Source organism: Actinomycetospora termitidis (assembly GCF_030286555.1).
Taxonomy (GTDB): Bacteria; Actinomycetota; Actinomycetes; order Mycobacteriales; family Pseudonocardiaceae; genus Actinomycetospora; species Actinomycetospora termitidis.
In genome coordinates this window covers 113,538-227,258 of sequence record NZ_JASVWF010000004.1, presented here as the reverse complement: position 1 = coordinate 227,258, position 113,721 = coordinate 113,538, and the positions used below count along the sequence as shown (strand labels likewise).

Annotated in this window: 108 protein-coding genes (2 of these 108 running past the window's edge); 41 read left to right on the top strand and 67 right to left on the bottom strand. The window is 74.1% G+C overall.

Going from position 1 to position 113,721, the window contains the following annotated elements:
* On the bottom strand, positions 1-297 hold the 5' portion of the coding sequence (locus QRT03_RS19280) for a hypothetical protein (RefSeq protein WP_286054640.1). Its footprint begins 66 nt before the window's first position; 297 of the gene's 363 nt are visible here — the first part of the coding sequence; the start codon lies at positions 295-297; the stop codon falls past the left edge of the window.
* Complete coding sequence (locus tag QRT03_RS19275; RefSeq protein ID WP_286054639.1) at positions 297-1,538, bottom strand: PTS transporter subunit EIIC; 1,242 nt, start codon at positions 1,536-1,538, stop codon at positions 297-299. The genes QRT03_RS19280 and QRT03_RS19275 overlap by 1 nt, the downstream gene beginning before the upstream one ends.
* Before the next feature lie 32 nt (positions 1,539-1,570).
* Here QRT03_RS19275 and QRT03_RS19270 point away from each other — a divergent pair, with 32 nt between their 5' ends.
* Entirely contained in the window at positions 1,571-1,864 is a 294-nt protein-coding gene (locus QRT03_RS19270) for a PTS sugar transporter subunit IIB (protein ID WP_286054638.1), read from the top strand.
* Between the two features lie 7 nt (positions 1,865-1,871).
* Positions 1,872-2,330 carry a PTS sugar transporter subunit IIA gene (locus QRT03_RS19265; protein ID WP_286054637.1) on the top strand — a complete coding sequence of 153 codons (459 nt, stop codon included), beginning with the start codon at positions 1,872-1,874 and terminating at the stop codon, positions 2,328-2,330.
* Between the two features lie 131 nt (positions 2,331-2,461).
* Here the strand turns inward: QRT03_RS19265 and QRT03_RS19260 are convergent, their stop codons facing one another.
* Both QRT03_RS19260 and QRT03_RS19255 read right to left on the bottom strand, forming a co-directional pair.
* On the bottom strand, positions 2,462-2,692 hold the full coding sequence (locus tag QRT03_RS19260) for a hypothetical protein (RefSeq protein ID WP_286054636.1): 231 nt from the start codon (positions 2,690-2,692) through the stop codon (positions 2,462-2,464).
* 26 nt (positions 2,693-2,718) lie between these two features.
* Complete coding sequence (locus tag QRT03_RS19255; RefSeq protein WP_286054635.1) at positions 2,719-3,117, bottom strand: DUF7715 family protein; 399 nt, start codon at positions 3,115-3,117, stop codon at positions 2,719-2,721.
* 118 nt (positions 3,118-3,235) lie between these two features.
* Here QRT03_RS19255 and ilvA point away from each other — a divergent pair, with 118 nt between their 5' ends.
* From ilvA to QRT03_RS19240, 3 genes are all read left to right on the top strand, one after another.
* Positions 3,236-4,504: a threonine ammonia-lyase IlvA gene (ilvA, locus tag QRT03_RS19250; RefSeq protein WP_286054634.1), complete on the top strand. Its 1,269-nt coding sequence runs from the start codon at positions 3,236-3,238 to the stop codon at positions 4,502-4,504.
* A 5-nt stretch (positions 4,505-4,509) separates the two neighbouring features.
* Positions 4,510-4,965, top strand: a complete 456-nt coding sequence (locus tag QRT03_RS19245; protein ID WP_286054633.1) for a helix-turn-helix transcriptional regulator — start codon at positions 4,510-4,512, stop codon at positions 4,963-4,965.
* Positions 4,966-5,071: 106 nt separating this feature from the next.
* On the top strand, positions 5,072-5,407 hold the full coding sequence (locus QRT03_RS19240) for a VOC family protein (RefSeq protein WP_345783270.1): 336 nt from the start codon (positions 5,072-5,074) through the stop codon (positions 5,405-5,407).
* Here QRT03_RS19240 and QRT03_RS19235 read toward each other — a convergent pair.
* From QRT03_RS19235 to QRT03_RS19225, 3 genes are all read right to left on the bottom strand, one after another.
* The gene (locus QRT03_RS19235) at positions 5,402-6,595 is read right to left on the bottom strand and encodes an MFS transporter (RefSeq protein ID WP_286054631.1); all 1,194 of its coding nucleotides are present in this window, start codon (positions 6,593-6,595) and stop codon (positions 5,402-5,404) included. The genes QRT03_RS19240 and QRT03_RS19235 overlap by 6 nt on opposite strands.
* 138 nt (positions 6,596-6,733) lie before the next feature.
* A complete protein-coding gene (locus tag QRT03_RS19230; protein ID WP_286054630.1) occupies positions 6,734-8,605 on the bottom strand; it encodes a cytochrome c oxidase assembly protein in 1,872 nt (623 codons plus the stop codon).
* Entirely contained in the window at positions 8,602-9,045 is a 444-nt protein-coding gene (locus QRT03_RS19225; protein WP_286054629.1) for a hypothetical protein, read from the bottom strand. Before QRT03_RS19225 ends, QRT03_RS19230 begins: the two co-directional genes overlap by 4 nt.
* Before the next feature lie 59 nt (positions 9,046-9,104).
* On the opposite strand from QRT03_RS19225, the gene QRT03_RS19220 reads away from it, so the two are divergent.
* Together QRT03_RS19220 and QRT03_RS19215 are read left to right on the top strand one after the other, a co-directional pair.
* Entirely contained in the window at positions 9,105-11,315 is a 2,211-nt protein-coding gene (locus QRT03_RS19220) for a heavy metal translocating P-type ATPase (protein ID WP_286054628.1), read from the top strand.
* Between the two features lie 10 nt (positions 11,316-11,325).
* Positions 11,326-11,742, top strand: coding sequence for a DUF1801 domain-containing protein (locus tag QRT03_RS19215; protein ID WP_286054627.1), 417 nt, complete (start codon positions 11,326-11,328; stop codon positions 11,740-11,742).
* On the opposite strand, the gene QRT03_RS19210 is transcribed toward QRT03_RS19215, so the two are convergent.
* Positions 11,739-12,500, bottom strand: a complete 762-nt coding sequence (locus QRT03_RS19210) for an RDD family protein (RefSeq protein WP_286054626.1) — start codon at positions 12,498-12,500, stop codon at positions 11,739-11,741. The two genes, QRT03_RS19215 and QRT03_RS19210, sit on opposite strands and share 4 nt — an antisense overlap.
* 48 nt (positions 12,501-12,548) lie before the next feature.
* On the opposite strand from QRT03_RS19210, the gene QRT03_RS19205 reads away from it, so the two are divergent.
* Entirely contained in the window at positions 12,549-13,514 is a 966-nt protein-coding gene (locus tag QRT03_RS19205; protein ID WP_286054625.1) for a stage II sporulation protein M, read from the top strand.
* Positions 13,515-14,049: 535 nt separating this feature from the next.
* Here the strand turns inward: QRT03_RS19205 and QRT03_RS19200 are convergent.
* Genes QRT03_RS19200 through QRT03_RS19180 form a run of 5 tightly spaced genes read right to left on the bottom strand, consistent with a single transcriptional unit; the run spans position 14,050 to position 19,142 of the window.
* Positions 14,050-15,342 carry a DUF58 domain-containing protein gene (locus QRT03_RS19200; RefSeq protein WP_286054624.1) on the bottom strand — a complete coding sequence of 431 codons (1,293 nt, stop codon included), beginning with the start codon at positions 15,340-15,342 and terminating at the stop codon, positions 14,050-14,052.
* Positions 15,342-16,292, bottom strand: a complete 951-nt coding sequence (locus tag QRT03_RS19195; RefSeq protein WP_286054623.1) for an AAA family ATPase — start codon at positions 16,290-16,292, stop codon at positions 15,342-15,344. The genes QRT03_RS19200 and QRT03_RS19195 overlap by 1 nt, the downstream gene beginning before the upstream one ends.
* Entirely contained in the window at positions 16,289-17,389 is a 1,101-nt protein-coding gene (locus QRT03_RS19190) for a DUF4350 domain-containing protein (protein ID WP_286054622.1), read from the bottom strand. Before QRT03_RS19190 ends, QRT03_RS19195 begins: the two co-directional genes overlap by 4 nt.
* Positions 17,386-18,009, bottom strand: coding sequence for a DUF4129 domain-containing protein (locus tag QRT03_RS19185; protein WP_286054621.1), 624 nt, complete (start codon positions 18,007-18,009; stop codon positions 17,386-17,388). Before QRT03_RS19185 ends, QRT03_RS19190 begins: the two co-directional genes overlap by 4 nt.
* Positions 18,009-19,142: a hypothetical protein gene (locus tag QRT03_RS19180; RefSeq protein WP_286054620.1), complete on the bottom strand. Its 1,134-nt coding sequence runs from the start codon at positions 19,140-19,142 to the stop codon at positions 18,009-18,011. The genes QRT03_RS19185 and QRT03_RS19180 overlap by 1 nt, the downstream gene beginning before the upstream one ends.
* Positions 19,143-19,199: 57 nt before the next feature.
* Here QRT03_RS19180 and QRT03_RS19175 point away from each other — a divergent pair, with 57 nt between their 5' ends.
* Together QRT03_RS19175 and QRT03_RS19170 are read left to right on the top strand one after the other, a co-directional pair.
* A complete protein-coding gene (locus QRT03_RS19175) occupies positions 19,200-19,811 on the top strand; it encodes a putative glycolipid-binding domain-containing protein (protein WP_286054619.1) in 612 nt (203 codons plus the stop codon).
* Between the two features lie 45 nt (positions 19,812-19,856).
* Positions 19,857-20,513 carry a TVP38/TMEM64 family protein gene (locus QRT03_RS19170; protein ID WP_286054617.1) on the top strand — a complete coding sequence of 219 codons (657 nt, stop codon included), beginning with the start codon at positions 19,857-19,859 and terminating at the stop codon, positions 20,511-20,513.
* 73 nt (positions 20,514-20,586) lie between these two features.
* Here QRT03_RS19170 and QRT03_RS19165 read toward each other — a convergent pair whose 3' ends face one another.
* Together QRT03_RS19165 and QRT03_RS19160 are read right to left on the bottom strand one after the other, a co-directional pair.
* Positions 20,587-20,904: a hypothetical protein gene (locus tag QRT03_RS19165; RefSeq protein ID WP_286054615.1), complete on the bottom strand. Its 318-nt coding sequence runs from the start codon at positions 20,902-20,904 to the stop codon at positions 20,587-20,589.
* Between the two features lie 43 nt (positions 20,905-20,947).
* Entirely contained in the window at positions 20,948-22,459 is a 1,512-nt protein-coding gene (locus tag QRT03_RS19160; RefSeq protein WP_286054613.1) for an FAD-dependent oxidoreductase, read from the bottom strand.
* 139 nt (positions 22,460-22,598) lie between these two features.
* On the opposite strand from QRT03_RS19160, the gene QRT03_RS19155 reads away from it, so the two are divergent.
* A complete protein-coding gene (locus tag QRT03_RS19155; protein WP_286054611.1) occupies positions 22,599-24,065 on the top strand; it encodes an NAD-dependent succinate-semialdehyde dehydrogenase in 1,467 nt (488 codons plus the stop codon).
* Positions 24,066-24,083: 18 nt separating this feature from the next.
* Here the strand turns inward: QRT03_RS19155 and QRT03_RS19150 are convergent, their stop codons facing one another.
* Positions 24,084-24,569 (bottom strand): hypothetical protein, encoded by a 486-nt coding sequence (locus QRT03_RS19150; protein WP_286054609.1) that lies wholly within the window; start codon positions 24,567-24,569, stop codon positions 24,084-24,086.
* A 115-nt stretch (positions 24,570-24,684) separates the two neighbouring features.
* Between QRT03_RS19150 and QRT03_RS19145 the strand changes: the two genes are divergently transcribed.
* Positions 24,685-25,413, top strand: coding sequence for a TSUP family transporter (locus QRT03_RS19145; RefSeq protein WP_286054608.1), 729 nt, complete (start codon positions 24,685-24,687; stop codon positions 25,411-25,413).
* Positions 25,414-25,460: 47 nt separating this feature from the next.
* Here the strand turns inward: QRT03_RS19145 and QRT03_RS19140 are convergent, their stop codons facing one another.
* The 11 genes from QRT03_RS19140 to QRT03_RS19090 form a co-directional block, all read right to left on the bottom strand.
* Entirely contained in the window at positions 25,461-26,465 is a 1,005-nt protein-coding gene (locus QRT03_RS19140; RefSeq protein ID WP_286054607.1) for a DUF3616 domain-containing protein, read from the bottom strand.
* Positions 26,462-28,051 (bottom strand): PH domain-containing protein, encoded by a 1,590-nt coding sequence (locus tag QRT03_RS19135; protein WP_286054606.1) that lies wholly within the window; start codon positions 28,049-28,051, stop codon positions 26,462-26,464. The genes QRT03_RS19140 and QRT03_RS19135 overlap by 4 nt, the downstream gene beginning before the upstream one ends.
* The gene (locus QRT03_RS19130) at positions 28,048-28,533 is read right to left on the bottom strand and encodes a PH domain-containing protein (protein ID WP_286054604.1); all 486 of its coding nucleotides are present in this window, start codon (positions 28,531-28,533) and stop codon (positions 28,048-28,050) included. The genes QRT03_RS19135 and QRT03_RS19130 overlap by 4 nt, the downstream gene beginning before the upstream one ends.
* Positions 28,530-30,185: a glutamate--tRNA ligase gene (locus QRT03_RS19125; protein ID WP_286054602.1), complete on the bottom strand. Its 1,656-nt coding sequence runs from the start codon at positions 30,183-30,185 to the stop codon at positions 28,530-28,532. Before QRT03_RS19125 ends, QRT03_RS19130 begins: the two co-directional genes overlap by 4 nt.
* A gap of 21 nt (positions 30,186-30,206) precedes the next feature.
* Complete coding sequence (locus QRT03_RS19120) at positions 30,207-31,682, bottom strand: PQQ-binding-like beta-propeller repeat protein (RefSeq protein ID WP_286054600.1); 1,476 nt, start codon at positions 31,680-31,682, stop codon at positions 30,207-30,209.
* Complete coding sequence (locus tag QRT03_RS19115) at positions 31,679-33,415, bottom strand: PQQ-binding-like beta-propeller repeat protein (protein ID WP_286054598.1); 1,737 nt, start codon at positions 33,413-33,415, stop codon at positions 31,679-31,681. Before QRT03_RS19115 ends, QRT03_RS19120 begins: the two co-directional genes overlap by 4 nt.
* Positions 33,416-34,555: an SPFH domain-containing protein gene (locus QRT03_RS19110; RefSeq protein WP_286054596.1), complete on the bottom strand. Its 1,140-nt coding sequence runs from the start codon at positions 34,553-34,555 to the stop codon at positions 33,416-33,418.
* A 5-nt stretch (positions 34,556-34,560) separates the two neighbouring features.
* Positions 34,561-34,998 (bottom strand): NfeD family protein, encoded by a 438-nt coding sequence (locus QRT03_RS19105; protein ID WP_286054594.1) that lies wholly within the window; start codon positions 34,996-34,998, stop codon positions 34,561-34,563.
* A gap of 25 nt (positions 34,999-35,023) precedes the next feature.
* Complete coding sequence (locus QRT03_RS19100; RefSeq protein ID WP_425604875.1) at positions 35,024-35,875, bottom strand: DUF3097 family protein; 852 nt, start codon at positions 35,873-35,875, stop codon at positions 35,024-35,026.
* A 148-nt stretch (positions 35,876-36,023) separates the two neighbouring features.
* Complete coding sequence (locus tag QRT03_RS19095) at positions 36,024-37,577, bottom strand: serine/threonine-protein kinase (RefSeq protein WP_286054592.1); 1,554 nt, start codon at positions 37,575-37,577, stop codon at positions 36,024-36,026.
* 59 nt (positions 37,578-37,636) lie between these two features.
* Positions 37,637-38,362 (bottom strand): hypothetical protein, encoded by a 726-nt coding sequence (locus tag QRT03_RS19090; RefSeq protein ID WP_286054590.1) that lies wholly within the window; start codon positions 38,360-38,362, stop codon positions 37,637-37,639.
* Between the two features lie 190 nt (positions 38,363-38,552).
* On the opposite strand from QRT03_RS19090, the gene QRT03_RS19085 reads away from it, so the two are divergent.
* The 5 genes from QRT03_RS19085 to QRT03_RS19065 are packed head-to-tail and all read left to right on the top strand — an operon-like array spanning position 38,553 to position 46,053.
* The gene (locus QRT03_RS19085) at positions 38,553-39,461 is read left to right on the top strand and encodes an FHA domain-containing protein (RefSeq protein WP_286054589.1); all 909 of its coding nucleotides are present in this window, start codon (positions 38,553-38,555) and stop codon (positions 39,459-39,461) included.
* A complete protein-coding gene (locus tag QRT03_RS19080) occupies positions 39,458-42,007 on the top strand; it encodes a penicillin-binding transpeptidase domain-containing protein (RefSeq protein WP_286054588.1) in 2,550 nt (849 codons plus the stop codon). Before QRT03_RS19085 ends, QRT03_RS19080 begins: the two co-directional genes overlap by 4 nt.
* A 26-nt stretch (positions 42,008-42,033) precedes the next feature.
* Positions 42,034-43,395, top strand: coding sequence for an ABC transporter substrate-binding protein (locus tag QRT03_RS19075; RefSeq protein WP_286054587.1), 1,362 nt, complete (start codon positions 42,034-42,036; stop codon positions 43,393-43,395).
* Positions 43,395-45,242 carry a vWA domain-containing protein gene (locus QRT03_RS19070; RefSeq protein WP_286054585.1) on the top strand — a complete coding sequence of 616 codons (1,848 nt, stop codon included), beginning with the start codon at positions 43,395-43,397 and terminating at the stop codon, positions 45,240-45,242. The genes QRT03_RS19075 and QRT03_RS19070 overlap by 1 nt, the downstream gene beginning before the upstream one ends.
* A 19-nt stretch (positions 45,243-45,261) precedes the next feature.
* Entirely contained in the window at positions 45,262-46,053 is a 792-nt protein-coding gene (locus tag QRT03_RS19065) for a hypothetical protein (RefSeq protein ID WP_286054583.1), read from the top strand.
* Positions 46,054-46,134: 81 nt separating this feature from the next.
* Here the strand turns inward: QRT03_RS19065 and QRT03_RS19060 are convergent, their stop codons facing one another.
* Complete coding sequence (locus tag QRT03_RS19060) at positions 46,135-47,205, bottom strand: ferrochelatase (protein WP_286054580.1); 1,071 nt, start codon at positions 47,203-47,205, stop codon at positions 46,135-46,137.
* A gap of 140 nt (positions 47,206-47,345) precedes the next feature.
* Between QRT03_RS19060 and QRT03_RS19055 the strand changes: the two genes are divergently transcribed.
* A complete protein-coding gene (locus tag QRT03_RS19055) occupies positions 47,346-48,050 on the top strand; it encodes a M50 family metallopeptidase (RefSeq protein ID WP_286054578.1) in 705 nt (234 codons plus the stop codon).
* 114 nt (positions 48,051-48,164) lie between these two features.
* On the opposite strand, the gene fabI is transcribed toward QRT03_RS19055, so the two are convergent.
* The 6 genes from fabI to QRT03_RS19025 form a co-directional block, all read right to left on the bottom strand.
* Positions 48,165-48,932 (bottom strand): enoyl-ACP reductase FabI, encoded by a 768-nt coding sequence (fabI, locus tag QRT03_RS19050; RefSeq protein WP_286054577.1) that lies wholly within the window; start codon positions 48,930-48,932, stop codon positions 48,165-48,167.
* 35 nt (positions 48,933-48,967) lie between these two features.
* Positions 48,968-49,672 carry a beta-ketoacyl-ACP reductase gene (gene fabG / locus QRT03_RS19045; protein ID WP_286054576.1) on the bottom strand — a complete coding sequence of 235 codons (705 nt, stop codon included), beginning with the start codon at positions 49,670-49,672 and terminating at the stop codon, positions 48,968-48,970.
* Positions 49,673-49,787: 115 nt separating this feature from the next.
* A complete protein-coding gene (locus tag QRT03_RS19040) occupies positions 49,788-50,756 on the bottom strand; it encodes a VWA domain-containing protein (protein WP_286054574.1) in 969 nt (322 codons plus the stop codon).
* Positions 50,756-51,682 (bottom strand): DUF58 domain-containing protein, encoded by a 927-nt coding sequence (locus QRT03_RS19035; RefSeq protein WP_286054924.1) that lies wholly within the window; start codon positions 51,680-51,682, stop codon positions 50,756-50,758. The genes QRT03_RS19040 and QRT03_RS19035 overlap by 1 nt, the downstream gene beginning before the upstream one ends.
* Before the next feature lie 155 nt (positions 51,683-51,837).
* Positions 51,838-52,959: an AAA family ATPase gene (locus QRT03_RS19030; protein ID WP_425604868.1), complete on the bottom strand. Its 1,122-nt coding sequence runs from the start codon at positions 52,957-52,959 to the stop codon at positions 51,838-51,840.
* A gap of 89 nt (positions 52,960-53,048) precedes the next feature.
* On the bottom strand, positions 53,049-54,356 hold the full coding sequence (locus QRT03_RS19025; protein ID WP_286054572.1) for an NlpC/P60 family protein: 1,308 nt from the start codon (positions 54,354-54,356) through the stop codon (positions 53,049-53,051).
* 380 nt (positions 54,357-54,736) lie between these two features.
* Here QRT03_RS19025 and QRT03_RS19020 point away from each other — a divergent pair, with 380 nt between their 5' ends.
* The gene (locus QRT03_RS19020) at positions 54,737-57,559 is read left to right on the top strand and encodes an aconitate hydratase (protein WP_286054571.1); all 2,823 of its coding nucleotides are present in this window, start codon (positions 54,737-54,739) and stop codon (positions 57,557-57,559) included.
* A 68-nt stretch (positions 57,560-57,627) separates the two neighbouring features.
* On the opposite strand, the gene QRT03_RS19015 is transcribed toward QRT03_RS19020, so the two are convergent.
* Positions 57,628-58,344, bottom strand: a complete 717-nt coding sequence (locus QRT03_RS19015) for a hypothetical protein (protein ID WP_286054570.1) — start codon at positions 58,342-58,344, stop codon at positions 57,628-57,630.
* Positions 58,345-58,366: 22 nt separating this feature from the next.
* A complete protein-coding gene (locus QRT03_RS19010) occupies positions 58,367-59,218 on the bottom strand; it encodes a siderophore-interacting protein (protein WP_286054569.1) in 852 nt (283 codons plus the stop codon).
* 45 nt (positions 59,219-59,263) lie between these two features.
* Here QRT03_RS19010 and QRT03_RS19005 point away from each other — a divergent pair, with 45 nt between their 5' ends.
* The 3 genes from QRT03_RS19005 to QRT03_RS18995 all read left to right on the top strand — a co-directional run bounded on the left by QRT03_RS19005 (position 59,264) and on the right by QRT03_RS18995 (position 60,758).
* Positions 59,264-60,055, top strand: coding sequence for a class I SAM-dependent methyltransferase (locus QRT03_RS19005; RefSeq protein WP_286054568.1), 792 nt, complete (start codon positions 59,264-59,266; stop codon positions 60,053-60,055).
* Positions 60,056-60,074: 19 nt separating this feature from the next.
* Positions 60,075-60,488 carry a hypothetical protein gene (locus QRT03_RS19000; RefSeq protein WP_286054567.1) on the top strand — a complete coding sequence of 138 codons (414 nt, stop codon included), beginning with the start codon at positions 60,075-60,077 and terminating at the stop codon, positions 60,486-60,488.
* Between the two features lie 108 nt (positions 60,489-60,596).
* Positions 60,597-60,758 carry a hypothetical protein gene (locus QRT03_RS18995; protein ID WP_286054566.1) on the top strand — a complete coding sequence of 54 codons (162 nt, stop codon included), beginning with the start codon at positions 60,597-60,599 and terminating at the stop codon, positions 60,756-60,758.
* Positions 60,759-61,085: 327 nt separating this feature from the next.
* On the opposite strand, the gene QRT03_RS18990 is transcribed toward QRT03_RS18995, so the two are convergent.
* The 5 genes from QRT03_RS18990 to QRT03_RS18970 all read right to left on the bottom strand — a co-directional run bounded on the left by QRT03_RS18990 (position 61,086) and on the right by QRT03_RS18970 (position 67,794).
* Positions 61,086-62,894, bottom strand: coding sequence for a choline/carnitine O-acyltransferase (locus QRT03_RS18990; protein ID WP_286054565.1), 1,809 nt, complete (start codon positions 62,892-62,894; stop codon positions 61,086-61,088).
* 31 nt (positions 62,895-62,925) lie between these two features.
* Positions 62,926-63,771, bottom strand: a complete 846-nt coding sequence (locus QRT03_RS18985) for a HalD/BesD family halogenase (protein WP_286054563.1) — start codon at positions 63,769-63,771, stop codon at positions 62,926-62,928.
* An 87-nt stretch (positions 63,772-63,858) separates the two neighbouring features.
* Positions 63,859-64,677 carry an AAA family ATPase gene (locus tag QRT03_RS18980; RefSeq protein WP_286054562.1) on the bottom strand — a complete coding sequence of 273 codons (819 nt, stop codon included), beginning with the start codon at positions 64,675-64,677 and terminating at the stop codon, positions 63,859-63,861.
* Between the two features lie 10 nt (positions 64,678-64,687).
* The gene (locus QRT03_RS18975; RefSeq protein WP_286054561.1) at positions 64,688-66,256 is read right to left on the bottom strand and encodes a GMC family oxidoreductase; all 1,569 of its coding nucleotides are present in this window, start codon (positions 66,254-66,256) and stop codon (positions 64,688-64,690) included.
* Between the two features lie 47 nt (positions 66,257-66,303).
* Positions 66,304-67,794, bottom strand: a complete 1,491-nt coding sequence (locus tag QRT03_RS18970; RefSeq protein ID WP_286054560.1) for an aldehyde dehydrogenase family protein — start codon at positions 67,792-67,794, stop codon at positions 66,304-66,306.
* A gap of 88 nt (positions 67,795-67,882) precedes the next feature.
* On the opposite strand from QRT03_RS18970, the gene QRT03_RS18965 reads away from it, so the two are divergent.
* From QRT03_RS18965 to QRT03_RS18955, 3 genes are read left to right on the top strand one after another with little or no spacing between them, the layout of a single operon-like run.
* Positions 67,883-68,455 (top strand): TetR/AcrR family transcriptional regulator, encoded by a 573-nt coding sequence (locus tag QRT03_RS18965; protein WP_286054559.1) that lies wholly within the window; start codon positions 67,883-67,885, stop codon positions 68,453-68,455.
* A complete protein-coding gene (locus tag QRT03_RS18960; RefSeq protein ID WP_286054558.1) occupies positions 68,452-69,576 on the top strand; it encodes an FAD-dependent monooxygenase in 1,125 nt (374 codons plus the stop codon). The genes QRT03_RS18965 and QRT03_RS18960 overlap by 4 nt, the downstream gene beginning before the upstream one ends.
* A gap of 29 nt (positions 69,577-69,605) precedes the next feature.
* Complete coding sequence (locus QRT03_RS18955) at positions 69,606-69,995, top strand: hypothetical protein (protein WP_286054557.1); 390 nt, start codon at positions 69,606-69,608, stop codon at positions 69,993-69,995.
* Here QRT03_RS18955 and QRT03_RS18950 read toward each other — a convergent pair.
* The 9 genes from QRT03_RS18950 to QRT03_RS18910 all read right to left on the bottom strand — a co-directional run bounded on the left by QRT03_RS18950 (position 69,979) and on the right by QRT03_RS18910 (position 80,311).
* The gene (locus QRT03_RS18950) at positions 69,979-70,932 is read right to left on the bottom strand and encodes a DMT family transporter (protein ID WP_286054556.1); all 954 of its coding nucleotides are present in this window, start codon (positions 70,930-70,932) and stop codon (positions 69,979-69,981) included. The two genes, QRT03_RS18955 and QRT03_RS18950, sit on opposite strands and share 17 nt — an antisense overlap.
* Complete coding sequence (locus tag QRT03_RS18945) at positions 70,895-71,410, bottom strand: class I SAM-dependent methyltransferase (protein ID WP_286054554.1); 516 nt, start codon at positions 71,408-71,410, stop codon at positions 70,895-70,897. The genes QRT03_RS18950 and QRT03_RS18945 overlap by 38 nt, the downstream gene beginning before the upstream one ends.
* A 2-nt stretch (positions 71,411-71,412) precedes the next feature.
* Positions 71,413-72,429: an L-histidine N(alpha)-methyltransferase gene (gene egtD / locus QRT03_RS18940; RefSeq protein ID WP_286054553.1), complete on the bottom strand. Its 1,017-nt coding sequence runs from the start codon at positions 72,427-72,429 to the stop codon at positions 71,413-71,415.
* Between the two features lie 85 nt (positions 72,430-72,514).
* Positions 72,515-73,267 carry an ergothioneine biosynthesis protein EgtC gene (gene egtC, locus QRT03_RS18935; RefSeq protein WP_425604867.1) on the bottom strand — a complete coding sequence of 251 codons (753 nt, stop codon included), beginning with the start codon at positions 73,265-73,267 and terminating at the stop codon, positions 72,515-72,517.
* Positions 73,268-73,272: 5 nt separating this feature from the next.
* Positions 73,273-74,613, bottom strand: coding sequence for an ergothioneine biosynthesis protein EgtB (gene egtB / locus QRT03_RS18930; RefSeq protein WP_286054549.1), 1,341 nt, complete (start codon positions 74,611-74,613; stop codon positions 73,273-73,275).
* Complete coding sequence (gene egtA, locus QRT03_RS18925) at positions 74,610-75,998, bottom strand: ergothioneine biosynthesis glutamate--cysteine ligase EgtA (RefSeq protein ID WP_286054547.1); 1,389 nt, start codon at positions 75,996-75,998, stop codon at positions 74,610-74,612. Before egtA ends, egtB begins: the two co-directional genes overlap by 4 nt.
* A 161-nt stretch (positions 75,999-76,159) precedes the next feature.
* Positions 76,160-78,040 carry an ABC transporter ATP-binding protein gene (locus QRT03_RS18920; protein ID WP_286054923.1) on the bottom strand — a complete coding sequence of 627 codons (1,881 nt, stop codon included), beginning with the start codon at positions 78,038-78,040 and terminating at the stop codon, positions 76,160-76,162.
* Positions 78,041-78,293: 253 nt separating this feature from the next.
* Complete coding sequence (locus tag QRT03_RS18915) at positions 78,294-78,506, bottom strand: helix-turn-helix domain-containing protein (protein WP_026204731.1); 213 nt, start codon at positions 78,504-78,506, stop codon at positions 78,294-78,296.
* Positions 78,507-78,688: 182 nt separating this feature from the next.
* On the bottom strand, positions 78,689-80,311 hold the full coding sequence (locus QRT03_RS18910; protein ID WP_286054545.1) for an ABC-F family ATP-binding cassette domain-containing protein: 1,623 nt from the start codon (positions 80,309-80,311) through the stop codon (positions 78,689-78,691).
* 90 nt (positions 80,312-80,401) lie between these two features.
* On the opposite strand from QRT03_RS18910, the gene QRT03_RS18905 reads away from it, so the two are divergent.
* The 4 genes from QRT03_RS18905 (at position 80,402) to QRT03_RS18890 (ending at position 83,540) form a co-directional block, all read left to right on the top strand.
* Positions 80,402-80,800, top strand: coding sequence for a hypothetical protein (locus QRT03_RS18905; RefSeq protein ID WP_286054543.1), 399 nt, complete (start codon positions 80,402-80,404; stop codon positions 80,798-80,800).
* Positions 80,764-82,014, top strand: coding sequence for a lycopene cyclase family protein (locus QRT03_RS18900; RefSeq protein ID WP_345783265.1), 1,251 nt, complete (start codon positions 80,764-80,766; stop codon positions 82,012-82,014). The genes QRT03_RS18905 and QRT03_RS18900 overlap by 37 nt, the downstream gene beginning before the upstream one ends.
* Before the next feature lie 90 nt (positions 82,015-82,104).
* A complete protein-coding gene (locus tag QRT03_RS18895; RefSeq protein WP_286054542.1) occupies positions 82,105-82,551 on the top strand; it encodes a universal stress protein in 447 nt (148 codons plus the stop codon).
* Positions 82,548-83,540 (top strand): adenylate/guanylate cyclase domain-containing protein, encoded by a 993-nt coding sequence (locus QRT03_RS18890; RefSeq protein ID WP_286054541.1) that lies wholly within the window; start codon positions 82,548-82,550, stop codon positions 83,538-83,540. Before QRT03_RS18895 ends, QRT03_RS18890 begins: the two co-directional genes overlap by 4 nt.
* Before the next feature lie 101 nt (positions 83,541-83,641).
* Here QRT03_RS18890 and QRT03_RS18885 read toward each other — a convergent pair whose 3' ends face one another.
* From QRT03_RS18885 to QRT03_RS18855, 7 genes are read right to left on the bottom strand one after another with little or no spacing between them, the layout of a single operon-like run.
* Complete coding sequence (locus QRT03_RS18885; RefSeq protein ID WP_286054540.1) at positions 83,642-84,043, bottom strand: metal-sulfur cluster assembly factor; 402 nt, start codon at positions 84,041-84,043, stop codon at positions 83,642-83,644.
* Complete coding sequence (gene sufU, locus QRT03_RS18880; RefSeq protein ID WP_286054538.1) at positions 84,040-84,513, bottom strand: Fe-S cluster assembly sulfur transfer protein SufU; 474 nt, start codon at positions 84,511-84,513, stop codon at positions 84,040-84,042. Before sufU ends, QRT03_RS18885 begins: the two co-directional genes overlap by 4 nt.
* 12 nt (positions 84,514-84,525) lie before the next feature.
* Complete coding sequence (locus QRT03_RS18875; protein ID WP_286054537.1) at positions 84,526-85,827, bottom strand: cysteine desulfurase; 1,302 nt, start codon at positions 85,825-85,827, stop codon at positions 84,526-84,528.
* The gene (sufC, locus tag QRT03_RS18870) at positions 85,824-86,594 is read right to left on the bottom strand and encodes a Fe-S cluster assembly ATPase SufC (protein ID WP_286054536.1); all 771 of its coding nucleotides are present in this window, start codon (positions 86,592-86,594) and stop codon (positions 85,824-85,826) included. The genes QRT03_RS18875 and sufC overlap by 4 nt, the downstream gene beginning before the upstream one ends.
* A gap of 31 nt (positions 86,595-86,625) precedes the next feature.
* Positions 86,626-87,885: a Fe-S cluster assembly protein SufD gene (gene sufD, locus QRT03_RS18865; protein WP_286054535.1), complete on the bottom strand. Its 1,260-nt coding sequence runs from the start codon at positions 87,883-87,885 to the stop codon at positions 86,626-86,628.
* A complete protein-coding gene (gene sufB, locus QRT03_RS18860) occupies positions 87,882-89,315 on the bottom strand; it encodes a Fe-S cluster assembly protein SufB (RefSeq protein WP_286054533.1) in 1,434 nt (477 codons plus the stop codon). Before sufB ends, sufD begins: the two co-directional genes overlap by 4 nt.
* Positions 89,312-90,085 (bottom strand): helix-turn-helix transcriptional regulator, encoded by a 774-nt coding sequence (locus QRT03_RS18855; RefSeq protein ID WP_286054532.1) that lies wholly within the window; start codon positions 90,083-90,085, stop codon positions 89,312-89,314. The genes sufB and QRT03_RS18855 overlap by 4 nt, the downstream gene beginning before the upstream one ends.
* Positions 90,086-90,282: 197 nt before the next feature.
* Between QRT03_RS18855 and mptB the strand changes: the two genes are divergently transcribed.
* From mptB to QRT03_RS18835, 4 genes are read left to right on the top strand one after another with little or no spacing between them, the layout of a single operon-like run.
* A complete protein-coding gene (gene mptB, locus QRT03_RS18850) occupies positions 90,283-91,887 on the top strand; it encodes a polyprenol phosphomannose-dependent alpha 1,6 mannosyltransferase MptB (RefSeq protein ID WP_286054531.1) in 1,605 nt (534 codons plus the stop codon).
* Between the two features lie 10 nt (positions 91,888-91,897).
* Positions 91,898-92,824 (top strand): ABC transporter ATP-binding protein, encoded by a 927-nt coding sequence (locus QRT03_RS18845; RefSeq protein WP_286054530.1) that lies wholly within the window; start codon positions 91,898-91,900, stop codon positions 92,822-92,824.
* Between the two features lie 59 nt (positions 92,825-92,883).
* Positions 92,884-93,600 (top strand): ABC transporter permease, encoded by a 717-nt coding sequence (locus QRT03_RS18840; RefSeq protein ID WP_425604874.1) that lies wholly within the window; start codon positions 92,884-92,886, stop codon positions 93,598-93,600.
* 46 nt (positions 93,601-93,646) lie between these two features.
* Positions 93,647-94,576 carry a COX15/CtaA family protein gene (locus QRT03_RS18835; protein ID WP_425604873.1) on the top strand — a complete coding sequence of 310 codons (930 nt, stop codon included), beginning with the start codon at positions 93,647-93,649 and terminating at the stop codon, positions 94,574-94,576.
* A 163-nt stretch (positions 94,577-94,739) separates the two neighbouring features.
* On the opposite strand, the gene QRT03_RS18830 is transcribed toward QRT03_RS18835, so the two are convergent.
* Complete coding sequence (locus QRT03_RS18830) at positions 94,740-95,615, bottom strand: hypothetical protein (RefSeq protein ID WP_286054527.1); 876 nt, start codon at positions 95,613-95,615, stop codon at positions 94,740-94,742.
* A 246-nt stretch (positions 95,616-95,861) separates the two neighbouring features.
* Positions 95,862-96,818 carry a heme o synthase gene (locus QRT03_RS18825; RefSeq protein WP_286054526.1) on the bottom strand — a complete coding sequence of 319 codons (957 nt, stop codon included), beginning with the start codon at positions 96,816-96,818 and terminating at the stop codon, positions 95,862-95,864.
* Between the two features lie 500 nt (positions 96,819-97,318).
* On the opposite strand from QRT03_RS18825, the gene tkt reads away from it, so the two are divergent.
* Genes tkt through pgl form a run of 6 tightly spaced genes read left to right on the top strand, consistent with a single transcriptional unit; the run spans position 97,319 to position 105,444 of the window.
* On the top strand, positions 97,319-99,394 hold the full coding sequence (tkt, locus tag QRT03_RS18820) for a transketolase (RefSeq protein WP_286054921.1): 2,076 nt from the start codon (positions 97,319-97,321) through the stop codon (positions 99,392-99,394).
* 30 nt (positions 99,395-99,424) lie between these two features.
* Positions 99,425-100,543: a transaldolase gene (gene tal, locus QRT03_RS18815; protein WP_286054525.1), complete on the top strand. Its 1,119-nt coding sequence runs from the start codon at positions 99,425-99,427 to the stop codon at positions 100,541-100,543.
* Positions 100,540-102,186, top strand: a complete 1,647-nt coding sequence (locus QRT03_RS18810) for a glucose-6-phosphate isomerase (RefSeq protein WP_286054524.1) — start codon at positions 100,540-100,542, stop codon at positions 102,184-102,186. Before tal ends, QRT03_RS18810 begins: the two co-directional genes overlap by 4 nt.
* Entirely contained in the window at positions 102,183-103,718 is a 1,536-nt protein-coding gene (gene zwf / locus QRT03_RS18805; protein WP_286054523.1) for a glucose-6-phosphate dehydrogenase, read from the top strand. The genes QRT03_RS18810 and zwf overlap by 4 nt, the downstream gene beginning before the upstream one ends.
* Positions 103,715-104,668, top strand: coding sequence for a glucose-6-phosphate dehydrogenase assembly protein OpcA (opcA, locus tag QRT03_RS18800; protein WP_286054522.1), 954 nt, complete (start codon positions 103,715-103,717; stop codon positions 104,666-104,668). The genes zwf and opcA overlap by 4 nt, the downstream gene beginning before the upstream one ends.
* On the top strand, positions 104,665-105,444 hold the full coding sequence (gene pgl, locus QRT03_RS18795; protein WP_286054521.1) for a 6-phosphogluconolactonase: 780 nt from the start codon (positions 104,665-104,667) through the stop codon (positions 105,442-105,444). The genes opcA and pgl overlap by 4 nt, the downstream gene beginning before the upstream one ends.
* Positions 105,445-105,518: 74 nt before the next feature.
* Here pgl and QRT03_RS18790 read toward each other — a convergent pair whose 3' ends face one another.
* Positions 105,519-105,791 carry a hypothetical protein gene (locus QRT03_RS18790; RefSeq protein WP_286054520.1) on the bottom strand — a complete coding sequence of 91 codons (273 nt, stop codon included), beginning with the start codon at positions 105,789-105,791 and terminating at the stop codon, positions 105,519-105,521.
* 116 nt (positions 105,792-105,907) lie between these two features.
* Between QRT03_RS18790 and yczR the strand changes: the two genes are divergently transcribed.
* Together yczR and QRT03_RS18780 are read left to right on the top strand one after the other, a co-directional pair.
* Positions 105,908-107,389, top strand: coding sequence for a MocR-like transcription factor YczR (gene yczR, locus QRT03_RS18785; protein WP_286054519.1), 1,482 nt, complete (start codon positions 105,908-105,910; stop codon positions 107,387-107,389).
* A gap of 65 nt (positions 107,390-107,454) precedes the next feature.
* Positions 107,455-107,946, top strand: coding sequence for an Lrp/AsnC family transcriptional regulator (locus QRT03_RS18780; RefSeq protein WP_286054518.1), 492 nt, complete (start codon positions 107,455-107,457; stop codon positions 107,944-107,946).
* A 6-nt stretch (positions 107,947-107,952) separates the two neighbouring features.
* Here the strand turns inward: QRT03_RS18780 and QRT03_RS18775 are convergent, their stop codons facing one another.
* The 7 genes from QRT03_RS18775 to whiA all read right to left on the bottom strand — a co-directional run.
* The gene (locus QRT03_RS18775) at positions 107,953-109,230 is read right to left on the bottom strand and encodes a TrpB-like pyridoxal phosphate-dependent enzyme (protein ID WP_286054517.1); all 1,278 of its coding nucleotides are present in this window, start codon (positions 109,228-109,230) and stop codon (positions 107,953-107,955) included.
* Between the two features lie 15 nt (positions 109,231-109,245).
* Positions 109,246-109,590 carry an RNA polymerase-binding protein RbpA gene (locus tag QRT03_RS18770; protein ID WP_286054516.1) on the bottom strand — a complete coding sequence of 115 codons (345 nt, stop codon included), beginning with the start codon at positions 109,588-109,590 and terminating at the stop codon, positions 109,246-109,248.
* Positions 109,591-109,644: 54 nt separating this feature from the next.
* Positions 109,645-109,881, bottom strand: coding sequence for a preprotein translocase subunit SecG (secG, locus tag QRT03_RS18765; protein WP_018333624.1), 237 nt, complete (start codon positions 109,879-109,881; stop codon positions 109,645-109,647).
* A gap of 202 nt (positions 109,882-110,083) precedes the next feature.
* A complete protein-coding gene (tpiA, locus tag QRT03_RS18760; protein WP_286054515.1) occupies positions 110,084-110,866 on the bottom strand; it encodes a triose-phosphate isomerase in 783 nt (260 codons plus the stop codon).
* Positions 110,867-112,075 carry a phosphoglycerate kinase gene (locus QRT03_RS18755; protein ID WP_286054513.1) on the bottom strand — a complete coding sequence of 403 codons (1,209 nt, stop codon included), beginning with the start codon at positions 112,073-112,075 and terminating at the stop codon, positions 110,867-110,869. It lies immediately after the preceding gene.
* Between the two features lie 37 nt (positions 112,076-112,112).
* The gene (gap, locus tag QRT03_RS18750; protein ID WP_286054512.1) at positions 112,113-113,129 is read right to left on the bottom strand and encodes a type I glyceraldehyde-3-phosphate dehydrogenase; all 1,017 of its coding nucleotides are present in this window, start codon (positions 113,127-113,129) and stop codon (positions 112,113-112,115) included.
* 127 nt (positions 113,130-113,256) lie between these two features.
* On the bottom strand, positions 113,257-113,721 hold the 3' end of the coding sequence (gene whiA / locus QRT03_RS18745; protein WP_286054511.1) for a DNA-binding protein WhiA. The gene runs 552 nt beyond the window's last position; the window shows 465 of its 1,017 coding nt (coding positions 553-1,017); the start codon falls outside the window, past its right edge; it ends in the stop codon at positions 113,257-113,259.

The window sequence follows — 113,721 nt, the reverse complement described above, 5'->3', positions numbered from 1 at the left end:
GGCGGGCCCGGGCCGGAGCACGGACACCGTGGGCCCGCCGTCCCAGGTGACCACGCGCCCGACCACGGACGGGACGAGCGACCCGTCGTCGGGACCGAGCAGGACCACGACCTCGGCGTCGTCGAGGCGTCCGTCGTCCTCGTCGCCCCGGACGTCGACGTTGCGGCTGGTCGCGTACGCGGCGAAGCGCTCGGCGTCCGGGACCAGGAAGGCGATCTCGTCGCCGGTGACCTCGGTGAGCAACGCCTCGACGACCCGCCATGCCAGCGTGTCCGATGCACCCACCACCGCGTACATCAGGTCTCCGGCCCGCGGGTCGGGTCGGCCGACACCGCCGCGCCCTCGCCGTCCTCCTCCCGCCCCGGCGTGCGCAGGTTGAAGCGTCGGATCACCACGCGGAACACGACGTAGTAGACGACGGCGTAGCCCAACCCGATCGGGATCAGCCAGAGCGGACGCGTCGCCTGCCCGAAGTTGATGACGTAGTCGATGGCGCCCGCGGAGAAGGTGAAGCCGTCGTGGATGCCGAGCGCATTGCACAGCGCCAGCGAGGTGCCGGTCAGCACGGCGTGCACCACGTAGAGCGGCCAGGCGACGTAGACGAACGCGTACTCCAACGGCTCGGTGATGCCGGTGAGGAACGAGGTCAGCGCGACCGAGGCCATGATCCCGCCGACGACCTTGCGCTGCTCCGGGCGTGCCTCGTGGACGATCGCGAGAGCGGCGGCGGGGAGCGCGAACATCATGATAGGGAAGAAGCCCGTCATGAACGTCCCGGCCGTCGGGTCGCCGGCGAAGAACCGGGCGATGTCGCCCTGGGCGCCGTTGTAGTCGCCGAGGACGAACCACACCACGGAGTTGAGGATGTGGTGCAGGCCGAGCGGGATGAGCAGCCGGTTGGCCATGCCGAAGATGCCCCCGCCGACCACCGCGTTCGCCGCCACGGCGTTGCCGAGCGCGGTCAGCCCCGCGTTGAACAGCGGGTAGACCAGCGCGAGCACGACGGCGAGCAGCATCGTCGCGAGCGCGGTGACGATCGGGACGAAGCGGCGACCACCGAAGAACGCGAGGTAGGTCGGGAGCTTGATCCGGTGGTAGCGCTGCCAGAGGATCGCGGCGACCAGGCCGACGAGGATGCCGCCCAGCACCCCGTAGTCGATCGTCGCCGGTTCGCCCTTCGAGTCCACCTGCCCCGGCAGCAGGACCGGGCTGAGTGCCTCGAACACCCCGGCGAGTACGAGGTAGCCGACGACCGCGGCCAGGGCCGTCGACCCGTCGGAGCGGCGGGCCCACCCGATCGCGATGCCGACCGCGAAGATCAGCGGCAGGTTGTCGAAGAGGGCGCCGCCGGCACCGGTGAGCACCGTGGCCACGTTCTTCAGGGCGTCGACCCCGCCGAGCAGGTCGTCCTGCCCGAGCCGCTGCAGGAGCCCGGCCGCCGGGAGCGCGGCGATCGGCAGCATGAGGCTGCGGCCGAGCCGCTGGAGCCCGGCGAGGCCCCGTGTGCCCCGGGACGGCGTCTCCGTGCTCGCGGTCATCGGGCCCCACCTCCAGTACCGTGCGGCGGACGTTGCAGGCAGCAACGAGGGGTGTCAAGGGAGGGTGCGGGGCCATGGACGCAGCGGCGATCGTCGCCGGACTCGGCGGCGCGGCGAACATCGACGACCTCGAGGCCTGCATCACGCGCCTGCGCACCGAGGTCCGCGATCCCGCGCTCGTCGACCAGGCCGCCCTCAAGGCCCTGGGCGCCTCGGGCGTCGTCGTGCAGGGCAGCGTCGTCCAGGTGGTGGTCGGTCCGCAGGCGGACGTGATCGCCGACGACGTGCACGACCTGATCGAGGCGAGCGGAGCGACGGGGAGTTGAGGAGCCGGTGATCGTCGCGGCGCCGGTGGCCGGCACCGTGGTCGGGCTCGACGCCGTGCCCGACGAGGTCTTCGCGGCCGGGATGGTCGGCCCGGGTGTGGCCGTGGAGCCGAGTGGCCCGGGCACCGTCGAGGTGGTCGCGCCGGTCGCCGGGACGCTGGTGAAGGTGCACCCGCACGCGTTCGCGATGACGACGGGGGACGCGACCGGGGTCCTCGTGCATCTCGGCATCGACACCGTGCGGCTGCGCGGCGAGGGGTTCGAGGTGGTGCGCACGGAGGGCGAAAGCGTGCAGGTCGGCGACGTGATCGTGCGGTGGTCCCCGGACGACGTCCGCGCCCGCGGGATGTCGGCCGTGTGCCCGGCGGTGGTGCTCGACGTCGACCCGGATCGCGTGTCCGTAGCGGCGACGATCGGGGTCCCGGTGGCGGCCGGGGCTCCGCTGCTGCACGTCCTCCGGGAATGAACCGTCAGAGGTCGAGAGCCACTCGCAGCACGGTGTCCACCCGAGCGAGAGTCAGGGCATCGATGCGGCCTGCCCGCCGTCCGAACCACGCGCGGCACAGACGACCGAGGTCGCCCACGTAGGTGTTCAGCTCACCCCGACGCACGCATCATCGCCTCCGACGCAGCGAGTTCGGCGTCGTCGGCGATCGCGGCAGCCTCGTCCCAGGTGTTCTCGCGCGGTGCCCCCTGACGCACGGCCTCGCTGATGGCGGCCTTCGCGAGCCACGCGGACAGAGGCTTCCCGGCACGGTCGGCGGCGGCCTGGAGGAGTTCCAGGGAGAACTCGTCGATCGAGAAGCTCACCCGCCGCTTGGCCGCCATGGCCCCGACGGTACCTCCGGAACTCCTCACGCCGGGACCTCCTCGGGCGAGACCCGGCGCGCCAGCTCGTCGAGGCGGCGTTCGATCACCGCGCCGACCGGCCACGTCGCGGCGAGCTCGGCGAGGGCGTCGGCCTCGTCGGTGGACCGGCAGGTGCAGGGCTCGTACCCGTCGTGCTCCAGCGACGAGCGCAGCGCCTCCGCGTACTCCTCGCGGGTGAGCGGCACCTCGGCCACCCGCGCCGTCGTGGTCGCCCGTTGCGAGTTCATCCCCGCGAAGCCCCGGCCGCAGCCGCACCGGCCGTCGGGATCGTCGCGGTCCTTCCGGCACGGAGGGTCGATCCGCACCAGCTCCCCCTCGATCGCATGGTGGTAGTCGTTGTCCCGCGCGCCTTGGGTCCGCCCCGTGGCCACCAGCACCTTCATCGGTCCTCCTCGTTCGAACTGATGATCGAGTGATAGCAGGACCCACCGACAACCTCCGGGCCCGGCGCGACCTACGATGAGCCGTTCGGATCAACCACCAGCAGGAAGCAGGACGGCGATGACGGGCGGGACCGCGTTCGAGAAGCAGGTACTCGAGGCCGCGGAGCGTCTCACCGGCATTTCCGAGCGGACCCAGCTGCAGTACAACCCCCGCCTGTCGGCCGACTCCGGCGCCGAGGTCTGGTTCAAGCGCGAGGACCTGCAGGTCGGGCGCTCCTACAAGCTGCGCGGCGCCTACAACCTGATCTCCCAGCTGGACGACGAGGCCCGCGCGGCCGGGGTGGTCTGTGCGTCCGCGGGCAACCACGCCCAGGGCTTCGCCTTCGCCTGCGCCACGCACCGGGTGCGCGGGCGGGTCGTGATCCCGTCCACCACGCCGCGCCAGAAGCGCGAGCGGATCGCCGCGCTGGGCGGGGACATGGTCGAGCTGGTCGTCACCGGCGACACCTACGACGAGGCCTCCGCGGCGGCCACCGCGTACGCCGAGGAGACCGGGGCGACGCTGGTGCCCGCGTTCGACGACTCCCGCACCGTGGCCGGCCAGGCCACGGTGATCGCCGAGGTCGTCGAGCAGCTCGGGCACGCACCCGACGTCGTCGTGGTCCCGGTCGGGGGTGGCGGCCTGCTCGCCGGCACCGCGACCTGGCTGGCCGCGACGCATCCGCGCACGCGCGTGATCGGGGTCGAGCCGGCCGGGGCCCGCAACGTCGCGGCGGCCCTGCACGCGGGCAGCCCCGTGGTGCTCGACGAGGACGGCTTCGACCGCTTCGTCGACGGCGCCGCCGTCCGCAAGGCGGGCGCGGTGACATTCCCGCTGATCCGGCGCTCCGGAGCGCAGGTGCTCGCGGTCGACGAGGGCCTCGTCTGCACCGAGATGCTGGCGCTCTACCAGACCGAGGGCATCATCGCGGAGCCCGCCGGAGCGCTCGCCGGGGCCGCGGTGCGCTCCGACGGCCCGGAGCTCGACCTGGCGCCCGGCGAGACCGTCGTCGTCATCCTCTCCGGCGGCAACAACGACGTGTCGCGCTACGCCGAGGTCATCGAGCGCTCGCTGCGCTTCCAGGGGCTCAAGCACTACTTCCTCGTCGAGTTCCCGCAGGAGCCGGGCGCGCTCCGTCGCTTCCTCGACGAGGTGCTCGGTCCCGACGACGACGTCACGCGCTTCGAGTACGTCAAGCGCGACAACCGGGAGTCCGGCCCGGCGCTCGTCGGCGTCGAGATCGGCCGCCGCGAGGACTACGAGCCGCTCCTGGAGCGCATGGCCCGCTCGCCGCTGCAGATCGAGGCGCTCGAGCCGGGCTCGCCGGCCTTCCGCTTCCTGGTCTGAGCGCCGTGGCCGCGCGGGAGGTGTCCGAGGACCTCCTCGTCGGCCTGCGCCGCGCCCGCGACCGGATCGACCGCGAGTACGCCGAGCCGCTCGACCTCGACGCCCTCGCGGCGACGGCGGGCCTGTCCAAGTACCACTTCCTGCGCTGCTTCTCCCGGACCTACGGCCGCACCCCGGCGGCGTATCTCACCGAGCGGCGGGTGGAGCGCGCGCAGGACCTGCTGCGCGCGACGAACCTGACCGTGACCGAGGTGTGTTGGCTCGTCGGCTACGCCTCGCTCGGGTCGTTCTCGACGAGATTCCGCCGGCTCGTCGGGGTCAGCCCGTCGGAGTACCAGGCCCGCTGGGCCTCCGGTGCGCCGCGCATCCCGGGCTGCTTCGTGCTGATGCACGGGCTGTCCGACCGAGCAATCCGGGAGAAGCCGTCCGGCCCGGGGGCGGCGGCAGGATCGTCGTCGTGATCACCAACATCTCGCTGTTCTCCCTGTACGTCACCGACCAGGACGACGCCAAGAGGTTCTCCTGCGACGAGACGTCCTCGGCTTCGTCGAGGGCACCGACGTGACCATGGGCGGGGGGTTCCGCTGGCTGACGGTGAAGCACCCGTCGCAGCAAGAGCTCGAGGTCACGCTGATGGAGCCGGGTCCGCCGCTGACCGAGGACATGGCCGACGCGGTCCGCCGCTCGCTCGCCGCGGGCAGCATGGGCGGCTTCGGTCTCTCGACCGACGACTGCCAGGCCGAGTACGCGCGCCTCGTCGACCTCGGCGTCGAGTTCGTGCAGCCGCCGTCCGAGCGTCCCTACGGCGTGGAGGCGGTCATGCGCGACAACTCGGGCAACTGGCTCGTCCTGGTCGAGTCGCGCGCGTTCACCCCGGGCGAGTGGGGCCCGGACGCATCATGACCGGCGTTCGGCGCGCACCGGCGTGACGACGAACGCGACCAGCGGCGCCAGGGCGGCCGCGGTGAACCCGACGCCGTAGCTCGTCGCGCCGATGATCGCGCCCAGGACGGGCGGGGCGGCCGAGGCGACGATGTTCTGGGTCGTGTTCTGCACGCCCAGCGCCCGGCCCGACCACGCCTGTCCGGCCATCTCCGCCGTGGACACGAAGGCCAGGCCGTTGTCGGCCACCGTCACGATCGCGCCGACCGCGATTGCCGCGACCGCGATCACCGGCACCCACACCGATCCCGCGGCGAACCCGAGCATCACCAGGGCGGAGCCGACGGCCAGCTGGCGCATGGGGCGCAGCCGGGAGCGGACGCGGTCGGACCACCAGCCGGTCGCGATCCGGCCCGCCGCTCCCGCGATCTGGGACACCGCGACGAAGACGCCGGCGATCCCCGGTGACCACCCCTGCTCGCGGACCAGGTACTCGAGGGCGAACGCGGAGATCGCGAACTGCGGCAGCACGAGCATCGCCGAGGCCGCGTGCAGGCGGTACAGGGTTGGTGTGCGGTACGGGTTGCCGGTCGGCTCGTGCGGCTCCGGGGCCCGCCGGGGTGCGTCCTGGGCCACCACGACGACGAGCACCGCGGCGATCAGGCAGGCCAGGCCCGTCCAGCCCAGGGCGACGAACGGCCCCTGGGTCGTCGCGAGCACCGGCAGCAGCAGGGCCGCGAGCGCCACACCGAGCGGCTGGGCGGTCTGGCGGATGCCCATGGCGACCCCGCGCTCGTCGGCGGAGAACCAGCCCATGATCAGCCGCCCGCTCGCCGCGTTCACCGAGGCCGCGCCGAGCCCGCCCACGGCCAGCAGCAGCACGATCGTGACCAGCGACGACGGGGTCTCGAGCGCCAGCCCGCCGACGACGAGGCCGGCGACGCCCAGCCCGGTCGCCATCGGGACCCGCTCCCCCACCCGGTCGACCACCACGCCCCACGCGACGAGAGCGAGCAGCAGACCCGTCGTCGGGGCCGCGACGACGACCCCCACCTCGGCCAGCGACAGGCCCCGCTCGTCGCGCAGCGTCGGGACCAGGAACGGGATGCCGTAGACGAAGGCCGACGCCGCGGTCTGGGCGAGCACGCCGACCACGAGGATCGCCCAGCGGCGTCGTGGTCGGGCGGGGGCGCTCGTCTCCGTGCTCACGGGTCGTCAGCATGCCTCACGAGTGCTCACGATGCGAGAACTCGTCCCACAAGGTGAGATGCACCTTCCGAGCGAGCGGCACTCTCGCTGCTTCTATGCGCGCGAGAGTGCCGTTCGATCGGGAAGCGGGGCGCGGGATCAGCGCCGGGCGGCGAGCAGGTCCCGGGCGGCCGCGTCCTCGGCGACGCTGGCCCGGTGCCACTGGACCAGCAGGATCACCAGGACGCCCACGAGTGGCAGGTCGCCCATCCCCCACGACAGCAGCGCCGCGACGTGCTGGTCGGCGAGCAGGTCCGGCGCCCAGGGCAGGCGCAGGCGCGAGTAGAAGTCGGTGACGAAGACCTGCCCGCCCCCGCCGTCGGCGGCCAGGGTCGAGGGGGTCTGCGCGACCGGGGTGTCGGCGGCCAGCAGGATCGCGCCGAACAGCGCGTGGAACGGCATCGACGCGATGAGCACGGCGAGCCGGGCGACGTGGGGCAGCTCCCGCCCCGGGACCGGGTCGACCCCGATGATCACCCAGAAGAACAGCACGCCCGCCGTCAGGAACCACAGCGAGATCGCGGGCATGAGCCAGCCCAGCGGCTGGAGCAGGGAGAACAGCGGGGTCAGGTAGAACGCGAACGGCGACCCCACCATGACGACGGCCGCGACGGCCGGGTGGGTCAGCAGGCGCAGCAGCGGGGCGTCGAGGGCGGCCTCGAGCCGGTCGCGGGCGTCTGTGCCGGATGGTCCAGCTCCGCTGCGCTGCGTGTCCCCCTCGTCCGGCAGCGCACGCCGGGCGAGGGTGATCGGCGCCCCGAGCACCAGCAGCACCGGCACGACGATGCTGATCAGCATGTGCTCCGCGACGTGCACGCTGTACAGGGCGTCCGCGTAGCGCCCGATCCCCGAGGACGTGGCCACCACCAGCAGCGCGCAGCCGGCGAACCACGACACCGACCGACCGAGCGGCCATCCCTCGACCCGCCGGAGCCACCGGGCATAGACCACCACGAGCACGACCGCGAGCGCCGCGAACCACACGTCGAGCCGCCACTCCGTGAGGAGCCTCCCGACCGTCGGCGGATCGGGGATGCGGAAGCCGAGCATCGCCTCGGTCGGTGTCGTGTGGAAGGGCGCCTGGACCGGCGGCACCGCGCGGGTCATCGCCACCGACAACGCCGTCACGACGGCGAGCAGCGCCAGCTCCGTGACCACGAGGGCCGTCGACCCCGTGAGGCGCCGCCGGACGAGTACCCCGAGCACCACCACGGTGACGGCGGCCGCGGCCAGCACGAGCACGCCGTAGGCGGTCGCGAGCTCGCCCCACGACGGCACGAGCACCGCCGACGCGAGGACCCCGCTCGCGATCGTCACCACCGCGCACACCGTGGACACCGCACCGCTGCGCGCCGGGGAGACCGGCGCGACCAGCTGGGCCCCGATCGTTCCGAGCCACACCGTCGCCGCGATCACGTGCAGCGCGACCGCCGGCGTCCCGAGGTCCTTCCCGACCCCGTCGATCGCGTGCCCGGTCATCACCGGCCCGAGCAGCGACACGCACGCCAGCACCCCGGCGCCCAGCGACGACGACCAGGTCCGCGCCTCGCGCACCCACACCGCGACGACGGCCGCGCCGACCGCGCACGCCAGCCACCCGACGGGTGCCGCGCGCACCACCATCCCGACGACGAGGTCCGGGCCGGGCGCGACGAAGCCGCCGGAGACGTCCGCGACCGTGAACACCGCGGTCCCGAACGCGAGGACGGCCCACGCCCAGGCGGCACCGGAGGCGACCCCGCGCACCGTCGCGGAGGGCGTGCCGGGGACGACGACCAGCCCGTGCACCAGCGCCCCGAGCACGACGGCGGCCGCACCGGCCGCGAGGGCGCGCAGCAGCGGCACCCCGAGCTGGACGAGCTCGCCGGGATCGGCCAGCCCCAGCACCGGGTAGGCCGAGCGGCCCAGCAGCAGGGCGGCGACGAGCACCGTCACCAGGCCCGCGGCGAGAGCGGGGAGGAGGCGCCTCACGGGTCGAGACGGTCCGGGTAGCGCGCCCGGTACTCGTCGAGGTGCTGGGACTTGCAGACGTGCTGTTCCTTCTCGTTGATCGCCTGGCGCATGCACTCGTCGAGCGTGCGGGCCTGCGAGGCGTGCAGGTACGTCACCGCGGACTCGATGGTCGGCCACTCGATCGCGGTGCCGATCACGACGGCGATGATCGCCACACCGAGCGCGGCCAGGGGCTTACCCCGACCCGACGCCCGCCCGGAGCGCACCCGCATCAGCGCCACGACGGCGGCGACGAGCGCGACCAGCCCGAGGACCATCCCGCCCCAGCCGGTCCAGGCGCTGACGAGTGCCATCCCCGCGACGACCAGCGCGAACGTCGCCGCGCCGGTGGCACCGCGGCCGTCGGGATCGGGGTCGGCCTCCGGCTCCGTCGTCCCGGGCTCGCTGGTGCTGGTCACGGGCCCGATGGTGACACCCCGACGTGGACGCGCCCGCGCCGGGGGCGCACCATCGGAGCATGACCGTCGTCGACGCGCGGGAGGAGAGCGCTCCCCAGGACTTCCTGCTCACGGGGATGACCTGCGCCGCGTGCGCGTCGCGCATCGAGCGCCGGCTGAACAAGGTCGACGGCGTGACGGCCGCGGTCAACTACGCGACCGAGCGCGCCACGGTGACCCTGCGGCCCGACGTCGCGCGCCAGGACGTCGTGGACGTCGTCGCCCGGCTCGGCTACGGGGCGACGCCGCTCTCGGCCGACCCCGACGACGAGCGCGACGAGGTCGCGGCCGTCCGCGACGACCGCGTGGCCGACCTCTGGCGCCGGCTCGTCGTCGCGGCCGTGCTGTTCATCCCGATGGTCGACCTGCCCCTGGTCCTCGCGGTGCTGCCCGAGGCGCGCTTCCCCGGGTGGGAGTGGGTGGTGACGGCGCTGGCGGCGCCCGTCGTCGTGTGGTCCGCGTGGCCGCTGCACCGCGCGGCGTTCGTCAACGCCCGGCACGGGGCGTCGTCGATGGACACGCTGATCTCGCTGGGGATCATCGCGGCGACGGTGTGGTCGTTGGGGTCGATCCTGACGGGGCACCTCCCCGACCCCTCGCAGGGCGCGTTGTCGGTCTTCCTCGACCCGGTCGGCCCGCTCTACCTCGAGGTCGCGGCGGCGGTGACGACGTTCGTGCTCGCCGGGCGCTACGTCGAGGCCCGGGCGAAGCGCTCCGCCGGGGACGCGCTGGCGGCCCTGGCCGCGTTGGCCGCCCGGGACGTCGCGGTGCTGCTGCCCGACGGCACCGAGACCCGCATCCCGGCCTCCGCGCTCGCCGTCGGGACCCGCTTCGTGGTGCGGCCCGGCGAGAAGATCGCGACCGACGGGACCGTCGACATCGGCGCGAGTGCCGTGGACCGGTCGATGCTGACCGGCGAGACCGTGCCCGTCGAGGTCGCCGCCGGCGACGCGGTGACGGGCGGGACGGTCGCGACGTCGGGGCGGCTCGTCGTGACGGCGACGGCGGTCGGCGGGGCGACGCAGCTCGCCGGGATGATCCGGCTGGTCGAGTCCGCGCAGGCGTCGAAGGCGTCGGTGCAGCGGCTCGTCGACCGCATCTCGTCGGTGTTCGTGCCGATCGTCATCGCGCTGTCCGTGCTGACCGCGCTGGGCTGGTGGGCGTTCGGCGGGTCCGCGGGGCAGGTCTTCTCCGCCGCGCTCGCGGTGCTGGTGATCGCGTGCCCGTGCGCGCTGGGCCTGGCCACGCCGACCGCGATGCTCGTCGCCTCCGGGCGCGGCGCCCGCGAGGGCATCTTCCTCAAGAGCCACCAGGCGCTGGAGACGTCGCGCGTCGTCGACACCGTCGTCCTGGACAAGACCGGCACGGTGACGACCGGCGCGATGACGGTCCGGGCCGTGCACCTCCTCCACGACGATTCCCGACGGCGGGTGCTGGCGGCTTCGGGGGCCGTGGAGGACGCGTCGGAGCACGCCGTCGCCCGGGCGGTCGTGGCGTGCGCGCGGGCCGAGGTCCCCGACCTGCCGGCGGTGGAGGGCTTCGAGGCGCTGCCCGGGCTCGGCGCCCGCGGCGTGGTCGACGGGGTTGAGGTGCGGCTCGGCAAGCCGACCGGAGCGCTCCCGGCGTGGGCCCCGGAGCCGCAAGCGGACTCGACGCTCGTCGTCGTCACGCTGGACGGCGACGAGGTGGCCGTGTTCGAGCTGACCGACGAGGTCAAGCCCTCGGCGGCGCCTGCGATCGCGCGCCTCCGCGTGGCCGGGCTGCGGACGGTCCTGCTGTCGGGCGACCGGTCCGAGGCGGCGTCGGCGGTCGGCGCGGCCGTCGGGGTCGACGAGGTGATCGCCGACGTGCTGCCCGAGGGCAAGGTCGACGCGCTGCGGTCCCTGCAGGAGGGCGGGCGTCGCGTGGCCATGGTCGGCGACGGCGTCAACGACGGCCCCGCTCTGGCCGCCGCCGACCTCGGCCTCGCGGTCGGTGCCGGCACCGACGTCGCCCTGGAGGCGGCCGACGTGATCCTCGTGCGCGACGACCTGGGCGCCGTCCCGGACGCCCTGGACCTCGCGAAGCGCACCGCCACGACGATCCGCCGCAACCTCGTCTGGGCCTTCGGCTACAACGTCGCCGCGATCCCGTTGGCGGCGTTCGGCCTGCTCAGCCCGCTGATCGCGGGGTTGGCGATGGCGCTGTCGTCGGTGCTGGTCGTGTCCTCGAGCGTCCGGCTGCGGAACTGAGGCGCTCCTCGTGACCGACTCCGACGGCCCGGACCTCATGGCGTTCCGCGACGCCCTCGACGCCAGGCAGGCCGCGGTCGTCGACGAGGTCCACCGGACGATCGCCGAGGCCGCGCCCGGTCTCGTGCCGCCGATCCGGACCGGGTCGATGCTCGGGTACGGCCGGTTCCACTACCGCTACGACTCCGGCCGGGAGGGCGACGCCCACCTGATCTCGCTGCGTGGCGGGAGCAGGCAGCTCAGCATCTACGTCAGCGCCGTCGAGGACGGCCGGTACCTGCCGGAGGCCCACGTGCCGACGCTCGGGAAGGTGTCGGTCGGACGGAGCTGCATCAAGGTCACGCGGTCCGGGGACCTCGACCTCGCCGGCTTCGCCGACGTCGTCCGGCGGGCGGTCGAGCTCGGAGGCGAGGGCCAGGTCCGCTAGGACGACGCCCGGCGTCGGCGCTCCGCCAGGACCGCCGTCAGGAAGGCCTCCGCGCTCGTTCCCGACGGCGGGTCCGGCGCGACCCGCTGCGCCACGTCGGTCGCGAGCTGCTCGCCGAGGGTGCGGCGCACGGTCGGGTCGAGGTCGCCGGCGCGGCCGAGGAACTGCCGCGCGGCGAGGGCGAGGTCGTCGGGCAGGGCGGAGAGCTGCAGCGTCGAGGCCCAGCCGGCCAGGGCCGGGTCGGGGTCGGGCAGGGCGACCCGGCGGGTCGAGCGCGGAACCCGCTCCCGCAGCACGATCGTCCCGGCCAGCAGGTCACCCACGCGCTGCCCGCGCCGGGTGCACGCGGACACGACGACCGCGACCACCCCGCTGAGCAGCCCGAAGTCGACGAACAGGCCCGCGAGCGCGCGGACGAGCGCCTGCCGGAAGCGGATCGGCCCGCCGTCGTCGGAGACCACCCGCAGTCCGAACGCCGCCTTGCCCGGCGAGCGCCCGCGGGTCAGCGTCTCCCACGCCGTCGGCCACACCACGAACGCGAGCACGGCGAGGGTGACCCCGATCGCCGCCGCGGCGGCCCCGTCGACCTCGACGCCGCTCACCACCACGACCACGATCGCCGCCGTCATCAGCGCCCCGATGATCACCACGTCCAGCGCGAACGCCAGCGCCCGGCTCGGTAGCTTGGCGGGAGCGAGATCGAGTTCGACGGCTTCGCCGGTGACGATCGAGTCGACGCCGGGTTCCGGTGGGGCCACGGGCGGACATGCTGCCAGGCCGGGAGAACACGGGAAGGAGATCCGCGAGTGGACGTCGACGCGTACACCGACGCCCACCGCGCCGAGTGGGACCGGCTCGAGGCGCTGCTGCGCGGACGCGGGCGCTGGTCCGCCGACGAGGCCGACGAAGCCCTGGACCTCTACCGGCGCACCGCGACGCACCTGTCGGTCGTGCGGTCCTCCTCCCCCGACCCGGCGCTGGTGTCCCGGCTGTCGTCGTTGGTGGCGCGGGGACGATCCGCGGTGCTGGGCACGACGCCGTGGAGCTGGGGCGTGGTACGGCGGTTCGTGGTCGAGGAGTTCCCCGCGGCCCTCGCCGCGTCCGCCCGGTGGTGGGTGCCGACGGCGGTGCTCTCGGTGCTGCTCATGGTCGTCGTCGGGTGGTGGATCGCCGCGAGTCCGGACGTCGCTGCGGCCATCGCCACGCCCGAGGAGACCAGGCGCCTCGTCGACGAGGAGTTCGCCTCCTACTACTCGTCCAACCCGGCGGCCTCGTTCGCCGCGCGCGTGTGGACGAACAACGCCCTGGTCGCCGCCACCTGCCTGATCAGCGGTGTCCTCGTGCTGCCGGTGCTGTGGGTGCTGGCGCAGAACGTCGTCAACGTCGGCATCTCGGCCGGCATCCTGACCGCCAACGACCGCCTCGGCCTCTTCCTCGGCCTCATCACCCCGCACGGCCTGCTCGAACTGACGGCGGTGTTCGTGGCCGCGGGGGCGGGCCTGAAGCTGGGGTGGTCGTGGATCGACCCGGGCCCTCTGACCCGGGCGCGGTCGCTCGCGCGGCAGGCGCGGATCACGGTCGGGATCGCGCTCGGCCTCGTCGGCGTGCTGCTCGTCTCGGGGATCATCGAGGCCTTCGTGACGCCGTCCGGCCTCCCCACGTGGGCGCGCATCGGCATCGGCGTGGTGGCCGAGCTGCTGTTCCTGGCCTACGTGCTGCACGGTCGGCGGGTGCTGCGCACGCGGGCGGAGGTGCTCGACGCGGGCGCCTGAGTGGCAGCAATGCGTCACTGCTGTCACTGGACGTCAGAAAAGCCGCACCGTCGCGGGCCCGAGCACCACGACGTTGCGTCGCGCACACGGTCGTCGGACTTGGTGCAGCCGCTGCGAGGCGTTGCGTCGCGCACACGGCGACGTCCAGCGACGTGCCGTCGGTGGGGTGTTGCGGGACGCGCACGGTCCGCGAGGGACCGAGCCAGCCGTGTGCGTGGCGCAACGGTGGTGTGGGGTGGGGCTGCCCGCCCGAGCCGTGTGCGTGGCGCAACGGTGACCGGGGGGCTCGCCCGCCCGGGCCGTGTGCGTGGCGCAACGGTGATGGGGGGTCGGGCCGCCCGCCCGGGCCGTGTGCGTGGCGCAACGCGGGCAGGCGCTGCCACCGCGAGAACTCCATGACGCACCTCGGGGAGCCGCGAACGGTGCGCCATGTACCTCTCGCGATCGGCCCAGCGGGGTGCGTGAGCGCGAGAGGTACACCAGGCACCTCGAACGCCGTCGGGAGGTGCCTCATGTACCCCTCGGGCCCGCAGCGCTACATCCGTCCCCGCGCCTTCAACGCCAGGTACCGGTCGGCGACGGCGGGCGCGAGCTCGTCCGGCGGGGCGTCCACGACCTCGACCCCGCGCCGGGCGAGTCGCCCCACGACACCCTGCCGCTCCGCCAGCGCCACCGACGCCGCGGCCGCGCCGTAGACCGCCTCGCCCGACCCCCGACCTGCCGCCATCGCCGTCACGACCGGGTCGGTCACCCCCGCCACGAGCAGCGTGTGCCGGTGCAGCAGCGGGCCGAGCACCGGTTCGAGGCCCTCGGCGAGGGCGGTGTCGTCGAGACCGGTGAACAGCACGACGAGCGAACGCCGCGACGCCCGCCGCAGCACGGCTGCCGCGAGCAGCCGCATGTCGGTCTCCACGAGGGTCGCCTCCACCCCGGAGAGGGCCGTCGTCATGGCGGGGAGCGGGTCGCGGGCGCCGATCACGGAGGCGCGCACAGAACGGTCCACGGCCAGGAGGTCGACCCGGTCCCCGCCACGGGTGGCCAGCGCGGCGAGCAGCAGCGCGGCGTCCAGGGCGGCGTCGAGCCGCGGCGCGTCTCCCACCAGGGCCGCCGCGGTGCGGCCGGTGTCCAGCACGACCAGCACGTGCCGGTCGCGCTCGGGCCTCCAGGTGCGCACCACCGGGCCGGCCGAGCGCGCCGACGCCCGCCAGTCGATCGACCGGACGTCGTCGCCCTCGACGTACTCCCGCAGCGAGTCGAACTCCGTCCCGGCCCCGCGGACCTGCACCGCCCGCCGTCCGTCCAGCTCCCGCAGCCGGGCCAGCCGGGCCGGCAGGTGGCGTCGGGAGGCGAACTCCGGCAGCACCCGCACCCGGCCGGGCACCGCCCGCGAGGCCTGCCGTGCCGCGAGCCCCAGCGGCCCCCACGCCCGGAGCGTCACCACGGCGGCCGCGTGCTCACCGCGCCGGGACGGCCGCAGGACGGAGACCACCCGCCGCCGCTCCCCCGGCGGCACGTCCAGCGGGTGGCGCTCGGGAGCGGCGGAACACGACGGCGGCCAGGCGTCGCGCAGGACGCCCACGACCCGTCGTCGGGAAGGGTTCGTGACGACGACCGCGGTCGCGACCTCGTCCCCCAGCCGCACCTGCACGAGGTCCTCGGCGCGCTCGAGCCCCACGCCGGACGGCGACCCCGCCCGCACCAGATCCACCAGCACGCCCACGAGCAGCGCCGCGACGACGCCCAGGAACCCCGCGAGCGACGGCACGACGAACCCCACGACCAGGGCCCCGACCACCATGGCCGCCGCGAACCGCCCGGAGACCGCCATCAGCGGGGGACGGGCACCGCGTCGAGGACACCGGTGACGACCCCGTCGGTCGTCACGCCCTCCAGCTCGGCCTCCGGACGCAACGCGAGCCGGTGGCGCAGGACGGGGAGGGCCCAGGCCTTGACGTCGTCCGGGGTCACGTAGTCGCGCCCGGACAGCCACGCCCACGCCCGCGCGGCGACCAGCAACGCCGTCGCGCCTCGGGGTGAGGCGCCGAGCGCGACCGACGGCGAGGCCCGGGTCGCCCGGCAGACGTCGACGACGTAGGCGAGCACCTCCGGCCGCGCGGACACCGCCGCGACCGCGGCCCGCCCCGCCGTCAGGTGCTCGGCGCCCGCCACGGGCCGGATGGCCGAGAGGTCCCGCGGGTCGAACCCGGAGGCGTGCCGGCCCAGCACCTCGATCTCCGCGTCCCGCTCGGGCAGCGGCAGGACGAGCTTGACGAGGAACCGGTCGAGCTGGGCCTCGGGCAGCGGGTAGGTGCCCTCGTACTCGACGGGGTTCTGCGTCGCGACGACGACGAACGGGTCGGGCAGGGGGCGCGGGACGCCGTCGACGGAGACCTGGAACTCCTCCATCGCCTCCAGCAGCGACGCCTGGGTCTTCGGCGGGGTGCGGTTGATCTCGTCGGCGAGCAGGAGGTTCGTGAACACCGGGCCGGGCCGGAACTCGAACGACGCCGACCGCCCGTCCAGGACCAGCGACCCGGTGACGTCGCCCGGCATCAGGTCGGGCGTGAACTGCACGCGGCGGTTCTCCAGCGAGCACGCCGCCGCGACCGCCCGCACCAGCAGGGTCTTCGCGACGCCCGGCACCCCCTCGAGCAGCACGTGCCGCCGCGAGAGCAGGGCGATCACCAGGCCGGTGACGGCGGCGTCGTGCCCGACCACCGCCTTCGCCACCTCGCCCCGCAGCGCGGTCAGGGCCTCGCGGGCCTCGTCCGGGGTCACGTCTCTCTCCTGTCTCTTCGGGTCGAGCTCCGCTGCGCTACGTCTCCCGACACGAGGTCGTCCAGGTCGTCCGCCAGCTGCACGAGCGCGGCGTCGTCCGCCGGCTCCGGGCCGTCCAGGAGATCCTTCCCGACGGCGGGTGTGGGCGCGTCGGGCGGGAGGCCGAGACGCGTCGTCCACCGGCGCCGGGCGTCCGCCCGCAGGATCGCCGCCGCCCGCCCGCGGGCCCCGATCCGCCGGTAGAGCGCCGCGCGCCCTCGGGTGGTCTCCGCCGCCGCGACTCGCACCGGCAGGCGTTCCGCGACGACCGGCCCGAGTCGCCGTCCCCGCCACAGCGCCGCCGCTCCCCCGGCCAGCAGCAGCATCACCGTGCCCCAGACGACGCCGCGCGGGACCAGGTCGGCCACCGACACGTCGCCCCCGGCGCCCGGCGCGGGCAGGTACCAGAGGACCCGCGGGTGGGCGCCGAGGAGCGTCAGGACGAGCGCGGCGTTGCCGTTCCGGTCGAGGGTCTCGTTGGTGAAGGGACCCGGCGTCCCGACCACGACGGTCCGTCCGCTGACCGCGAGCGGCACGGTGCCGTCGGTCGGGTAGCAGCCGACGGCGGGCGGGGTGAGTTCGTAGACGTCGCCGTCCAGGACCAGGGGGCCGGCGGCGCGGGCGGCGGGCAGGGCGCAGTCGGGGGTCGGGACGACGCCGGTGGTGGTCAGCGAGGACGGCGGCTCGGTGCGCCGCACACCCGGCGCGAGGGCCTCGAGCGTCGCCGCGTCGGGTGCCACGAGGACGACGTCGGAGCCGGCGTGCGCGAGGGCCAGCCGACCCGCCGTCCCGAGCCGCTCGGGGAACGCGACCAGCACCGTCGTCGCCGGACCGGCCCCGACGACGTCCTCGGGGCGGGTGGCGACGTCCACCCGCACGCCCTGCTCGCGCAGCACCGCGACGAGGGCGCCGCTGCCCGACGGGTCGACGCCCGCCGGCTCCAGGAGACCCTCACCCACCCGCGTCCCCGCGATCGCCAGCACCGCCGCCGCGACCAGGATCAGCACGCCGACGACCACCGGACCCCGACTGCGCCGCACCCGCCCGGCGAGGCTCACCCGGCCGCCACCCGCTGCTCGCCGACGGCCCGGTCGGCCGCCCGCATCCGGGCCACCGAGCCGGCGTCGGCGGACCGCCCGCCGTACACGGTCTCGTCGAAGCACCGGGCGGCGTCGGCCAGGGCGTCCGCCGCGCCGGGGAGCACCGCGGACGCCTCGCGGGCGGCCTCCCCGGCGGTCCGGCCGGGACGGCCGGCGAGCACGTCGCGCTCCTCCAGCCCGCGCACGAGCGCCCGCATCCACTCGCGGACCGCGTCGTCGAACCGGCCGTCGTCGGCGTGGTCCTCCGCCCGACGGCGGTGGTCGGCGGCGGTGAGCCCGGTGTCGTCGAGGGAGGCCGCGCCGGCGTGGGCGGTGCGGGCCGCGCGGCCGAGCCGGCGCCGCACGACGACGACCACGACCACCACGAGCGCGAGGACCACCAGCACCCCGCCCGCCCCGCCGGCGCGCTGCGCCGTGAGGAGCCCGACCAGATCGTCGAGCCGCTCGAGCAGCCACCGGCCGAGCTGCTCGAGCACGCCCGGCTCCCGGGTCCGGTAGGCGGCCTGCGCCAGCTCGCGCGCCGCGAGTCCCCGGGCCTCGTCGGCGGTCGGGGTGAGCGGCGGCGGGGGTGGGGCCATCAGGCTCGCGCGGCCCGCTGCAGCTCGATGTCGAAGCCCTCGCGGCGCATCCGCTGGTCGATGTAGAGCAGCCCGGTGACCCCGGCCTGGAACGGCGCGGTGAGCGTGGCGCCGATGACGGTGCCGACGGACGAGACGAGCAGCGGCAGCGTCGCGTAGGGGCTGGTGTCGGCGGCCACGGCAACCCCGGTCGCGGCCAGCCCGAACGGCACCCCGACCAGCCCGGACACGATCACCACGATGACGGTGCCCAGCAGCAGGATGCCCAGGACCGGCCAGAACCGGCCGGTGACCAGTGCGCGGGACCGAGTCAGCGCCGCCATCACGCCGACCCCCTCGAGCACGTAGGCGGGGGCGGCCAGCGCGAGCAGCACCCCGACCACGATCGCCGCGGCCGCGCCGGCGAGCGTGCCGAGCACGGCCAGCGCCGCGGCCACCCCGGTCGAACCGGCCAGGGCGACGACGCCGGCCGGGACGAGGAACACCGCGAAGGCCAGGATCGTCGCGAGCGCCACGAGCAGGACCACGCCCAGCAGGCCCGGCAGCCGCGGCCGGGCTGCGTTCCAGCACTCCCGGGCGTCGACCGGTGCGCCGAGGACCGACCGCGACAGCACGACGACGAGCAGCCCCGTCAGCACCGTGTTCGCCAGCAGCCCGACGACGGCGCTCACCCCGAGCAGCGCGGAGGCCCCGCCGAGCACCCCGGCGAGGGCGTCCAGGTCCGGCTGCCCGCCGGTGGGCCCGACGAAGGTCTCCAGCGACTGGCCGTAGGTGGCCTGGAAGGGGGCCTGGACGAGGGTCGTGATCACGGCGATCACCGCCGACACGCCCAGCACCACCCGCGGGTGCGCGCGGATGTACTGGAACGCCCCGTCCAGCAGCTCGCCGAGGGCCAGGGGGCGCAGCGGGACGATCCCGGGGCGCGGGGCGGCGACCGGACCGCCGAAGCCCCATGGGTCCTGCGGGGGCGGGCCGGCGGCCGGGGCGGGGCCGGGCGGGGGTGTCGGCGGTGTCGAGGGCGTCGGCGCCTGCCACCCGCCGGTGCCCGGGCCCGCGCTCCCCGGATTCCAGGGCGGGACCCCGGCCGGCCCGCTCGCGTCGTCGGGGCGCCTGCTGTCCTGCGGCTCGGTCACGCCTCGCCCTCCGACCTGATCGACTTCGTCCCCTCCCGATCGTGCCACGATGTCGCGGTGCCCCTGACCTCCGCACTCTGGCGTCGCCTGGACGAGCCGCACGGGCTGGTGCACGGCGCGATCTCCGAGATGGAGCCGACCCCCGAGCAGCCGGACGCGGCGTTCCTCCTCGACGGCGCCGCGATCGGTGCGGACTCCCCCGACGACACCGGTCCGATCGGTGAGCAGGCGGCCCCCCGGCCGTGGTCGGCGCGGTTCTCGGTGGTCGTCGACGCGCGCTGGCAGACCCGCGCGTGCTTCCTCGAGGCCCTCGGCGGCGACGGCCTGGACCGGGTGACCCTCACCGCCGACGCGCTCGGCCACTGGACCCTGGACGGCCGCGACTGGTCGGACCTCGAGGGCTGCCACGACGTCGACATCTCGGTCTCGCCGCTGACGAACACGCTCGTCGTGCGCCGGCTCGGGCTGGCGGTCGGCGAGCAGCGGACGGTCGACGTGGCGTGGGTCGACGTGCCCTCGCTCGCGGTGCAGCGGGTGGCGCAGACCTACCGCCGCGAGACCGAGGACCGGTGGGTCTACGCGGACCCCACCTACGGCGAGTTCGGCTTCACCGTCGACGAGATCGGCATCGTGCGGGAATACCAGGGACTCTTCGCGCGCGTCGGCTGAGTAGTCTGGGGGCCCGTCGGGCGGCTGCCGAACGAGGGGACCGAGGTGCGGAACCGGACGCGGGGCCTGGTGGCTCTCGCCGTGCTGGCCGCGGTGCTGGTGGTGGCGATCGTCGTCCCGCTGCCCTCGCCGTCGGAGCTGCGCGCGTGGGTCATGGAGATCGGTCCCGCCGCCCCGCTGGTCTTCTTCCTCGTCCACGCGATCATCACGACGACGCCCATCCCCCGCACCGCGTTCACGCTCGCGGCGGGGTTGATGTTCGGCCCGGCGTGGGGCATCGCGATCGCGGTGGCCGCGTCGATGGTCTCGGCGCTGATCGGCTTCTGGATCGCGCGCCGCCTGGGCGGCCGGGCGATCCACCGGCTCGGACCGAAGCGCGTGCAGGCGCTGGAGGAACGGCTCTGCGAGCGGGAGTTGCTGACGGTGACCTCGTCACGCCTGGTCGGCATCCCGTTCGCGCCGCTGAACTACACCCTGGGCGTCACGAGCGTGCGGTGGCCCGCCTACGTGATCGGCACGCTCGTCGGGCTCGTCCCGGGCACGGCGGCGGTGGTGTTCCTCGGCGACGCGGTCACCGGTGGGATCTCGCCGCAGTCGTTCATCGCGTTCGCGATCTCGGGCACGCTCGGCCTGATCGGGATCGTCATCTCGTCCCGCGGCCGCCGTCGTCGCCGGGCCCTTCCCGACGACGGGTCGGCCTGACCCGCCGTCGTACCACCCGGATTTGTGACGTCCGACGTCAGCAAGGCCGCATTGCTGACACGGAGGAGGGTGCCTAGCTGCCCGGGGCCGGCGCGGGCGCGTTCGACGGCACCGGCTCGCCCTCGCGGGTGGCCGGCGACGGGGTCGGCTGGGGGCCCTGCGGGCCGGTGGCCGGGCGGGGCTCGTCGGCCGGGGCGGGCGGGGCGACCGGGCCGGGGGTGATCTGCCCGGGCACCGGCGCGGGGCCGGGCGGCGGGAAGCCCTCGGTGGAGAACACGTTCGGGTTCGACGGCGAGCCGGGCGCGGGCTCCGCGGAGTACACGCACCCCGACAGCACGGCCGCCGAGGCCGCCGCGATGACCAGCAAGGACGCCACCCGTCGGGTCTGCACGTTCTCCCTCTCGTCGAGCCGTGATCGAACTGTGCGCCGCACCTTATCGTCTGCGTCCCGCGAGCACGCCGCGCGGCGCGATCGAGCGGATCGGCTCGGGCGCCACGCCCTCCTCACGCAGGACGTCGTTGGCCGCGAGCACGCCGGTCACGGCGGCCCGCTCCATGAGGGCGGACGGGATGTCGGTGGCCACCCAGTCCCCCGCCAGCCGCAGCCCGCGGGCGTCGGTGACCACGCCGGGCCGGCGCACGTGGAACCCCGGGTCGAAGCCGGGCGCGTTGTCGTAGAGGTGGGCGTCGACGTCGAGCACCTCGAGGCCGGCGAACTCCGGCCACAGCCCCGCGAGCTCACGGCGCATCTCGGCGACCAGCTCGTCCCGCGTCGCGGAGTGCGGGCAGGCGTAGGAGTGCAGCTCGATCACCGAACCGCCGGTGCGCGCGGCCCACGCCGCGGACTCCGCCTCGATGCGGTGGAACAGCGTCACCGAGTCGAGGATCCGTTCGCGGGTGACCCCGGTGAAGGGGGCGTGCGCCGCGTCGACGTCGCCCCGGCACCACAGGCGCGCGACGACGTAGGGCTCCCCGCCGGGCAGGTCGGCCACCTGCGCGGCCAGCCGCGGACCCGTCGTCGCGAAGGCGGGAGAGCGGGCGAACAGCTCGCGGGTGGCCGGGACGTCGGTGGCGACGACGAGGTGGCGCGCGGTCCGGGACGCGCCGCCCTCGACGCCCACCGACCAGCCGCCCGGCCCGTCCACGACCATCGTGGCGCGCGCCCCCGTCGTCACCGTCGCACCGTGCTTGTCCAGCAGCCGGGCGAACGGGTCCCAGATCGTCGCCGCGTACTGGTCGACCGGGACGTCCATCCCGAGGCCCTCGGGGTTGCCGGTGAAGTAGAAGTGGCACATCGCGAGGAACTCGGCCGCCGAGTAGCGCTGCTCGGTGTTGAAGAACGAGTGCGCGAAGACCTCGAAGAGCATCGCGCGGCCGCGCTCGGAGAAGCCGAACGAGTCCAGCAGCTCGGCGGTGGTGCGGTGGTCGTGCTCGGCGAAGGTGCGCACCGGGTCGTAGCGCAGCATGGCGAGGGCCTCGCGGCCGTCGACCTTGCGCAGGTCGCGGAGGCGGAAGCTCGGGGACTTCCAGACCAGGGCGGCGAGGTTGGCCAGCGGCGTCGTCGGGAGGTCGGAGAAGTCCTCGGACTCCCACTCCCGGCTCTCGACCGGGTAGCCGCCGACGTCGCGCAGGAAGGCGAGGTCCGGGTCGATCCGCCGCAGGACGTCGCGCAGCGTGTAGTACTGCCGGAAGAACCCGTGGTAGCCGTGCTCGACGGTGACGTCGGTCCCGTCGGGCAGCGTGCGCGGCCACGTGCCGAGCCGGCCCCCGAGCCGCGGCGCGGCCTCGAGCAGCTCCACCGTCAGTCCCCGCTCGGCGAGGACGGTCGCGGCGGTCACCCCGGCGAGTCCCCCGCCGACGACCACGACCTTGCCCGAGGAGCGGTCGTCGGGCACGCGCTGCGGGAGATCGGGGCGGGGAGCGACCACGACGTGTGGAGAGAACACGCCCGCGAGCGTAGGAGTGGTGGAGGGGCCGCGCCCTCGGAGCGGATGTGGCGTCGCTCCCCGGCCGGTGCGTAGCCGACCGCCGGTCCGGGCACCTACGGCGCGCCGGACGAGCTGCGAAGAGGAGCTGAGCGCAGAGATGAGTGACGCCGACCGCGAGCGACGGGTCATCGAGGACGTCCCGAAGAAGCTGCTGATCGGCGGCCGCGAACGGGACGCCGCGGAGGGGAAGACGTTCCCGGTCGAGGACCCGTCCACCGGTGAGATCCTGTGCGAGGTCGCCGACGCGTCCCCCGAGGACGGCATCGCGGCCCTCGAGGCCGCGCACGCCAAGCAGGCCGAGTGGGCGGCGACCGCACCCCGCGAGCGCGGGGAGATCCTGCGCCGCGCCTTCGAGATGATCACCGAGCAGGCCGACGACATCGCGATGCTCATGACCCTCGAGATGGGCAAGCCGCTGGCCGAGTCCAAGGCCGAGATCACCTACGCCGCCGAGTTCTTCCGCTGGTTCTCCGAGGAGACCGTGCGCATCAACGGCGAGTGGAAGGTCAACGCGACCGGCAACGGCCGCGTGCTGGTGATGCGCCAGCCGATCGGGCCGTGCCTGCTCATCACGCCGTGGAACTTCCCGCTGGCGATGGGCACCCGCAAGATCGGCCCGGCGATCGCCGCCGGCTGCACGATGGTGATCAAGCCGGCGTCGCTGACGCCGCTGACGATCCTCAAGCTCGCCGACATCCTGGCGCAGGCGGGGCTGCCCGAGGGCGTGCTCAACGTCGTCACCACGAAGTCGACCGGCAGGGTGATGGGCCCGCTGATCGAGGACGGCCGCATCCGCAAGCTGTCGTTCACCGGGTCGACCGAGGTCGGGCAGAAGCTCATCGAGCAGTCCGCGAAGCAGGTGCTCAAGACCTCGATGGAGCTCGGCGGCAACGCACCGTTCGTGGTGTGCGCCGACGCCGACGTCGACGCCGCGGTGGACGGCGCGATGCTCGCCAAGATGCGCAACATCGGCGAGGCCTGCACCGCGGCCAACCGCTTCTACGTGCACGCCGACGTCGCCGAGGAGTTCACCAAGAAGCTCGTCGACCGGATGGGCGCGATGACGGTCGGCCGCGGCACTGACGAGGGCGTCGAGGTCGGCCCGCTCGTCGAGGCCGACCAGCGCGACAAGGTCGCCGAGCTGGTCGACGACGCCGTCCAGAAGGGCGCGAAGGTCCGCACCGGCGGGCAGATCCCGAACGGCGCCGGCTACTTCTACCCGCCGACCGTGCTCGCCGACGTGCCGACCTCCGCGCGCCTGGTCAAGGAGGAGATCTTCGGGCCGGTGGCCCCGATCTTCACCTTCACCGACGACGACGAGGCCATCCGCGCGGCCAACGACACCGAGTTCGGCCTGGTCAGCTACCTCTACACCAAGGACCTGCAGCGGGCCATCCGGCTCTCGGAGCGCCTCGAGGCGGGCATGGTCGGCCTGAACCAGGGCATGGTGTCCAACGCCGGCGCCCCCTTCGGCGGGGTCAAGCAGTCCGGTCTGGGCCGTGAGGGCGGCGACGTCGGGATCGACGAGTACCTGGAGATCAAGTACGTCGCGATGAACGTGTAGTCCCGCGCGCGGCGGTGCTCACCTCCCCCAGGTGAACACCGCCGTGCGGCCGTCGGAGCTCGCCAGGCGCACGCGGGAGTCGTCCTCCGGGAACTCGCTGCCGACCGGCAGGCGGAACTGCCCGTCGTCGACCACGTCCACCCAGCCCGGGCCCATCGCGACGACGCGGAAGTCGACGTCGCCGTCGCGCCGGGTCGTGGTCTTGGTGGTGGTGCCGTTGCGGCGCACCGTCTGGGTCGAGCTCGTGCCGGGCTCCTCCACCTCGATGGGGGCGGCGCTCACGGTCGCGGTGCAGTTCGGGCCGCTGCATCGCACGGACACGCCGCCGCCACCGGAGCCGCAGGCACCGAGCAGCAGCAGGGACGCCAGCCCGAGGACGGCGAGCACGCGCCGGCCCGGCGGGGCACCGGCGGTCTTCGCGTGGGGTTGCCCACCGATGTGCTGACGCTCCGCGACCTCCTTCCCGACTACGGGGCGGGTCGGCTGGGCCAGGCGAGTGGACATGGCGCACCTCTTCTCACTCTGAGTGTCACGAACGCCGTGATTGTGCCCGATTCGGGGCAGTCATCGCCAGATCCAGTCACGCACCGTGCTGACTACGCAGTGCGAGGATGCCGCCATGAGCCCCGTCGTCGCGGCCCTCCTGGTGGCCGTCCCGATCGCCGCGGGCGCGACCCTGCAGCGCACCACCGGACTCGGCCTGGCGCTGGTCGGGGCGCCGTTCCTGGTCGCGGTGCTCGGACCGCGCGACGGGGTGTCGTTCGGCAACGCCCTGCAGAGCGTGCTGTGCACCCTGGTGCTCGTGCAGACCTGGCGGGACGCCCGGTGGTCGGCCGTCGGGCTGCTGCTGGCCGGGGCGGCGGTCGGCGTGCCCGCGGGCGCCCTGGTGGCGACGACGCTGCCCGAGGCGCCGCTGCTCGTCGTCGTTGGCCTGCTGGCGCTGCTCGGGGTGGCGCTGTCCGTGGTGCCGGCCGCCGGGGCGGCGCTGCGCGGGCCGGTCGGGGCCGTCGGCTCGGGGGTCGCCGCCGGGTTCGTCAACGCCACCGCGGGCGTCGGCGGACCGCTGATCTCGGCCTACGGAGCCTCGCAGCGGATCGAGCCGCGCGTGTTCGTGCCGACCGCCCAGGCCGTGCTGCTCGCGGTCAACCTCACGGCGCTGCTCGTGAAGGGGGTCCCCGATCTGGGCGCGGTCACGTGGGTGGCGGGCCTGGTCGCGATCACCGTCGGGGTCCTGCTCGGCGCGCCGGTCCAGCGCCGGCTGGACCCGGTGCTCGGGCGGCGCCTGATGCTCGGCGTCGCGGCGGTCGGGGCGCTCGCCACGGTCGTGCGGGGCCTGCTGGAGCTCTGAACGAGCGGCACTCCCGCAGCTTCTCTGCGCGCGAGAGTGCCGTTCGCTCACTCCACGGAGCGCCCGACGTCGAGCCCCTCCAGCACGTCGCCCGCCACGGTGTGCTCGCCGAGGCGGTCGTCGGCCGGGCTGTCGTGCAGGACCAGGAGCGCGCCCGGCCCGAGGACCGCGATCGCCTCCGGATGGTCCTCGCCGTCGCCGGTGACCAGCTCGGCCACCAGGTCGATCCCGTCCGCCGGGACCGCGTCCGGCAGCCCGTGTGCTCCCTCGCGGACCCGCAGTACCCGGGCGGGCCGCGACAGCACCATCGTCGGCCCGGCGAGGATGAGCAGGTCGTCGCCGTCGCGGACGAGGTCGCGTACGCCGAGGCCGTCCAGGTCCAGGAAGTGCTTCCGGACGTCGAGCAGCTCCAGCTCGCCGTCGGACTCGCCGAGGGTCAGCTCCAGCACCACGGCCCACCCGCGCAGGACCGGGCCGCGCAGCCCGAGCAGGACCCGGTCGTCGGCGATCGCCGCCAGCCCCTCGACGTCGAACCCGTTGTCCTTGCCCGGGATGCTCAGGAACGGGCCGAGGTGGTCGTCGTCCTCGAGCGCCGCGAACAGCCCGCCCCTCCCCGACGGCAGGCGGACCCCACCGGCCGTCGGGAGCCCGTCCGGCCCGAGCGGCAGCCGGGCCAGCAGCCGTCGCGGCTCCTCCGCGCTGACCTTGCGCAGCCGCTTCCCGACCTTCTCCGGGGGCGTCCCGGCCTTCACCTTCTTCCGCTTCGCCGAGTGCGAGCCGGTGACCCACACGTGGCCCGCGGTCACGTCGATCCCCTCGACGTCGACCTCGTCCTCGGCGGTGCCCGGCAGGTCGACGAGGCCGGCGAGCGGGAGCTCGACCGGGTCGCCCCAGTCGGCCCCCGCGCCGCCGGCCCCACGCGCCAGGCCCACGAGCGCCGCACCCTCGTCCGGTGCGAGCAGCATCCGGTCGTCCCGCACCGCGAGCCCCGACAGGGACAGGCCGTAGGTGTGCGTGTGCTCCGCGAGGTGGAGGACGGTCCGCGAGGTCATGGGGTCATCGAAGCAGCGGCGAGGTACGGGGAGAAGCGCTCGCCGAGCGTCTCGACCGCGAACGCCATCGCCTCGTCGACCCCGACGTCGAACACGCCGTACCGCCCGTCCCCGGCCGCGGTGGTGAACCACAGGGTGACCAGGCCCGCACGGCGCTGGAACGGCGTCTGCGTGAGCGTCCAGGTGAGGATGCCGCCCCGCCGCAGCGCGACGGTGCGCCGTCCGGGCGCGCCGTGGCGGGTCACGACGTAGTCCCCGACGAGGCCGTGTCCCAGGTTCCGGTACGCGAGCCGGCCGAGCCGGACCCCGGCCGCGAGTCCCAGTACCGCGGCGACGGCGGTCAGCACCGCGAACGCCGTCGACCCGACCAGGACGGCGACGACGGCGAGGGCCACGGCCGGCACCAGGCAGATCATCAGCGCCCACCGGACGCGTCGTCGCCGGGCCGCGACCGGGTGCGCCCGCAGCGTCACCTCCCGCGTGGGGGCCACCGGCTCGCGCAGCACCTCCGCGACGACCCGCTCGACCACCGCCCGCGGCGCCACCGGCAGCAGCCCCCGCGGATCGGAGCGCTGCTCGTCGGCGGCGGACAGACCGGTCGCCACGGCGTCCACGCGCGCGGCCCGGAACCACGCGATCCCCGGCGGCTCGACCACCGCCACGCCGCGCAGCCGGTCCTCCTCCACCGTGGTCGACCGCGTGGTGAGCAGGCCCCGCCGGACGTGCAGCGACCCGGTCCGTCGCTCCCGCGTCAGCCGGTAGCCCCACCACGACTCGACGAACACCGCCACCGACGCCACGGTCCCCACCACCACGACGACCACGAGACCGACGACGAGCGACACGACGAGACCCAGCGCGATCGCCACGTCGGCGGCGTCGGTGAGCACGGTCTGCTGCAGCCCGATCCAGTCCGCGCCCTGGAGCAGCACCCCGAACGCGGCGATGCCGAGGGTCGGCGTCAGCAGCGAGACCGGGGCGAAGCGGACCCAGGTGGGGTCGAGGACGGCCAACGTCGCATCGCGCGGGGCGCCGTCGTCGTGAGGGGAGGATCCGCCCGCCCCTGCCTCGTGAGGGGTCCCCTCACGCGGGTGGGGCGGGTCGATCCTCCCCTCACGGTCCAGGAGCAGCCCCCGCAGCGCCTCCGCGTCGGGGCGTCGCAGCGCCCGGAGCTCCAGCGGCTTGTCGGTCGCCGAGGTCCGCTGCCCCGTCCCGATCCGTACGCTCGCGAGCCCGAGCAGGCGTAGGACCGGGTCCGCGGTCACCTCGACGGTGCGCACGCGTTCCCGCGCCAACCCGCGGCACGTCCGGACGAGGATGCCGCTGCGCACCTCGACGCGGTCGGTACCGACCCGGAACCGGGTCCTCGCGAGCCGGACGTACTCCAGCACCACGGCCAGACCGACCACCAGCACCGTTCCGCCGACCGCCAGGCCGACCGCCACGGTGAAGGAGAACCGGTCGGCGCTCCGCATGCCCATCAGCGTCGGGACGCCGGCCGCGACACACGCGCCGAGCGCGAGCGCGGCGGACGCGACGACCGTGCGCCGGTCCAGCTGCCGCCAGCCGTCCGCCGGGGCCGTCACGTCGCGTCCCCGGGCACCGCCTGCGTGGCGCGGGTGAGGCGCTCGGCGATCTCCGCGGCGCGCTCGTGGTCCAGGCCGACGACGGTCACGGCCCCCCTCGACGACGCCGTCGTCACGACCAGCGCCGAGAGCCCGAAGGCCTGCTGCAGCGGACCGCGGGTGGTGTCCACGGTCTGGATCCGCGACAGCGGCGCCGCCCGCCACTCCTGCCACAGGAAGCCCGAGCGGGTGTAGACGGCGTCGTCGGTGACCTCCCAGCGGTGCACCCGGTACCAGTACGCCGGGAACGCGACGGCCAGCAGGAGACCGACGACCACGACGGCACCCGCGACGGGCAGGAACCACGCGATCGGACGGATCAGCAGCCCGAGCACGCCCAGCACCACCGCGAGCAGCACCGGCCAGGCCAGGCAGTGCACCCGCCACCAGGACCGCACGCGCGGGTCGAGGGGCTCGCGCGGCGGCCGCAGCGGGACGGTCACGTGACGGCGCGCAGCCGGCGGACGACCTCGTCGCCGCCGAGCACCCGGGTCACCTCGTACAGGTCCGGGCTGCGCTGCGCGCCCGTGACCAGCACCCGGATGACGTTGGCGGCGTCGCGGAGCATGCCGGGGTAGGCGTCCGGGTCCTTCTTGTAGGTCTTCGGGTTGGGGGCGAAGCCGTGGGTCTGCGCGAGGTCGCGGATCTGCTGGAACCACGTCGGCTGGTCGCCCTCGTGGACGTAGCGCCCGGCGAGGTCCTCGGCCAGCCGCGTGACGAGGGCCGGGTCCAGGCCGCCGAAGCGCTCGTCGGCCGGGTCGGCGACGTCGGTGAACAGCGCCGGGAAGAAGAAGCCGTAGGCGGTGCGGAAGTCCGACCAGCGGGCGAGGTCTTTCCGGGGGTTCTCGACCCCGACGCGCTCGACGTCGATCGCGGCCAGCGCGAGCTTCTCGGACTCGTCGAGGATTTCGACCAGGGCGGTGTCGTAGGTCTGCGCCCAGCCGCGCACCCCGGCGAGCACCTCCGGGGCGGGGAGCGTCGCGATGTGGTCGGCGCAGATGTCGGCCAGCTTCACCATGTCCACCAGCGGGCCGGCGGACTGGAACCGGTCGAGCTGCAGCGGCGTCGCGAGCGCCTCGGCGAGCGGCACCTCGGCCAGCGGCGAGTTCGCCAGCCCGCGCAGGTAGTACAGGACCGCCTCGGTCGGGTAGCCGGCCTCCAGGTAGAAGTCGACCGACGCCTCGTCGTCCTTGCGCTTGGAGAGCTTGCGCCGCGAGCTGCCCTCCTGCTTCATCAGCGGGGCGAGGTGCGCATAGTCGACCTGCTCGAAGCCCAGCGCGGTGAACAGCTGCAGGTGCGTGGGCACGCTCGACAGCCACTCGTCGCCGCGGACCACCAGCGAGGTCCGCATGAGGTGGTCGTCGACGACGTGCGCGAAGTGGTAGGTCGGCAGCCGCGGTTCGTTCGCGGAGGTCTTGAGGACGACGACGTCGTTGTGGTTGTCCTCGGCCTCGACCCGGCCGCGCAGGCGGTCGGTGAACGCGACCCGCTCCCCCACCTTGCCCTCGGACCGGAACCGCACCACGTACGGGTCGCCGGCCTCCAGGCGGCGGATCACCTCGGCGTCGTCCGCGTCGCGCCACGGGGCCCAGCGGCCGTAGTAGCCCGTCGGCAGCTTGAGCTTCTTCTGCGCGTCGGAGATCTCGGCGAGCTCCTCCTTCGTCGCGAAGTCCGGGTACGCCAGCCCGCGGCGCATCAGCTCGCGCACGAAGCTCAGGTAGATCTCCGAGCGCTGCGACTGCCGGTACGGGCCGTAGGGCCCGTCGTCGTCGCGACCGGACAGGGGGCCCTCGTCGGGCCGCAGGTCGAACGCGTCGAACGCCCGCGCGAACTGGACGTCGGCGCCCGCGACCTCGCGGGCCTGGTCGGTGTCCTCGATGCGCAGGAAGTAGACGCCCTCGGTGGAGTGCGCCAGGTCGCGCGACACCATCGCGGTGTAGATGCCGCCGATGTGCACGAAGCCGGTGGGGCTCGGGCCGAAGCGCGTGACCAGGGCGCCCTCGGGCACGTCGCGCGGCGGGTACCGCCGCTCCCACTCCGCGGTCTCGGGCAGGTCGGCCGGGAACAGGGAGTCGACGGTCGCTCGGTCCAGCATGGTCGTCAGGCTAGTCGGGCCCTACAGCCCGACGACGGGTCCGGCCCGGAACGAGTCCGGCACGACGACGAGCCCGCCCGGGCCCGTGTCGAGCAGGGACCGCACCGACGGCACCGTGCCCGGAGGCAGGCGGCCGGGCGGCGCGCCGCGGAGCTCTCCGGCTCCGTCGCCGAGCTCGCACAGGACCACCGGGGCGCCGTCGACCACCGCCGGGGCGGCCACGCGCGGCTGCGGACAGGGCGGGACGGGCAGCACCGCTCCGGTGGCGGGATCCACGATCCCCGCGGGCGCGAGGGAGGCGGTGACGACGATGCCGGCGGCGTCGTCGTCCAGCCGGTCGCCGGGCCGGACCGTCGCGACCGTGCGGCCGTCGCGGACGTCGAGCACCGCCGGGCCGCCCTCGGCGGCGACGAACCGGCCGCCGGCGGTGACCGGCAGCAGCGCGATCTGGTCCTCCCGACCGGACAGGGCCTCCGGCGGCGTGGTCCACACCCCGGCCCCGGACACGTCGGCCAGCCCGACCGTGGCCCGGAACGCCGGCGGTCCCCCGAGCGGGCCGGGGCAGTCCTGGACGACCGGCACGACGTCGACCGTCCCGGCCGCGCGGGTCGGCACGAACGCGCACCGCGGGGCCGGGTCGGCCCACCACGCCTGCTCGCCGGTGTCGCGGGCCCGCGCCTCCAGGCGCCCCTCGGGCGTCGCCACGGCGACGATGCGGTCGCTCGCGCGGAGCGTCGTCCCGTGGACGAGGTCCGACCAGACCACCCGGCCGGTGGCGGCGTCGAGCACCGTGAGCACGCGGTCGTCGTCCGGCCGGCCCCCGTCGGAGAAGCGGGCCAGCACCGCCACGGCCCGGCCGTCCGGGGTCGTGACGAGCTCGTCCACCGCCGTCCCCGCCCGGCGGTGGCTCCACGCGACGCGACCGGTCGCGGTGTCCACCCCGACGGCGACGTCGGTGGCGCGCTCCTCGGACGGGGACGCCGCGAGCACCAGGCCCGGCCCGGCGCCGACCGCTCCTCGCACCTCGCCGAGGACCAGCTGCCACCGCGCGCCGGCGACGGGTGTCGGGGCGGCCACGTCCGCCGGGCCCACGGGCAGGGTCCCGACGACGGGTCCGCCGGCGGCGACCGCCCCGGCCGCAGCCAGGAGGAGGACGGTCCCGACGACGACGGCGCTCGCCTGCCCGAGCCGTCGCAGCGCGGGCGCGACCAGGACGAGCAGGGCGCCGCCGAGCACGACCGCGGGCCCCGGTCCCGGCCAGCCGGAGAGGACGGCGGTGAAGCCGGTCCCCGCTGCCGCGAGGACCGCGAGCAGCGCCACGACGGCGGTGGCCCGGCCGCGGGCGGCGTCCCAGCAGAGTGCGACGGCGACCGCGAGGACCGCCACGGTGATCACGGCGAGCGTCGCCGGGAGGTCCGGTTCCTCGCGGGCGGCGACGAGGAACCCCGCGCCGACCAGCGTCGCCGCGAGGCCCGCGACGAGCAGCACCCGGGTCACGCGACGCCGACCACGGTCGCCGGGTCCGTGCGGGTGGTGGCGACGACGAGGGCGCCCGGTGCAGGGACGATCACGTACTCGGAGCGCCGGTAGAGCAGCGTGTCCCGGGTGCTGTCGCTCCCGGTCAGCGCGGGTGGCCCCAGGTCGAGCGGCAGCACCGGCCCGGCGTCGAGGCGCAGGCCGAACCCGGCGCCGACCCCGCAGAGCCGCAGCGTCGCGGTGTCGGTCACGGCCACGGCGCCCTGCGGGGTGGAGCACTCGCCCGGGGCCTCCGCGGGCAGAGGGACGAGCGATCCGGTCCGCGCGTCGATCGAGCGGCGCGGCTCGCCGTCGGTGAGGGCGAGGGCGCGCACCGGGCCGGGCCGGACGGCGCCCAGGTCGAACTCGCCGAGCCCCGGGACCGGCCGGGTCGCGCCCGTCGCGGCGTCCACGACCTGGGCGGGTGACCCGCCGACCAGCACCGACCCGCCGTCGGGAAGGGCGGTGAGCGTCGGCTCCACGGCCACGGTGCTCCCGTCCGCCGTGACGCGCGGGACGCCGGGGGCGGTCCAGCGGACGCCGCCGGTGCCCTCGTCGAGGCCGGTGAGGACGCGGTCGGTCCCGCAGTCGACGGGCGTCACCCCCACGGTGCGGGTGGCGAGGGTCCACCGGCCGGGCGGACCGAGGGTCGGGGACCACGGGACCCCGAGGGCGCAGCCGGGTGGCGGGTCCCAGGTCCAGGCGCGGGCGCCGTCGTCGAGCCGGTACGCGACGAGGCCGTAGATCTCCTCGTCGCGCGAGGAGTCGCCGGCGGCCGTGCCCCGGGCGTCGAGGACCGTGAGGACGCGATCGGTCAGCTGCAGGGCGCCGCGGCGGGTCGAGGTCGTGACGGTGAAGCGGGTAACCCCGGTCGACGTGTCCAGCACGGTGACGAGCGCGCCGCCGTCGGGCAGCACGTGGGAGACCGCGAGGACGCCGCCGCCCGGGGACGGGACCAGGGCGTCGACCCGCTGCCGTCCGTGACGGAAGGTCCAGCGCGGGGTGCCGGTCGTCCCGTCGAGGGCGACGATCTCGTCGCCGCGTTCGTCATCGTCGGAGTCGTTGCGGGGCCGGTCGAACGGGGCGTCCGTGCGGGGGCCGTCCGGCCCGCGGAGCACGGCCACCCCGCCGCGGACCGGCACGACGTCGGCGACCGGGCCGCCCACCGGGTAGGTCCAGCGGACCGTGCCGGCCGTGGCGGCGACGGGCGCCTCCGTGACCGGGGCGTCCGTGGTGGTCCGCGTGGGTGCGTCCACCACGGTGCCGGCGACGATCGCGACGGCGAGCAGCCCGACGGCGAGTGCGGCGCCCGCGAGGGGGCGTCGCCTCGGTGGGGGGCCCACCGCCAAGGCGACCGCCGCGATCACCACTGCCGCCGTACCCACGAGCAGCACCCCGGCCGCCGGACCCGGCAGCCCGTCGGCGATCCCGTCGACCAACAGCACCGCCGCCGCGGCGCCGGCCACGACCGCGCCGACCGCCCCGGCCCGGCGCGCCCACACCGCGTCGACCCGGGTGAGCAGGCCGGCGACGGCCAGCACGACCAGCGCGGTGACCAGCACGGACGCGTCCGTGAGCTCGCCGGCCCAGCCCCACCAGCCGGTGCGGTCGAGGACCACCCCGACCACGAGGAGCACCAGCCCCACCACCACCGCCGCCGCGCGCACGGCGGCAGTCTCCCGACCCGTCGTCGGGAACGGGATGGGTGGGACCACCTAGTGCGCCGCACCCCCGTTCGAGCCCGGGTCGGTGACCCCCTGCGTGGCGATCGACTCCGCGTGCGCGACCGCCTTCGCGATCTCCGGGTCGGTCGTGGTGTCGAACCAGTCGGACACGTCGTCGTCCGGGTCGCCCGGGCGCTTCGCGACCGTCTCCTCGTCGACCGGCGAGGGCTGGAAGCGGAAGACGCCGTCCTCCCCCGGCGCCCCGAGCATGCGGGTGAAGCCCTCGAGCGCCTTGCCGAAGTCGCTCGGTACCACCCACATCTTGTTCGCGTCGCCCTGCGCCATCTGCGGCAGCGTCTGCAGGTACTGGTAGGCCAGCAGCTCCGGCGTCGGCTTGCCCGCCTTGATCGCCGCGAAAATCTTCTCGATCGCCTTGGCCTGACCCTGCGCCTGGTAGTAGCGCGCGGCGCGCTCACCCTGGGCGCGCAGCATCCGGGACTGCCGGTCGGCCTCCGCCTCCAGGATCGCGGACTGCTTGGCGCCCTCGGCGTTGAGGATCGCGGCCTGCTTGTTGCCCTGCGCCTCGGTCACGGACGCCTCGCGGTGGCCCTCGGCGGTGAGGATCATGGCGCGCTTCTCCCGGTCGGCGCGCATCTGCTTCTCCATGGAGTCCTGGATCGACGGCGGCGGGTCGATCGCCTTGAGCTCCACGCGGACCACCCGCAGGCCCCACGGGCCGGTGGCGTCGTCGAGGGCACGGCGCAACCCGGTGTTGATCGTCTCCCTGGAGGTCAGGGCCTCCTCCAGGCTCATCCCGCCGACCACGTCGCGCAGGGTCGTCGTGGTCAGCTGCTGGACGCCGTTGATGTAGTCGCTGATCTCGTAGACCGCGTTGCGCGGCTCGGTGACCTGGTAGTAGACGACGGTGTCGATCGAGACCGTCAGGTTGTCGCGGGTGATCACCGGCTGCGGCGGGAACGAGACGACCTGCTCCCACAGGGCCACGCGCTCGCGGATGCGGTCGATGAACGGCACCAGGAACGTCAGGCCCGGTTCGGCGGTGCGCTGGTAGCGACCGAGGCGCTCGATGACGGCGGCCTCGGCCTGGCGGACGACGGTGACGCTCTTGGCGACGGTGGTGATCACGAGGATCACCACGAGCACCAGGAGCACGAGGAGGACGGTTCCCACGGTCCTCACCCCTTTCCGGGGTCGGCGGCGGTGACGACGGCCGTCGCCCCCGAGATCTCGACGACCACGACGGCAGTGCCCGCCGCGAGGTCGTCGTCGTGCAGCGCCCGGGCCGACCACAGGGCCCCGTTGATGCGCACCGTGCCGGTGTCGGCCGCGATCGGCTCGACCACCTCGCCCTCGGCGCCGAGCAGGGCGCGCGTGCCGGTGTTCACCGGGTCGTGCACCCGCAGACGTCGGTTCACGGCCGGACGCAGCAGCAGGACGAGCAGGGCGGACAGCACGCCGAACACCGCGATGTCCGGGCCGAGGGGCACCCCGAGCGCCGACGCCGCGGCGGCACCGAGGGCGGCCACGCCGAGCATGGCCAGCACGAGCTCGCCGGACAGCACTTCGGCGACGACGAGCACCACTCCCGCGATCGCCCAGATGAGCGGGATCACACCTCCAGTGTGCCCGAGGATCCGCTCAGGTGGTGACGAAGTCGATCAACTGCTCCATCGCCGTGATGAGCGGCGTCTGCAGGTCGTTCCACGTCGACACCGCGCCCAGCACGCGGCGCGCGCCGTCGCGCTCGTCGCACCAGCCGAGGGCGTCGCAGACGCCCTTCTTCCACTCGATGCCGCGCGGGACGGTCGGCCACTCCCGGATGCCGACGACCGACGGCTTCACGGCCTCCCAGATGTCGACGTAGGGGTGTCCGAGGATCTGCACGTACTGCGCCGCCGGGCCCAGGTCGCGGCGCAGACCCTCGGCGATGCGGGACTCCTTCGAGCCCGTGACCAGGTGGTCGACCAGGACGCCGAGCTTGCGGTCCGGGCCCGGCGCGAACTCCCGCGCGGCCTCGACGAGCACGTCCGCGCCGTGCAGCGGTTCGACGACGACGCCCTCGACGCGCAGGTCGTGGCCCCACACGCGCTCCACGATCGCGGCGTCGTGCAGGCCCTCGACCCAGATGCGGTGCGGCAGCGCGACCTTGGCGCGGCGGTCGTCGCCGCGGACCGACCCGGACGCCGAGCGCTGCTGCTCCGGCGACTGCCGGGGCCGCGGCGGGGTGAGCGTGGCCAGCCGGCCCTCGTACAGGAACGACGCCGGTTTCATCGGGAACAGCCGCCGCCGTCCGTCCCGGTCCTCGAGCACGACCTCACGCACGTCCGCGCGGATCACCGCACCGCAGAAACTGCCGGTGGCGTCCTCGACGACGAGGCCGGGCTCCGCCTCGACGGTCAGGATCTCGACCTTGGGCCTGTGGCTCGCCATGCCGGGCAGTCCGCCGCTGCGTCCGGCGCCGCTCGACGGGCCGCCCTGCTTCGCGCCCATCGGGGCCCGACCGGCGCCACCCGTCGTCCGGAACGCCGCGTCACCGCCCGACCCGTTCATGCCCCGGCCCTGCGTCCTCGCCACGGGTACGGACGGTAATCGCAGCCCGCCCGTCCGACGCCGAACGACACGCGCTCCCCCCGGGTCCTCAGCCGCGGCGGGAGCCGACCCACCATCCCGCGCTCGTCCCGGCCGCCCACGACGAGGCGATCACGACGACGTCGGCCACCACCGGCAGCCCCGCAACCACGCAGACCACCGTCCCGACGAGGCCCGCGACCGCGCCGACCGAGAACGCCGTGCCGGCCGGACCCGGACGTTCGTCGGACTGCGATGGCCCCGGGTCCTCGGGGACGGCACTGGCGGCGACGGCCGGCTCGTTCCCGACGGCGGGTGCCGGTCGCTCCGGGAGCTCCGGCTCCGGCTCGCCGGGGTCCGGGTCGGAGGGTGCCTGCTCGACGGGGGCCTGCTCGACCGATCGTTCGACGGGTGGTTCGACGGGCTCGACGGGTGACGGGGCGACCGTCGACGAGGACGGCGCGTCGACCGGCTCGCCGTCGACGAACCGCCCCACGGACGGGACCTCGACCGAGGGGGCGTCGACGGGACCGTCGTCCCGTGCACCGGAGTCCGTGCCACCGTCGACCGGCACCCGGTGCGGGGGCGCCGTCGGGGCTGCGTCGGTCGGTGCTGGGGTCATCGGCGTGGTGCGGGCCGTCGCGGGGCGGCCGTTGACCGGCGTCGTCCGGACCTCCGCGACCGACGGTGCCCCACCGGACGTCCGGACGGTCGGGTGGACGGTCACCGACCGCCAGCGTTCCAGGGCGGCCTCCATCTCGGCCTTGAACCCGGCCGCGGTCGCGGTGCGCGTCGCCCGGTCGAGGGCGAGACCGGCCGCCACCACGTCGTCGAACACCTCCAGCGTGGTGTCCGCGGAGACGTCCGAGGGACGCGGGCGCAGCGGGGACCGGTGCGCCCGGACGAACTCGAGCTCGCTGTTCCCGACGAACGCCCGCTCCCCGGTCAGGCACTCGAACAGCAGACACGCGAGCCCGTACACGTCGAAGCGCTCGTCCGGCGTCACGTGCACCATCAGGTCGGGTCCGCTCGGGAACCGCTCCGGCGCCATGTAGGCGAGCGACCCGATCACGGTCCCGGTCCGGGTCATCCGGCCCTGCGGGCCGGCGCCGCTCAGCCCGACGATCCCGAAGTCGACCACCCGCACGTACTCCTGCGCACCGACCCGTCGGACGAGCACGTTCGACGGCTTGACGTCGCGGTGGACCCGGCCGCGGGCGTGCGCGTAGTCCAGGGCCTCCGCGACCTGCCCCAGCAGGTGCACCGCGCGCGGCGGGTCCAGGGGTCCGCCGGCGACGATGCGGGCGAGGTTCTGCCCGTCGTCGTAGGGCATGACGAGGTACGGCCGGTCCCCGTGCTGGTCCCAGTCGTAGATCGAGATGATGTGCGGGCCGCCCTCGAGCCGGCTGGTCTCGCGGGCCTCGTGCAGGAACCGCTCGCGGTCGCGCCGCAGCTCGTCCGGCGTCGCGTCGGGGTGGGCGACGAGCACCTTGAGCGCGACGGCGGCCGCGCGGCGCGGGTCGTGGGCCCGCCAGACCTGTCCGTTCCCGCCCTGGCCCACGCACTCCTCGAGCCGGTAGCGGCGTCCGATCTCCTGACCGGGCACCCACGGCTGATCGGTCATGCGGCGCTGTCCACCCTGCCCCTCCTCCCCCGCACCGGCCGGCGGTGCGGCCGGACGGCTCACGACGCGTCCCCGCGCAGGTCCGCGAGGTAGCGGTCGGCCGCGACGACGTCCTCGTGCGTCATGACCCCGTGCTTGACGACGATGTCGCGCACGGACTGCTGGTAGCCGCGCCGCAGGAACACGGCCTCGGCCAGGTCCTCGCGCCACCGCGTGACGGACTTCGCGGCGACCCCGAACGCCCGACCGACGACCAGCGGGTCCAGATCCCGGGCGATGTCCGGGGTGTGGCCCAGGTGCTGGCGCCACAGGTACGCCAGCCCGAAGCGCTTGATCGGGTAGCGCTCCAGGTAGGTCCGGGCCCGCAGCTCCGGGGTCCGCCGCCGGGTCGTCCCGCCGTCGACGGCCTCCAGCTCGCCCGTCGCCCCACCCACCGGCCGGACGATCCCGGGCGGGCGGACCGTGCTGAGCTGGAAGCTGAACGCCTCGGTCAGCGTCCCCCGCCAGACCCCGGGACGGATCGTGATCGCCATGCCGGTCAGGACGTCGTAGCGCTGCCGCCCGTCGTGCAGGATCGCGACGCGACCCTCGGCGCGGTTGCGCAGCTCCCAGGCCCCGTCCTCCGGGTCCGCGCGCAGCACCACGCACCCCGCGCTCGTCCGGGACACCTCGTCGCCGCGCCACACCGTGCGGTCGAGCACCAGGCGGTCGTGGATCTCGGACCATCCCGGCTCGAACCGCGCGGGGTCGGGGCGTTCGGTGATGCGGAAGTAGAGCGGCTCCATGCCCGGTGCTCCTTCGCGGGCACGGGGGATCGGGCGTCGCTCCCCCAGGTCGGGCGAGTTTGCCCCGGCCACGCCACGCCCGGCAAGCCGCGCCCCGGTCCCCGGGAAAAATCCCGGGAACCTCGCCGTCGGCCCGCCCGCCGGACATCGTTCCGAGCCGTCACAGCGCAGCCGAGGCGAGGAGCGCCCGATGGTCACCCTGACGTATCTGCTGGTCGTGCTCGGGGTCGGCGTCGCGCTCTGGTGGTTCGGGCGCTCGCGGGCCGGTCGGCTCGGGGGCCGGCTGCGGGCGTTCGTGCTCGGGGTCCCCGGACCCGACGACGACCTCGTGGAGCGGATGGCCGACTGCCTCGTCGCGAACACGACCGTCTTCGGCTCCAGCTACGCGATCCCCGGCCACCTCGGCGCGGAACTGCCCGGCGGGGTGTACGAGGCGGCGACGGCGGCCCGACCGCAGCTCACCGCAGAGGTCCTCGCCCGGTACTGCGAGACGATGGTCGAGCGCAGCCGACGGCTCGGGCGCGGCGAGTTCGTGCTGCCGGAGTCGTACACGCTGCGGCTCGCCCTGGCCTGCGGCCCGGACGAGGTGCTCGTCGCGTCGTTCGAGCCGATCGTCGACGTCCGGGGCCCGGCCCGGCGTCCCGTCCCGGTGCCCACCGGAATGCCGGACCTCGGGGACCGCACCCTGCGCCGCGTGCCGCCCCCGTCCGACGACGGGCCCACCCGCCCCGGCCACGACGACCTCGGCGGCGCGACCCGGCGCCGCGGGATCGGCACGCTCGTGGAGCTCACCGTCGACGGTCGCTCCCGCGGGACGTCCGCGCTCGGGGCGGGCAGCCCGCTGGTCGTCGTCGGGCGGGGCGATGACGCCGGGCTCCGGTGCCCGGACGACCTCGACGAGGTCTCCCGCCGCCACGCCGAGCTGACCTGGGTCCGCGGCACGTGCCAGGTCGAGGACCTGCACTCGGCGAACGGCACGTGGGTCGAGCGGGCCGGTGGGGAGACCGAGCTGCTCGCGCCGGGGACACCGACCGCCCTGGCCGTGGGCGACGTCGTGTGGCTCGACGAGCAGCGCCTGGCGCAGGTGAGCCTGCGATGAGGCGCGCCGCCTGGGCGCTCCCGGCCGTCCTGGCGGCCGGGCTCGCCGGTCTGCTGCCGGCTCCGGCGCGCCCGGAGCCGATCCTCTGGGCCGTCGGCGCCGCCGTGCTCGCCGTCCCGCCGTGCCTCGCGGCCCGCCGCCACCCCGCCGTCGTCGGGACCGCCCTGCTCGCGGCGACACTCGGGACGCTGGTCCCGCTGCGCCTCGGTGCGCCGGCCGGGCGGGTCGCGTTCGTCGCGGCCGCGGCGTCCGTCCTGCTGACGGCCGGGGTCGTGGTGGGTCGCTCGCCCCGGCTCGGCCGGGGCCTCGAGCGGCCGGCCTCGCGCCGGCTGGCCGCCCTGGCCGCCCTCGCGGCGGGCCTCGTCCTGCGCGCGCTCACCCTCCTGGGGCCGGCACCCGCGTCGGGCACCCTCCCGCTGCTCGGGGTGCAGGTCGGCGAGCTGACTCGGTGGCTCGTCGTCGGCGGGGCGGCCCTGGCGGTCGCGGAGCAGGTCTCCCGGGCACCGGGCTGGCGGGCCTCCGACCGGCGGTTCCACCTGCTCGCGGGCGGGCTCGGTGCGGGTGCCCTCGCGCTCCTGGTCGTGGTCCGCGATCTCGGCCCCGCCGCGCTCGTCGTCGTGGCGGTGCTCGCTGCGGTCGTGCACGTCCGCGGTCTGCCGGTCCGGTGGGTGGTCGCGGGAGCGCTCGCCGTCGTGGTCGCGATCCCGCTGCTCGCGACGGTGCCGGTGGTGCGCGGGCGGGCGCTGGAGGTCGTGGATCCCGGGGACCAGCTGCGGGCGGCCCTGACGGCGGCGTGGTCGGGCGGGCTGATCGGCCCGGGCCCCGGCCGCAGCCCGCTGGTGGACGGCGTGCCCGCCATCGGGTCGGACTACGCCGTGGCGGCCCTGGTCGCCGACCTCGGGGCCCTCGTCGTCGTCCCGGTCCTGCTCGGCCTGCTGGCGGCCCTGGCCCATCTGGTGCGCGTCGCGGCCGCCCGGCGCGGCGCGGCGGCCTCCCTGGCCGTGGCCCTCGCGACTGCCCTGGTCGCCCAGGGGGCGTGGAACGCGCTCGGGACGGTCGCGGTCCTGCCCCTCACCGGGCTCAACGCGCCGTTCCTGGGGTTCTCGAGAGCTTCGCTCACGACGTCGGCGCTGGTCCTGGGCCTCGTCGTCGGCCTGCTGGACCGCCCGGACCGCACGGGGCGGACCGCCCCGGGCACGTCCGCCCTGACGACGGCGACGGTCGGCGGGGTGCGCGGGGTCGCCGTGCTGCTCGTGGCCGCGGCCGTCCTGCTGGTCGTCGGCCCCCGGACCATCTCCGACGCCGAGCAGGTCCGCATGCCGCGGGGCACGATCTGGACCGCGGACGGCAGGGTGATCGCGGCGGACGACGGCGCGGGGCGCACCTACCCCGCCGGCGGGCGCTACGCGGACCTGGGGTTCGCGCGGTGGAACGGGACGCACCGGGGGGTGGAGGCGGTGGCGGCGGACACGCTGACCTGCGGCGGAGCGCTGGGTGCCGCCGACGTGCTGGCGGGGCTCTTCCACCCGGTCTGCCGCCCCGCCGACGTCGTCACCACCGTCGACTCCCGGGTCCAGGCCGCCCTCGCCGCCGGCGTGGCGGGGCTCGACGGGGAGGCGGTCCTCCTGGACGCGCGCACGGGGGCCGTCACCGGCCTGTTCTCCTCGGCCTCGACCGAGCCCGGGGTGCCGTCCCGCGCCCGTTCCCGGCAGGGTCCGCCGGGCTCGACGATGAAGCTCGTGACCGCCGCCGCCGCCCTGCTCGCCGGCGTCGACCCGGCCGCCGCACCGCTCGGTGCCTACCGCGGCGACGACGGCTCCGTGCTCGGCAACGACGGTGGGTCCACCTGCCCGGCGGCGGACACCGCGACCGCCCTCGCCCACAGCTGCAACTCCGTGCTCGGCTGGGAGGCCGTGCAGGTCGGCGCACCGGAGCTGGCACGGGTCGCCCGGACCTGGTTCGGCGCCGACACCCCGGTCCGGCTCGACGGGCTGGACGCGGCGGGGCTGGACACCGGCCTCGGCGCCGCCGACCCGGGGACGGGAGCCCTCGCGCGGACCGGCATCGGTCAGGAGTCGGTGCGCTCGACCGTGCTCGGGGTGGCCCTCGCGACCGCCGTCGTGGCGAACGCCGGGACGACCACGCCCTGGCCGTCCGTGATCGCCGCGACGTGTCCGGGCGGCGATCCCGAGCCGACGGCACCCTCGGCGCCGATCGGTCGCCCGTTGCCCGGTCCGGTGGCCGACGTGATCCGCGGGGGCATGGCCCGCGCCGTCAGCGAGGGCACCGCCCGCCGCCTCGCCCCGGCCGGCCACGACGTCGTTGCGAAGACCGGCACGGCGCAGGTCCCCGGCGGCGCGACCGACTCGTGGGTCACCGCGATCGTCGACGACCGCTGGGTCCTCACGCTCGTCGCCCACGGGGCCGCCCGGGAGGGCACGGCGGTCGACGCGGGCTCCCGCGTGCTCGGTGCCCTCCCGCCGGTCCTGACCCCGGTCCCGCCGACCTGCCCCGGCGAGGCCCGACCGTCCGCCCTGCTGCCGTGAACCGTCCCGTCGAAGGAGGCCCGACCATGTCGACCGCCGCGCGTCTCCGGCGCGCCCTGCCCGTCGTCCTGACCGTCGTGTTCCTCGTGGTCGCGGTGGTCGTCGTGCGGGGCGCGAGCGGCCAGGACGGCGCCCCGCCCCCCGTGACCCCGATCCCGGACTCGGTCGCGCCGGCTCCGCCGTCCCCCTGCGGCCCGCCACCGGCCGGTGGCCGCAGCCCGGTGGACGGCGTCCTGACGATCGGGACCATCGTCCCGCTGACGGGGCGGGAGCTCGACGCGACCGGCCCCGCCCTCACGGCCGCGACGGAGATGGCGGTCCGGGACGTGAGCGCGGCCGGCGGGGTCCCCGGGCTCGGGCTCGCCCCGCTGGGACCCGGGACTCAGCGCGACTCGGGGGTCCCGGGCTCGGGCGCGACGTGCGCGGCGGCGACGGCGCTGCTGACCGCGGGCACCGACGCGGTCGTCGGCCCGTCCGCCTCCGTGGACTCGTCGGCGGCCTACCCGGCCCTCACCGGCGCCGGACGCGTGATGGTGTCGCCCGCGAGCACCCTCTCCGCCCTGTCGGACGCCCCGGACGGCGGCCTGTTCTTCCGCACGGCGTCGTCGAACGACGTGCAGGGCGGGGCGCTCGCCGCCCTGGTCGCCGAGGACGGCAACCGCAACGTCGCGGTCGTGACGAGCACCGAGCCCTACGCGACCGACCTGTCGGACTCGATCGTCGAGGACTTGAAGGGGCGCTCGGTCCCTACGACGGTGCTGACCTACGACCCGGAGGCGCCCCGCTTCAACGACATCGCCGGTCAGCTCGCGGGGGCGCCGTACGACGGCATCGTCTTCGTCGGGTTCACCGAGGTCGCGGGCCTCGTCAACAACCTCCTGAGCCGGGGCGTCACCCCGGCGAACCGGAAGATGTACGGCAGCGAGGGTTTCCTGTTCAACACCTTCGCCCAGCAGGCCTCCCCGGGCGCGCCGGGTCGGCTGGCCGGTTTCCGGGGTTTCGTCCCGTGGGCCGACCCGGGCTTCAACGAGCGGCTCAAGGCGTTCCGGGGCGGTCTCGCGGACCTGACGCACGGCGCGCAGGCCTACGACGCCGTGATCGCCGTCTCCCTCGCGGCGGCCGCGGCGGGGACCGACGACCCGGCGAGGATCGCCACCCAGCTCCCGCAGGTGACCCGCGGCGGACAGAAGTGCGCGGACTACGCCGCGTGCGTCGCCCTGCTCCGGCAGAACCCCGCGACCGACATCGACTACGACGGGGCCTCCGGTCCGTTGGGCTTCACCCCGCAGGGCGACCCGTGCCAGGTCGTGTACCTGCTGTCGGCCTTCGACGACGCCAGCGGCCTCCAGGCCCTGGGGCTCCGCTACTCCGCGGACCGGTGCGCGTGATGTCCGGACGCGTCCGCCGGCTCGCCCCGCTCGTCCTGAGCGTCGTGTTCGTGCTGGTCGCCGGGGTCGTGGTGTGGAACGCCTCGACGACGGGGCCCGGAGGCGGCGGAGCGGCGTGCACCTCGCGCACACCCCTCGTGGTGGCGTCGTCCACGGAGAAGTCGGCGCTCGTCGAGAGCATGGTCGCCCGGTACGACCGGCAGCCGGGCCGGTGCGCGGACGCGACCGTCGTGGGCGTGCCGTCGGGGATCGCCGTCGACGTCCTCGCCCACGGCTGGGACGACTCCCTCGGCCCGCGTCCGGACGTGTGGACGCCGTCGTCGAGCGTCTGGCTCGGGGTGGCCAACCGCAGGCGGACGACCGAGCCGGCTCCGCCCGGGACCACGGGCCCGCCCCCGGCGATCCCCACCGACGTGGACCCGTCCCGGTCGATCGCCCAGAACCGCGTGGTGCTCGCCGTGCCCGAGTCGGTCGCCCGCGCGCGCTTCGGCTGGCCACGCGCGACGCTCGGCTGGCCGGACCTCGCCGGGGCCGTGTCGTCCGGCTCGTTCACCCTGGGCAAGACCAACCCCGCACTGTCCACCCCGGGCCTGTTCGCCCTGCTCGGCGCCTTCGCCTCGACCCCGGGCGTGCCCGGCGCGCTCGACCGCCCGGAGCTGATGGACGACCCGCGCGCGCTGGACCTCGAGCAGCGGATCGAGAGCGGCGTCGTCCACTACGGGAACACCGAGCAGGAGTTCCTGCGGAACATGGCCGACGCCGCCGTCAAGCGGGGCAGCCCGTCCGCCTACGTCGGCGCCATCGCCGTGCAGGAGAAGGCGGTGTGGGACTACAACCGGGGCAACCCGGAGGCCGACGTGCCCGCACCGGTGGGCGCGACGGCCCCGGCCGAACAGCTCGTCTCGTTCGTCCCTCGGGACGGGACCTTCGTCTCCGACAACCCCTGGGTCACCCTCGGCTGGCCGGAGACCTCGGCGGAGACCCGGGCCGCGGCGGACGACCTGCGCTCCTGGTTCGGTGAACCCGCTCAGCAGGACGAGCTGCGGGCCAACGGGTTCCGGGGCAGCGACGGGAGTGCCGACCCCGCCCTGGAGCGCACCACGCACCCGGCGGAGGAGGGAGGCCCGACGCTCCCGGTCCCGTCCGCGGAGGTCGTGACCCGGGCCGTCGACCTCTGGTCGACGCGACTGCGCAAGCCCGCCAACCTCACGCTGGCCGTCGACACCTCCGGGTCGATGGCCTGCGAGGCCTCCTGGATCCCGCCCGTCGCACCCGCGCGGCAGGAGGCCTGCCCGAAGGACGGCCAGTCCCGCCTGGAGGCCGTGCAGCAGCAGGCGGCGGGGGCGCTCGCCCGGCTGCGGCCGGGCGACACCCTCGGCGTGTGGACCTTCAGCTCCGGGTCGCCGCCCTACCGCCCGGCCCCACCGACGACGGTGGGACCACCGGGGTCGGGGAACACGCCGGCCGACATCGTCGCGCGGGCGTTCCCGCCGGACTTCGTCCCGACCGGGAACACCGCGATCTACCGGACCGCCCGCGACGCCATCACGCAGATCCGGAGCACCGCGGACCCCGGACGGATCAACGCCCTCGTACTGCTGACCGACGGCGAGGAGACCGACGACACCCGCCCGGACGCCGTCGCAGAGACCATGCGCGCCGTCGCGTCCGACCCCACCCGTCCGACGCGCCTGTTCGCGATCGCCTACAGCCCGGACGCCGGGAGCGAGGACGGCGGGTACGCGAAGCTCGACCAGATCGCCCTGAGCTCGGGCGGCTACGCCTACGACGCCCGGGACCCGTCGACCCTCCGGAAGGTGTTCAACGACGTGATCTCCAACTTCTGAGGATCGTTAGCCTGGAGGGATGCCTGCAGCGAGCGCGTCCCTGGCGGTGTGGAGCGCGGCGTGGGTCGCCGGCGCCGCGGCGGCCGACGACGTCCTCGACGCCCTGACCCCGTGGTCGGAGGCGCACGACGTGGTGGCGGCCGACATCGGCGTGGCCGCGGCCACCGACCTGCCGACCCCCGACCACGCCGGCTCGGCGCTCGGAGCCCTGCTGGTGCTGCTGCGGCAGCGGTGCGGACCGCTCGGCCTCGACGCCCGGGTGGTCCTGCCGGCGCCCGGGGACGTGCGCGGTCTGCCCGGCCCGGACGCGTTGCGCACGGCGGCCCTGGAGGTCGGCGAGTGCGCGGTGTTCGCAGGGGCCGGGCTCGCGGTGGTGCCGTCGGTCGTCGCCGACGGGGTGCTGCGGTGGACGGCGTTCGAGGTGGACACCGTGCCCCCGCAGGCCCACCCGTCGCTGCCGGACGCCGAGGCCGACCTGCGCTCGGGCGTGCGCGACGCCGCCTCGACGCTGGCGGCGATGGACGTCGCCTGGCCCCGGGCCGGGGTGCGGGAGGAGATCGCGGCGACGCTGCGCCGTCGTCCGCAGCCGACGTGGCCGAGCGGGACCCCAGGACGGCCGCTGCGGGTGCTGCAGCACGCCGACGAGGTGGAGGCGATCCTCGTCGCGGCCTCCGGAGACGATCCGGGCGGCGCGCTGACGTCAGGGGCCGCGCTGGCCCGCACTGACGCCCTGCGCCCGCTGGCCACGGCGGTCCGGGCGGCGCGTGTGGCGGCCGTGGCCGAGACCGTGCGGGTGCTGTCGGCGGCCTGATCGGCTCCGGCCCCGCCCCTCGTTTCGTACGAACGGGCCGTTCGTCACCTTCTTGCGTGACGAACGACCCGTTCGTGCCGCTCAGGAGGACGCAGGGCGGCGCCGAGCCGGCGGTTCGCAGCACCCCGGGGCGCACAGGTTCCCGTTGCAGCCGACCCCGGCGCGCGGGGCCGTGCCGAGGGCGCGCGGGGCGGCGTCGGCGACCTGCTCGGTGATCAGCTCGACGATCATCCGCACGAACCGCGGGTCCGACCCGGCGCTGGCCGCCCGGGCGAAGCCCATGCCGATCTCGCCGGCGTGCTCGGAGGCCTCGTTGTCGAGGTCCCAGACGACCTCGAGGTGGTCGGAGACGAACCCGACCGGGCTCACGACGACGGCGGGTACGCCCTTCTCGTGCAGCGTGTCCAGGTGGTCGACGATGTCCGGCTCCAGCCACGGGATCTGCGGGGGGCCGGAGCGGGACTGCCAGACGAGGTCGTGGTCCTCGGCCCCGACCGCGTCCGCCACGAGCTGCGCCGCCTCGCTCATCTGCCGTGAGTAGCGGTGCCCGCCCTCCGAGGGCAACCCGGCCGTCTCGTCGGCGGAGACCGGGATCGAGTGGGCCGTGAACACCAGCCGGGCGTCGTGCCCCGCGTCCAGCTTCTCCCGGGCGGCCCGGACGCCGTCGGCCACGGACTCGACGAACAGCGGGTGGTCGTAGAAGTGCCGGAGCTTCGTCAGGTCCGGGGCGCCGCCGGTGCGCTCGATGCACGCCTCGCGGGCTCGCGCGACGTCCTCGTGGTACTGCCGGCAGGCCGAGTAGCCGCCGTAGGCGCTGGTCGCGAAGACCAACGCGTTCGTCACGCCGTCCCGGGCCATCTCGGTGACGGTGTCCTCGGCGAACGGGTGCCAGTTGCGGTTGCCGAAGTAGACCGGCAGATCGAGTCCCGCCGCCGTGAGCTCCCGACGCAACGCCGCGATCAGCTCCCGGTTGAGGGCGTTGATCGGACTGACCCCGCCGAAGTGCTGGTAGTGCTCCTCGACCGCGTCCAGCCGCTCCGGCGGGACGCCGCGCCCACGGGTGACGTTCTCCAGGAAGGGGCGGACCTCCTCCGGGGCCTCGGGGCCACCGAAGGACAGGACGAGGACGGCGTCGTACGGGGTGGTGCTCACCCCTTCATCGTTCCCCGTCTCGCGGTGCCCGCCACCTGTGATCGCGAACTGCCCCGAACGGCCTATCTCCACGAACGGGTGAGTCGATCTATCTTCTGACTACGCACGGCGAGGGGGCTCGTCGACGGAGCGCGGGGGGCGTGGTGGACGAACTGATCGACGTCTCGATCGTGGGCGAACCGGTGGTCTACGGCGCCGGCTTCGTCGCCCTGCTGCTCGTGGTGTTCACGGGTTCGTGGGCCGGGTCGATCCCCACGCTGACCCACGAAGGTGCTCATGCCCTGATGAACGTCCTGACTTTCCGGGGCCTCCGTGGAGTCCATCTCTCCGATGGTGGAGGCGGATACACGGAGTCGAAGACCGGGGAGTGGGGTGTCGGGCTCTACCTGGTGGTACCTGCGGGCTATCTCGGCCCGCCGCTACTCGGCCTGGGAGGCGCCGCTGTCCTCGCGGACGGAAACGCCTGGGGCGTCCTCGCCGGAGTCGTCGTGATCCTCGCGATCACCTTCGTCATCGCCGGCAGTGCCCTCGCCAACGTCGTCACCCTTGTTGCTCTCGCCGGGGTCGTGTTGGCGCTCTGGCAGGGAAGCAACGAGCTGCAGGTCGCGCTGGCCATCGTGGTCGTGTGGTGGCTGCTGCTCGGCGGCGTGCGGGCATCGGTGATCATGAGCCGGCAGGCGCCGTCCGACGCCGCACGGATGCAGTCGTTGACCCTGGTCCCGGCGCTCGCGTGGCAGGCGTTCTGGGTGATCGTCGCGCTCGCCTGCCTCTACGCGGGCGGACGGTTGCTGTTCCTCGGCGAGGCGTGGCCGGACGGGGTGTGGCCGTTCAACGAGCAGGCGTGACCGGAGCAGGGCGCAGCGGGACGCCGGGGCCACGCGTGACGAGCGGACCCTCATCGGGGTCGCCGACCTCCCGGCGGCCCGATGAGGGTCCTCTCGACCCGTCGTCGGGAAGGGTCAGACGCCGACCGCGTGGAAACCGCCGTCGGCGTGGACCATCTCGCCGGTCGTGGTCGGCATGTAGTCCGAGAGCAGCGCGCACGCGGTCTTCGCCACCGGTGTCGGGTCGGAGAGGTCCCAGCCCAGCGGGGCGCGGTCGGTCCAGGCCTGCTCGAACGACTGGAAGCCGGGGATCGACTTCGCGGCCATCGTCTTCAGCGGGCCCGCGGCGACCAGGTTGACCCGGATGCCGTCGGGGCCGAGGTCCCGCGCGAGGTAGCGGGTGGTCGACTCGAGAGCGCTCTTGGCGACGCCCATCCAGTCGTAGGCCGGCCACGCCACGCGGTTGTCGAAGTCCATCCCGACGATGCTCGACCCGCGGCCCATCAGCGGCTTGCACGCCACCGCGAGCGACTTCAGCGAGTACGCCGACACCTCGATGGCGGTCGCGACGTCCGACCACGGGGCGTTCAGGAACGCCCCCTCCCCCAGCGCCGAGGCGGGGGCGAAGCCGATCGAGTGCAGGACGCCGTCCAGGCCGTCGACGTGCTCGCGGACGGCGTCGGCCAGCCCGTCGAGGTGCTCCTGGTTCTGCACGTCGAGCTCGATCACCGGCGCGGGCTCGGGCAGGCGCTGCGCGATCCGCTTCACCAGAGACACCCGGCCGAACGCGGTGACGACGACGGTCGCGCCCGCCTCCTGCGCCGCCTTCGCGACGTGGAACGCGATCGACGCGTCCGTGATGATCCCCGTGATCAGGATGCGCTTGCCGTCGAGCAGTCCCACGAATTCTCCTTGTCGAGTGAGGTGGCCGGAGGCACCTAGTGGCCCATGCCGACGCCGCCGTCGACCGGGAGGACCGCGCCGGTGATGTACGCGGCGTCGTCGGAGGCGAGGAACGCGACGGCCTTGGCGATCTCCTCGGCCTGGGCGGTCCGGCCCAGCGGGATCGCCGCCAGCATCTCCTCGCGGCGCTTGTCGGTGAGGTCGGCGGTCATGTCGGTGTCGACGTAGCCGGGGGCGACGACGTTCGCGGTCACCCCGCGTCCGCCGAGCTCGCGGGCGACCGAGCGGGCCATCCCGATCAGCCCCGACTTGGAGGCGGCGTAGTTCACCTGGCCCGGCGCGCCGGTGAGGCCGACGACGCTGGAGATGTAGACCAGCCGCCCGAACCGGGCCTTCATCATCCCGCGGGTCGCGCGCTGCGTGACCCGCCAGGCGCCGGTGAGGTTGGCGTCGACGACGCCGGTGAAGGCGTCCTCGGGCATGCGCATCAGCAGGCCGTCCTGCGTCATCCCCGCGTTCGCGACGACGACCTCGACCGGCCCGTGCTCGGATTCCACCTGCGAGAACGCGGCGTCGACGGCCGCGGAGTCGGTGACGTCGCAGACCACGCCGTGCAGCCCCTCCGGCGGCTCGCCGCTGCGGTGGGTGACGACGACGGTGTGGCCGCGGTCGGCCATCTCCCGCGCGATCGCGAGGCCGATGCCCCGGTTGCCTCCGGTCACGAGCACGACCCGGCTCACGCATGTCCTCCTGGCGACGTCGGTCGGGGGCGGGGCCGACGGGGCGCAGCGGAGCCCCACCCGTCGACCGCGCGCACGGTATCGGCTACCCCGTGGTAGCGGCGACCGCTGTGAACTAGGGCAACCGGGCGCCGAGCGCGAAGGCCGTTCCGAGCCCGATCACGACGAGGATCGTGCCCGCCATCAGCCAGTCCCCGCCGGTGTCGACCTCCTGCGACTCGTAGCCGATCTGCTCGCGCAACGTGTCGTAGGTGGCCCGCAGGTCCTGCTGGGTCGCGGCCTTGGAGAAGTCGCCCCCGGAGCGGCGGGCGATTTCCTGCATGTCGGAGTCGGCCACGGGCACCGGCACCGGGCGGCCCTCGATCTCGATCTCGCCGTAGTCGGTGCCGAACGAGATCGCCGAGATCGGCACGTTCTGCTGCTTGGCCTGGTCGGCCGCGGTGAACGCACCGCGCGGGGCGTCGAGGTCGGACGGGATGGTCTGCTTGCCGTCCGAGAGCAGGATGATCCGCCCCGGCGGCGGTTCCTCCGGCCCCTGGATCTGCGTGGCCACCGACCGGATCGAGGCCAGCGAGGCCTGGACCGCCTCGCCGGTCGCGGTCGACTCGGCGAGCTGCAGGGTCGCGATCCCGCGTTTCACGGTCTCGCGGTCGCGGGTCGGCGACACCAGCACGGTCGCCGTGCCGGCGAACGACACCAGCCCCAGGTTGATCCCGGGCGGGAGCTGGTCGACGAACTCGGTGGCGGCCTGCTGGGCGGTCTGCAGCCGGCTCGGGCTCACGTCGGTGGCGCGCATCGACAGCGACACGTCGATCGCGAGCATCACCGTCGCCCGGTTGCGCGGGACCTGCTCGGTGGCCAGCGGTCCGGCGAGCGCGACCACCAGGCAGGTCAGCGCGACCAGCACGAGCGCCACCGGTGCGTGCCGCAGCCGCCCCGGGCGCTTGGGCGCGATTTTCTCGAGCAGCCCGAGGTTGGTGAACCGCATGGTGTTGCGGCGGCGCCGGCGCTCGTTCCAGACGTAGGCGACCACGAGGGCCGCGACGACGATCAGGGCCAGGAGCCACCAGGGGTGCGAGAACATCAGCCGCTCCCCCGCATCGCCGCTCCGCTGCCCTGACCCGACCATCCACGCTTGCGGGCGACGACGAACCGCACCACGTCGGCGATCCAGTCCCGGTCGGTCCGCAGGCGCAGGTGCCCGGCCCCGGCGGCGCGGATCGCCTGGGCCACGCGCTCGCGGTGGGCCGTGGCCTCGGCGGCGAAGCGGCGGCGCAGGGTGGGCGTGGTCGTCACCTCGCGCGAGTGCCCCGACTCCGGATCGGCGAGCACGACCGTCCCGACGTCGGGCAGCTCCTCGTCGCGCAGGTCCCCCACCTCGATCGCGAGGACGTCGTGCCGCACGGCCAGGCCGCGCAGCGACCGGTTCCAGTCGGTGTCGCCGAGGAAGTCCGAGACGACGACCACCAGGCCCCGCCGTCGCGGCGGGTTGCGCAGTGCCTCCAGCGCGCCCGTCAGGTCGCCCCGGGTGCCCTCCGGCGCCCGAGGGGTACCGGCGATCCGGCGCATCAGCCCGTGCGCGTGGGCGGAGCCCCCGCGGGCGGGGAGGCGGACCAGGCCGGTGCCGTTGGCGACCACCGCCCCGATCCGGTTGCCGCCACCCCGGGTCAGGTGCACCACCGCCGAGCAGGCCGCGACCGCGAGGTCGCGCTTCTCGCATCCGCCGGTACCGAAGTCGAGACTTGGCGAGAGGTCGACGACGAGCCAGGTCTCCAGCTCGCGGTCGGCGATCGTCTCGCGGATGTGCGGTTCGGACGTGCGGGCGGTGACCGACCAGTCCATCCGCCGGACGTCGTCACCCGGCTGGTAGACCCGCGCGTCCCCCGCCTCGGACCCCGGCCCGGGCACGAGCCCGAGATGGTTGCCCTGCAGGAGCCCGTCGAGCCGGCGCCGCACCGTTAGCTCGAGGGTCTTCAGCGCCGCCTCGAGGTGCGCCGACCCGGGCGCCAACGACGGCGGGTGCGGCTCGGCCGGACCGCCCGGACGCCGCTCGCCCCGCTCGGGCGTGCTCGCGGCAGGTTCCGACGGATCCGACTCCGCCGCCACCCCGAGCCGGCCCAGCAGCCGCGGCCACCACGAGGGGCCGGTGCCGCTCCCTGCCGAGCTCACGAGCCGGCCGCCGCCTGCGGCCCACCGTGCTGCGATCCCTGCGGTCCCTGCTGCGGACCCTGCGGCGATGCGCCGTGCTGCGGGGCCTGGGAAGCCGGGCCGGTGACGGCGACGGGCCGCGCGCTGACCTGCGGCAGCGGCACGGTCTGCAGCAGCCGCGTGACCACGTGGTCGACCGGCACGCCGTCGGCGAGCGCGTCGTAGGACAGGACCAGGCGGTGTCGCAGCACGTCCGGCGCGATGTCGACGACGTCCTGGGGCAGCACGTAGTCGCGTCCACGGACGAGGGCGAGCGCCCGGGCGGCCGAGATGATGCCGAGCGAGGCACGCGGGGAGGCGCCGTAGGCCACCCAGCCCGCGACGTCGGACATCCCGTGCTCCCCCGGCGACCGGGTGGCGACGACGAGCCGCACCACGTAGTCGACCAGGGCGTGGTGCACGAAGACCTGCGCGGCGACGTCCTGCAGGCGGCGCAGCTCGGCCGGGTCGAGCACCGTGTGCGGCTGCGGCGGGCGGACACCCATCCGGTAGACGATCTCCCGCTCCTCCTCGGCCGTCGGGTACTCGACGAGGATCTTGAACAGGAACCGGTCGCGCTGCGCCTCCGGCAGCGGGTAGACGCCCTCGTTCTCGATCGGGTTCTGCGTGGCGAGCACGAGGAACGGGTCGGGCATCGGGTGGCTCGTGCCGCCGATGGAGACCTTCTTCTCCGCCATCACCTCGAGCATCGCCGACTGCACCTTGGCGGGCGCGCGGTTGATCTCGTCGGCGAGGACGAAGTTCGAGACGACGGGCCCGAGCTCGACGTCGAAGGCCTCGCGGCCCTGCCGGTAGATGCGCGTGCCGAGGATGTCGGAGGGCACGAGGTCGGGCGTGAACTGGATGCGGGCGAACGATCCGCCCACCACCGTCGCGAACGTCTCCACCGCGAGCGTCTTCGCCACGCCGGGCACGCCCTCGAGCAGCAGGTGGCCCCGGGCGAGCAGGCCGACCAGCATCCGCTCGACCAGGCGGTCCTGGCCGACGATGACCCGCTTGACCTCCACCATCGTGCGCTCGAGCTGCTCGGCGTCGTGCGCGGGCGTCGCGGGGGACGCAGACGACTCGCTGGCGGTCACGTGCTCTCCCTCGTCCGACATCGTGCGTGACGGTACCCACCCCCACCGACAACGTGAGGTGAGGCGGTGGTCCGTCCCTGGTCCGTTCCTCAGAGCAGGCGGGTCACCGTCGGGACGATCTCGTCGTCGAACCGCACCGAGGTCACCCGCACGACCTTGCCCGACTCCGGTGCCTCGACCATCTGGTCGTCGCCGAGGTAGAGCGCGACGTGGTGGATGCCGTCGGAGTCCGCCCAGAACAGCATGTCGCCCGGTCGGCGGTCGTCGAGCGGGACCTTCCGCCCCGCCTCGGCCTGGTAGCCCGAGTAGTGCGGCAACGCCTTCCCGACCCCCGCGAACGCGTAGATCATCAGCCCCGAGCAGTCGAACCCGACCTTGTCGAAGTCGCCGAAGGCGTCCGCGGTGCCACCGTCGCGCACCCCGCGCGTCGGGCCGTCGCCGTCCCCGCCACCCCAGGCGTACGTCGTCCCGAGCTCGGAGAGCGCCCGGTCGATGACGATCTCGACCGGGTCGGACGGCGCGCTCCCCGTTCCCGTCGACGGGGCGGTGCCGGTGGGCGGGGTCGGGTCCGGGGTGGTCACCGCGGGGGCCCGGGCGAGCCGCTGCTGCGCGGCCGCCTTCCGGGCGGCATCGGCGGCATCGCGCGCCCGGTCCTGGTCGGCCTGCGCCGCCTCGGCCCGTCGTCGCTGGGCGGCGAGGGCGGCGTCGGAGGCCTCGAGGGTCGCCAGCCGGGCCTGCGCGGCGTCCCGCTGGGCGCTGACCGCGGCGATCCGCTGTTGCTGGTCGGTGACGGCGGACTGGGCCGCGGCGAGCTGGTCGCGGGCGGTGCTCGCGGCGGTCGCCGCGGTGGCGGCGGCCGACTCCGCGTCCGCCGCGGCCTTCCGGGCGCGCGAGTCGGCGTTGGCGGCGTCCACGCGGGCCCGCTCGTAGCCGTCGAGGGCCTCGGTCTGCTCCGCGGTGATGATCCCCTGCAGCTGCAGCCGGTCGGCGACGTCGTTCGGCCCGTTCGTCCCGGCGAGCGCGGCGGCGACGCTCGCGGCGTCGGCCTGCTGGAACTGCGCGGCCACCCAGGCGTCGACCCGGGCCCGGGCCTGCTCGGCCTCGCCCGCGATGCGCGCCGCGTCGGCGCGGGCGGTGTCCGCGTCGCCGCGCGTCTGCTGCACCCGCGCCTGAGCGGCGGTCTCGTCCGCCACGGCCCGGTTGGCGAGCTCCCGACGGTGCCCGGCCGTGGCGGCGAGGTCGTCCAGGCGAGTCTGCAGGGTGGAGAGCTGCCCGACGAGGCGGCCGACCTCGGCGGCCGGCCCGCCCGGAGGCGCCGGGGGCGGGGTGGTCTGCGCGGCGGCCGGCGTCGCGAGCGCGAGCAGCAGGACGCCCGTCAGGACGACCGCTCGCACCACCGCGTGCCTCCTCCTGACCAGGACCGACCGCCGTAGTGGATCAGGTCACGGAGGCCTGGCACCGGCACCACGCCGCCGTGGGCGTGTCGGGCTGCGCGGGCGTGGACCGACCGGCGTGAGCGGCGGCACCCCGCCCGCCCGACGTGATCGTCGTAACCTGGTCGGAGCAGGTCCGGGGGTGCGAGTGCGCCGTCCGGGGTCGTGCGCGAGACTCCCCGCGCGAGCCGGGGAGCGGTGCGGCCCCCGCGTGCGGCCGCGGGCCCCGGCGCAGACCACGACTGACCGGCCGCGGCGCGGGGCACCACACACCCGACGACCGGCCGCAGAGCAGCCACACCGACGGGCTCACACCACGGGCCCTCGGGACGAGGAGGACAGGCGTGAGCGAAGAGGCCAGCGGAAGCGTCGACAGTTTCGGCGCCAAGGGGACCCTCGATGTCGGCGGCACGAGCTATGAGATCTTCCGGCTGAACGCGGTGAAGGGCGCCGAGCGCCTGCCGTTCAGCCTCAAGGTGCTCCTCGAGAACCTGCTGCGCACCGAGGACGGCCTGGTCACCACCCAGGACTCGATCAACGCCCTGGCGCAGTGGGACCCGCAGGCCGAGCCGGACACCGAGATCCAGTACGTGCCCGGCCGCGTGGTCATGCAGGACTTCACCGGCGTCCCCTGCATCGTCGACCTCGCCACGATGCGCGAGGCCGTCACCGAGCTGGGTGGCGACGCGAACAGCGTCAACCCGCTCGCGCCCGCCGAGCTGGTCATCGACCACTCCGTCGTCGCCGACCTCTTCGGCACCCCGGACGCGTTCGAGCGCAACGTGGAGCTGGAGTACCAGCGCAACGAGGAACGCTACAAGTTCCTGCGCTGGGGCCAGACCGCGTTCAACGAGTTCAAGGTCGTCCCGCCCGGCACGGGGATCGTCCACCAGGTCAACATCGAGCACCTGGCGCGCGTCGTCATGACCCGGAACGGCCAGGCCTACCCCGACACCCTCGTCGGGACCGACTCGCACACCACCATGGTCAACGGCCTCGGCGTGCTGGGCTGGGGCGTCGGCGGCATCGAGGCCGAGGCGGCCATGCTCGGCCAGCCGGTCTCGATGCTCATCCCCAAGGTCGTGGGCTTCCAGCTCTCCGGCGAGCTCCCCGCCGGCGCCACCGCCACCGACCTGGTCCTCACGATCACCGAGATGCTGCGCGAGCACGGCGTCGTCGGGAAGTTCGTCGAGTTCTACGGCGAGGGCGTCGGCGCGGTGCCGCTGGCCAACCGCGCCACGATCGGCAACATGAGCCCGGAGTTCGGCTCGACCTGCGCGATCTTCCCGATCGACGACGAGACGCTGACCTACCTGCGCTTCACCGGTCGCGACGACGAGCAGGTCGCCCTCGTCGAGGCCTACGCCAAGGAGCAGGGCCTCTGGCACGACCCGTCGCACGAGGCGGACTACTCCGAGACGCTCTCGCTGGACCTGTCGACCGTCGTGCCGAGCATCGCCGGCCCGAAGCGCCCGCAGGACCGCATCCAGCTCGACTCCGCCAAGGAGTCGTTCCGCGCGTCGCTGCCGGACTACGTCGACGACGACGGCTCGGCGCACTCGCAGTCCGAGCAGTCCGACAGCGAGTCCTTCCCCGCCTCGGACCCGCCCGCCGAGCACCCGAACGGCGACGCCGACAAGCCGGTCGTCCACCGTCAGCCGGCCGACCCGGGCGGCCGCGCGTCGAACCCGGTGCCGGTCACGCTGGAGGACGGCACGCAGCTCGAGCTCGACCACGGCGCCGTCACGATCGCCGCGATCACCTCGTGCACGAACACCTCGAACCCGTCGGTGATGATCGGGGCGGCCCTGCTCGCCCGCAACGCCGTCGACAAGGGCCTCGAGCGCCGGCCGTGGGTGAAGACCTCCCTCGCGCCGGGGTCGAAGGTCGTCATGGACTACTACGAGCGCTCCGGGCTGCTGCCCTACCTGGAGAAGCTCGGGTTCAACCTGGTCGGCTACGGCTGCACCACGTGCATCGGGAACTCCGGCCCGCTGCCCGAGGAGATCTCGAAGGCGATCAACGACTCGGACCTCGCCGTCACCGCGGTGCTCTCCGGCAACCGCAACTTCGAGGGCCGCATCAACCCCGACGTCAAGATGAACTACCTGGCCAGCCCGCCGCTGGTGGTCGCCTACGCGCTCGCCGGGACGATGGACCTCGACCTGTCCACCGAGCCGCTCGGCGAGGACGCGCAGGGCAACCCGGTGACGCTGGCCGACATCTGGCCCTCGCCGCAGGAGATCCAGGAGGTCATCGAGTCCTCGCTGTCGGCCGAGCAGTTCACCTCGCGCTACGCCGAGGTGTTCGCGGGCGACGAGCGCTGGACCTCGCTGCCCACCCCCGAGGGCGAGACCTTCACCTGGGACGACGACTCGACCTACGTCCGGAAGCCCCCGTACTTCGAGGGCATGGACCGGGAGCCGAGCGCCGTCTCGGACATCCAGGGCGCGCGGGTCCTGCTCAAGCTGGGCGACTCGGTCACCACCGACCACATCTCCCCCGCCGGTTCCATCAAGGAGGACTCGCCCGCCGGGCGCTACCTCAAGGAGCACGGCGTCGAGCGCAAGGACTTCAACTCCTACGGCTCCCGGCGTGGGAACCACGAGGTGATGATCCGCGGGACGTTCGCCAACATCCGGCTGCGCAACCTGCTGCCGACCGGCGACGGCGGGTCCCTCGACCAGGGCGGCTTCACCGCCGACTACACCGACGGCGGCACGCAGGCCGCGGTGTACGACGCGGCGCAGCACTACGCCGAGCAGGGCACCCCGCTGGTGGTCCTCGCCGGCAAGGAGTACGGGTCCGGGTCGTCGCGCGACTGGGCGGCCAAGGGCACGACGCTGCTCGGGGTGAGGGCGGTCATCGCCGAGTCCTACGAGCGCATCCACCGCTCGAACCTGGTCGGCATGGGCGTCCTGCCCCTGCAGTTCCCGGAGGGCGAGAACGCCGACTCGCTGGGGCTCACGGGCACCGAGACCTTCTCGATCTCCGGGGTGACGGCGCTCAACGACGGCGGCGTGCCCGACACGGTGCACGTGACGGCCGAGGGCGACGGCGACCCGATCGAGTTCGACGCGCGCCTGCGCATCGACACCCCCGGTGAGGCGCACTACTACCTCAACGGCGGGATCCTGCCGTACGTCCTGCGCAAGATGCTGGGCTGATCAGCGCAGTCCCGGTTCCGAACGAACGGCACTCTCGCGCCCGTAGAGGCTGCGAGGGTGCCGTTCGTTCATTCCGGGCGGGTTCCCGACGGCGGGTCGAGCTGCTCGGAGAGGCGGATGCGGAGGTCCTCGGGGAGCTCGGGCAGGTCGTCGAGGTCGTACTCGGAGAGCAGCCAGCCGAGCTCGTCGCGGGTGAGTGGCGTGTCCTGCTCGTCGAGCACCTGCTCGAGGTGCGCGACGAAGTCCGCCGCCGGGTCGTACTCGCTCATCTCGGAGGCCGTCGTCAGGACGTCCCCGAGGTCGGTGTGGCTCTCGACGGCCTGCAGGGGCAGGGCGATCACGGTCGCGCTCTCCCCGAGCACGACCTGCGGGTAGGCCTGCACGCTGTCCGCGTCGGCGTCCCAGCGGGCGCCCTCCCGGGCGTCGACGATGCGCCGGCCGAGCAGGAGCCCGAGGTCGAGGGCGAGCGAGGGGGTCGCGTCGTCGACGGCCCGGTCGGCGAACCACGTCCCGATCGCCCGCCAGGACTCCTCGTCGGCGCCGTGCTCGAACCCGAGACGCTCGAGCACGGCCACGATCTCGGTGGTCCGCGCCGGCTCGGCGGCGAGGATCCGGGCGCACACCCGCCGGGAGCGGGTGTCGTCGATCGTCGCGCCCGGCAGCTCGTGGCCGGCGTCGTAGGGGTGGTAGCCGGGGAGGTCGGCCGGGGCCGGCACCGCGCGGAAGACCGGCGTGCCGGGGATCCGCACCCAGGGCAGGAACGTCGACCAGAGCAGCTCGCGCACGGGGGTCACCTTGACACGGGCCTCACTCGGCCGGTTCCTCGCCCCGTTCCGCCGCGGCGAGGGCCTCGGCCGCCGCCTGGTCCTCGCTCTTCCCACGACGCCAGTACCCGCAGAACTGGATGTCGCGCTTGTCCACGCCGCGCTCGCGGATGAGGTGGCGGCGCAGGTCGCGGACCACGCCCGCCTCCCCCGCCAGCCACACGTACGGGCGCTCGCCGGGCAGCTCGGCCTGACGCAGCACGTCGAGCAGCGATGGCCCACCGTGCACCCAGCTCGTCTCGACCGCACCCGTCGTCGGGAAGGACACCGTCTCCGCCGCCGAGGACACCGAGGCGATGATCTCGGCGCGGGTGCCGGCCGGGAGGGCCTCGACGATCGCGCCCATGGCGGGCACCGCGGTCTCGTCGCCGACCAGGAGGACCGCGTCGTGCTCGTCCCGCGGCGCGTAGAGGCCGTAGGGGCCGGTGAAGGCGACGCGGTCGCCGGCGGCGGCGTCGCGGGCCCACGTCGAGCCCGGGCCGTCGCCGTGCAGTACGAGGTCGACGTCGATCTCCACACCGCCGGGGTGGTCGCGGCGGCGGCGCAGCGTGTAGGTCCGCATCGGTGGCCGCACGGCGTCGGGCATCGCGAGGTACGAGCGGTACCAGCGTCCGATGTCGCCATCGGCGGGGACCTCGGGCAGCTCCGGCACGTCCCCGCGACCCCGCGGGAAGAACAGCTTCAGGTAGCCGTCCGGCGCGGCGTGCGGCAGATCGCCGAGATCCGGACCGCCGAGCGTCACCCGCACGACCGCGGGGCTGACCCGCCGCGCGTCGAGCACCTCGGCCTGGCGCAGGGCGTAGGGCGTGCCGGTCGTGGTCGCCTCGGCGGTCATCTCACCCCTCCTCGTCGTGATGAAGTTAGGCTAGCCTAACCCACCATGACGGAAGCCGACCACCGGCCGGTCTCGCTGACCGGTGTGCCCGAGACGGCGTTGTGGACCCTGTTCAACCGCGCGACGGAGCCGACGTTCGCCGACCCGTGGGCCGAGCGGCTGTGCGAGGTCCTGGAGTACCCGTACCGGCAGCGCTTCGGCTCGCCGTCGCAGATGCACCCGCTGCGCGCGCGGGCGTTCGACGCCGAGACCGTCGACTTCCTCGACCTGCACCCGGACGCGGTGGTGGTCGCCCTCGGTGAGGGTCTGCAGACCTCCTACTGGCGGATCGGGCGGGAGGTGCCGTGGGTGTCGGTCGACCTACCCGAGGTCCAGGAGCTGCGGGCGGCGCTGTTGCCGGCGGACACCCGCGCGGTGACCGGCTCCGCGCTGGACCCGGGCTGGATGGACGCCGTGCCCGTCGACCGGCCCGCGATCGTCACCGCGGAGGGCCTGCTGATGTACTTCTCCGAGGCCGACGCGCTGGGCCTGATCGCCGCCTGCGCGGCCCGCTTCCCGGGCGGCCGGATGCTGTTCGACACGATCCCGCCCTGGTTCAGCCGGCGGACCCTCGAGGGCCTCGCGATCACCGAGCACTACACCGCGCCCCCGATGCCGTGGGGCATCTCGGTCCCCGCGATGCGCCGGCTGCGCGTCCCGGGCGTGGCCGCGGTGCGGGAACTGCCGTGGCCGTCGGGTCGCGGGCTCTTCCGCCGGCCGTGGCCGCAGGTCGCGATGGCGCTGCCCTGGGTCGGCGGGCAGCGCCCGGCCTCCTGGGCGTTGGACTTCTGCTCCTGACCGCCGATCATCGGGCGGTGTGGACCTCTTCCTGACGACGGGACTGGTCGGCCGGCTCGCGTGGCTGGTCGGCAACGGCGTCGAAGCCCACCGCCGCACGATCGAGCGGTGGGCCGCGAACCCGCCGACGTCGGTGTTCGAACCGGGGTGGCCCCCGTTCTTCTACGCACTGGTCGCTCCGCCGACGGTGGCCGCCTCCGTGGGTACGTGCGTGCGGCACCGGGGCGATCCGGTCGTCGGAACGTCGGCCCTCGCGACGGCGCTCGCGGTGGCGATCTCCGCCGTCCTCGTACGCACCGTGGTCCTCCCGCTGCGGGGCGCGGCGCCGGAGGGGGACCGACTCGTGGCCCGTTGGTTCGTGCTCAACCGCGCGCGGATGGCTGCGGTCGGCGTCGCGGTCGTCGCCGACCTCTGTGTCCTGGCGCGACGGTGAAGCGTCTGGCCGCCCTCGTCCGAGCCGGCGCTCCGGGTGGTGGGCGCGACCCGCTCGGACTCGGCGGCCGGTGTGACCGTGGCGTGGGTCGGGCCGAGGACGGTGCGCGTGGGCTGGCTCGAGGCGCGGTTCCGGGACCCGGACGCGGACGAGGTGACGCTGGACGGCCCGGGTGGGCCGGTGAGTGTCGTGTCCGGGGCCGGCGCGTCCGACGCGACCGCTCCTCCGGGCGGGATGCCGCCGATGACCGGGCCGGTCGAGGACTGCTGAGCCGCGAGACTGTCGGGGGGACCGGCTATCGTCCCCGGCATGGACGAACTGGTGTTCGACGAGGTGTGGCGGGGTGTCGTGGCCTCGACCCTGCGGGCCTTCGTCGAGGACGGCCACGACGTCGCGGACGTCGCGGAGCGGCTGGTCGAGGTGGCGCGCACGGGCTCGGTGCAGGACCTCGTCGACCTGGCCTACGACGTCGCCGCGGAGGTGCTCTCGCCATCGGCGTGGGACGCACTCTGCGAGGAGCCCTGGCTGTCCGCGGAGCTGGACGACGTCGACGACGAACCGGCCGTTGCGGTGCCGTGCCTGGTCCTCGCGGGCGGCTCAGCGGGCCGCGAGCAGGGCCTCGATCTCGTCGACGGCGGCCCGCAGCTCGTCCGCGAAGCGCTCCATCTCCTCCCCCACGGCGGCGGGCGTGCTGAGGTGGACGATCCAGCGGTCGGGCAGCAGGACGTAGGCGACCCCGATGCACTGGGTGCTGGTCGAGCCGAACCCGAACACCCGCACGTTGACCGAGGGCGCGGAGCTGGTCGACATGAAGTCGTCGCGCATGATGCGCCAGCCGGGCGAGTCGACGACCTCGAGCGGCTCGGTGGCCCCCAGCTCCTCCCCCCGACGCTGCTGGATCAGCGAGAGTTCCCACAGGTGCTGCTCGGGGGCGTCCCCGGCCTGGCACGCGCGGGCCCGGCGGCCGTGGGCCTCGGCCGCCGCGTCGAAGGCGTCCCGGCGGGCGTCGCCGTCGGCGGAGGCGTCGTCCATGGCGGCGGTGAAGGCCAGGATCTCGGGGGTGACCACGCGCATCGCCTCGGTGCGTCCGTGGTGGAACTGCAGCGTCGCGATGGACTCGTACGTGGCCCCGACGAAGCCCTTCGCCCGGCGGTGCGCCAGCTGGTAGGCGAGCTGGGCGAAGGCGTCCGGGGACACCTTCAGCTCCTTCGCGCGGTCGCTGCCGCGGTCGTCGAACACCACGAGCCGGGTGGCGACGGAGTCGGCGAACGCCGTGAAGTCCTCGCCCGCCGCCCGGACGTCGGCGGCGCGCTCGTCGGTCAGCTCGAACCGGATCTCCGTCGTGGCCGGCTCGCCCTGGGACCGGGCCCCGAGACGCTCGGCGTGCTCGGCGGTCGACATCGCGAAGATGCCGTCGACCAGGGCGAGCACCGTCGTCCCGTCGAGGCGGCAGTGCTCGGTGTTGATGCCGGCCTCGCCGTCGGGGAACACGACGAAGGTGACCGCCTTGTCGAACCAGCGGTTGGACGCGTCACCAGCGAGGAGCTCCTTGCCGCGGGACGTGTCGTCGGTGGGGGCGACGTCCTCCAGGCTCACGCAGAACAGCGCGGTCTCGATCTCCTCGAGCGCCGCGGCGTTGGCGGGATCCTCGGCGCGCAGGGCGTCCCGGCTGCGAGCCCACTCGGCCCGGGCCTTCGTCGTGAGTCGCCCGACCCCGGCGCCCGTGCCCCCGACCGAGGCGCGCAGCCGCCGCAGGGCGTCGGCGATCTCGGACGCCGTGTGCGGGGTCCCGTCGGGGCCGAGGACGTCGAGCCGGAACGCGTGCCCGCGCGCGAACACGACGACGTGGCGCTCCCGCGAGGGGCCGGGCCAGGCGTCGGTGTAGGGCGTGCGGGCGGTGTCCTGCTCCTCGCCGGGGATGCGGGTGGCCGAGAAGAGGAACTTGTGCTGCTCCATGGTCATCGGCTCGCCGCGCCGCCGGGCCGGGGGCAGGGCGCCGGTGTCGACCTGGTGTTGATGGTCCAGCGCGCCCAGGATCAGCGCGGCGGCCCGCCCGGCCTGATCGGACTCCGCGGGGTCGGAGCTCGGGCGGAACAGGAAGAAGAAGTTGGCGTTGAGCGCGATCCGGTCGCGGCGCCCGAGGTAGCGGGACTCCCAGAACTCGTCGAGCCAGCTGTGGGTGCTCGGCGCGGCGGCGTAGTCCTCGAGGGCGGCCTGCAGGACCGGGCCGGGGCCGTCGGGGCGCAGCAGCTGGTCGACGGCGGCCCGGGTCGCGGCGCGCTGGTCGTCGTCGAGCAGCGGGGAGCTCCACGCGACGAAGCGGTCGGCGGTGTCGGCCAGCGCGGGTACGGGCACGCGCGGGAGGCCGTCCTCGAGGTCGAAGGTGCTGGGGGTGCCGTCCGGCATGGGGGTCCTCGGGTCGGGTCGGTCGGGCGGGTCAGTCGAGCAGGGCGTCGCCGCGCGCCGCGGCACCGGCGAGGTGCGCGGGCGCGACCCGGCCGAAGAGCTGGCGGGTCCGGGTCGGCGACCCGACCACGCCCGGGCGGTCGCTGTAGGCCAGGATCGCGGTGTGGCGCGGGGTGCTCCCCCGCACCGTCGTCACGCGGTGCAGCGCGAACCGCCCGCGGAACAGCTGGAGGTCGCCGGGCCGCAGGTCGAGGTGCGCCACCGGCGCGCGGTCGCCGTCGAGCACCGCGCGCACGGCCGCGAGGTTCTCCGCGCCCGGCGCCCGGATGCCGGGGCAGTACTCGAAGGTCCCGCCCGCCTCCGGGGCGCGGGTCAGCAGGCTGACCGCGATCTCGTTGGTGTCGAAGTGCCAGGGGTGGTCGTCCCCGGGCGCGACGACGTTGAGGGTGAGCCCGGAGTACGGGTCGGCGAGCGGGTGCACCGCGGGCAGCTCGAAGCAGGCGGCGAGCAGGGCGTGCAGGCCGGGGTCGGCGTAGAGCCGCTGGATCAGGTGCCCGGCGGGGATGTGGTCGCGCGCCACGAACGCGTTGCGCCGGGACAGGACGACCGACGCCGGGTGGTCCGCCGACAACGTCGGGTCGGGGTCGGTGTTGTAGACGTTCACCCGCGCCACCGCGGTGTGGGCCTCCGGGGCCACGGCGTCGCCCTCGGCGCGGAGCCGGTCGCGCAGCGCGGGTCGCACGACGTCGCGCAGCACGGTCGCGCCCCGGGCCCGCAGCTCCTCCCGGGCGCCCTCGACCACCTCGACCCAGCGGGGGCTCCCGGGTGCGTCGAGCGGGTACCGCGCCCGGTCCACCACGTCGGCCACGTCGATCACGCCCGAGCCCACGTCGGCCCCCTCTCGTCGCCGAGCCACCCTAGGGGCCTCCGACGATCACCGGCACCTCCCCGAGCGGCCCGTCGATCACCCGTCCTCGAGGAGTTCCGCGACGTGCCGTGCCGGATCGGCGAGGAAGCCGCGCGTGAGCACGACCGGCATGGCCTCGTCGTAGGCCACGGCGTGCCACGACCCGTCGTCGCCGATCTCGAGGATCCGGGCGTCCGGGACCGCGAGCAGGATCGGCGAGTGCGTGGCGATCACGAACTGCGCGCCGGCCCGCGCGAGCTCGTGCACGCGCGCGAGGACGGCCATCGCGCCCTGCGGCGAGAGCGCGGCCTCGGGCTCGTCGAGGACGTACAGCCCGTCCGGCCCGAAGCGGTGGACGAACAGGTCGAGGAACGACTCCCCGTGCGAGCGCTCGTGCAGCGGCACCCCGCCGTAGCCGTCGATGATCGGCGGGCCGCCGCCCTCGCGGTCGAGCCGATCGATCTCCGAGGCGACGTTGAAGAAGCTCTCGGCGCGCAGGAAGTACCGGCTGCGGGGCTTGCGGCGTCCGTGCCGCACCACCAGGGCCTCGCCCAGCGGGGAGTGCGCGTCCGCCGTCGCGAACCGGAAGTTCTGCGAGCCGCCCTCGGCGTTCAGCCCGAGCGCGACGGCGAGGGCCTCGACCAGCGTCGACTTCCCCGACCCGTTGTGCCCGACCAGGAACGTGACCGGCCGGTCGAACGCGAGCCCACCACTCGCGCGCAGGGCCCGCACCACCGGCAGGTCGTACGGGTAGCCGTCGGTCCCCGCGTCGGGACCGAGCCGCACGTGCTGCACGAACACCTCGGCCGCCCCGGGCGGCGGTGCCTCGTCGAGGCCGCGCACCCGGGTCCGGCCGGGACCACGTCGCGGGCTCACGCCCGCAGTCTCACACCCCGCGACGGATGAAGTCGGCGCAGCGCTCGCCGATCATCATCGTGGTGATGCACGGGTTCACGGTGATCAGGTCCGGCATCACCGAGCCGTCGGCCACCCGCAGCCCGTCCACGCCCTTGACGTGCAGCGTCGGGGTCACCGGCGCCATCGTGTCGTCGTCGGCGCCCATCTTCACGGTGCAGGACGGGTGGTAGACGGTGTTGTGGGTCTTGCGGATGTACTCGAAGAGCTCCTCGTCGGTCGTGTCCTGCTCCCCCGGCGCCAGCTCCTTGCCGACCCAGTCCTTCAGCGCCGGTGCCGCGGCGATCTCCCGGGCGACCCGGATGCCGCGGATCATCACCTCGCGGTCGTGCTCGTGGGTGAAGTACCGCGGGTCGACCTTCGGCTTGTCGTGGAAGTCGCGCGAGGACAGCCGGACGGTGCCCTTGGACTGGGCGCCCGTCACGTTCGGCGTCAGGCAGAAGGTGTTCTCGGCGGTCGGGTAGCCGTACCGCACGATGTTCAGGTCGAACGGCACGGAGCCGTAGTGGAACATCAGGTCCGGCGTCGTCCGACTCTCGGAGCCCGCGAAGATGCCGATCTGCCACCACTGCGTGGAGGCGGTCGGCATCGGCTGCAGGGCCTCCCACTGGACGAGGCCCTCCGGGTGGTCCTGGAGGTTCTCCCCCACGCCGGGCGCGTCGACGACGACGTCGATGCCGACCTCGCGGAGGTGCCCGGCCGGGCCGATGCCGGACAGCATGAGCAGCTTCGGACCGTCGATCGCGCCGGCCGAGAGCACCGTCTCGCGGCGGGCCGTGACCTCGATCGAGCGCCGCTGGTCCGGCGTGCGCAGCCGCGCCCCGGTGGCCCGCGGCCGGGGGCCGGAGAGGTCGAGGGTGAGCTTCTCGGCCCGGTAGCCCGTCAGCACCGTGAGGTTCGGACGGTCGAGGTTCGGGTGGATGTAGGCCGTGGACGCCGACGAGCGGGTGCCGTCCGGCCGCGCGTTGACCTGGAACCAGTTCGCCCCGCGGACGACGGTGCGGCCGGTGTTGAACGGCGTCGTCGGGAGCCCGACCTGATCGCAGGCGCGCAGCAGCGCCTCGCCGCACGGGTCCTGGTCGCCGACGGTCCGGATGGTCACCGGACCGTCGGTGCCCCGACCCGGTGCTTCGGCGTGCTCGGCGCCGTCCAGCGCGGTCTCGAGCTTGCGGTAGAAGGGGTAGCACTCGTCGGCCGACCACCCGGTCGCGCCGCCGGCCGCCCAGTCGTCGAGGTTCTCGCGCGGCGCCCAGTAGGCGATCGCGGAGTTGTGCGACGAGCAGCCGCCCAGGACCTTCGCCCGGGCGTGGCGCATCCACGAGTTGCCCGACTCCTGCGGCTCGATCGGGTAGTCCCAGTCGTAGCCGGACTCGAGCAGCTCCATCCAGCGCGAGAGGTCGAGGATCGCGTCGTCGCCGACGTCGGAGGGCCCGGCCTCGATCAGACAGACGCTGACGTCGGGATCCTCGGACAGCCGGGCGGCCACGGCGCACCCGGCGGTCCCGCCGCCGACGATCACGTAGTCGAACTCGGTGTCCATGGTTCATGCCTCCCGGGCGGGGTCGGTGGTGGTCTCGTCGGTGCCGGTCACGAACCGCTCCCCGGGGTCGACGACGGGAACCACCCGGTCGGGCCCGGCCGGGTGTTCGTCCAGATGTGCTTGGCCTCCTGGTACTCCGCGAGGCCCGCGCGCCCGAGCTCGCGGCCCACGCCGGAGTGCCCGAAGCCGCCCCACTCGGCGGCCGGGACGTAGGGCCCGAAGTCGTTGATCCACACCGTCCCGTGGCGCAGCCGGCCCGCGACCTCCTCGCAGACCCCGTGGTCGGCGGAGAACACCGCGCCCGCGAGGCCGTACTCGGTGTCGTTGGCGATGCGGACGGCGTCGTCGAGGTCGGTGAAGGTCTCGACGGTGAGCACCGGGCCGAACGACTCGTCGTGCACCACCGACATGTCCTGGGTGCAGCGGTCGAGGATCGTCGGGGGGTAGTAGAAGCCGTCCGCCAGCCTCGGGTCGGTCGGGCGCTCGCCGCCGCAGCGCAGGACCGCGCCCTCGGCGACGCCCCGCGCGACGTAGGCCTCGACCTTCTCGCGGTGGGCGGCGGAGATCAGCGGACCGGTCTCGGTGCCCGGGTCGTCCGGGCCGCCCAGGACGATGTTCTGCGCGCGGCGGACGAGGTCGTCGACGACGCGGTCGTGCGCGGACTCCTCGACGACCAGGCGCGCCCCGGCGGAGCAGACCTGGCCGGAGTGCAGGAAGATCCCGGTCAGGACGTTGTCGACGGCGGTCTCGTGGTCGGCGTCCGCGAACAGCACGAACGGGTTCTTGCCGCCCAGCTCGAGCGCGACCTTCTTCACCGTCGCCGCGGCGTTCGCCATGAGGACGCGGCCGGTCGCGAGGCCGCCGGTGAAGCTGACCATGTCCACGCGCGGATCGACCGACAGCGGGCCACCCGCCGTCGCGCCCGCCCCGAGCACCAGGTTCCCGACGCCGGCCGGCAGGCCGGCCTCGGTCAGCAGCTCCATGAGGATGATCGCGGTGTGCGGGGTCAGCTCGCTGGGCTTGAGCACGAAGGTGCACCCGGCGCCGATCGCCGGCGCGACCTTCCATGCGGTCTGCAGCAGCGGGTAGTTCCACGGCGTGATCAGCGCGCACACGCCGACGGGCTCGTGGACGACCTTGCTGCGCGCGTCCGGCTGCCCGGTCTCCACCAGGCGCCCGTCGTCGGTCGCGGAGATGTGCCCGAACCACCGGAAGCAGTTCGTGATGTCGTCCATGTCGATCTCGGACTCGGCGATCCGCTTGCCGGTGTCGAGGGTCTCGGCGCGGGCGAGCCGGTCCCGGTCCCGCTGGAGCAGGTCGGCCACCCGCAGCAGCAGGGCGCCGCGCTCGGCGGGCGGGACGGACGACCACCGGCCGTCGTCGAAGGCGGTGCGGGCGGCGGCGATCGCGCGGTCGGTGTCCACGGCGGTCGCCTCGCTGACCTCGGCGACCAGCCGCCCGTCGGCCGGGCAGCGGATCTCGCGGCTGCCGCCCTCGGCGGCGTCGGTCCACGTCCCGTCGATGAAGAGCTGGCCCACGGTCCTCCTGTCGCGGTCGATGTCGGTGGGAGCCCCGACGGTACGACCACCGTGTACATCTGTACAGACGGCGGTAGCCTGGGCGCCCATGGGGGAAGCCGCACCGCGCACCCGGTCGGGGACCGCCGACCCGCAGCGGCGCGAGCGCATCGCCCGCGCGGCCATCGCCGTGGTCGCCGAACGCGGGGTCGACGGGCTGACCCACCGCGCCGTCGCCGCGGCCGCGGACGTCCCGCTCGGCTCGACGACCTACCACTTCCGCACCCTCGACGACCTGCTCGAGGAGGCGCTACGCCACGCGGCGGACGACAACATCGGCGCGATCCGCGCGTGGGAGTCGGCCCTCGATCCCGACGCCGGGTTCGCCGCCGCACTGACCGACCTCGTCCTGAGCTACCTTGGCGAGGGCACGCACACCGTCGTCGAGTACGACCTCTACGTCGCCGCGCTGCACCGGCCCCGCCTACGCCCGGTCAGCGCGGCGTGGGACGAGGCCCTGGTCGAGGTGTTCGGCCGGCGCACCGACCCCCTCACCGGCCGCGTCCTCGCCGGTCTGTTCTGCGGCCTGCTGATGCAGACCGCGATCGCCGACCCGGCCCCGTCGGCCGACGAGGTGCACGCGATCTTCCGCCGGGCGATCGACGGTCCGCGGGCGGCATGAGGTTCGCCTCCGCCCGGGGCGGGGATGCGGTGCGGGTGGGCAGGGCGGTGGTCGTCGGCGGCGGGATCGGCGGACTGGCGGCGGCGTGCGGTCTGGTCCGGGCGGGCTGGGACGTCGAGGTCCGGGAGCGTCTCGAGCACGCCGCCGGGCCCGGCGGCATCTCGTTGTGGCCGAACGCGCTGCGCGCCCTGGACGTCCTTGGACTCGGCGACGCCGTCCGGCACGAGGGCCTGGTCCAGGCCGCGGGCGGCATCCGGGACCGGCGGGGACGCTGGATCGTGCGCACCGACCAGGCCCGGATGATCGAGCGCCACGGCGACGGCGTCACGGTCCTCCCTCGCGCCCGGCTGCTCGCGATCCTGCGCGAGCGCCTCCCACCGGGCGTCGTGCACACCGGCGCGCCGGTGGAGCGGCCCGAGGAGATCGACGCCGACCTCGTCGTCGGCGCGGACGGGATCGGTTCCACCGTGCGTCGCCTCGTCGCCCCCGGCGCCCGGCCGGGCTCCACGGGCACCGTGGCCTGGCGGCTCGTGGCGCACGTCGACGACCCGCCCACCGAGGGCGGCGAGACCTGGGCCGACGGCTGCTACGCCGGGATCGCGCCGCTGCGGGACGGACGGGTCAACCTCTGGGCCGTCGTGCGCGACGACGAGCCGGCCGCTCGCGACCCGGCGGCGTTGCGCCGCCGGTTCGCCGACGTCCACGCCCCGATCCCCGAGCTCCTCGCCGCGGCCGACCCGGACTCCGCCCACGTCACCGGCCTGTCCTGGCTGCCGCCGCTGCGCACGTTCCGGTCCGGACGAACCGTGCTGCTCGGCGACGCCGCCCACGCCATGACCCCGAACCTCGGCCAGGGCGGGTGCCTCGCCCTCGAGGACGCCGCGGTCCTCGCCCGGTGCTCCCACGACCTCGACCGGTACGACCGCCTCCGCCGTCCCCGCACCGCGGCCCTCACCCGACGGTCCCGGCTCGCCGGCCTCGTCGCGGGTCTCTCCGGCCCCTTCCCGACGGCGGGTCGCGACGGCCTGGGCCGGCTCCTCCCGGCCGCCCTCACCCTGCGCGCCCTCGACGGCGTGCTCGGGTGGCAGCCGCCGTGCACGGTGCCCCCTACCGCGCAGTAGGCTGCCGCCCTCATCCGGGGGAGGAACCAGTGGGACGCAGGCGATGGAGCCGGACGGCGGGCGCGGTGGCCGGTGCGGCGATGGTCCTGGTGGGCGGCGCCGCGTGCTCCTCGGAGCCGCCACCTCCCCCGGCGCGGCAGTACACGGTGCAGTTCTCGGTGACCGGGACGGCGGGCGGGTCCGCGTTCGGCCGCTACGTCACCGTCGGCGAGCTGGGCAGCAACCAGCAGGTCAACTTCTCCGGCGTGCCGTTCGAGCGCACCCTGACCGTGCCGTATACGCCGGAGCCCAAGCTCCAGGCCGGGCTCGTCGGGGTCCGGCCCGGGTCGCGGATCTCCTGCCGCATCACCGTCGACGGCCGGACGGTCGTCGCCCGGACGATCCCGGCGCCCGGGCAGGACGTCATCTGCGGGCCCTGACCGGCTCCGCCGCGCCCTCGCCGGTCACCACCGGCCGTCGGGACCGCTCCCGCAGCCCGAGCGCGGTCACCGAGACCGCGACGACGACGAGCCCCAGCACCTGGGTCGCGGTCAACGTCCCGCCGAGCAGCGTGACCCCGAGGATCGTCGCGGTGACTGGGAAGGCCAGCTCGGCCAGCGTCGCCCGGGCGGCGGGGGTCCGCCGCAGGCCCGGGTAGTAGAGCGCGAGACCGAGCAGCCCGGGGACCAGTGCCAACGCCACCAGTGGCGGGAGCTGCCCGACGCTCACCGCGACCGGCCCGCCCGAGACCAGCAGGACCACCAGCGACGCGGGCAGGCCGACCGCGAACCGCAGCACGGTGATGTCCCACGGCGAGGTGCCCGACCGTCCGACGTAGCGGCCCAGCACGGTCCCGGCCGCCCACAGCACCGCGGCGCCCGCCGCGAGGAGCGCGGCCACCACCGCCTGGACGTGCACGTCGAGCGGGTCGGCGAACGCCAGCAGCCACGCGCCGACCAGCGCCGGCACCGCGTACGTCCAGTAGCCGCGGCGCAGCCGCTCGCCGAGCAGCCACGCGGCGCCGAGGGCGGCGACCAGGGGCTGGATCTTCTGCAGCACCAACGGCGTGATCGGGTCGCCCAGCACGAGCGCCTCGGTGAACAGCACCGTGGCCAGCGCCGACGAGCCCGCCCCGATCACCGCCATCGCCATCCGGGCGCGCGGCGCCATCGCCCGGAACGCGCGCCATGCCCGCGGGAGCCACGGGACGAGCACCACGACGATGATCAGGTGCTCCCAGAACACGATGCTCGCCGCGGGGAGCCCACCGGCCAACGGTGCGCGCAGCAGCGCATCGGTCCCCCACAGTGCGGCGCCGAGCGCGACCAACCACGTCAGGTCAGTCGAGCCGCGCCACCAGGTGTGCCTCACCGCCACCCTCCTCGTCGACGAGCACGTCGAGGTCCGCGAACGCCCCCCGGAGCTCTCCCGGCTCCGCCCGGAAGCGGCCGCCGGCGTCGCCGACGACGGAGAGCACCGTCACCACCAACAGCCCGCCGGGCGCCAGCACTCCCGCGAGCGCCGGGTAGAGGGCCGGGTCACGGAAGCGCTGACAGACCACCACGTCGTACCCGCCGGTGACGGGCAGACCCTCGTCGAGGTCGGCCTCGATCCAGTGCACCGTCACAGCGGCGGCGTCGGCCGCCGCCCGGCCCAGGGCGAGCCCGGCAGGGGCGGCGTCGAGCGCGTCGACCACGAGGCCCCGCTGCGCGAGCCACACCGCGACGGTGCCGCGCCCGCACGCCACGTCGAGCGCGCGACCGGTCGTCGGGACGAGGTCCTCGCGCCCGACGAGCACCGACGGTGGTCCGGGCTCGCCCGGCCCCGACGCCGCGAAGCGGTCGTTCCAGTCCACGACTAGCGCTCCTGGTCGGGCTCCGCTCCGCTCCGTCTCCGGCGGGCCAGCGTCAGCCCGAACCGCTCGCCGGGGTCGGTGAACCAGCCGACGGCGTCGAACCCGGCCGCGTCGAGCTCACCGGCGATGCCGGCGCGGGTGAACTTCGTGGAGATCTCGGTGCGCATCTCCTCGCCGTCCGCGAACTCCACGACGAGGTCGAGCGCGGGCACCTGCACCGTCATCGCCCGCCGGGCGCGCACCCGCATCTCGATCCGGCTCGACTGCGGGACCCAGACGGCGAGGTAGTCGAAGCCCTCGACGTCGAAGTCCGCCCCGAGCACCCGGTTCAGCACCGTGAGCGCGTTCAGCTCGAACTCCGCGGTCACGCCCGCGGCGTCGTCGTAGGCCGCGACCAGGGTCGCCTCGTCCTTGACCAGGTCGGTCCCGACGAGGAAGTGCTCACCGGGGACGAGCGCGTCGGACAGCGCGTCGAGGAAGGCCCGGCGCTCCTCGGGCTCGAAGTTGCCGATCGTGCCCCCGAGCAGCACGACGAGGCGGCGGCCGACCTGCGGGATGCTGCGCAGGTCGGCGGTGAAGTCGCCGACCACCCCGTGCACCTCGAGGTCCGGGTAGCCCGCGACGAGCCCGGGCACCGCCTCCTCGAGCGCCGCCGCCGACACGTCCACCGGGACGTAGTGGCGCAGCTCGCCGGTGCGCGACATCGCGTCGAGCAGGAGCGTCGACTTGGTCGACGACCCCGAGCCGAGCTCGACGAAGGTGTCCGCCCCCGCGATCCGGGCGATCTCGTCCGCGCCCCCGGCGAGCGCCTCGCGCTCGGCGGTGAACGGGTAGTACTCCGGCAACGCCGTGATCTGCTCGAACAGCTCGGAGCCACGGGCGTCGTAGAGCCACTGGGGGCGCAGGACCTTCGGGGTCGAGGTCAGGCCCCGGCGCGCGTCCGCGCGCAGGGCGGCGTCGGCGTCGGCCTCGGTGAGATGGACGTCGAGCGTCGGGAGGGTTCCGTGCGGGGTGGTCACGGCGGGAGTTCACGTCCGATCGGTTGCGGCCGACCCGTCTCGGGGCAGGCCTGGTTCACGTCATCGGGAACGGATCAGGAGCGCCCTAGAGGGCGGTGACGGCGACGGTCGCGGCGTCGCGGGTGACGACGAGCCGGCGGTCGTCGACCGGGGTCCACGCGCGGTCGTCGAGCGGCTCCGAGGCCACGGTCACGCCCTCGTCGTCGGCGAGGTAGGACAGGGCGTGGTCGACGGCGGTGGCCACGAGGGTCGGCTCTCCCGCCGGGCCGGTCGTCAGCAGCATCAGGTTCAGCCGGGAGCCGGGCGCGGCGTCCAGCGTGCGCGTGATGACGTCGGCCACCGCGTCGGCGGGGTCCTTCCCCGCGTCCAGCCGACGCCGCACGAGCGCCCAGAGCACGGCCGAGTCGGTCGGTGCGTCGAGGGTCATCAGCGTCTCGGGGTCGAGCTCGGCGGCGAGGTCGCGCAGGGACCCGGGCCAGCCGCGGACGACGCCGTTGTGGCTGAACACGCGGTCGCCGTCGCGGAACGGGGCGCACGCCCCGGTCGAGACCGGCATCCCGACGGTGGCCGAGCGCACCGCCGCCACGAACGCGGGCGAGGAGATCGCGGTGGCCAGGTCGAGGAAGGAGCCGTCGGTCCACATCGGGACCGGCGAGCGGTAGGAGTGCGGTCCGGTGTCGGAGTACCAGCCGACGCCGAAGCCGTCGGCGTTGACCGTGCCCCCGCCGCGCATGTCGGCGGGGGCGTAGGACTGCACGAGCAGGGAGTGCGGCGGCTCGGTCACCCGCGAGGCGAGGGTGACCGGCCGCGGGCCCACGTGGCCCAGGTGTCGGCACACGGGCGTCAGGCCTCGGCGGACCGGGCGAGCCGGAACCCGGAGAAGATCTGCCGGCGGATCGGCAGATCCCAGTTCCGGAACGTGGTGCGGGCGTTGATCGTGCCCACGCCGAACGAGGAGCCGCGCAGCATCCGGAAATCGCCGCCGAAGAAGACCTCGGAGTACTCCTTGTACGGGAACGGCGCGAACCCCGGGTAGCCCTCGAACCCGGAGTCCAGCCACTCCCACACGTCGCCGACCAGCTGGTGCACCCCGAGGGGCGAGGCGCCCTTCGGGTACGCCCCGACCGGCGCCGGCTGCAGGTGACGCTGGTCCAGGTTCGCGAGCTCCGGGGTCGGCTCGTCGTCGCCCCACGGGAAGCGCCGCGTGGTGCCCGACGCCGGGTCGAACCGCGCCGCGTACTCCCACTCCACCTCGGTGGGCAGGCGCTTGCCGGCCCACCGGGCGTAGGCGGCGGCCTCGTGGAAGCACACGTGCATCACGGGCTGGTCGGCGACGTCGGCGATCGCCTGGCGCTCGCCGAAGCTCGTGCGGTGCCAGGCGCCGGCGACCTGCTCCCACGTCATCGGCGCGGACCAGCCCTCGGCGGTGATGTGCTCCCAGCCGGCGTCGGACCACAGCTCGCGGCGGGCGTACCCGCCATCGTCGACGAAGCGGGCGTACTCACCGTTGGTGGTCGGCACGGCGTCGAGGTGGAAGGGCGCGACCTCGACGGCGTGCGCCGGCCGTTCGTTGTCCAGGGCGTACACGTCGGGTCCGACCGCGTCGACGCCCATCGTGAACCGACCGCCGGCATGGAACACCTCGGTGCCGATCAGCTCGGCGGCGAGCTCCGAGCGCGGCGGCGGGTCGGCGTGCAGGGCCTGCGGGCCCTGCCGCAGCTGGTGCGTGGCGAGCATCGTCTCGACGTGCTGCTGCTCGTGCTGGGCGATCATCCCGTAGACGAAGCCGTCCTCGAGCAGCGCGCGGCCGTCGGCGCCGGCCTCCTCGAGGATCTCGAGGGTCCGCTCGCGGACCGTCGAGCCGTACGCGCGCGCCGCGACCGGGTCGAGCAGCGGGAGCTCCGGGCGGCCGGCCCGCGGGTTGGTGAACGCGTCGTAGAGGTGGTCGAGGTCCTCGCGGACGCCTGGCGTCGGCTCCTCGCCGGGGCTCGCGCGTCGGACCAGCCAGAAGTCCTCCATGTTCGCGATGTGCGCGACGTCCCAGTGCAGGGGTGACATCAGCGGCGAGTGCTGGCGGGTCAGCTCGACGTCGTCGACGGCGTCGGTGAGGACCTGGGTGCGGCGCCGGGCCGCGGCCAGCTCCTCGGCCAGCCGGACGCGCAGGTCGTCGGGGTAACGGGTCATGCGGGATCGCCTCCGGGGAGGGCCGGGTGGTCCGGGTGGTCGTCCGGGTCGCGGGGGGACGGGTACGGGTTCTCGACGGCGGGTCCGAGCTCGCCCTCGCCGGGTTCGACGGTCGGGTCGTCGGCCGGGCAGCGGCCCCGCAGCACCCGCCGCTCGGCCACCTCGCCGACCAGCGTCGCGAGCGCGGGGTCGGTGGTGGCCAGGGCGCGGTGGGCGAGGTCGACCAGCCGGGCGGCGGCGCGCTGCAGGGCCGGGTCCGCCAGGCCGTGGCGTGCCGCGGCCACCCACCGGTCGGCGACCGGCGCCGCGGCCTCGCGGGCCGCGTCGAGGGTGCGCGGGTCGGCCAGCAGCGCCGTGATCACGGCGAGGGGCACGGCCCACTCGCCGCCGGGCTGCTGGTCGACGTAGCGGATCTCGACGTGCCCGTGCGGGCGGACCGGCGGGAACAGCGTCGTCAGGTGGTAGTCGAGGTCGTCCCACGTGGGTGCCACGTCGAGGCCACCGTGACCGTCGATCCAGTCACCGAACGTCACGGCCGGCGGGGCGTTCCAGTGCCCGTGACGCCGGACGCAGAGCAGGGACGTGGCGAGGGCCCGCTCGGCCCACTCGACGGCCGGGTCGTCGCCGAGCCCGCGCGGCGGACGCGTGCGCTCCGGGTCGAGCGAGAGCCAGGCCGCCATGCGTGACGACTTCCACCCGGTGCGGTGGCCGTGCACCGCGGGCGAGTTCGCGAACATCCCGACCAGGGCCGGGCCGATCTCGTGCAGGGCCCGCCAGCGGTCGGCGACCGCCGTCCCCTCCCCCGCGTCCACGCAGAGCTGGACCGCGGAGGTGGAGCACATCATGGTCCGACCGTGCGGCCCGACGCGGTCGAAGGCCGCCTCCATGGCCGCGTAGCGCGGGACGCGCAGCAGGCGGCGGGGAGGACGGAGCGGGTCGGCGGCGCGGTCGACGAGGGTGAGGCCCTCGGTGGCCAGCCGTTCCCGGATCGCGGCGGTGTCGGCGCTGACCGCGCTGACCAGCTCGGACAGGCTCGCGACGGGAGGGGTGGCGATCTCGACCTGACCACCGGGCTCGACGGTGACGTCGCTCCCGGACGGGAGCGGCTCCGGAGCCCGGGCGGCCTGCGGCGGAGGCGGCGCGCCGGTCACGGTGGGGACGGAGGAACGCAGGGTGCCCGGGGCGTGCGGGCCGAGGACGCGCAGCAGCTGCGCCGGGTCCACGGGATCGGCCGGCCGCCAGGCCGACCGCACGAGCCATTCCAGCTCGGCGCCCAGCAGTCGCGGAGGCCCGTGCTTGAAGCACACCGACGCGACGTACGCGGCGGCGGCCGCGCGGTCCGGGACCGGCGCCGCGGGGTCGAGCTCGAGCGCGGGAGCGGCCATCCGTGCCTCATCTCCCCTCGGTACTCGTGGGTGATCACGTGCGTCCCACGGGTCCCGTGAGGCACGCCGAACGACGCTACACGCGGCCCCCACGAGGTGCAGGGGTTCGCGCCGTCGGTGTCTGGCGTATCACGGACCCCCGACAACCTCACCGACGGTGATCATGCGGCGGGGGCGAACTGGGTGTGGTGGAGGTCGGCGTAGCGCCCCGCCCGGGCCAGCAGGACCTCGTGCGATCCCTGCTCGACGACCCGGCCGTCCTCGACCACGGCGATCGTGTCCGCGCTGCGGATCGTCGAGAGCCGGTGCGCGATGACGATCGCCGTGCGCCCCACCAGGGCCTCGGCCAGCGCCTCCTGGACCGCGACCTCGGACTCGGAGTCCAGGTGGGCCGTGGCCTCGTCGAGGATGACCACCCGTGGGGCGGCGAGCAGCAGGCGCGCGATCGTCAGACGCTGACGCTCCCCGCCGGAGAGGCGGTAGCCGCGCTCGCCGATCACGGTCTGCAGACCCTCGGGCAGGCCGCGCAGCAGCGGCCCCAGGCGGGCCCGTTCCAGGGCGGTAACCAGCTCGGCGTCGGTCGCCTCCGGCTTCGCGTAGCGCAGGTTGCCCGCGACGGTGTCGTGGAAGAGGTGGCCGTCCTGCGTGACCACGCCGACGGCCCCGCGCAGGTCGGCGAACGACAGGTCGCGGATGTCGGTCCAGGCGCCCGGCGTCGCCTCCCCCGTCGCTGCGCTCGCCCCGCCCACCTCCACCGCGCCCGAGTCCACGTCGTAGAGACGTGGGACCAGCGAGGCGATCGTGGACTTGCCAGCCCCCGACGGGCCGACCAGGGCGAGCATCCGCCCCGGCGCCACCTCGAGATCCACGCCGTGCAGCACCTCGTGGTTCTCGGTGTGGTCGAGGGTCGCGACCTCCTCCAGGCTCGCGAGCGACACCGTCGACGCGTCCGGGTAGGTGAACCGGACGTCGCGCAGCCGCACCCCGAGAGGGGTCGCGGGGAGAGGCCGCGGGTCCGGGCGCTGCGTGATCGAGGGCTCCAGGTCCAGCACCTCGAAGACCCGCTCGAAGCTCACCAGCGCGCTCATGACGTCGACGCGGGCGTTCGCGAGCTGGGTCAGCGGACCGTAGAGCCGGGTGAGCAGCAGGGCGAGGCTCACCACGGTGCCGGCCTCGATCCGCCCGGTGAAGGCGAGCCACCCGCCGACCCCGTAGACCATGGCCTGGGCGAGGGCGCTGACCAGCGTCAGGCTCGTCATGAACACGCGGTTGGCCATCGCGGTGCGCACCCCGATGCCGCGGACCCGGTCGGCGCGGTCGCCGAACTCGGCGGCCTCGGCCTCGGGGCGCCCGAACAGCTTGACCAGGGTGGCGCCGCCCGCGGAGAAGCGCTCGGTCATCTGCCCCGTCATGGCCGCGTTCAGGTTCGCGGACTCCCGTTGCAGTGCCGCGATGGTGCGGCCCATCCGGCGAGCGGGGAGGATGAAGATCGGCAGCAGGACCAGGGCGAGCAGGGTGATCTGCCAGGCCAGGGTGACCATCACCGCGACGGTCAGCACCAGCTGGATGACGTTGGTGACGAGGCCGGACAGCGTCGAGGTGAAGGCCCGCTGCGCCCCGATGACGTCGTTGTTCAGCCGGCTGACGAGCGACCCGGTGCGGGTCCGGGTGAAGAAGGCGACCGGCATCGACTGCACGTGCCCGAACACCGCGCGACGCAGGTCGTAGATCAGCCCCTCGCCGATGCGGGAGCTCATCCAGCGCTCGGCCAGCCCGAGCAGCGCGTCGGCGATCGCGAGGCCGGCGATGGCCGCCGCGATCCAGACGACCGTGGCCAGGCCCGTGCGGTTGACGATCGCGTCCACGACCCGGCCGGCGAGGACGGGCACGCCCACCGCGATCACCGCGGACACCGTGGTCAGCGCGAGGAAGCCGTAGAGCATCCGGTGGTGCGCGGCCGCGAAGCGCCAGATGCGCGGCAGCGTGCCCTTCGGCACCGACCGCGGCAGCTTCTCGCCCTGCGACATCGACATCATCAACATCCAGGCGTTCTCCACGCCACTCACCCCGTTCGCTCGGACCCGGCTCCGAGCGTGCGACCTCGACGATGGTTGAGGTCAAGCGGCGCCCGAACGGCCTCGGCGGGTGGTGGTCCGCCGGTCCGACCGCCGAGTATCCGCCGCGGGGCGCGGCGACGCGCGATCACCCGGGGGAGTTCGCGCAGGGCGAGCAGACGTGCGACACCGGCCCGGCCCGCCCGCTGGTGGACGGGCCCGGGTCAGCGGCGGCGCGCCGTCAGGAGGTCTTCTTCGTGCGCGTGGCGCCGCCGCGCCCGCGCAGCGTGACCCCGGACTCGGAGAGCACCCGGTGCACGAAGCCGTACGACCGGCCCGTGGACTCCGCGAGCGAGCGGATGCTCGCCCCCTTCTCGTACTTCTTCTTCAGGTCCGTCGCGAGCTTGTCGCGCTGGTCGCCCGTGATGCGGGCGCCCTTCTTCAGGTCGGCCATGGTCATCCACCCCTCTCCCGGACGGTGCCCGGTCGACCCATGATGATCGCCAGCGGCACTGTGCGCCACGGCACATTCCACATGATCGGTGAGCGGTTGGGCCGATCGGAGCGAGATCCGTCCGGGCGGACCAATCCGGCATCCGTCCAGGTCATCAAGGCTGTTCGACGATCAACGGCCGCTCAGGCGAGCTCGACGAGCTCCAGGTGCTCGGCGGAGAAGTGGTCCTCGGTGCCGTCGGGCAGCAGGATGACGCGCTCGGGTTCGAGCGCCTCGACGGCCCCCGGGTCGTGCGTCACGAGCACCACGGCGCCCTCGTAGTGGCGCAGGGCGTCGAGGACCTTCTCGCGCGACGCCGGGTCGAGGTTGTTCGTCGGCTCGTCGAGCAGGAGCACGTTCGCGGCGCTGGAGACGAGGCCCGCGAGCGCCAGCCGGGTGCGCTCGCCGCCCGACAGCGTCCCCGCCGGCTGGTCGAGCTGCTCGCCGGTGAACTGGAACGCCCCGAGCAGGGTGCGCAGCTGCTGCTCCGGGGTGTCCGGCGCGGCCGAGCGGGCGTTCTGCCAGACCGTGCGCCCCATGTCGAGGGTGTCGTGCTCCTGCGCGAAGTAGCCGCGACGCAGCCCGTGACCGGGGACGACCTCGCCCGTGTCCGGCGTCTCCACGCCCGCCATGATGCGCAGCAGCGTCGTCTTGCCCGCGCCGTTGAGGCCGAGGATGACGACGCGGGATCCCCGGTCGACCGCGAGGTCCACGCCGGTGAACACCTCGAGCGAGCCGTAGCTCTTCGACAGGCCCGCGGCCGTGAGGGGGGTGCGGCCGCAGGGCTGCGGGGTGGGGAACCGGATCGCGGCGACCCGGTCGGCCACGCGCTCCTCGTCCAGGCCCTCGAGCAGGGCGTTCGCCCGCCGCTGCATCTGCTTGGCGGCGACCGCCTTCGTCGCCTTCGCGCCCATCTTCGCGGCCTGGGCCTGCAGGGCGGACGCCTTCTTCTCCGCATTGGCGCGCTCCCGCCGGCGCCGGGCCTCGTCGTCGGCCCGCGCCTGCAGGTAGTTCTTCCAGTTCATGTTGTAGACGTCGAGCTCGCCGCGGGTCGCGTCGAGGAACCAGACCTTGTTCACGACGTCGGCCAGCAGGTCGGTGTCGTGGCTGATGACGACGACCCCGCCGTCGTAGGCCTTGAGGAAGGTCCGCAACCAGGAGATCGAGTCGGCGTCGAGGTGGTTGGTCGGCTCGTCGAGCAGCAGCGTGGTGCCGGCGTTCCCGCCGTCCCCGGACGCGGCGAAGAGGATGCGGGCGAGCTCCACGCGGCGCCGCTGCCCGCCGGAGAGGGTCTCCAGCGGCTGGGCGAGCACGCGGTCGGGCAGGCCGAGGTTGGAGCAGATCCGGCCGGCCTCGCTCTCCGCGGCGTAGCCGCCGAGGTCGGCGAAGCGCTCCTCGAGGCGCCCGAAGCGCGCGATCGCCCGGTCGCGTTCGCGGTCGTCGGCCAGCTCGGCCATCGCCGTCTGGACCTTCTCCATGTCGCGCAGGATCTGGTCGAGCCCGCGGGCCGACAGGACGCGGTCCTTCGCGAGGACGGACAGGTCGCCCTCGCGGGGGTCCTGGGGCAGGTAGCCGACCGGCCCGGTCGAGCGGATCAGACCGCCGTAGGGCTCGGACTCCCCGGCGATCGCGCGCAGCGAGGTGGTCTTCCCGGCCCCGTTGCGGCCGACGAACGCGATGCGGTCCCCCGGCTGCACGCGCAGGGTCACCCCGGCGAGCAGGACGCGGGAGCCGGCACGCAGCTCGAGGTCGGTCGCGGTGATCACAGGAGTCCAGTGTAGGCGAGGCGTCGACCGCACCCTCCCGCCCGGTGGCGATGTAGGGATTCTTCACACCGGCCGGGGATACTGGGACGTATGGGCCTGTTCAGCTGGTTTCGCCGCGGATCCGGGTCGTCCGGGCTCGGCGCGGACGGGCGCCGTCAGGTCCTCGACCGCGAGGGCGGCCCGGCCGATCTCGAGCACCTGCGCCTCTTCGCGAGCACCCGCACCGGGGTGGAGTTCTTCGTCGAGCCGGAGACCACCGCCACCGACACCACGGTCGTCGCCGTGGCCCAGGACGGCGAGTGGACGCGGCGCCGGGTGGGCACGCCGCGGGCCGCGGAGAAGCTCGCCCGCCGGTGCAAGGTGCCGGTGTACGACGTCCAGGTGACCGGCTACCCCCAGGCGATGCGGGACTGGAACGCGCGGGCCAAGGCCGATCGCGAGAGGCTCGCCGCGTGGGAGGCGGAGCAGCGGGAGAACGGCGGACTCTGAACGCCGACGTGATCGTCGCGGGCGGAGGACCCGCCGGGTGGTCGGCGGCGCGGGCCTGTGCCCGTCGTGGTCTCGCGGTGACGCTGGTCGACCCGCACCCCGACCGGACCTGGCGCCAGACCTACGGCTCCTGGGGCGACGAGGTGCCCGTCACCGGGCCGGACGCCCTCGACCCGTCCGTGGTGGCCGCCTCGGCCCCGGTGTGGGCGATCGCACGGCGCACCCACCGGCTGACCGGCTCGTACGCCGTCCTCGACACCCCCGCGTTGCAGGCCGCGCTGCGCCACGACGCCGTCGCCGTCGTCGCGGGCCGTGTGGTCGGCGTCGAGGGCGGGCGCGAGCGCGCGGCGGTGCTCGACGACGGGCGCCGGGTGCCGGGCGGGCTGGTCCTGGACGCCACCGGCGCCACCCAGGCCCTCTCCCGTTCCCGACGCCGGGTGGGGCGTGCGGCCGAGCAGACGGCGGTGGGGGTCGTGGTGCCCTCCGCGGTCGCCCGGCGGGTCACCGGCGGGCGGCTCACGTTCATGGACTGGCGGCCGTCGCACGGCCGTGCGGGCTGGCCGACGTTCCTCTACGCGATCCCGCTCGGCGGCGACGACTGGCTGCTCGAGGAGACCTCGCTCGCCCGCCGGCCGGGCCTGCCGCTGCGCGAGCTGACGGAACGGCTGCGGCACCGCCTCGTCGCGCACGGCCTGCGTCCCGGGGAGATCCCGCTCGACGACCGGTCGCGCGTCGAGCACGTCCGCTTCCCGGTGGACACGCCGGCGCACCGCTCCCCCACCGGCGTCGTCCCCCTCGGCGCCGCCGTACCCCTCGTCCACCCGGCCACCGGCTACTCCGTGACGCGCTCCCTCGCCACGGCCACTCGACTGGCGGATGCCCTGGCCACTCGACCGGATCATGGAGACGTCCTCGACGCCGCCGGTCGAGCGGTCGGCGGACGGGCCGCGTCCGCCGTGCACGTCATGCGGCGCCGCGGCCTGGACGTGCTGCTGCGGATGCCGTCGGCCGAGGTGCCCGAGTTCTTCGAGCGGTTCTTCAGCGTCCCGCCGGAGGCCCAGCGGGCCTACCTGGGCGCGCACGACGACGTCCGGGGCTCGATGCGGGCGATGCTCTCGGTGTTCGTCCACCTGTCCCCCCGCTTGCGCCGTCACCTGATCGCCGGATCACTTCTGGGTGCCGGTGGCGATCGAATCGACCAGAACGGGTACTAGCAGGTCCGAACGGAGCACCGCGTTACCATCCGCGACTCCCGCTCGTTCCGTCGTCGGGCGGGACGCGACCGCCAGAATCGGAGCATCACCATGGGCGCCTACCAGCTCGTCGCCGTCGGTACGGACGGGTCCGACTCCTCCTTCCGCGCCGTCGACCGCGCGGCCGTCGTCGCCGCCGACGCGGGTGCCACCCTGCTGATCATCAGCGCCTACCACCCCGCGAAGAACACCGGGTCCGCCGAGCAGCAGCTCGGTGAGGACGCCGCCTACCACGTCGTCGGCTCCACCCCCGCCGAGGAGGCGCTGCGCGACGCGAAGGAGCGCGCGTCGGCCAAGGGCGTGGGCGAGGTCGAGACCGTGGCGAAGGAGGGCGACCCGATCGAGGTCGTCACCGACGTCGTCACCGACCGCAAGGCCGACCTGCTCGTCATCGGCAACCGCGGCCTGAACAGCCTCTCCGGACGCCTGCTCGGCTCGGTGCCGCAGGGCATCTCGCGCAAGGCCCCGACCGACGTGCTCATCGTCCACACCACGTGACCGACCCGTCCTGGGCCGATGCCCGGCGCGAGGTCGAGGACTTCCTGATCGGCGGGGAGCGCACGCTGACGCGCGGCGACGTCGCGGAGCAGGCGGGGGTGCCGGCCGAGCGGACCGGGCGGCTCTGGAGCGCCCTGGGCTTCCCGCGGGTGCCCGACGACGTCGAGGCGTTCGCGGGGTCCGATCTCGACGCCCTGAAGCTGCTCGAGGACCTCGTCCACCAGGATGCGTTCGACGAGACCGAGGCGCTCACGATCGCCCGCACGCTCGGGCAGAGCATGGCCCGGCTCGCCGAGTGGCAGGCCGATCTCTTGCGGCGGGTGATCGTGGAGCGCGGGTCCGGGGACGACCCGGCGGCCGTCGTCGCGGCGGTGCGCACGCTCGCACCGCTGATGGAGGACCTGCAGGCCTACACCTGGCGTCGGCACCTGCTCGTCACCGCGGGCCGCATGATGAGCGCGCTCGCGACCAACGATGCCGACGGCGACGGGGGCCACTCGACGGCCGCGGTCGGGTTCGCCGACATCGTCGGGTTCACCTCGCTGTCGCGCCGCATCGACGCCGACGAGCTCCGCGCGCTGCTCGAGCGCTTCGAGGGCGTGTCCAACGACGTCGTGTCCCGCTCCGGCGGGCGCGTCGTGAAGACCCTCGGCGACGAGGTGCTCTTCGTGTGCGACGACGCCCCGTCGGCCTGCGAGATCGCGTTCGCCCTGCACGACGAGGTCCCCGACTCCGACGACCGCATCGCGCTGCGCATCGGCCTGGCCTTCGGCGACGTCCTGCCCCGGTACGGCGACGTCTACGGCCCGACGGTGAACATCGCCAGCCGCCTCACGTCCCACGCCCGCCCCGGCACGACCCTGGTGGACGACGAGATGACGGCCGCGATCCGCGCTGCGGACCTCGACGTCGACCTGCGCTCGGTCCCGCCGCTGCACGTGCGCGGGTACCGGCACCTCAAGCCGCACGTGGTGCGCCGGTCGTCCTGAGGCCCTGAGCACCGGCCCTCGGAACGACGAACGGGCCGTCCATCACGGAAGAACGTGATGAACGGCCCGTTCGTGGGTTCGCGCCCGGAGGGCGGAGCCACCTACACCGTGAACCCGAGCGCGCGCAGCTGCTCGCGGCCGTCGTCGGTGATCTTGTCCGGGCCCCACGGGGGCATCCAGACCCAGTTGATGCGCACGTCGTCGACGAGCCCACCGCCCGGACCGGTGGTCAGGGCCGCCCGCGACTGGTCCTCGATGACGTCGGTCAGCGGGCAGGCCGCCGAGGTCAGGGTGAGGTCCAGCGTCGCGACGGTGCCCGCGCTGTCGTCCTGGTGCACGTCGATGCCGTAGAGCAGGCCCAGGTCGACGACGTTGATCCCCAGCTCGGGGTCGACGACGTCGCGCATGGCCTCCTCGAGGTCGTCGATCGACGGGGTGTCCGCCTTCGGGGCCGGCGCGTCCGGCATCCCCTCGGCGCCCCGGGGCGTCTCGGTCTCCGTCATGCCTGTCCCTCCAGTTCGGGGGCGTTCTCGTCAGCCTGGGCCACCGCGTCCTTGAACGCCAACCATCCCAGCAGCGCGCACTTGACGCGGGCCGGGTACGCGGCGACGCCGGCGAAGGCGACCGCGTCGTCGAGGACGTCCTCGTCGGGCTCGACCTTGCCGCGGCCCTGCACCATCTCCTGGTAGGCCGACAGCACCTCGAACGACTCCCCGACGGTGTGCCCGACGATCAGGTCGTAGGCCACCGAGGTCGCCGCCTGGCTGATCGAGCAGCCGAGCGCGTCGTAGGACAGGTCGACGACCTTCGCGTCGGCCCCCGAGCCCTCCAGGTGCACCCGCACGGTCACCTCGTCGCCGCAGGTCGGGTTCACGTGGTGGACCTCGGCCTCGAACGGCTCGCGGAGCCCCTTGCCGTGGGGGTTCTTGTAGTGGTCCAGGATGATCTCCTGGTACATGGTCTCGAGCTTCACGACGACCTCCTCCTACAGAGAAACGCCGTCACGGGCGAAAAAGTCCTGGGCTCGGCGGACACCGTCGATCAACGCGTGCACCTCGTCGAGGGTGTTGTAGACGTAGAAGCTGGCGCGGATCGAGCTCTGCACGCCGAACGCCCGGTGCAGCGGCCACGCGCAGTGGTGCCCGACGCGGACCGCGATGCCGGAGTCGTCGAGGACCTGCGACGCGTCGTGCGGGTGCACGCCGTCGATCTCGAACGACACCGCTCCCCCGCGCGACTCGGTGTTCCGCGGCCCGATGATCGTCACGCCGTCGATGCCCTGCAGGCCCTCGAGCGCGGCCGCGGTCAGGGTGTTCTCGTGGGCGTGGACGTTCTCCATGCCCAGCGCGGACAGGTAGTCCACCGCGGCACCGAGGCCGACGGCCTGCGAGGTCATCGGCACCCCGGCCTCGAACCGGGCCGGCGGGGCGGCGTAGGTCGAGCCCTCCATGCGGACCAGCTCGATCATCGACCCGCCGGTGAGGAACGGCGGCAGCGCCTCGAGCAGCTCACGCCGCCCGTAGAGCACCCCGATCCCCGACGGACCGAGCATCTTGTGCCCGGAGAACGCCGCGAAGTCGACGCCCAGCGCGTGCACGTCGATCGGCGCGTGCGGCACCGACTGGCAGGCGTCGAGCACCGTGTACGCGCCGACCTGCTTCGCCATCGCCACGATCTGCTCGACCGGGGTGACCGTGCCCAGCACGTTCGACTGGTGGGTGAACGCGACGACCTTCGTCCGCTCGGTGATGACCGAGGGGTCCAGGTCGAGCCGACCGTCGGAGGTCACCCCGAACCAGCGCAGCGTCGCCCCGGTGCGGCGACAGAACTCCTGCCACGGCACCAGGTTGGCGTGGTGCTCCATCTCGGTGACGACGACCTCGTCGCCCGGACCGACGCGGAAGCGTGCGGCCTTCGGGTCGTCGGACGTCAGCGCGTTCGACATCCCGTAGGCGACGAGGTTGAGCGCCTCGGTCGCGTTCTTGGTGAACACGATCTCGCCGTCGTCCGCGCCGATGAACCCGGCGATGCGGTCACGGGCGGACTCGTAGGCGTCGGTCGCCTCCTCGGAGAGCGCGTGCGCGCCGCGGTGGACCGCGGCGTTCGACGTCTCCAGGAAGTGCCGTTCGGCGTCGAGCACCTGGTACGGGCGCTGCGACGTCGCGCCCGAGTCCAGGTAGACCAGCGACTTCCCGTCCCGGACGGTGCGGCTCAGGATGGGGAAGTCCGCTCGGATCTTCTCGACATCCAGCGTCGCACCCGTGGTGGTGGGTGCGAGTGCGGTCATGCCGGCTGCTCCTCCTTGGCCGTGGTGAACCGCTCGTAGCCGTTCGCCTCGAGCTCCTCGGCGAGCTCCGGGCCGCCGGACTCGGCCACCCGGCCGTTGACGAAGACGTGCACGCGGTCCGGCGCGATGTAGCGCAGGATCCGGGTGTAGTGCGTGATCAGCAGGACGCCGACGTCGGACTGCGCCTTGTAGTCGTTCACGCCCTTCGACACGACGCGCAGCGCGTCGACGTCGAGGCCGGAGTCGGTCTCGTCGAGCACCGCGAACTTGGGCTTGAGCAGCGCGAGCTGCAGCACCTCGTGGCGCTTCTTCTCGCCGCCGGAGAAGCCCTCGTTGACGCTGCGCTCGGCGAACGAGGGGTCGATCTCGAGGTCGGTCATCGCCGTCTTGACCTCCTTGACCCAGTGGCGCACCTTCGGTGCCTCGCCACGGGTCGCGGTGGCCGCCGACCGCAGGAAGTTCGACATCGAGACGCCGGGCACCTCGACGGGGTACTGCATGGCCAGGAACAGGCCGGCGCGCGCCCGCTCGTCGACCGCCATCTCCAGGACGTTCTCGCCGTCGAGGAGGACCTCGCCGCGGGTCACGGTGTACTTCGGGTGGCCGGCGATGGAGTAGGCCAGGGTCGACTTGCCGGAGCCGTTCGGACCCATGATCGCGTGGGTCTCGTTCGAGTTCACCGTCAGGTCGACGCCGCGGAGGATCTCCTTCGGGCCGGACTCGGTCTCGACCTCGACGTGCAGGTCGCGGATCTCGAGGGTGGACATCAAGCCTCTTTCAGCAACGCAGTGGTGGACTTCAGGAACCGACGGCCTCGAGCTCGGCCTCGACGGCCGCCTCGAGCCGGTCACGCAGCGCGGGCACGCGGACCTTGTTGATGACCTCGCCGAAGAAGCCGCGCACGACGAGACGCCGGGCCTGCTCCTCGGGGATGCCGCGGGCCATCAGGTAGAACAGCTGCTCGTCGTCGAAGCGACCGGTGGCCGAGGCGTGGCCGGCGCTGACGATCTCGCCCGTCTCGATCTCGAGGTTCGGCACCGAGTCGGCGCGGGCGTTGTCGGTGAGCAGCAGGTTCCGGTTGAGCTCGTAGGTCTCGGTCGCCTCGGCCTCCTTGCGGATCAGCACGTCGCCGATCCACACGGTGTGCGCGGCCTTGTCGCCGTCCGCGCCCTGCAGCGCGCCCTTGTACATGACGTTCGACCGGCAGTTCGGCACCGAGTGGTCGACCAGGAGGCGCTGCTCGAAGTGCTGCCCGCCGTCGGCGAAGTACAGCCCGTCGAGCTCGACGTCGCCGCCGGGCGCCCGGTAGTTGACCACCGGCGACAGCCGGACGAGGTCGCCGCCCAGGGTGATCGACGTGTGCCGGATCGTCGCGTCGCGACCGACCGAGAGGTGCTGCGCGCCGACGTACACGGCGTCGTCGGCCCAGTCGTGCACCTCGACGATCTCGAGCTTGGCGCCGTCGGCCACCACGAGCTCGGTGTTCGCCGCGACGGTGCCCGAACCGCGGTGGTCGAGGACGACGACCGCCTCGGCGTGGTGCTCCAGCCGGACCTGCAGGTGGACGTAGGCGGTCTTCCCGACGCCGGGTCCCTCGACGGTGACCGTCAGGGGCTCGTCGTCGGACCGGGCCTCGTTCACGGTGACCACGGTCGCTGTCGGGAAGGAGGACCAGGCCTGCGCGGCGACGCGGTCGGCCGGGATGCCGCCGTCGCCGAGGCGGGAGTCGCCCCGCTCGACGTGCTCCACCCGCACGCCGCCGAGGTCCTCGGTGGCGGAGTCGCCGAATCCGGAGTGCACCGACACGGCGACCTCGCCGTCCGCGGCCGCGGACCCGTCGTGCAGGCCGTGCAGGCGACGCAGCGGCGTGAACCGCCACTGCTCCTCGCGACCGCGCGGGACCTCGAAGGCCTCGACGTCGTAGGAGGTGAACCGCTCCTCCCACGGCGCGATCTTCGGTGACGAGGCGGTCTTGATGCCCGGGTCCACGTCGAGGACCGGGGCGCCGGGGGCGTCGATGACGCCGCCCCCGGACTGCGCCACGGGACCGTCACTCATCCGACAGCGCCCTCCATCTGCAGCTCGATCAGGCGGTTGAGCTCGAGCGCGTACTCCATGGGGAGCTCGCGCGCGATGGGCTCGACGAACCCGCGCACGATCATCGCCATGGCCTCGTCCTCGGTGAGGCCGCGGGACATCAGGTAGAAGAGCTGGTCCTCGCTGACCTTCGAGACGGTCGCCTCGTGGCCCATCGTCACGTCGTCCTCGCGGACGTCGACGTAGGGATAGGTGTCCGAGCGGCTGATCGTGTCGACCAGCAGCGCGTCGCACTTCACCGTCGACCGCGAGTGGTGCGCCCCCTTGTTCACGCGGACCAGGCCGCGGTAGGAGGTCCGGCCGCCGCCGCGCGCCACCGACTTCGAGATGATCGTCGACGACGTGTGCGGGGCCAGGTGCACCATCTTGGCGCCGGCGTCCTGGTGCTGACCCTCGCCGGAGAACGCCACCGAGAGCACCTCGCCCTTGGCGTGCGGGCCGGTCAGCCAGACGGCCGGGTACTTCATGGTCACCTTGGAGCCGATGTTGCCGTCGACCCACTCCATGGTCGCGCCCTCTTCGGCCTTGGCGCGCTTGGTGACCAGGTTGTAGACGTTGTTCGACCAGTTCTGGATGGTCGTGTAGCGGCAGCGGCCGCCCTTCTTCACGACGATCTCGACGACCGCGGAGTGCAGCGAGTCGCTCGAGTAGATCGGCGCGGTGCAGCCCTCGACGTAGTGGACGTAGGCGTCCTCGTCGACGATGATCAGCGTCCGCTCGAACTGGCCCATGTTCTCGGTGTTGATCCGGAAGTAGGCCTGCAGCGGGATGTCCACGTGGACGCCCTTGGGCACGTAGATGAACGAGCCGCCGGACCACACCGCCGAGTTCAGCGCGGAGAACTTGTTGTCCCCGGCCGGGATCACCGAGCCGAAGTACTCCTCGAACAGCTCCGGGTGCTCGCGCAGGCCGGTGTCGGTGTCCATGAAGATGACACCCTGCTGCTCCAGGTCCTCGCGGATCTGGTGGTACACGACCTCGGACTCGTACTGCGCCGCGACACCGGCCACGAGGCGGGCCTTCTCGGCCTCGGGGATGCCGAGCTTGTCGTAGGTCGACTTGATGTCGTCGGGCAGGTCCTCCCAGGAGGCGGCCTGCTTCTCCGTGGAGCGCACGAAGTACTTGATGTTGTCGAAGTCGATGCCCGAGAGGTCGGAGCCCCACTGCGGCATCGGCTTCTTGTCGAACATCCCGAGCGCCTTGAGGCGCAGCTGCAGCATCCAGTCGGGCTCGTCCTTCTTCGAGGAGATGTCCCGGACGACGGCCTCGTTCAGCCCGCGCTGCGCGCTGGCGCCCGCCGTGTCGCTGTCGTGCCAGCCGAACTGGTAGCTGCCCAGGGAGGCGAGGGTCTCCTCCTGGGTCAGCGTCTCCTTCTCCGGCGCGCTGGTCATACGACCTGCCTTCCCTGGTTCTCGGGTGCTCCACCGGTGGTGGTGTCGGTCGGAGCCGTGGTGCCCGTCTGCGTGTCCGAGCGCTGGGCCGGCACGTGTGTGGTGCACGCGGCGTCGCCGCGCGCGATGGTGGCCAACCGCTGCACGTGGGTGCCCAGCAGCTCGGCGAACACCTCGGCCTCGGCCTCGCAGAGCTGCGGGAACTCCGCGGCGACGTCGGCCACCGGGCAGTGGTGCTGACAGAGCTGCTCGCCGGCGACCCGCGCGTCGGCGCTGCTGCGGCTGCTCGCCGCGTAGCCCTCCGCGGTCAGGGCGTCGGCCAGGCGCCGCGTGCGGTCGGCCCGGTCCGTTCCGGCCTCGACGTGCTCGCGGTGCGCGCCGACCATCGACAGCGCCCGCTCGCGCGCGAAGGCCTTCACGGCCTCCTCCCCCGCCGCCTCGCCGAGGCGACGCAGGGCCGCGACCGCGAGCTCGGCCGACCCGTGCTCCCCGCGCCCGGCGCGGGCACGCCCGCTCCCGGTGAGGAGGAACTGACGGGCGGGACGGCCGCGCTTGCCCGACGCGGGTGCGTCGCGGGTGGCGACGCTGCCCTCGGCACACAGGGCGTCGAGGTGGCGCCGGACCCCCGGGCCGGACAGGTGCAGGCGGTCGGCGAGCGTGGCCGCGGTGGTCGGGCCGCGCTCGAGCAGGAGCCGGACGACGGCGTCCCGCGTACGGCCGTCGGCGGCGGAACGCGCGTGCTCGGCGTGAGCGGTCTCCGGCGCGGTCATCTCCCACCTCCGATCGGGTCCTCGGCGATCATGACACATCGCCCGTCGCTTTTGGCAACACCAGTCTTGCCTATATGCCCGGACGCGGCCAACGCCGGGCCCCCGACGTGGCACGGGTCACCCACGGCCGGGGCCGGAGATCCGCACCCGACCGGGTCCGACCCGGCGTCGGGAAGGCCCTCGGTATCGTCCCGGGGGTGACCGCGACGGCCCCGCAGGCCCTCCCCGGGGCCGACGGGGCCTCGGCGGCGCGGGCCGCCCGCGAGGCGCCCGCCACCCCCGACGAGCGGCGCCGGCTGCGCTTCTGCCGTCGGTTCGGGTTCACCGGGGCGCTGCTCATGGCGGTCGGGGCGCTGGGCTGCGGTGCGACGCCGGCCTCGGCGTACAACCCCCTGCTCGGCATGCGGGTGCTCGGGCTGCCGGGCCGGCTGCCCACCGTCTCCCTCGCGATGGCGTACGTGGGCATGGGCATGCTCGTCCTCGCCTGGCTCTGGCTGGGGCGCCTCGCGTGGCCCGGGCGGGTGCGGCTCACGGTGCGCCAGCTCTCGCGCATCCTCGTCATGTGGTGCGCGCCGCTGGCCGTCGCGCCGCCGCTGTTCTCCACCGACGTCTACGGCTACCTCTCGCAGGCCGAGGTGGTCTCGCGCGGCTTCGACCCGTACGTCTTCGGCGCGGCCCAGGCCCTGGGTCTCGACGATCCCCTGGTCGCCTCGATCCCCACGATCTGGCGGACCACCCCGTCGCCCTACGGCCCGGGCTTCCTCACCTTCGGGCGGCTCGTCACCTCGATCGCGGGCGAGAACATCGTCCTCGGGGTCTACCTGCACCGGATCCTGGCGCTCGTCGGGCTGGGCCTGGTGATCTGGGCCGCGCCGCACCTCGCGCGCCGCGCCGGTGTGGAGCCGATCGCGGCCCTGTGGCTGGCCGTCAGCCCGCTGGTGCTGTTCCACCTGGTCTCGGGCATCCACAACGACGCGATCATGATGGGCGTCGTCCTGTTCGGCCTCGAGATCGGTTTCCGGTCCTCGTGGTTCGTCGGTGCGCTGCTGATCGGGCTGGGCGCTTCCGGGAAGATTCCCGCCGTGCTGGCCCTGGCCTTCCTGGCCGCGCACGTCGCCCGGGAACGGTGCCTGGCCGCGGGGAAGGACCCGCGCGGTCGGGACGGGCTGATCGCCTTGATCCGGTGGGGCGCGGCGGTCTCGGCGACCGGGCTCGCCGTGGTGGCCGCCGTTTCGGTCGGCTCCGGCCTCGGGTTCGGGTGGATCACCGCGCTCTCGGTGCCGAACCTGCTGCGGTCCTGGCTGTCGGTGACCACCGACCTCGGGGTGCTCGGGGGCCAGATCGGCATCGGGCTCGGGCTCGGGGACCACACCGACGCGGTGCTCTCGCTCACCCGCTCGGCCGGGCTGGGCGTCGCCGCCCTGGTCTGCGTGCTCCTCGTGCTCATGGTGCTGCGCGGGCGGCTGCACCCGGTGGCCGGAGTCGCCTACGGCTTCGGGACGGTGTTCCTCGCCGGGCCGGTGCTGCACCCGTGGTACCTGCTGTGGCTCATGGTCCCGCTGGCCTGCTCGGTCACGGCGCCGCGGGTGCGGGGCTGCGCGGTGGCGGTGACGGCCGCCGTGGCCCTGCTCGTGCCGCCCACCGGCAACGACTTCACCTTCCGCGCCTACCAGCTGCCGATGGCGATCACCGCCGCGCTGCTCGTCGCGATCGTCCCGCTGCTGGCCGCGCGCGGGAACACACCCCGCATCCCGCCGCGCAGCGCCGCCCCACGGGACGAGGCCGTCGGTCCCCGGCCCTAGGCTGGGCCACGTGGGTGCACAACCGGCCGTCGAGGTGCGCGACCTCGTCGTGCGCTACGGCGCGACGACGGCGGTCGACGGCCTCGACCTGGACCTGCGGCACGGTCGTGTCCTCGCGCTGCTCGGGCCCAACGGCGCCGGCAAGACCACCACCGTCGAGGTGTGCGAGGGGTTCCGGTCGCGGACGTCCGGCTCGGTCCGGGTGCTCGGCGCCGACCCGACCGGGGCGCCCGAGGCGCTGCGGGCCCGGATGGGCGTCATGCCCCAGGGCGGCGGCGCGTACCCGATGGTGCGCGTGCGCGAGATGCTCGACCTCGTGGCGGCCTGCTCGGCGCGGCCGCTCGACACCGGGTGGCTCGTGGAGACGCTCGGGCTGGCCTCGTGCGCGAAGTTGCCCTACAAGCGGCTCTCCGGCGGCCAGCAGCAGCGTCTGAGCCTCGCGTGCGCCGTCGTCGGGCGCCCGGAGCTGGTCTTCCTCGACGAACCCACGGCCAGCCTCGACCCGCAGGGCCGCCACCTGGTGTGGGACCTCGTTCGCGCGATGCGCGCCGACGGCGTCGCGGTGCTGCTCACCACCCACTTCATGCAGGAGGCCGAGGCCCTGGCCGACGACGTCGTGATCGTCGACCACGGCCGGGTCGTGGCGGCCGGTTCCCCCGACGAGCTGACGACGTCGGGTGCCGAGGACACGATGCGCTTCCGCGCGCCGCCGGGGATGGACCTGGCGCTGCTCGACGACGTGCTGCCCGAGGGGCACCTGTCGAAGGAGGGCCCGCCCGGGCACTACACCGTGTCGGGCCACATCGACCCGCAGGTGCTCGCCGCCGTCACCGCGTGGTGCGCCCGCCAGGGCGTCCTCGCCGACGACGTGCGGGTCGGGCGCCGCAGCCTCGAGGACGTCTTCCTCGAGCTCACCGGACGGGACCTGCGATCGTGAGCGCCACGTTCGACTCCGGCACCTTCTCCCCCGACCCCGGCGTCGGGTCACGGCTGCGGATGCTCGCGGTGCACACCCGCACCGAGACGCTGCTGGCCCTGCGGCACTCCGAGCAGCTCCTGCTGACGCTGGTGATCCCGCTGGCGCTGCTGGTCGGGTTGACCCTGCTCGAGGGCCTCGTGGAGCTCCCCGAGCCGCGGGTGAACGCCGCCCTGGGCACCGTGCTCGCCCTGGCCATGATGTCCACCGGCTTCACCTCCCAGGCGATCGCGCTGGGCTTCGACCGCCGCTACGGGCTGATGCGGCGCCTGGCCGCGACGGCGATCCCGCGCTGGCTGGTGGTGACCGGCAGGCTCGGCGGGATGGCGGCCGTCGTCGTCATCCAGGTCGTGGTCCTCTCCGCGGTCGCCCTCGCCCTCGGATGGCGTCCCGACGGCGGGTCGATCGGCTGGGCGCTGCTGCTGGTGCTGCTCGGCGCGGGCGCCTTCGGGGCGTGCGGGCTGCTCCTCGGCGGGTCGGTGCGGGCGGACCTCGTGCTGGTGATCGCCAACGTCGTGTGGTTCGTCCTGCTCTTCGTCGGCGGCATCGTGGTGCCGGCCGACCAGCTCCCCGGGGCGCTGGGCATCGTCGTGGAGTACCTGCCGAGCGGGGCGCTCGCCGAAGGCCTGCGGTCGGTGCTGCTGGGCGGGACGCCCGGCCTCGGGCACGTCGTGGTGCTGCTCGTCTGGGGTGCGGTGGCGGGCCTGGTGGCCGCGCGGACGCTGAAGTGGGACTGACTACGGCCTGTCGTAGGCTGGAAGCGTGAGGACTCCCCCGGCCCTGATGCGCGGGCTCGCGGTCGCGGCGGTCGTCGGTCAGGGCGGCATCGCCGTCACCGGCGCGGCCGTGCGCGTGACCGGGTCGGGCCTCGGCTGCCCGACCTGGCCGCAGTGCTTCCCCGGCAGCATGGTCCCGGTGGCGCACGCCGAGGTCGCGGTGCTGCACCAGTGGATCGAGTTCGGCAACCGACTGCTCGGCGTCGCGCTCGTGCTGATCACCGGTGCGTGCGTGATCGCGGCCCTCTTCGTCCGTCCGCGGCGCCGGCGGCTGCTCTGGCTGGCGTGCACGATGCCCCTCGGCGTCGTCGCCCAGGCGGTGATCGGCGGCATCACGGTGCTGACGGGCCTGGCCTGGTACACGGTCGCCCCGCACTTCATCGTCTCGGTGCCGCTCGTGTGGCTGGCGGTGCTCCTCGCCCGGGACGCGTGGGCGTTGCCGGACTCCGGCGAGCGGCGTGAGGTCGTCGTGCCGCGGGCGGTGCGCGGGCTGCTCGGGGTCAGTGCGGCGGTGCTGTCCGCGCTGGTCGTCGTCGGCACGCTGGTGACCGCCGCCGGACCGCACGCCGGCGACCCCGCGACCCCGCGGTTGACCGCGTTCTCCGTCGCCGACCTCGCGATGGCGCACGCCCACCTGCTGTTCGCCTTCCTGGGGCTGCTCGTGGGCCTGGGCTTCCTGCTGCACGCCGTCGCCGCGCCGCGGACGGTCCTCGTGCGGTTCCGGGTGCTCGTGGCCGTGACGCTCGCCCAGGGCCTGCTCGGCGGGATCCAGTACGCGATCGGCGTGCCCGAGGTGCTGGTCGCGCTGCACGTCCTCGGGTCCATGCTGGTCGTCGCCGCGACCGCGTGGCTCTGGGCCGGGACGACGAGCCCCGCCGTGCCCGACCCGTCGTCGGGAACGGGGACCTCGCGCGCGATGGCGGCCGCGCAGTCCTGATCGTCCCCGCGCCGAGTGCGACACCACGCAGGTCGTGGGCGCCTCCGAGCTGGCCCATGTAGCACTCGCGGTCGGCGCTCCTCGGGAGGCCGAGGCCATGTGCGCCGAGTGTTGCATCACGCAGGGCCCGGGCACCCCCGACCTGCCTGCTGCAGCACTCGGTTCAGAGCACGTGGCCGCGCTGCACCAGGGTCGAGAGCAGCCGCCGGACGAAGCGGGCCGGGTTCAGGAGGTCGTCCCCAGTCCACGGGACCATCACCCAGCCGCACGCGGCAAGATCGGCCGTCCGGGCCTGGTCCCGGCGCCACTGCCTCCGGTCCATGCGGTGCTGGTCGCCCTGGTACTCGGCCGCCACCCGGAACTCGTCCCAGCCGAAGTCGACCCGGGCGACGAACGCGCCGTACTCGTTGTCCACCTCGAGTTGGGGCGTGGGTGTCGGGACGTGGTGCTCGACCATGGTGAGTCGCATGATCGTCTCGGGCCGTGACTCCGCCCGCGGGTCCGACGCCTCGACCGCAGCAACGATCCGTCGACACCCACGGGCTCCGGGTGGCCGGTCGAGGAGGACGGCCGGGTCGAACTCGCCGACGCGGGCGAGCGCATCCAGGGCGACGACGCCCTCGGTGAACCCCAGCCGCCGGACCAGGTCCCACGCCGTGCGCTCCGGTCTGGTCACCAGGAACCCGTCCTTCTCCACCACGTCGTCGGGCCCGAGCACCTCTCGCCGGACGATGAGGCCTGGCCGGGCGCGGACCGCTCGCTTCCCGACAACGAGGTCGACCGGCACCCCGATCGGTGCGCAGTCCGCCCCGTGCACCTCCGCGGCGGCGTAGCCACCGACGACCGGTGGAGCGCCGCGGACGTAGAGCACGGCCTCCCGGGCCCGCCCGATCAGGTCCTCCGGGGCTGCCACACACTCGGTGAACGCGTGGACGTTCGGGTAGAGCTTCGTCGTCCGCGGACCGGCGAGCCGACCCCGCGTGATGTCTCCTGCTGCCAGGGCCTCGCTCCCCCGGAACGGCCCGCTGATGTTCTCCACATCGACTTGGAGCCCTGCGGCATCGAATCGGTTCCACACGCGCTGCGAGTGCTACGTGGGGCAGGTTCCGAGGCGGGTGGACCTGCGTGGTGTAGCCCTCGCGCGGGGGGCGGGTCGCCCTCGTGAGGCGTGTGCCCGTCGAGTGCGACGTGGGGCAGGTCCGGCGGCGCCGGGACCTGCGTGGTGTAGCACTCGCGGAGGAGAGGCTCGCAGGAGAAGCGCCGAGCGACCCGTCGTCGGGAAGGGCTAGAAGGGCCAGCCGAAGGCGGGCCAGCCGAAGGCCGAGTCCACCGCCACCGCCACGAACAGGCCCGTGAGGTAGGTGTTCGAGAGGTGGAAGAGGCGCATCGAGTTGACGACCTCGTCCCGGTGCACGGCGCGGTCGAGGCGGTGCGCGGCGATCAGGAACCACACCCCGCCGACGACGGCCGTCGCGAGGTAGATCCACGAGGTCGCCGGCACCAGGAGCACCGACCAGGCCACCATCGCCCACGAGTAGAGGACGATCTGGCGCGAGACGCGCTGCGGGGCGGCGACGACGGGGAGCATCGGGACGCCCGCGGCGGCGTACTCGTCGCGGTAGCGCATCGCGAGGGCCCAGAAGTGCGGCGGGGTCCAGAAGAAGATGATCCCGAACAGCACCAGGGACGGCCAGCCCACGCCACCGGTCACGGCGGCCCAGCCGATCACCACGGGCATGCAGCCCGCGGCGCCGCCCCAGACGATGTTCTGCGAGGTCCGGCGCTTGAGCACGAGCGTGTAGACCACGATGTAGAACGCGATCGCCGCCACCGACAGCGCGGCCGCGACCCAGTTGGCCGTGAGGCCGAGCCACACCGCGGACGCGGCGCCGAGGACGAGGCCGAAGACCAGGGCGTGCGAGCGCGGCACGGCGTCGCGGGCGAGCGGCCGCTTGCGGGTGCGCGCCATCTTCGCGTCGATGTCGGCGTCGATCACGCAGTTCAGCGCGTGGGCGCTCGCCGCCGCGGCCGCCCCGCCGAGGAGCACCGCGAGCACCAACCATAGCGACGGCACCGCGCGCTCGGCGAGCATCATCGCCGGCACCGTGACCACCAGCAGCTGCTCGATGATCCGGGCCTTCGTCAGCGCGAGGTACGCGCGGACGGTGGCGACGGAGCGGGTCCAGTACCCGCCGAGCCTGGTCCGTGCCCCCGTCGGCGCCGGACCGACCGCCGTGCTCACCCGATCACCCGGTCCCTTCAGGCGTTCGCCGACGGCCCGCCGGGCCGCCTCCTACACGCTGTCGTCGGTGCAGTCTGCACCCCGGACGTCCCTCTCGCTCGCCCGCCCCCCGGGCAGGGGGTGGTGGTGCGGGGTACGTCACCCGCGAGGGCGCGGGTGCCGAGCAGCAGGCCTTGATCGTAGAGGGCCCGCGGGAGACTCGCGGATCAGCCCTGACGTGCGTGTCCGCGCGCGCGTGAGCGGGTATTGCGCCCAGTGGATTCCGACGGTGCACCTGAGTGTCACCCCGGCGTGACAGCATGGGCCCGAAGGACACTCGGGATCGATCCAGTCCCGGACCGACCCGGCCGGCGCCGGGTCGACCGGTGGCGGGGTCGAGGGAACCGGACAGACGGGACGTGCGCACGCGCGGGCGGCCCGAGGACGCGAGACACAGGGAGACCAGGTTCGTGACCACGACCGACGCGAGCACCCGACCCGCGAGTGAGACGCCCGAGGAGATCGCCGCCCTCACGACCCCGCACCGGCCCGACGACTGGTCCGACCTCGACCAGCGCACCGTGGACACGATCCGCGTGCTCGCCGCCGACGCCGTGCAGAAGGTCGGGAACGGCCACCCGGGCACCGCGATGTCGCTCGCCCCGCTCGCGTACACCCTCTTCCAGCACACGATGACGCACGACCCGAACGACGCCGACTGGCCCGGGCGCGACCGCTTCGTGCTCTCCGCCGGGCACTCCAGCCTGACGCTCTACATCCAGCTCTTCCTCGCCGGCTACGGGCTGGAGATGTCCGACCTCGAGGCGCTGCGCACGTGGGGCTCGCTCACCCCCGGGCACCCGGAGTTCCAGCACACCACCGGCGTCGAGATCACTACGGGCCCGCTGGGTCAGGGGCTCGCCTCCAGCGTCGGCATGGCCATGGCGGCCCGCCGCGAGCGCGGCCTGTTCGACCCGGACGCCGCGCCCGGCGAGAGCCCGTTCGACCACTTCATCTACGTCATCGCCTCGGACGGCGACATCGAGGAGGGCGTGACGGCGGAGGCGAGCTCGATCGCCGGCCGCCAGCAGCTCGGCAACGTCGTCGTCTTCTACGACGACAACCACATCTCCATCGAGGACGACACGACCGTGGCGCTCTCCGAGGACGTGGTCGGCCGCTACGAGGCCTACGGCTGGCACACGCAGGTCGTGCGCGGCGGCGAGAACGTCGTCGGCATCCGCGAGGCCATCGAGAACGCCAAGGCCGTGACCGACCGGCCCAGCTTCATCGCGCTGCGCACCGTGATCGGCTACCCCGCGCCGGAGAAGATGAACACCGGCGCGGCGCACGGTGCCGCCCTCGGTGACGACGAGGTCGCCTCGATCAAGAACATCCTCGGGTTCGACCCCGAGAAGTCGTTCCAGATCGAGGACGACGTCCTGGAGCACGCGCGCAAGGTCAAGGACCGCGGCCGGGAGGCGCACGAGGCCTGGGTCAAGCGCTTCGACGACTGGGCGAACGCCAACCCCGAGCGGCGTGAGCTGTTCGACCGGATGGCCAAGCGCGAGCTGCCCGCCGGGTGGGCGGACTCCCTGCCGACCTGGACCACCGACGACAAGCCGCTGGCCACCCGCAAGGCGCTGCAGAAGATCCTGGGCGCGGTCGGCCCCGTGCTCCCCGAGCTGTGGGGCGGCTCGGCCGATCTCGCCGAGTCGAACAACACGACGATCCCCGACTCGCCGTCGTTCGGGCCGTCGACGGTGGAGACGAACATGTGGGGGCAGATGAGCCCCTACGGCCGCGTCCTGCACTTCGGTGTCCGCGAGCACGCGATGGGCTCGATCCTCAACGGCATCGCGCTGCACGGCGGCACCCGGGTGTTCGGCGGGACCTTCCTCATCTTCTCCGACTACATGCGGCCCCCGGTCCGCCTGGCGGCGCTGATGAACCTGCCGACGACCTACGTCTGGACCCACGACTCGATAGGTCTCGGCGAGGACGGCCCGACCCACCAGCCGATCGAGCAGCTGGCGAGCCTCCGGGCGATCCCCCGGATGTCGGTCGTGCGCCCGGGCGACCCGAACGAGACCGCGTACGCGTTCAAGGCGGTGCTCGACAACCCGCACGGCCCGGCCGGCCTGGCGCTCACGCGCCAGAACCTGCCCGTGCTCGAGGGCACCTCGGCCGAGGGCGTGGCGCGCGGTGGCTACGTGCTCCAGGACGCCTCCGGCGACCCGCAGGTCATCCTGATCGCCACCGGCTCCGAGGTGCAGCTCGCCGTCGAGGCCCGGACGACCCTCGAGGCCGACGGCGTTCCGACCCGCGTGGTCTCGATGCCGTGCCTGGACTGGTTCGAGAACCAGGACGCGGACTACCAGGAGAGCGTCATCCCCGCCGGCGTGGACGCCCGGGTGTCCGTCGAGGCGGGCGTCGCCCAGCCCTGGTACCGCCTGCTCGGCCGCCTCGGGGAGCCGGTCTCGATCGAGCACTTCGGCGCGAGCGCGGACTACCAGACCCTGTTCGAGAAGTTCGGTTTCACCGCCGAGGCCGTCGTCGACGCCGCGCGTCGCTCGCTGGCGCGCGTCTCGCAGTGAACCCCTCCAGCGACTCCGAGTGAGGACATCATGAGCACTCCCCTGGCCGACCTCTCGGCCGCCGGCGTCTCCATCTGGCTCGACGACCTGTCCCGGCAGCGCATCGAGTCCGGGAACCTGCGCGAGCTGATCGAGCAGAAGCACGTCGTCGGCGTCACCTCCAACCCGACGATCTTCGCGAGCGCGCTGTCCGACGCGGACCACTACGCCGAGCAGCTCGACGACCTGGCCCGCCGCGGCGCCTCGGTCGACGACGCGGTCCGCGAGATCACCACCGACGACGTCCGCCGTGCGTGCGACGTCTTCCGCGGGGTGTTCTCCGAGACCGACGCCGTCGACGGCCGCGTCTCCCTCGAGGTCGACCCGCGCAGCGCGCACGACACCGAGAAGACCGTCGGCGAGGCCCTCGACCTCTGGAAGACCGTCGACCGGCCGAACCTGATGATCAAGATCCCGGCCACGCCGGAGGGCCTGCCGGCGATCACCCGCGTGCTCGCCGAGGGCGTCAGCGTCAACGTCACGCTGATCTTCTCCGTGGACCGCTACCGCGCGGTGATGGACGCCTACCTCGCGGGCATGGAGCAGGCGCGCGCCAACGGCCACGACCTGTCGGTCATGGCCTCGGTCGCCTCGTTCTTCGTCTCGCGCGTGGACAGCGAGGTCGACAAGCGCCTGGACGCGATCGGGACGGACGCCGCCCTCGCGCTGCGGGGCACGGCCGCCGTCGCGAACGCCCGCCTGGCCTACCAGGCGTGGCTGGAGGCCTTCTCCACCGAGCGCTGGGCGACCCTGAAGGGTGCCGGCGCAAAGGCCCAGCGCCCGCTCTGGGCCTCGACCGGGGTGAAGAACAAGGCGTACCCGGACACGCTCTACGTCACCGAGCTGGCCGCCCCGGACACCGTGAACACGATGCCGGAGGCGACGCTGGACGCGTTCGCCGACCACGGCGACCTGCACGGCGACGCCGTCACCGGCACCGCCGACGCCGCGGGTGAGGTGTTCGCCGCCCTCGCGGGCGTGGGCATCGACGTCGACGACGTCTACCAGGTGCTCGAGGACGAGGGCGTCGACAAGTTCGAGAAGTCGTGGCAGGAGCTCCTCGAGACGGTGTCCGAGCAGCTGACGCGCCGCAGCCCGGAGCAGTCGTGAGTGCGCCGCTCGAGGCGCCGCTGAGCGTCTCCCTCGTCGACCCGCAGCTCGCCGACGCCGCCGCGGCCGGGGTCGAGAAGCTCGTCGGGGACCAGGTGGCGTCCAAGCTGGCCCGCCAGGACGACTCTCTGTGGGGCCCGGACGCGCAGAGCGAGGCCTCCAAGCGGCTGTCCTGGGTGACGCTGCACGAGACCTCGAAGCCCCTGGTGGAGCGCCTGACGACGCTCCGCGGCGACCTGCACGCCGAGGGCGTCGACCGGGTCGTGCTCGCCGGCATGGGCGGCTCGTCCCTGGCCCCCGAGGTCATCTGCCACACGCGGTCGGGCTCGGCCGTGGGCGGCACGTACCCGATCACGGTGCTCGACACCACCGACCCCGGCCAGGTCTCCGACGCCCTCGCCGGCGACCTCTCGCGCACCGTGCTCGTCGTCAGCTCCAAGTCCGGCGGCACCGTCGAGACCGACAGCCAGCGCCGGGTGTTCACCGAGGTCTTCGCAGCCAACGGGATCGACCCGGCGAGCCGGATCGTCGTCGTGACCGACCCGGGCACGAAGCTCGCCGACCTCGCGGGTCAGCAGGGCTACCGGGCCACGATCGAGGCGGACCCGAACGTCGGCGGCCGGTACTCCGCGCTGACCGCGTTCGGTCTCGTGCCGTCGGCCCTGGCCGGGGTCGACGTCGAGGGGCTCCTGGACGAGGCGGCCGCCGCGGCTCCCGAGCTGCAGCGCGACTCGGCCGACAACCCGGCGATCCTGCTCGGCGCGGCCCTCGCGGCCGCCCACGCCGCGGGCGCGGAGAAGGTCGTCCTCGCCGACTCGGGTTCCGGTCTGATCGGCTTCGGCGACTGGGCCGAGCAGCTCATCGCGGAGTCCACCGGCAAGCAGGGCCTCGGCCTGCTCCCGGTGGTCGTCGAGTCCCCCGACGCCCCCGGCTTCACCGACCACGGGGCCGACGCCACCACGGTGGCGCTCGGACCCGCCGTCGGGAACGCGCAGATCTCGACCGAGGGGTCGCTCGGGGCGCAGTTCCTGCTCTGGGAGACCGCCGTCGCCCTCGCCGGGCGCCTGATCGGGATCAACCCGTTCGACCAGCCCGACGTGGAGTCGGCCAAGCAGGCCACGCGTGACCTGCTCGACGGGAGCGGCGCCGCCGGTACCGACGAGGCCCCGGTGCTGGTCGAGGGGGCGATCGAGGTCCGCGGCGAGTGGCTGCGCGACCCGAGGACCCTGGCCGAGGCGCTGCAGCAGCTCCTCGACCAGGCCCCGGACCGCGGGTACGTCGCGGTGCAGGCCTACCTCGACCGGCTCGACGACGCCTCGGCCGAGGTGCTGCGCCCGGAGATCGCGAAGAACACCGGGCTGCAGACGACCTTCGGCTGGGGCCCGCGGTTCCTGCACTCCACCGGGCAGTACCACAAGGGTGGGCACCAGAACGGGGTGTTCCTGCAGATCACCGGCTCCGTCGCGGACGACCTGGCGATCCCGGACCAGCCCTTCACCTTCGGCGAGCTCCAGCACGCCCAGGCCGCCGGGGACGCGCAGGTCATCGCCCAGCACGGCCGGCCGGTGCTCCGGCTGCACCTCGCGGATCGCGCCGCCGGTCTGGTGGCCCTGACGAACGCACTGGGAGAGGTGAGACGGTGACCGCTCCCGCCGACTGGCGGAACCCGCTGCGCGACGAGCGGGACAAGCGTCTGCCGAGGATCGCCGGCCCGAGCGGCCTCGTGCTGTTCGGGATCACCGGCGACCTCGCGCGCAAGAAGCTCATGCCGGCGATCTACGACCTCGCGAACCGGGGTCTGCTGCCGCCCGGTTTCGCGCTGGTGGGGTTCGCCCGGCGGGACTGGTCCCACGAGGACTTCGCCGAGATCGTGCACGACTCGGTGCGGGAGCACTCCCGCACGCCGTTCCGCTCCGAGGTGTGGGACCGGCTCGCCGAGGGTCTGCGGTTCGTGCAGGGGACCTTCGACGACGACGCCGCGTTCGACCGGCTCGCCGACACCGTCGCCGAGCTGGACACCGAGCGCGGGACCGACGGCAACCACGCCTTCTACCTGTCGATCCCGCCGGACGCCTTCCCCACGGTCTGCAAGCAGCTCTCGCGGGCGGGCCTCGCGGAGTCGGCGGAGGACGCGTGGCGCCGCGTCGTCATCGAGAAGCCGTTCGGCCACGACCTGCACTCGGCGCGTGAGCTGAACGCGATCGTCAACGACGTCTTCCCCGAGGACTCGGTGTTCCGCATCGACCACTACCTCGGCAAGGAGACGGTGCAGAACCTGTTGGCGCTGCGCTTCGCCAACGAGCTCTTCGAGCCCATCTGGAACGCCCACCACGTCGACCACGTGCAGATCACGATGGCCGAGGACATCGGGGTGGGCGGCCGTGCGGGCTACTACGACGGGATCGGCGCCGCCCGCGACGTCATCCAGAACCACCTGCTGCAGCTCCTCGCCCTCACCGCGATGGAGGAGCCGCTGTCGTTCGCGCCGAACGACCTGCGCGAGGAGAAGATCAAGGTCCTCTCCGCGACGAAGCTCGCCGAGCCCCTCGACGAGACCACCGCCCGCGGCCAGTACGCGGCCGGCTGGCAGGGCTCGGCCGAGGTGCGCGGGCTGCAGCAGGAGGACGGGTTCCCGCCCGACTCGGTCACCGAGACCTACGCGGCGATCACCTGCGAGGTGAACACCCGCCGTTGGGCCGGGGTGCCGTTCTACCTGCGGACGGGCAAGCGGCTGGGACGTCGGGTCACCGAGATCGCGGTGGTCTTCAAGCGCGCCCCGCACCTGCCCTTCGACCAGACGATGACCGAGGAGCTCGGGCAGAACGCGCTGGTCGTGCGGGTGCAGCCGGACGAGGGCGTCACCCTGCGGTTCGGGTCGAAGGTGCCCGGGTCGGGGATGGAGGTCCGCGACGTCACGATGGACTTCGGGTACGGCACCGCGTTCACCGAGGCCTCCCCGGAGGCCTACGAGCGCCTGCTCCTCGACGTCCTGCTCGGCGAGCCGTCGCTGTTCCCGACCAACACCGAGGTCGAGCTCTCCTGGAGGATCCTCGACCCGGTGATCGACAAGTGGCACCGGGAAGGTTCCCCCGGCGCGTACCCGGCCGGCACGTGGGGGCCGCGCTCGGCCGACGAGCTGCTCTCGCGCACCGGCCGCGTCTGGAGGAGACCATGATCGTCGACCTGCCGTCGACCGACACGTCGGCGGTCAACCGCAAGATGGTCGAGCTGCGCGAGTCGGCGGGCGCGGTGGCCCTCGGGCGCGTGCTCACGCTCGTGATCTCGACCGAGGACGGGCCGGAGGCCGAGCAGGCGATCCAGGCCGCCAACGACGCCTCGCGCGAGCACCCGTGCCGTGTGCTGGTGCTCGCGAAGGGGATCCGCCGGGCCGCCACGCGGCTGGACGCCCAGATCCGCATCGGCGGGGACGCCGGCGCCAGCGAGGTCATCGTCCTGCGGATGTACGGCCCGCTGGCCGACCACGGCGGCTCGATCATCGTGCCGCTGCTGCTGCCCGACGCGCCCATCGTCACGTGGTGGCCGGGCGAACCGCCGCTGTGCCCGGCCGAGGACCCGGTCGGCGCGGTCGCCGGCCGGCGGATCACGGACGTCTCGACGACGAAGTCGCCGTCGAAGACGCTCACGAAGCTCGCGGCCAACTACCGCGCGGGCGACACCGACCTCGCCTGGAGCCGGATCACCAGCTGGCGGGCGCTGCTCACGTCGGCGCTCGACCCGCCGCCGTACGACCGGGTCACCCGGGCCGAGGTCGACGGCGAGGCCGAGTCGGCCTCCGCGGACCTCCTCGCGGGTTGGTTGTCCTCGCGGCTCGGCGTGCCGGTGACGCGGTCGGTGGTGGACGTCAACGGTGGCCACGTGGGCGCGGTCCGGCTCGAGCGGGCCTCCGGGACGATCGAACTGCGGCGGCAGGACTCCAAGACCGCCAAGCTGACCCAGCCCGGCCAGCCCGACCGCCGCGTCGCGCTCGCCCGCCGGACGACCCGGGAGTGCCTGGCCGAGGAGCTCCGTCGCCTCGACCCCGACGAGATCTTCCACGAGGCGCTCGACGCGGTCCCGCGCTCCGGCGGGCGGCGGTCGTCGTCGAAGGCCAGGGTGAAGGCATGAGCGGGCGTGAGGTCGTCACCCTTCCCGACGACGGGTCGGTCGCGTCGGACGGGGCCGCGCGACTCCTCGCGGCGCTGGCGAAGGCCCAGGCCGAGCGGGGCGTGGCCTCGGTCGTCCTCACCGGCGGCGGTATCGGTATCGCGATGCTGGAGGCCGTGGCGTCGTCGCCGGACCTGGGCTCCGTCGACTGGTCCCGGGTGGAGGTGTTCTGGGGCGACGAGCGGTTCGTCCCCGCGGGGTCGGAGGACCGCAACGACGCCCAGGCCCGCGACGCCCTGCTCGACCGGCTCGACCTCGACCCGGCCCGGGTGCACCCCGTCCCGTCGTCGACCCCCGGGCCGTCCGCGCTCGAGTCGGAGGACTCCGCCGACCCCGACGCCGGGGCGCAGGCCTACGCCCAGGTCCTGGCCGACGCCGCGGCGCGGCTGGGCGAGGGGGTCCCGGGACTCCCCGCCTTCGACGTGCTGCTCGCCGGCTGCGGGCCGGAGGGGCACACGCTCTCCGTGTTCCCCGACTCCCCCGCCGTCCACGCGACCGCGCCGGGCGTCGTCGCGGTGCGGGACTGCCCCAAGCCCCCGCCGACCCGCATCTCGCTGACCCTCGCCGCCGCCCGCTCGGCGCGCGAGGTGTGGCTGGTGGCCACCGGGTCGTCCAAGGCCGAGGTGCTCGGTCGGGCTGCCCACGGGGCGAGCGAGGTCGAGGTGCCGCTCGCGGGGCTGGCCGGCACGGAGCGCACGTTGTGGTTGCTCGACGAGGCGGCCTCGGCGGATCTGTAGCCGCCGGAACGAGCGAACGGCACTCTCGCGCGCCTAGACGCTGCGAGAGTGCCGTTCGTTCGTTCAGGAGTAGCTCAGCCCACGGGCCGGACCTCGCTGCGCTGCGTCTCCCACGGCCGCATGGACCGGTCGTACGCGGCCCACGCCTGCCGCTGGGCGGCCACCCGCCGGGCGAGACCGGCGAGCAGGCGGACGTCCGAGGCCGGGGTGTGGCCGTACTGCGGGCCCCGCGGCAGGGCCGGATCCCGGTGGTCGGCGGTGTCGTTCGAGCGGGTGTCCGCGCCGTAGCGCACGACCGCGAGGCCGAGGACGACGAGGACGGCGACGAGGACGAGCATGGTGATCATGAGGAGTTCCTTCGGGTTCACGGGGTGATGTGGCTAGAGTGGCTGCCAAGTGACAGCTCGACCAGGTCCAGTGTGCCAGCAGTGGCAGGCTGATTGGCAGAAGTGGCAGGTGCGAGGTGGACCAGCAGGTCGGTGGACCGGCGCTCGTGCGGCACCTCGGGTCGTTCGCCGGTGGTCCGGTGGGCTACGCGGCGCTGGCCGGACGCATCCGCACCCTGCTCGGCGACGGCCGGCTCGCCGTCGGGACCCGGGTGCCGAGCGAGCGGGAGCTCGCCCTCGCGCTCGGGATCGGGCGGGGCACGGTCGCGGCGGCCTACGAACAGCTCCGCGAGAGCGGGCACCTGATCCGGCGCCGCGGTTCGGGCACCTGGACGGCGCTCCCGTCGACGGCCGACGGTCCCCCGTCCTCCCCCGCGCCGTTCGCGCCCAGCGGCGCCTGGGCGGTGTCGCCGGACCTCCCGGCCGACGTCATCGACCTCGCGCACGCCGCGCCGGCCGCGCCCGTCGAGGCCATGACCGCTGCCGGTGCCGAGGCCCTCGCCGCGCTCCCGACCCACCTCGTCGGGCCCGGCTACGACCTGCTCGGCACGACGCTGCTGCGGGTCGCGATCGCCGATCGGCTGACCGCCCAGGGCCTGCCGACCGCGCCGGACGAGGTCATGGTGACCGCCGGGGCCCAGCACGCGCACTCGCTGATCGCGCGGGCGCTCGTGCGGCCCGGTGACCGCGTGCTGATCGAACAACCGACCTACCCGGGCGCCGTCGACCTCGTGCGTCACGCCTCCGCGCGGACCGTGCCCATGGCGCTCGACCGGGACGGGCACGGCCGGACGGGCTGGGACGTCGGGGCGTTCGCCGCGGCGCTGCGCGAGTCCGCGCCGGCCCTCGCGTTCCTCGTGCCCGACCACCACAACCCGACCGGCGCCGTCATGGACGCCGAGACCCGCGGTGCGGTCGTCGCGGCCGCCCGGCGTCACGGGGTGCCCCTCGTGGTCGACGACTGCCTGCGCGAGACGTGGTTGGACGAGCCCGTCCCCCCGCCGCTCGGGGCCTGGGCGACGGCGGGCGGCGAGGCCCCCGTCCTCACGCTCGGGTCGATGAGCAAGACGGTGTGGGGCGGCCTGCGGATCGGCTGGATGCGCGGGCCGCGGGCCGTGCTGCGCCGCATCGCGACCAGCCGCGCGTCCGACGACATCGCCTCGCCGGTGCTCGAGCAACTGGTGGCCGCGGGTCTGCTCGCGCGCCTCGACGACCTGCTGCCGGTCCGCCGGGCCGCGACCGCGAGCCAGCGCGACCACCTCGTCGCCGCGCTGCGCCGGGCGTTCCCGGAGTGGACGGTCCCGGTGCCCACGGGAGGGCTCTCCACCTGGATCGACCTCGGCGCCGCCCGCTCCAGTGCGCTCGTCGACGCCGCGGCACGCCAGGGCCTGCACCTCGCGGCCGGACCGCGGTTCGGGATCGGCGGGGCCTTCGAGAGCTTCCTGCGGGTGCCCTACACCCATCGGGTCGACGTGCTCGACGACGCCGTGGAGCGCCTCGCGGCCGCCTGGGCGTCGCTGGGGACCCTGTCCTCGCCCGCGCTCACCACCGTCGTCTGACATGTCTTCATCCTGCAAGGCGGCAGGCCTGGACGACATGGGCGTTCGACGGCGATAGTGGCTAGGTGACTTCAACTGTCGAGCCTCGAGGCCGGGTCCACCTGGAGAACGACAAGGGGCTGCTGGACGACGTCAACCGGGCCATCCTGCGGGCCCTCATCGACGACCCGCGGCTGTCGATGAGTGCGCTGGCACGGGTCGTCGGGATGTCCGCCCCCGCGGTCACCGAGCGGGTCGGGCGGCTCGAACGCAGCGGCGTGATCCGCGGCTACCGGCTTGATGTCGACCCGGCCGTGGTCGGCTATCCGATCGGCGCCTGGGTGCGCGTGCGGCCAGCCCTCGGACAGGGCAAGGCGCTCGAGCAGATCGTCGCGCGGACGCCGGAGGTCGTCGAGGCGCACCGGATCACCGGGGAGGACTGCCTGCTCGTGCGGATCCAGGTGCGCGACGTGGCCGACCTGGACCGGGTGCTCGAGCTGTGGATCGAGCGCGGCTCCACCGTCACCGCGGTCATCAAGACCTCACTGGTGGAGCCGCGCCCGGTCGGTATCGACTGACGCGGCCTACGGCTCCTCGCCGAGGTCGCCGGCCAGGTGGTCCTGGTAGGCCGCGAGGTCGAGCAGGCCGTGGCCGCAGTAGTTGAAGAGGATGACCCGCTCCTCGTTCTTCGCGGTCGCGTCGTTCGCCTCGGCGATCGCGGAGGCGATGCCGTGGCCGGCCTCCGGCGCCGGGAGCTTGCCCTCGACCCGCGCGAACAGCACGTTGGCCTCGAACACGGCCTTCTGGCGGTGCGCGACGGCCTCCATCCGGCCCTCGTGGACCAGCTTGGAGATGATCGGCGAGTCCCCGTGGTAGCGCAGGCCGCCGGCGTGGATGCCGGGCGGCATGAAGTCGTGGCCCAGCGTGTACATGTTCATCATCGGCGTGAGGCCCTGGACGTCGCCGAAGTCGTACTCGTAGGTGCCCTGGGTCAGGGTCGGGCACGAGGCGGGCTCGGCGGCGAGGAGCCGGACGGCGGGGTCGGGCAGGAACGGCAGCGCCAGGCCGCCGAGGTTGGAGCCACCACCGCACGGAGCGATCACGACGTCGGGTCGGGTCTCGCCGGCGAGGGCGAGCTGCTGCTGGGCCTCCAGCCCGATGATCGTCTGGTGCAGCAGGACGTGGTTGAGCACCGAGCCGAGCGCGTAGTGGGTGTCCTCGCGGCCCATCGCGTCGCGGACCGCGTCCGAGATGGCCGAGCCGAGACTCCCCGCGTTCGAGGGGTCGTCGATCGGCGACGGGACGACCGACCCGCCCCAGGTCTCCATGATGACCTTGCGGTACGGCTTCTGCTCGAAGCTCTTGCGCACCATGTAGACCGCGCACTCGAGGTCGTACTGCGCGCTCGCGAAGGAGAGCGCGGTGCCCCACTGACCGGCACCGGTCTCCGTCGTGAGGCGCTTGATCCCCTCGCGGGCGTTGTAGAACGCCTGCGGGACCGCCGAGTTCGGCTTGTGCGAGCCGGCCGGCGAGACCGACTCGTCCTTGAAGTAGATGCGGGCGGTGGTGCCCAGGGCCGCTTCCAGACGGCGGGCCCGGACCAGCGGCGTGGGCCTCCACAGCCGCAGGACGTCGAGCACCTCACCCGGGATGTCGATCCACGGGTCGGCCGACATCTCCTGGCCGATGAGCTCGGCCGCGAACAGCGGCGCGAGATCGTCCGGCCCGACCGGCTCCCGCGTGGCGGGGTGCAGCGGCGGGTCGAGCGGGCTGGACAGGTGCGGGGCGACGTTGAACCAGGCCGAGGGGATCTCGGCCTGGCTCAACGAGAAACGTGTGTCGGTGACCTCCGGCGCGACCATGCGCCGGAGTCTGCCTCAGTTCTCGCCGCGGCGGGCCCGCAGCTTGGCCAGGGCCTCCTCGAGGAGCGCCTCGCCGTCGGCGTCGCTGCGCCGCTCCTTCACGTACGCGAGGTGCGTCTTGTACGGCTCGGTGCGCCGCGCCGGCGGCGGGTTCTTCATGTCCGTGTTCGCCGGCAGGCCGCAACGCGGGCAGTCCCAGGTGCTGGGCAGCTCGGCGTCGTGGGCGAACGACGGCCGTGTCTCGTGGCCGTTAGAGCACCAGAACGAGACGATGACGCGCTGGGCGCTCTCCCCGCGCTCGGACTCCCCCATCGGACCGGACCCGACCCGGGTGCCCCGGATCGCGTTGCCAGTGGCCATGTCGGCGTTACCTCCGCATCGTCACCGGGCCCGGGTGTGGGTCCGGGCCGGTCGTCAACCTTCGATCTTGATGAGCAGGCCCGTCCCGACGATCGCGATCAACCAGATCGCGCCGACGAACAGGGTGAGGCGGTCGAGGTTCTTCTCGACCACGCTGGAGCCGGCGAGGCTGGACTGCACCCCACCTCCGAACAGCGACGAGAGACCACCGCCGCGGCCGCGGTGCAGCAGCACGAGCAGCACCAGCAGCACGCTGGACACGATGAGCAGGATCTCCAAGAACAGTCGCATCGCGGGCTCCGTGACCTCCAGGTCTTCTCCGCCCCGGGATGCGGGGCGTGCGTTCGTGCGTCACACTACCCGGCCCCTCCGACAGGAGGGTGCGGGGTCACACGTCTCAACGATCATCGGCCCGACCGGGAACGACCGAAGGGCCCCCTCGGTCGAAGAGATCGACCGAAGGGGCCCTTCGCTCACCAGGGGGCGGCGCCGCCTACAGCGGGCCGCCCGCGGCGAGCGCGCACAGCTCCGCGAAGCCCTCGGGCTCCAGCGACGCCCCGCCGACCAGCGCACCGTCGACGTCGGCCTGCGCCACCAGGTCCTTGACGTTGCCGGACTTCACCGAGCCGCCGTAGAGGATCCGCACGGCGTCGGCGACCGCCGGGCCGTGCACCTCGCGCAGCCGCTCCCGGAGGGCGTGGCAGACCTCCTGGGCGTCCTGCGTGGTGGCGGTCTTCCCGGTGCCGATCGCCCAGACCGGCTCGTAGGCGATCACCACGCGGCCGACCTGCTCGGCGGTGAGGCCCTTCAGCGACCCGTCGAGCTGCGCGGTGCAGTGCTCCACGTGGCCGCCGGCGTCGCGGACCTCCTCTCCCTCGCCGAGGCAGAGGATCGGCGTGAGCCCGTGCTCGAGGGCCTTCGCGACCTTGCGGGCCACCAGCGCGTCGTCCTCACCGTGGACCGAGCGGCGCTCGGAGTGGCCGAGCACCACGTAGGTGCAGCCCAACTTGCGCAGCATGGCCGCCGAGACGTCCCCGGTGAACGCGCCCGACTCCTCCGGCGAGCAGTCCTGCCCGCCGTAGGTGATCGGCATCGAGTCGGCGTCGATCGCCGTCTGCACGCTGCGCAGGTCGGTGAACGGCGGGCACACGGCCACGTCGACGTGGTCGTAGTACTTGGTCGGCAACGCGAAGTAGAGCTTCTGCACCACGCCGATGGCCTCGAGGTGGTTGAGGTTCATCTTCCAGTTGCCGGCGATCAGGGGCTTGCGCGCCACCTAGGAGCCCTCCTCGAGAACGGCGATCCCCGGCAGGTCCTTGCCCTCCAGGAACTCCAGGGACGCCCCGCCCCCGGTCGAGATGTGACCGAAGCGCTCCTCGTCGAGCCCGGCCGCGCGGATCGCCGACGCCGAGTCGCCGCCGCCGATCACCGAGAACGCGGGCGAGTCGGCGACCGCCTCCGCGACGCCGGTGGTGCCGGCCGCGAACGGCTCCATCTCGAACACGCCCATCGGCCCGTTCCAGAACACCGTCGCCGCGTCGGCGAGCTTCTCGCCGAACAGGCGGACCGTCTCCGGCCCGACGTCGAGACCCATCCAGCCGTCGGGGATCTCGTTCACCGGCACCGTGCGGGTGTTCGCGTCGGCGGCGAAGGCGTCGGCGACGACGACGTCCACCGGCAGCACCAGCGTCTCGGAGTACCGCGACAGCAGGTCCTTGCACGTGTCGACCTGCTCGGCCTCGAGCTTCGACCCCCCGACGTCGTTCCCCTCGGCGGCGAGGAACGTGAAGCACATCGCCCCGCCGACGAGCAGCGTGTCGACCTTCGGCAGCAGGTTCGTCAGCACCGCGAGCTTGTCGGAGACCTTCGACCCGCCCAGGATCACGACGTAGGGCCGCGCCGGGTCGCCGGTGAGCCGCCGCAGCACCTCGGTCTCGCGGGCGACGAGGTCGCCGCCGTAGGCCGGGAGCTTGCGGGCGATCTCGAACACCGAGGCCTGCTCGCGGTGCACCACGCCGAAGCCGTCGGAGACGAACGCCCCGCCCGGGACGAGCTCGGCCAGCTCGGTCGCGAGCGCGTCGCGCTCCGACGCGGACCCGGTCTCGCGCGGCTCGCACCGCACGTTCGCGAGCATCGCGACGCGACCCGCCGTCAGGGCGCCGGCCACGTCCCGGGCCGACTGCCCGACGACGTCCTCGGCCAGCGAGACCCGCTGGTCGAGCAGCTGCCCGAGCCGCCCGGCGACCGGGGCCAGGCTGGACCGCTTGTCGCGGCCGAGCGGCTCCGGGTCCTTGACCCGACCCAGGTGCGCCGTCACCAGCAGCTTCGCGCCCGCCCCGACCAGCTTCGTGATCGTCGGCAGGGCCGCGCGGATGCGGCCGTCGTCGGTGATCGAGTAGCCGTCGAGCGGGACGTTGAAGTCGGCCCGGAGGAGGACGTACCGGTCCTGGACGCCCTCCGCGATCAGGTCGTCGACGGTCTTCATCGGATGGTCCAGCTCCGCTTCGCTGCGTGTCCCGGCATCAGAGCTTCGAACCCACCAGCGTGGTGAGGTCCACGACGCGGTTCGAGTAGCCCCACTCGTTGTCGTACCAGCCGATGATCTTCACGGTGTTGCCGTTGAGGACCTTCGTCATGCCCGAGTCGAAGGTGCACGACGCCGGGGTGCCGACGATGTCGGTGGAGACGATCGGGTCCTCGGTGTAGACCAGCACGCCCTTGAGCTCGCCCTCGGCGGCCTTCTTGAAGGCCTCGTTGACCTGCTCGACGGTGACCTCCTGGTCGAGCGTCGCGGTCAGGTCCGTGACGGAGCCGTCCGGGACGGGGACGCGCATCGCGACGCCGTTGAGCTTGCCCTCGAGCTCCGGGAGCGCGAGCGCGGTCGCCTGCGCCGCACCCGTCGTCGTCGGGATGATGTTGACGGCTGCGGCCCGCGCGCGACGCAGGTCCTTGTGCGGGGCGTCGTGGACGCGCTGGTCGCCGGTGTAGGCGTGCACCGTCGTCATGAAGCCGGTCTGCAGGCCGAACGCGTCGTGCAGCACCTTCGCCATCGGCGCCACGCAGTTCGTGGTGCAGGAGGCGTTGGACAGGATGTTCTGCGAACCGTCGTAGGCCTTGTCGTTGATCCCCATGACGACCGTGAGGTCCTCGCCCTTGGCCGGAGCGGAGATGACGACCTTCTTGGCGCCGGCCTTGAGGTGCTTCCCGGCCGAGTCGGCGTCGGTGAAGATGCCGGAGGACTCGATGACGATGTCGACGCCGAGGTCACCCCAGGGCAGGTCGGCCGGGTCGCGCTCGGCGAACGCCTTGACCTCGGTGCCGTTGACGATCAGCGCTGAGTCGTTGTACTCGACCGTGCCGTCGAACCGGCCGTGCACCGAGTCGTAGCGCAGCAGGTGCGCCAGCGTCTTGTTGTCGGTGATGTCGTTGACCGCCAGGACCTCGATGTCGGCAGTACCGGCGGCGCGCTGGACCTCGAGCGCGCGGAAGACGTTCCGTCCGATGCGGCCGAAGCCGTTGATGCCGATCTTGATCGTCACGCGCAGTCCTGTCTCTTCGTGGTGTCCGTGCTGGCAGGGCCGACCCTAACGAAGCCGACGAGGGGCCCGCATCGTCGCGAGCGCCTCATCTGCGCACGCTGACCAGCAGGTATTTCCCGACGACGGGTCAGCGCTCCCGGCCCGCGGGGACCTCGACCATCTCCTCGTCGTCCTCCATGTCGGGGCCGACGGCCGCGGAGGTGTCCGGGACGCGCAGGTCCTTGGCCTTCTTGTCCGCCATCGCGAGCAGGCGGCGGATGCGCCCGGCGACCGCGTCCTTCGTCATCGGCGGGTCGGCGAGCTGCCCGAGCTCCTCCAGCGAGGCCTGCTCGTGCTGGACGCGCAGCCGGCCGGCGGTGATCAGGTGGTCGGGCACCTCGTCGCCCAGCAGCTCCAGGGCCCGGTTGACCCGGGCCGACGCGGTGACCGCGGCCTTGACCGAGCGCCGCAGGTTGGCGTCGTCGAAGTTCGCGAGCCGGTTCGCCGTCGCGCGCACCTCGCGGCGCATCCGGCGCTCCTCCCACTGCAGCACCGAGGAGTGCGCGCCGATGCGGGTGAGCAGGGCACCGATCGCGTCGCCGTCGCGCACCAC

Coding starts and splice junctions, on each gene's coding strand:
- QRT03_RS19275 (WP_286054639.1), bottom strand. CDS start 1,538: ATGACCGCGAGCACGGAGACGCCGTCCCGGGGCACACGGGGCCTCGCC.
- QRT03_RS19260 (WP_286054636.1), bottom strand. CDS start 2,692: ATGGCGGCCAAGCGGCGGGTGAGCTTCTCGATCGACGAGTTCTCCCTG.
- QRT03_RS19255 (WP_286054635.1), bottom strand. CDS start 3,117: ATGAAGGTGCTGGTGGCCACGGGGCGGACCCAAGGCGCGCGGGACAAC.
- ilvA (WP_286054634.1), top strand. CDS start 3,236: ATGACGGGCGGGACCGCGTTCGAGAAGCAGGTACTCGAGGCCGCGGAG.
- QRT03_RS19240 (WP_345783270.1), top strand. CDS start 5,072: ATGGGCGGGGGGTTCCGCTGGCTGACGGTGAAGCACCCGTCGCAGCAA.
- QRT03_RS19220 (WP_286054628.1), top strand. CDS start 9,105: ATGACCGTCGTCGACGCGCGGGAGGAGAGCGCTCCCCAGGACTTCCTG.
- QRT03_RS19200 (WP_286054624.1), bottom strand. CDS start 15,342: ATGGCGGTCTCCGGGCGGTTCGCGGCGGCCATGGTGGTCGGGGCCCTG.
- QRT03_RS19185 (WP_286054621.1), bottom strand. CDS start 18,009: ATGGCCCCACCCCCGCCGCCGCTCACCCCGACCGCCGACGAGGCCCGG.
- QRT03_RS19155 (WP_286054611.1), top strand. CDS start 22,599: ATGAGTGACGCCGACCGCGAGCGACGGGTCATCGAGGACGTCCCGAAG.
- QRT03_RS19150 (WP_286054609.1), bottom strand. CDS start 24,569: ATGTCCACTCGCCTGGCCCAGCCGACCCGCCCCGTAGTCGGGAAGGAG.
- QRT03_RS19145 (WP_286054608.1), top strand. CDS start 24,685: ATGAGCCCCGTCGTCGCGGCCCTCCTGGTGGCCGTCCCGATCGCCGCG.
- QRT03_RS19140 (WP_286054607.1), bottom strand. CDS start 26,465: ATGACCTCGCGGACCGTCCTCCACCTCGCGGAGCACACGCACACCTAC.
- QRT03_RS19125 (WP_286054602.1), bottom strand. CDS start 30,185: ATGCTGGACCGAGCGACCGTCGACTCCCTGTTCCCGGCCGACCTGCCC.
- QRT03_RS19100 (WP_425604875.1), bottom strand. CDS start 35,875: ATGGGCGCGAAGCAGGGCGGCCCGTCGAGCGGCGCCGGACGCAGCGGC.
- QRT03_RS19095 (WP_286054592.1), bottom strand. CDS start 37,577: ATGACCGATCAGCCGTGGGTGCCCGGTCAGGAGATCGGACGCCGCTAC.
- QRT03_RS19090 (WP_286054590.1), bottom strand. CDS start 38,362: ATGGAGCCGCTCTACTTCCGCATCACCGAACGCCCCGACCCCGCGCGG.
- QRT03_RS19085 (WP_286054589.1), top strand. CDS start 38,553: ATGGTCACCCTGACGTATCTGCTGGTCGTGCTCGGGGTCGGCGTCGCG.
- QRT03_RS19080 (WP_286054588.1), top strand. CDS start 39,458: ATGAGGCGCGCCGCCTGGGCGCTCCCGGCCGTCCTGGCGGCCGGGCTC.
- QRT03_RS19075 (WP_286054587.1), top strand. CDS start 42,034: ATGTCGACCGCCGCGCGTCTCCGGCGCGCCCTGCCCGTCGTCCTGACC.
- QRT03_RS19070 (WP_286054585.1), top strand. CDS start 43,395: ATGTCCGGACGCGTCCGCCGGCTCGCCCCGCTCGTCCTGAGCGTCGTG.
- QRT03_RS19065 (WP_286054583.1), top strand. CDS start 45,262: ATGCCTGCAGCGAGCGCGTCCCTGGCGGTGTGGAGCGCGGCGTGGGTC.
- QRT03_RS19040 (WP_286054574.1), bottom strand. CDS start 50,756: ATGTTCTCGCACCCCTGGTGGCTCCTGGCCCTGATCGTCGTCGCGGCC.
- QRT03_RS19010 (WP_286054569.1), bottom strand. CDS start 59,218: ATGACCGCCGAGGCGACCACGACCGGCACGCCCTACGCCCTGCGCCAG.
- QRT03_RS19005 (WP_286054568.1), top strand. CDS start 59,264: ATGACGGAAGCCGACCACCGGCCGGTCTCGCTGACCGGTGTGCCCGAG.
- QRT03_RS18990 (WP_286054565.1), bottom strand. CDS start 62,894: ATGCCGGACGGCACCCCCAGCACCTTCGACCTCGAGGACGGCCTCCCG.
- QRT03_RS18975 (WP_286054561.1), bottom strand. CDS start 66,256: ATGGACACCGAGTTCGACTACGTGATCGTCGGCGGCGGGACCGCCGGG.
- QRT03_RS18965 (WP_286054559.1), top strand. CDS start 67,883: ATGGGGGAAGCCGCACCGCGCACCCGGTCGGGGACCGCCGACCCGCAG.
- QRT03_RS18960 (WP_286054558.1), top strand. CDS start 68,452: ATGAGGTTCGCCTCCGCCCGGGGCGGGGATGCGGTGCGGGTGGGCAGG.
- egtB (WP_286054549.1), bottom strand. CDS start 74,613: ATGACCCGTTACCCCGACGACCTGCGCGTCCGGCTGGCCGAGGAGCTG.
- egtA (WP_286054547.1), bottom strand. CDS start 75,998: ATGGCCGCTCCCGCGCTCGAGCTCGACCCCGCGGCGCCGGTCCCGGAC.
- QRT03_RS18920 (WP_286054923.1), bottom strand. CDS start 78,040: ATGTTGATGATGTCGATGTCGCAGGGCGAGAAGCTGCCGCGGTCGGTG.
- QRT03_RS18915 (WP_026204731.1), bottom strand. CDS start 78,506: ATGGCCGACCTGAAGAAGGGCGCCCGCATCACGGGCGACCAGCGCGAC.
- QRT03_RS18905 (WP_286054543.1), top strand. CDS start 80,402: ATGGGCCTGTTCAGCTGGTTTCGCCGCGGATCCGGGTCGTCCGGGCTC.
- QRT03_RS18895 (WP_286054542.1), top strand. CDS start 82,105: ATGGGCGCCTACCAGCTCGTCGCCGTCGGTACGGACGGGTCCGACTCC.
- QRT03_RS18885 (WP_286054540.1), bottom strand. CDS start 84,043: ATGACGGAGACCGAGACGCCCCGGGGCGCCGAGGGGATGCCGGACGCG.
- QRT03_RS18875 (WP_286054537.1), bottom strand. CDS start 85,827: ATGACCGCACTCGCACCCACCACCACGGGTGCGACGCTGGATGTCGAG.
- sufC (WP_286054536.1), bottom strand. CDS start 86,594: ATGTCCACCCTCGAGATCCGCGACCTGCACGTCGAGGTCGAGACCGAG.
- sufD (WP_286054535.1), bottom strand. CDS start 87,885: ATGAGTGACGGTCCCGTGGCGCAGTCCGGGGGCGGCGTCATCGACGCC.
- sufB (WP_286054533.1), bottom strand. CDS start 89,315: ATGACCAGCGCGCCGGAGAAGGAGACGCTGACCCAGGAGGAGACCCTC.
- QRT03_RS18855 (WP_286054532.1), bottom strand. CDS start 90,085: ATGACCGCGCCGGAGACCGCTCACGCCGAGCACGCGCGTTCCGCCGCC.
- QRT03_RS18840 (WP_425604874.1), top strand. CDS start 92,884: ATGCTCGCGGTGCACACCCGCACCGAGACGCTGCTGGCCCTGCGGCAC.
- QRT03_RS18835 (WP_425604873.1), top strand. CDS start 93,647: ATGCGCGGGCTCGCGGTCGCGGCGGTCGTCGGTCAGGGCGGCATCGCC.
- tal (WP_286054525.1), top strand. CDS start 99,425: ATGAGCACTCCCCTGGCCGACCTCTCGGCCGCCGGCGTCTCCATCTGG.
- opcA (WP_286054522.1), top strand. CDS start 103,715: ATGATCGTCGACCTGCCGTCGACCGACACGTCGGCGGTCAACCGCAAG.
- pgl (WP_286054521.1), top strand. CDS start 104,665: ATGAGCGGGCGTGAGGTCGTCACCCTTCCCGACGACGGGTCGGTCGCG.
- QRT03_RS18790 (WP_286054520.1), bottom strand. CDS start 105,791: ATGATCACCATGCTCGTCCTCGTCGCCGTCCTCGTCGTCCTCGGCCTC.
- QRT03_RS18775 (WP_286054517.1), bottom strand. CDS start 109,230: ATGGTCGCGCCGGAGGTCACCGACACACGTTTCTCGTTGAGCCAGGCC.
- QRT03_RS18770 (WP_286054516.1), bottom strand. CDS start 109,590: ATGGCCACTGGCAACGCGATCCGGGGCACCCGGGTCGGGTCCGGTCCG.
- secG (WP_018333624.1), bottom strand. CDS start 109,881: ATGCGACTGTTCTTGGAGATCCTGCTCATCGTGTCCAGCGTGCTGCTG.
- QRT03_RS18755 (WP_286054513.1), bottom strand. CDS start 112,075: ATGAAGACCGTCGACGACCTGATCGCGGAGGGCGTCCAGGACCGGTAC.